This window comes from Burkholderia sp. AW33-5, assembly GCF_053427615.1.
In genome coordinates this window covers 1-113,723 of record NZ_JBSAXA010000009.1, presented here as the reverse complement: position 1 = coordinate 113,723, position 113,723 = coordinate 1, and the positions used below count along the sequence as shown (strand labels likewise).

Annotated in this window: 102 protein-coding genes and 2 pseudogenes (1 of these 104 running past the window's edge); 39 read left to right on the top strand and 65 right to left on the bottom strand. The window is 67.0% G+C overall.

The window, feature by feature from the left end:
* The 3 genes from ACV22V_RS16770 to ACV22V_RS16760 form a co-directional block, all read left to right on the top strand.
* Window positions 1-124 carry the end of an L-serine ammonia-lyase gene (locus ACV22V_RS16770; protein ID WP_059531123.1) on the top strand. It extends 1,265 nt beyond the left edge of the window, so 124 of the gene's 1,389 nt are visible here — the last part of the coding sequence; the start codon falls outside the window, past its left edge; its stop codon occupies window positions 122-124.
* A gap of 138 nt (window positions 125-262) precedes the next feature.
* Entirely contained in the window at window positions 263-1,966 is a 1,704-nt protein-coding gene (locus ACV22V_RS16765; RefSeq protein ID WP_448014732.1) for a thiamine pyrophosphate-binding protein, read from the top strand.
* Complete coding sequence (locus tag ACV22V_RS16760; RefSeq protein WP_448014731.1) at window positions 1,963-3,057, top strand: glycosyltransferase family 9 protein; 1,095 nt, start codon at window positions 1,963-1,965, stop codon at window positions 3,055-3,057. Before ACV22V_RS16765 ends, ACV22V_RS16760 begins: the two co-directional genes overlap by 4 nt.
* Window positions 3,058-3,117: 60 nt before the next feature.
* Here the strand turns inward: ACV22V_RS16760 and ACV22V_RS16755 are convergent, their stop codons facing one another.
* The 3 genes from ACV22V_RS16755 to exaC all read right to left on the bottom strand — a co-directional run bounded on the left by ACV22V_RS16755 (window position 3,118) and on the right by exaC (window position 6,658).
* Complete coding sequence (locus ACV22V_RS16755) at window positions 3,118-4,152, bottom strand: helix-turn-helix domain-containing protein (RefSeq protein ID WP_059531131.1); 1,035 nt, start codon at window positions 4,150-4,152, stop codon at window positions 3,118-3,120.
* Window positions 4,153-4,337: 185 nt separating this feature from the next.
* Window positions 4,338-4,880, bottom strand: a complete 543-nt coding sequence (locus tag ACV22V_RS16750) for a hypothetical protein (protein ID WP_448014730.1) — start codon at window positions 4,878-4,880, stop codon at window positions 4,338-4,340.
* A gap of 251 nt (window positions 4,881-5,131) precedes the next feature.
* On the bottom strand, window positions 5,132-6,658 hold the full coding sequence (gene exaC, locus ACV22V_RS16745; protein WP_059531136.1) for an acetaldehyde dehydrogenase ExaC: 1,527 nt from the start codon (window positions 6,656-6,658) through the stop codon (window positions 5,132-5,134).
* 317 nt (window positions 6,659-6,975) lie between these two features.
* Here exaC and ACV22V_RS16740 point away from each other — a divergent pair, with 317 nt between their 5' ends.
* Complete coding sequence (locus ACV22V_RS16740) at window positions 6,976-7,404, top strand: pyridoxamine 5'-phosphate oxidase family protein (protein ID WP_059691516.1); 429 nt, start codon at window positions 6,976-6,978, stop codon at window positions 7,402-7,404.
* Window positions 7,405-7,452: 48 nt separating this feature from the next.
* Here the strand turns inward: ACV22V_RS16740 and ACV22V_RS16735 are convergent, their stop codons facing one another.
* On the bottom strand, window positions 7,453-9,057 hold the full coding sequence (locus tag ACV22V_RS16735; protein WP_448014729.1) for an MFS transporter: 1,605 nt from the start codon (window positions 9,055-9,057) through the stop codon (window positions 7,453-7,455).
* Window positions 9,058-9,199: 142 nt separating this feature from the next.
* On the opposite strand from ACV22V_RS16735, the gene ACV22V_RS16730 reads away from it, so the two are divergent.
* Window positions 9,200-10,084: a LysR family transcriptional regulator gene (locus ACV22V_RS16730; RefSeq protein WP_059531146.1), complete on the top strand. Its 885-nt coding sequence runs from the start codon at window positions 9,200-9,202 to the stop codon at window positions 10,082-10,084.
* A gap of 13 nt (window positions 10,085-10,097) precedes the next feature.
* On the opposite strand, the gene eutC is transcribed toward ACV22V_RS16730, so the two are convergent.
* The 4 genes from eutC to ACV22V_RS16710 all read right to left on the bottom strand — a co-directional run bounded on the left by eutC (window position 10,098) and on the right by ACV22V_RS16710 (window position 15,468).
* Entirely contained in the window at window positions 10,098-10,889 is a 792-nt protein-coding gene (gene eutC, locus ACV22V_RS16725; RefSeq protein ID WP_059531149.1) for an ethanolamine ammonia-lyase subunit EutC, read from the bottom strand.
* Window positions 10,886-12,283, bottom strand: a complete 1,398-nt coding sequence (locus tag ACV22V_RS16720) for an ethanolamine ammonia-lyase subunit EutB (RefSeq protein WP_059816435.1) — start codon at window positions 12,281-12,283, stop codon at window positions 10,886-10,888. Before ACV22V_RS16720 ends, eutC begins: the two co-directional genes overlap by 4 nt.
* 106 nt (window positions 12,284-12,389) lie before the next feature.
* Window positions 12,390-13,802 carry an ethanolamine permease gene (gene eat / locus ACV22V_RS16715; protein WP_059531155.1) on the bottom strand — a complete coding sequence of 471 codons (1,413 nt, stop codon included), beginning with the start codon at window positions 13,800-13,802 and terminating at the stop codon, window positions 12,390-12,392.
* A gap of 193 nt (window positions 13,803-13,995) precedes the next feature.
* Window positions 13,996-15,468 (bottom strand): mechanosensitive ion channel, encoded by a 1,473-nt coding sequence (locus ACV22V_RS16710; RefSeq protein ID WP_059531158.1) that lies wholly within the window; start codon window positions 15,466-15,468, stop codon window positions 13,996-13,998.
* Window positions 15,469-15,742: 274 nt separating this feature from the next.
* Here ACV22V_RS16710 and ACV22V_RS16705 point away from each other — a divergent pair.
* Window positions 15,743-16,621: pseudogene (locus ACV22V_RS16705) on the top strand (AraC family transcriptional regulator).
* A 104-nt stretch (window positions 16,622-16,725) separates the two neighbouring features.
* Here ACV22V_RS16705 and ACV22V_RS16700 read toward each other — a convergent pair.
* A complete protein-coding gene (locus tag ACV22V_RS16700; RefSeq protein WP_448014728.1) occupies window positions 16,726-17,070 on the bottom strand; it encodes a zinc ribbon domain-containing protein in 345 nt (114 codons plus the stop codon).
* A 10-nt stretch (window positions 17,071-17,080) separates the two neighbouring features.
* A complete protein-coding gene (locus ACV22V_RS16695) occupies window positions 17,081-19,624 on the bottom strand; it encodes a heavy metal translocating P-type ATPase (protein ID WP_448014726.1) in 2,544 nt (847 codons plus the stop codon).
* 81 nt (window positions 19,625-19,705) lie between these two features.
* Here ACV22V_RS16695 and cadR point away from each other — a divergent pair, with 81 nt between their 5' ends.
* Together cadR and ACV22V_RS16685 are read left to right on the top strand one after the other, a co-directional pair.
* Complete coding sequence (cadR, locus tag ACV22V_RS16690) at window positions 19,706-20,137, top strand: Cd(II)/Pb(II)-responsive transcriptional regulator (protein ID WP_059531173.1); 432 nt, start codon at window positions 19,706-19,708, stop codon at window positions 20,135-20,137.
* A 68-nt stretch (window positions 20,138-20,205) separates the two neighbouring features.
* Complete coding sequence (locus ACV22V_RS16685) at window positions 20,206-20,778, top strand: PadR family transcriptional regulator (protein ID WP_448014724.1); 573 nt, start codon at window positions 20,206-20,208, stop codon at window positions 20,776-20,778.
* 28 nt (window positions 20,779-20,806) lie between these two features.
* Here ACV22V_RS16685 and ACV22V_RS16680 read toward each other — a convergent pair whose 3' ends face one another.
* From ACV22V_RS16680 to ACV22V_RS16665, 4 genes are all read right to left on the bottom strand, one after another.
* Window positions 20,807-22,237, bottom strand: coding sequence for an FAD-binding oxidoreductase (locus tag ACV22V_RS16680; RefSeq protein WP_448014723.1), 1,431 nt, complete (start codon window positions 22,235-22,237; stop codon window positions 20,807-20,809).
* 13 nt (window positions 22,238-22,250) lie between these two features.
* The gene (locus ACV22V_RS16675) at window positions 22,251-23,039 is read right to left on the bottom strand and encodes an ABC transporter substrate-binding protein (RefSeq protein WP_448014722.1); all 789 of its coding nucleotides are present in this window, start codon (window positions 23,037-23,039) and stop codon (window positions 22,251-22,253) included.
* A 114-nt stretch (window positions 23,040-23,153) separates the two neighbouring features.
* Entirely contained in the window at window positions 23,154-24,308 is a 1,155-nt protein-coding gene (locus ACV22V_RS16670; RefSeq protein ID WP_448014720.1) for a methionine aminotransferase, read from the bottom strand.
* A 268-nt stretch (window positions 24,309-24,576) separates the two neighbouring features.
* On the bottom strand, window positions 24,577-25,245 hold the full coding sequence (locus ACV22V_RS16665) for a TetR/AcrR family transcriptional regulator (RefSeq protein WP_448014719.1): 669 nt from the start codon (window positions 25,243-25,245) through the stop codon (window positions 24,577-24,579).
* A gap of 73 nt (window positions 25,246-25,318) precedes the next feature.
* On the opposite strand from ACV22V_RS16665, the gene ACV22V_RS16660 reads away from it, so the two are divergent.
* Complete coding sequence (locus ACV22V_RS16660) at window positions 25,319-26,971, top strand: acyl-CoA dehydrogenase family protein (protein ID WP_448014718.1); 1,653 nt, start codon at window positions 25,319-25,321, stop codon at window positions 26,969-26,971.
* A gap of 119 nt (window positions 26,972-27,090) precedes the next feature.
* Here ACV22V_RS16660 and ACV22V_RS16655 read toward each other — a convergent pair whose 3' ends face one another.
* The 4 genes from ACV22V_RS16655 to hemE form a co-directional block, all read right to left on the bottom strand.
* A complete protein-coding gene (locus tag ACV22V_RS16655; protein ID WP_059531190.1) occupies window positions 27,091-28,230 on the bottom strand; it encodes a branched-chain amino acid ABC transporter substrate-binding protein in 1,140 nt (379 codons plus the stop codon).
* An 84-nt stretch (window positions 28,231-28,314) separates the two neighbouring features.
* On the bottom strand, window positions 28,315-32,247 hold the full coding sequence (putA, locus tag ACV22V_RS16650; RefSeq protein WP_059699594.1) for a trifunctional transcriptional regulator/proline dehydrogenase/L-glutamate gamma-semialdehyde dehydrogenase: 3,933 nt from the start codon (window positions 32,245-32,247) through the stop codon (window positions 28,315-28,317).
* Window positions 32,248-32,616: 369 nt separating this feature from the next.
* Window positions 32,617-34,878: a primosomal protein N' gene (locus ACV22V_RS16645; RefSeq protein ID WP_059691504.1), complete on the bottom strand. Its 2,262-nt coding sequence runs from the start codon at window positions 34,876-34,878 to the stop codon at window positions 32,617-32,619.
* A 448-nt stretch (window positions 34,879-35,326) separates the two neighbouring features.
* Window positions 35,327-36,421, bottom strand: a complete 1,095-nt coding sequence (hemE, locus tag ACV22V_RS16640) for a uroporphyrinogen decarboxylase (protein ID WP_279610106.1) — start codon at window positions 36,419-36,421, stop codon at window positions 35,327-35,329.
* A 149-nt stretch (window positions 36,422-36,570) separates the two neighbouring features.
* On the opposite strand from hemE, the gene ACV22V_RS16635 reads away from it, so the two are divergent.
* Window positions 36,571-37,380, top strand: coding sequence for a transporter substrate-binding domain-containing protein (locus tag ACV22V_RS16635; RefSeq protein ID WP_448014715.1), 810 nt, complete (start codon window positions 36,571-36,573; stop codon window positions 37,378-37,380).
* Window positions 37,381-38,082: 702 nt separating this feature from the next.
* Here the strand turns inward: ACV22V_RS16635 and ACV22V_RS16630 are convergent.
* From ACV22V_RS16630 to ACV22V_RS16510, 25 genes are all read right to left on the bottom strand, one after another.
* Window positions 38,083-39,810, bottom strand: a complete 1,728-nt coding sequence (locus ACV22V_RS16630; protein WP_448014713.1) for an AMP-binding protein — start codon at window positions 39,808-39,810, stop codon at window positions 38,083-38,085.
* A 259-nt stretch (window positions 39,811-40,069) separates the two neighbouring features.
* On the bottom strand, window positions 40,070-40,495 hold the full coding sequence (locus ACV22V_RS16625; protein ID WP_006477288.1) for a F0F1 ATP synthase subunit epsilon: 426 nt from the start codon (window positions 40,493-40,495) through the stop codon (window positions 40,070-40,072).
* 104 nt (window positions 40,496-40,599) lie between these two features.
* Entirely contained in the window at window positions 40,600-41,994 is a 1,395-nt protein-coding gene (gene atpD, locus ACV22V_RS16620; RefSeq protein ID WP_059531206.1) for a F0F1 ATP synthase subunit beta, read from the bottom strand.
* A gap of 66 nt (window positions 41,995-42,060) precedes the next feature.
* Entirely contained in the window at window positions 42,061-42,936 is an 876-nt protein-coding gene (atpG, locus tag ACV22V_RS16615; RefSeq protein ID WP_034188170.1) for a F0F1 ATP synthase subunit gamma, read from the bottom strand.
* A 69-nt stretch (window positions 42,937-43,005) separates the two neighbouring features.
* Window positions 43,006-44,547 carry a F0F1 ATP synthase subunit alpha gene (gene atpA, locus ACV22V_RS16610; protein WP_014895499.1) on the bottom strand — a complete coding sequence of 514 codons (1,542 nt, stop codon included), beginning with the start codon at window positions 44,545-44,547 and terminating at the stop codon, window positions 43,006-43,008.
* Window positions 44,548-44,591: 44 nt separating this feature from the next.
* Window positions 44,592-45,131 (bottom strand): F0F1 ATP synthase subunit delta, encoded by a 540-nt coding sequence (locus tag ACV22V_RS16605; RefSeq protein ID WP_014895498.1) that lies wholly within the window; start codon window positions 45,129-45,131, stop codon window positions 44,592-44,594.
* 2 nt (window positions 45,132-45,133) lie between these two features.
* Entirely contained in the window at window positions 45,134-45,604 is a 471-nt protein-coding gene (locus tag ACV22V_RS16600; RefSeq protein ID WP_006477283.1) for a F0F1 ATP synthase subunit B, read from the bottom strand.
* 129 nt (window positions 45,605-45,733) lie between these two features.
* Window positions 45,734-46,003: a F0F1 ATP synthase subunit C gene (gene atpE / locus ACV22V_RS16595; protein ID WP_006482730.1), complete on the bottom strand. Its 270-nt coding sequence runs from the start codon at window positions 46,001-46,003 to the stop codon at window positions 45,734-45,736.
* Between the two features lie 75 nt (window positions 46,004-46,078).
* Window positions 46,079-46,930, bottom strand: coding sequence for a F0F1 ATP synthase subunit A (atpB, locus tag ACV22V_RS16590; RefSeq protein ID WP_059531209.1), 852 nt, complete (start codon window positions 46,928-46,930; stop codon window positions 46,079-46,081).
* 110 nt (window positions 46,931-47,040) lie between these two features.
* Window positions 47,041-47,568: an ATP synthase subunit I gene (locus ACV22V_RS16585; protein ID WP_059531211.1), complete on the bottom strand. Its 528-nt coding sequence runs from the start codon at window positions 47,566-47,568 to the stop codon at window positions 47,041-47,043.
* 573 nt (window positions 47,569-48,141) lie between these two features.
* Window positions 48,142-49,272, bottom strand: a complete 1,131-nt coding sequence (locus ACV22V_RS16580) for an SLC13 family permease (RefSeq protein ID WP_059531214.1) — start codon at window positions 49,270-49,272, stop codon at window positions 48,142-48,144.
* 13 nt (window positions 49,273-49,285) lie between these two features.
* A complete protein-coding gene (locus ACV22V_RS16575; protein WP_059531410.1) occupies window positions 49,286-50,179 on the bottom strand; it encodes a ParB/RepB/Spo0J family partition protein in 894 nt (297 codons plus the stop codon).
* A 31-nt stretch (window positions 50,180-50,210) separates the two neighbouring features.
* A complete protein-coding gene (locus ACV22V_RS16570; protein WP_448014709.1) occupies window positions 50,211-50,990 on the bottom strand; it encodes a ParA family protein in 780 nt (259 codons plus the stop codon).
* Window positions 50,991-51,041: 51 nt separating this feature from the next.
* The gene (rsmG, locus tag ACV22V_RS16565; RefSeq protein ID WP_448014707.1) at window positions 51,042-51,728 is read right to left on the bottom strand and encodes a 16S rRNA (guanine(527)-N(7))-methyltransferase RsmG; all 687 of its coding nucleotides are present in this window, start codon (window positions 51,726-51,728) and stop codon (window positions 51,042-51,044) included.
* Window positions 51,725-53,695 (bottom strand): tRNA uridine-5-carboxymethylaminomethyl(34) synthesis enzyme MnmG, encoded by a 1,971-nt coding sequence (mnmG, locus tag ACV22V_RS16560; protein WP_448014705.1) that lies wholly within the window; start codon window positions 53,693-53,695, stop codon window positions 51,725-51,727. Before mnmG ends, rsmG begins: the two co-directional genes overlap by 4 nt.
* A gap of 515 nt (window positions 53,696-54,210) precedes the next feature.
* On the bottom strand, window positions 54,211-54,966 hold the full coding sequence (locus tag ACV22V_RS16555) for an ABC transporter ATP-binding protein (RefSeq protein WP_448014703.1): 756 nt from the start codon (window positions 54,964-54,966) through the stop codon (window positions 54,211-54,213).
* Window positions 54,966-56,750: a branched-chain amino acid ABC transporter ATP-binding protein/permease gene (locus ACV22V_RS16550; RefSeq protein WP_059531223.1), complete on the bottom strand. Its 1,785-nt coding sequence runs from the start codon at window positions 56,748-56,750 to the stop codon at window positions 54,966-54,968. Before ACV22V_RS16550 ends, ACV22V_RS16555 begins: the two co-directional genes overlap by 1 nt.
* 4 nt (window positions 56,751-56,754) lie before the next feature.
* The gene (locus ACV22V_RS16545) at window positions 56,755-57,810 is read right to left on the bottom strand and encodes a branched-chain amino acid ABC transporter permease (RefSeq protein ID WP_059699580.1); all 1,056 of its coding nucleotides are present in this window, start codon (window positions 57,808-57,810) and stop codon (window positions 56,755-56,757) included.
* Window positions 57,811-58,011: 201 nt separating this feature from the next.
* Window positions 58,012-59,169, bottom strand: a complete 1,158-nt coding sequence (locus ACV22V_RS16540) for an ABC transporter substrate-binding protein (protein ID WP_059531229.1) — start codon at window positions 59,167-59,169, stop codon at window positions 58,012-58,014.
* Between the two features lie 1,097 nt (window positions 59,170-60,266).
* Window positions 60,267-61,241 (bottom strand): branched-chain amino acid ABC transporter permease, encoded by a 975-nt coding sequence (locus tag ACV22V_RS16535; RefSeq protein WP_448014700.1) that lies wholly within the window; start codon window positions 61,239-61,241, stop codon window positions 60,267-60,269.
* Window positions 61,241-62,125 carry a branched-chain amino acid ABC transporter permease gene (locus ACV22V_RS16530; protein ID WP_448014698.1) on the bottom strand — a complete coding sequence of 295 codons (885 nt, stop codon included), beginning with the start codon at window positions 62,123-62,125 and terminating at the stop codon, window positions 61,241-61,243. Before ACV22V_RS16530 ends, ACV22V_RS16535 begins: the two co-directional genes overlap by 1 nt.
* Before the next feature lie 114 nt (window positions 62,126-62,239).
* Window positions 62,240-63,439 (bottom strand): ABC transporter substrate-binding protein, encoded by a 1,200-nt coding sequence (locus ACV22V_RS16525; RefSeq protein ID WP_448014696.1) that lies wholly within the window; start codon window positions 63,437-63,439, stop codon window positions 62,240-62,242.
* A gap of 77 nt (window positions 63,440-63,516) precedes the next feature.
* Window positions 63,517-64,272, bottom strand: a complete 756-nt coding sequence (locus ACV22V_RS16520; RefSeq protein WP_059465973.1) for an ABC transporter ATP-binding protein — start codon at window positions 64,270-64,272, stop codon at window positions 63,517-63,519.
* Entirely contained in the window at window positions 64,269-65,048 is a 780-nt protein-coding gene (locus tag ACV22V_RS16515; protein ID WP_040142748.1) for an ABC transporter ATP-binding protein, read from the bottom strand. The genes ACV22V_RS16520 and ACV22V_RS16515 overlap by 4 nt, the downstream gene beginning before the upstream one ends.
* A gap of 471 nt (window positions 65,049-65,519) precedes the next feature.
* Window positions 65,520-67,205, bottom strand: a complete 1,686-nt coding sequence (locus ACV22V_RS16510; protein WP_448014694.1) for a GMC family oxidoreductase — start codon at window positions 67,203-67,205, stop codon at window positions 65,520-65,522.
* A gap of 163 nt (window positions 67,206-67,368) precedes the next feature.
* On the opposite strand from ACV22V_RS16510, the gene ACV22V_RS16505 reads away from it, so the two are divergent.
* Together ACV22V_RS16505 and ACV22V_RS16500 are read left to right on the top strand one after the other, a co-directional pair.
* The gene (locus ACV22V_RS16505) at window positions 67,369-68,268 is read left to right on the top strand and encodes a LysR family transcriptional regulator (RefSeq protein ID WP_448014692.1); all 900 of its coding nucleotides are present in this window, start codon (window positions 67,369-67,371) and stop codon (window positions 68,266-68,268) included.
* 220 nt (window positions 68,269-68,488) lie between these two features.
* The gene (locus ACV22V_RS16500) at window positions 68,489-69,022 is read left to right on the top strand and encodes a class IV adenylate cyclase (RefSeq protein ID WP_059531241.1); all 534 of its coding nucleotides are present in this window, start codon (window positions 68,489-68,491) and stop codon (window positions 69,020-69,022) included.
* A gap of 60 nt (window positions 69,023-69,082) precedes the next feature.
* Here the strand turns inward: ACV22V_RS16500 and ACV22V_RS16495 are convergent, their stop codons facing one another.
* Entirely contained in the window at window positions 69,083-69,568 is a 486-nt protein-coding gene (locus tag ACV22V_RS16495; RefSeq protein WP_006408082.1) for an Lrp/AsnC family transcriptional regulator, read from the bottom strand.
* 106 nt (window positions 69,569-69,674) lie between these two features.
* On the opposite strand from ACV22V_RS16495, the gene phhA reads away from it, so the two are divergent.
* Window positions 69,675-70,601, top strand: coding sequence for a phenylalanine 4-monooxygenase (gene phhA / locus ACV22V_RS16490; RefSeq protein WP_448014691.1), 927 nt, complete (start codon window positions 69,675-69,677; stop codon window positions 70,599-70,601).
* A gap of 161 nt (window positions 70,602-70,762) precedes the next feature.
* Window positions 70,763-71,071, top strand: coding sequence for a 4a-hydroxytetrahydrobiopterin dehydratase (locus tag ACV22V_RS16485; RefSeq protein WP_059531247.1), 309 nt, complete (start codon window positions 70,763-70,765; stop codon window positions 71,069-71,071).
* Between the two features lie 92 nt (window positions 71,072-71,163).
* Here the strand turns inward: ACV22V_RS16485 and ACV22V_RS16480 are convergent, their stop codons facing one another.
* A complete protein-coding gene (locus ACV22V_RS16480) occupies window positions 71,164-71,394 on the bottom strand; it encodes a DUF3717 domain-containing protein (RefSeq protein WP_006756491.1) in 231 nt (76 codons plus the stop codon).
* A 123-nt stretch (window positions 71,395-71,517) separates the two neighbouring features.
* Between ACV22V_RS16480 and ACV22V_RS16475 the strand changes: the two genes are divergently transcribed.
* Both ACV22V_RS16475 and ACV22V_RS16470 read left to right on the top strand, forming a co-directional pair.
* The gene (locus tag ACV22V_RS16475) at window positions 71,518-72,210 is read left to right on the top strand and encodes a response regulator (protein ID WP_006401494.1); all 693 of its coding nucleotides are present in this window, start codon (window positions 71,518-71,520) and stop codon (window positions 72,208-72,210) included.
* Between the two features lie 116 nt (window positions 72,211-72,326).
* Entirely contained in the window at window positions 72,327-73,811 is a 1,485-nt protein-coding gene (locus ACV22V_RS16470; RefSeq protein WP_448014689.1) for a sensor histidine kinase, read from the top strand.
* 91 nt (window positions 73,812-73,902) lie between these two features.
* On the opposite strand, the gene ACV22V_RS16465 is transcribed toward ACV22V_RS16470, so the two are convergent.
* From ACV22V_RS16465 to mnmC, 7 genes are all read right to left on the bottom strand, one after another.
* The gene (locus ACV22V_RS16465; RefSeq protein ID WP_059691492.1) at window positions 73,903-74,424 is read right to left on the bottom strand and encodes an SET domain-containing protein; all 522 of its coding nucleotides are present in this window, start codon (window positions 74,422-74,424) and stop codon (window positions 73,903-73,905) included.
* Between the two features lie 188 nt (window positions 74,425-74,612).
* Window positions 74,613-75,725 carry an NADH:flavin oxidoreductase/NADH oxidase gene (locus tag ACV22V_RS16460; RefSeq protein WP_448014688.1) on the bottom strand — a complete coding sequence of 371 codons (1,113 nt, stop codon included), beginning with the start codon at window positions 75,723-75,725 and terminating at the stop codon, window positions 74,613-74,615.
* Between the two features lie 202 nt (window positions 75,726-75,927).
* Window positions 75,928-76,638, bottom strand: a complete 711-nt coding sequence (locus ACV22V_RS16455; RefSeq protein WP_448014686.1) for a glutamine amidotransferase — start codon at window positions 76,636-76,638, stop codon at window positions 75,928-75,930.
* Between the two features lie 28 nt (window positions 76,639-76,666).
* Window positions 76,667-77,305 carry a MarR family winged helix-turn-helix transcriptional regulator gene (locus ACV22V_RS16450; RefSeq protein WP_059531266.1) on the bottom strand — a complete coding sequence of 213 codons (639 nt, stop codon included), beginning with the start codon at window positions 77,303-77,305 and terminating at the stop codon, window positions 76,667-76,669.
* A gap of 504 nt (window positions 77,306-77,809) precedes the next feature.
* Complete coding sequence (locus ACV22V_RS16445) at window positions 77,810-78,925, bottom strand: YbdK family carboxylate-amine ligase (protein WP_034183814.1); 1,116 nt, start codon at window positions 78,923-78,925, stop codon at window positions 77,810-77,812.
* 15 nt (window positions 78,926-78,940) lie between these two features.
* A complete protein-coding gene (locus ACV22V_RS16440; protein WP_059531269.1) occupies window positions 78,941-80,155 on the bottom strand; it encodes a cation:proton antiporter in 1,215 nt (404 codons plus the stop codon).
* Window positions 80,156-80,830: 675 nt separating this feature from the next.
* Complete coding sequence (gene mnmC / locus ACV22V_RS16435) at window positions 80,831-82,792, bottom strand: bifunctional tRNA (5-methylaminomethyl-2-thiouridine)(34)-methyltransferase MnmD/FAD-dependent 5-carboxymethylaminomethyl-2-thiouridine(34) oxidoreductase MnmC (RefSeq protein WP_448014684.1); 1,962 nt, start codon at window positions 82,790-82,792, stop codon at window positions 80,831-80,833.
* A 389-nt stretch (window positions 82,793-83,181) separates the two neighbouring features.
* On the opposite strand from mnmC, the gene ACV22V_RS16430 reads away from it, so the two are divergent.
* On the top strand, window positions 83,182-83,460 hold the full coding sequence (locus ACV22V_RS16430) for an HU family DNA-binding protein (protein ID WP_006401505.1): 279 nt from the start codon (window positions 83,182-83,184) through the stop codon (window positions 83,458-83,460).
* Between the two features lie 143 nt (window positions 83,461-83,603).
* Here the strand turns inward: ACV22V_RS16430 and ACV22V_RS16425 are convergent, their stop codons facing one another.
* Window positions 83,604-84,917: a GTP-binding protein gene (locus tag ACV22V_RS16425; protein ID WP_448014683.1), complete on the bottom strand. Its 1,314-nt coding sequence runs from the start codon at window positions 84,915-84,917 to the stop codon at window positions 83,604-83,606.
* 158 nt (window positions 84,918-85,075) lie between these two features.
* The gene (locus ACV22V_RS16420) at window positions 85,076-85,525 is read right to left on the bottom strand and encodes a lytic transglycosylase domain-containing protein (RefSeq protein WP_059691488.1); all 450 of its coding nucleotides are present in this window, start codon (window positions 85,523-85,525) and stop codon (window positions 85,076-85,078) included.
* Between the two features lie 367 nt (window positions 85,526-85,892).
* On the opposite strand from ACV22V_RS16420, the gene gspD reads away from it, so the two are divergent.
* The 3 genes from gspD to gspF are packed head-to-tail and all read left to right on the top strand — an operon-like array spanning window position 85,893 to window position 90,938.
* On the top strand, window positions 85,893-88,220 hold the full coding sequence (gene gspD, locus ACV22V_RS16415) for a type II secretion system secretin GspD (RefSeq protein ID WP_448014681.1): 2,328 nt from the start codon (window positions 85,893-85,895) through the stop codon (window positions 88,218-88,220).
* Window positions 88,217-89,716, top strand: a complete 1,500-nt coding sequence (gene gspE, locus ACV22V_RS16410; RefSeq protein WP_059531283.1) for a type II secretion system ATPase GspE — start codon at window positions 88,217-88,219, stop codon at window positions 89,714-89,716. Before gspD ends, gspE begins: the two co-directional genes overlap by 4 nt.
* Before the next feature lie 4 nt (window positions 89,717-89,720).
* A complete protein-coding gene (gene gspF / locus ACV22V_RS16405) occupies window positions 89,721-90,938 on the top strand; it encodes a type II secretion system inner membrane protein GspF (RefSeq protein WP_059531287.1) in 1,218 nt (405 codons plus the stop codon).
* 30 nt (window positions 90,939-90,968) lie between these two features.
* Here the strand turns inward: gspF and ACV22V_RS16400 are convergent, their stop codons facing one another.
* Window positions 90,969-91,379, bottom strand: a complete 411-nt coding sequence (locus ACV22V_RS16400; protein ID WP_059448336.1) for a type II secretion system protein N — start codon at window positions 91,377-91,379, stop codon at window positions 90,969-90,971.
* Between the two features lie 177 nt (window positions 91,380-91,556).
* Between ACV22V_RS16400 and gspG the strand changes: the two genes are divergently transcribed.
* Genes gspG through ACV22V_RS16360 form a run of 8 tightly spaced genes read left to right on the top strand, consistent with a single transcriptional unit; the run spans window position 91,557 to window position 97,529 of the window.
* Window positions 91,557-92,009 (top strand): type II secretion system major pseudopilin GspG, encoded by a 453-nt coding sequence (gene gspG, locus ACV22V_RS16395; protein ID WP_059531290.1) that lies wholly within the window; start codon window positions 91,557-91,559, stop codon window positions 92,007-92,009.
* Between the two features lie 43 nt (window positions 92,010-92,052).
* Window positions 92,053-92,595 carry a GspH/FimT family pseudopilin gene (locus tag ACV22V_RS16390; protein ID WP_059531294.1) on the top strand — a complete coding sequence of 181 codons (543 nt, stop codon included), beginning with the start codon at window positions 92,053-92,055 and terminating at the stop codon, window positions 92,593-92,595.
* Window positions 92,592-92,996: a type II secretion system minor pseudopilin GspI gene (gspI, locus tag ACV22V_RS16385; protein WP_448014678.1), complete on the top strand. Its 405-nt coding sequence runs from the start codon at window positions 92,592-92,594 to the stop codon at window positions 92,994-92,996. Before ACV22V_RS16390 ends, gspI begins: the two co-directional genes overlap by 4 nt.
* Window positions 92,974-93,678, top strand: coding sequence for a PulJ/GspJ family protein (locus tag ACV22V_RS16380; RefSeq protein ID WP_448014677.1), 705 nt, complete (start codon window positions 92,974-92,976; stop codon window positions 93,676-93,678). The genes gspI and ACV22V_RS16380 overlap by 23 nt, the downstream gene beginning before the upstream one ends.
* A gap of 2 nt (window positions 93,679-93,680) precedes the next feature.
* Entirely contained in the window at window positions 93,681-94,808 is a 1,128-nt protein-coding gene (gene gspK / locus ACV22V_RS16375) for a type II secretion system minor pseudopilin GspK (protein WP_448014675.1), read from the top strand.
* A gap of 24 nt (window positions 94,809-94,832) precedes the next feature.
* On the top strand, window positions 94,833-96,206 hold the full coding sequence (gspL, locus tag ACV22V_RS16370) for a type II secretion system protein GspL (protein ID WP_448014673.1): 1,374 nt from the start codon (window positions 94,833-94,835) through the stop codon (window positions 96,204-96,206).
* On the top strand, window positions 96,203-96,709 hold the full coding sequence (gene gspM, locus ACV22V_RS16365; protein WP_059531425.1) for a type II secretion system protein GspM: 507 nt from the start codon (window positions 96,203-96,205) through the stop codon (window positions 96,707-96,709). The genes gspL and gspM overlap by 4 nt, the downstream gene beginning before the upstream one ends.
* Window positions 96,710-96,740: 31 nt before the next feature.
* Window positions 96,741-97,529 carry a type II secretion system protein N gene (locus ACV22V_RS16360; RefSeq protein ID WP_448014672.1) on the top strand — a complete coding sequence of 263 codons (789 nt, stop codon included), beginning with the start codon at window positions 96,741-96,743 and terminating at the stop codon, window positions 97,527-97,529.
* 29 nt (window positions 97,530-97,558) lie between these two features.
* Here ACV22V_RS16360 and ACV22V_RS16355 read toward each other — a convergent pair whose 3' ends face one another.
* Complete coding sequence (locus tag ACV22V_RS16355) at window positions 97,559-99,085, bottom strand: efflux transporter outer membrane subunit (protein ID WP_448014670.1); 1,527 nt, start codon at window positions 99,083-99,085, stop codon at window positions 97,559-97,561.
* A gap of 275 nt (window positions 99,086-99,360) precedes the next feature.
* Window positions 99,361-99,645: a multidrug ABC transporter ATPase gene (locus tag ACV22V_RS16350; RefSeq protein WP_082721891.1), complete on the bottom strand. Its 285-nt coding sequence runs from the start codon at window positions 99,643-99,645 to the stop codon at window positions 99,361-99,363.
* A gap of 176 nt (window positions 99,646-99,821) precedes the next feature.
* Between ACV22V_RS16350 and ACV22V_RS16345 the strand changes: the two genes are divergently transcribed.
* Both ACV22V_RS16345 and ACV22V_RS16340 read left to right on the top strand, forming a co-directional pair.
* Window positions 99,822-100,310, top strand: a complete 489-nt coding sequence (locus ACV22V_RS16345) for a MarR family winged helix-turn-helix transcriptional regulator (RefSeq protein WP_448014668.1) — start codon at window positions 99,822-99,824, stop codon at window positions 100,308-100,310.
* A 174-nt stretch (window positions 100,311-100,484) separates the two neighbouring features.
* Window positions 100,485-102,047: a DHA2 family efflux MFS transporter permease subunit gene (locus ACV22V_RS16340; protein ID WP_448014666.1), complete on the top strand. Its 1,563-nt coding sequence runs from the start codon at window positions 100,485-100,487 to the stop codon at window positions 102,045-102,047.
* Between the two features lie 57 nt (window positions 102,048-102,104).
* On the opposite strand, the gene ACV22V_RS16335 is transcribed toward ACV22V_RS16340, so the two are convergent.
* Window positions 102,105-103,031, bottom strand: coding sequence for a LysR substrate-binding domain-containing protein (locus ACV22V_RS16335; protein ID WP_448014664.1), 927 nt, complete (start codon window positions 103,029-103,031; stop codon window positions 102,105-102,107).
* A 140-nt stretch (window positions 103,032-103,171) separates the two neighbouring features.
* Here ACV22V_RS16335 and ACV22V_RS16330 point away from each other — a divergent pair, with 140 nt between their 5' ends.
* The 9 genes from ACV22V_RS16330 (at window position 103,172) to fliR (ending at window position 109,051) form a co-directional block, all read left to right on the top strand.
* Entirely contained in the window at window positions 103,172-103,648 is a 477-nt protein-coding gene (locus ACV22V_RS16330) for a CidA/LrgA family protein (RefSeq protein ID WP_059531325.1), read from the top strand.
* 13 nt (window positions 103,649-103,661) lie between these two features.
* A complete protein-coding gene (locus ACV22V_RS16325) occupies window positions 103,662-104,384 on the top strand; it encodes an LrgB family protein (protein WP_059531328.1) in 723 nt (240 codons plus the stop codon).
* A gap of 179 nt (window positions 104,385-104,563) precedes the next feature.
* Window positions 104,564-105,100: a flagellar basal body-associated protein FliL gene (gene fliL, locus ACV22V_RS16320; protein WP_059531331.1), complete on the top strand. Its 537-nt coding sequence runs from the start codon at window positions 104,564-104,566 to the stop codon at window positions 105,098-105,100.
* 22 nt (window positions 105,101-105,122) lie between these two features.
* Window positions 105,123-106,121: a flagellar motor switch protein FliM gene (fliM, locus tag ACV22V_RS16315; protein WP_059531334.1), complete on the top strand. Its 999-nt coding sequence runs from the start codon at window positions 105,123-105,125 to the stop codon at window positions 106,119-106,121.
* Entirely contained in the window at window positions 106,114-106,587 is a 474-nt protein-coding gene (fliN, locus tag ACV22V_RS16310; protein WP_448014662.1) for a flagellar motor switch protein FliN, read from the top strand. Before fliM ends, fliN begins: the two co-directional genes overlap by 8 nt.
* Window positions 106,584-107,153 carry a flagellar biosynthetic protein FliO gene (gene fliO / locus ACV22V_RS16305; protein WP_448014660.1) on the top strand — a complete coding sequence of 190 codons (570 nt, stop codon included), beginning with the start codon at window positions 106,584-106,586 and terminating at the stop codon, window positions 107,151-107,153. The genes fliN and fliO overlap by 4 nt, the downstream gene beginning before the upstream one ends.
* A 36-nt stretch (window positions 107,154-107,189) precedes the next feature.
* Window positions 107,190-107,951 carry a flagellar type III secretion system pore protein FliP gene (gene fliP, locus ACV22V_RS16300; RefSeq protein ID WP_059465943.1) on the top strand — a complete coding sequence of 254 codons (762 nt, stop codon included), beginning with the start codon at window positions 107,190-107,192 and terminating at the stop codon, window positions 107,949-107,951.
* A gap of 16 nt (window positions 107,952-107,967) precedes the next feature.
* Entirely contained in the window at window positions 107,968-108,240 is a 273-nt protein-coding gene (fliQ, locus tag ACV22V_RS16295; RefSeq protein ID WP_006750427.1) for a flagellar biosynthesis protein FliQ, read from the top strand.
* Between the two features lie 28 nt (window positions 108,241-108,268).
* Window positions 108,269-109,051: a flagellar biosynthetic protein FliR gene (gene fliR, locus ACV22V_RS16290; protein ID WP_059691479.1), complete on the top strand. Its 783-nt coding sequence runs from the start codon at window positions 108,269-108,271 to the stop codon at window positions 109,049-109,051.
* Window positions 109,052-109,412: 361 nt separating this feature from the next.
* Here the strand turns inward: fliR and ACV22V_RS16285 are convergent, their stop codons facing one another.
* The 7 genes and pseudogenes from ACV22V_RS16285 to ACV22V_RS16255 form a co-directional block, all read right to left on the bottom strand.
* Window positions 109,413-109,673 carry an Imm32 family immunity protein gene (locus ACV22V_RS16285; protein ID WP_175916689.1) on the bottom strand — a complete coding sequence of 87 codons (261 nt, stop codon included), beginning with the start codon at window positions 109,671-109,673 and terminating at the stop codon, window positions 109,413-109,415.
* Between the two features lie 515 nt (window positions 109,674-110,188).
* Window positions 110,189-110,446, bottom strand: a complete 258-nt coding sequence (locus ACV22V_RS16280; protein ID WP_223961266.1) for a DUF7683 domain-containing protein — start codon at window positions 110,444-110,446, stop codon at window positions 110,189-110,191.
* Window positions 110,443-111,681 (bottom strand): RHS repeat-associated core domain-containing protein, encoded by a 1,239-nt coding sequence (locus ACV22V_RS16275; protein ID WP_448014657.1) that lies wholly within the window; start codon window positions 111,679-111,681, stop codon window positions 110,443-110,445. Before ACV22V_RS16275 ends, ACV22V_RS16280 begins: the two co-directional genes overlap by 4 nt.
* A gap of 117 nt (window positions 111,682-111,798) precedes the next feature.
* A complete protein-coding gene (locus ACV22V_RS16270) occupies window positions 111,799-112,212 on the bottom strand; it encodes a hypothetical protein (RefSeq protein WP_448014655.1) in 414 nt (137 codons plus the stop codon).
* A gap of 284 nt (window positions 112,213-112,496) precedes the next feature.
* Window positions 112,497-112,637: pseudogene (locus ACV22V_RS16265) on the bottom strand (RHS repeat-associated core domain-containing protein); the annotation flags it as partial.
* A gap of 18 nt (window positions 112,638-112,655) precedes the next feature.
* Window positions 112,656-113,114 carry a competence protein ComJ gene (gene comJ, locus ACV22V_RS16260; RefSeq protein WP_223961523.1) on the bottom strand — a complete coding sequence of 153 codons (459 nt, stop codon included), beginning with the start codon at window positions 113,112-113,114 and terminating at the stop codon, window positions 112,656-112,658.
* An 8-nt stretch (window positions 113,115-113,122) separates the two neighbouring features.
* A partial coding sequence (locus ACV22V_RS16255; RefSeq protein ID WP_448014653.1) for an RHS repeat-associated core domain-containing protein occupies window positions 113,123-113,723 on the bottom strand: 601 nt, incomplete at its 5' end.

The following is a 113,723-nucleotide window of genomic DNA, read 5'->3' as shown; positions in this document are numbered from 1 at the left end:
CGGTTCGCATTACGTGTCGCTCGACTCGGTGATCAAGACGATGCGCGAAACGGGCGCCGACATGAAGACGAAGTACAAGGAAACGTCGCGCGGCGGGCTGGCGGTGAATATCGTCGAATGCTGATGCGGTGACGGCGGGCGGGCGCACGCGCCGGGGCGCGCCACCGCCCCGCTCGTTCCGACACTTTTCGCCGGCCGGCGCACCGGCGCCCCGCCGACAGGCGTAAGCTGTAGCTCCCGCTACCCAGGGAGACGGCAGCCTATGTCGCATTCCAAGGATCTCGAGCCACGCGCCACCTCCGGCGCGCGACTGCTCGTCGATGCGTTGCTCGCCAATCACGTCGAACGCGTGTTCTGCGTGCCGGGCGAGAGCTTCCTCGCCGTACTCGATGCGCTGGCGGACGACACCGCGCGCATCCAGACGGTCGTCTGCCGCCACGAGGCGGCCGCTGCGAACATGGCGGAGGCGGTCGGCAAGCTGACCGGCCATCCCGGCATCGCGTTCGTCACGCGCGGGCCCGGCGCGACCCACGCGTCGATCGGCGTGCACACCGCGTTCCAGGACTCGACGCCGATGATCCTGTTCGTCGGCCAGTGCGCGCGCGAGCACCTCGACCGCGAAGCCTTCCAGGAAATCGACTACCGCCGGATGTTCGGCCAGATGGCGAAATGGGTCGCGCAGATCGACGACCCACGCCGCATTCCCGAATACCTGAGCCACGCCTTTCACGTCGCGACGTCCGGCCGGCCCGGTCCGGTCGTGCTCGCGCTGCCCGAGGACGTGCTGTCCGAAGCCTGCGCGCCGCAGCCCGTCGTGCCGGCCGCGAAGCGCGTCGCGGCATCGCCGTCGGCCGCGCAGGTCGACGAGCTGCGCGAACGGCTCGCGCGCGCCGAGCGGCCGTTCGCGATCGTCGGCGGCAGCGGCTGGACGCCCGACGCATGCGCGAACCTGCGCACCTTCGTCGAGCGCTGGCAACTGCCGGTCGCATGCGCGTTCCGCTTCCAGGACACCTTCGACAACGCGCACCCGAACTACGCGGGCGACGTCGGTCTCGGGATCAATCCCGCGCTCGGCAAGCGGATCCGCGACGCCGACCTGCTGCTGGTGCTCGGCCCGCGCCTGGGCGAAGCGACGACCGGCGGCTACACGCTGCTCGACATCCCGAAGACGCACCAGACGCTGATCCACGTGCATCAGGGCGCGGACGAGCTCGGCCGCGTGTATGCGGCCGATCTGCCGATCGTGTCGGGGATGCCGGAGATCGCGGCGCCGCTCGCCGCGCTCGAACCGTCGGCGCACCCCGCGTGGGCCGGCACGGCCGCCGACGCGCACCGTGCATACCGCGAATGGCATGCGCCGCTGCCGATGCCCGGCGACGTCCAGCTCGGCGACGTGATGGTGCAGCTGCGCGAGCGCCTGCCGCACGACGCGATCCTGACCAACGGCGCCGGCAACTACGCGATCTGGCTGCATCGCCACTTCGCGTACCGGCACTTCCGCTCGCAGCTCGCGCCGACCAGCGGCGCGATGGGCTACGGACTGCCCGCCGCGCTCGCCGCCAAGTCGCTGTATCCGTCACGCGCCGTCGTCGCGCTCGCCGGCGACGGCTGCTTCATGATGGCCGGCAACGAACTCGCGACCGCGATGCAGTACGGGCTGAACATCGTCGCAATCGTCGTCAACAACGGGCATTTCGGCACGATCCGCATGCATCAGGAGCGCAACTATCCTGGGCGCGTGCACGGCACCGGGCTCACGAATCCCGATTTCGCCGCGTATGCGCGCGCGTTCGGCGCGCATGGCGAGACGGTCGAGCGCACCGCCGACTTCGCGCCCGCGCTGGAGCGCGCACTGACCTGCGGGCTGCCGGCGCTGATCGAGATCCGCATCCCGCAGGACGCCAGCACGCCGGCCGCGACGCTCGAGCAGATCCGCGAACAGGGCCGCCGCGCGCGCGGCGCATGACCGTGGAACGGCGCACCGCCGCGGCCGGCCTCGCGCTGTCGCGCGACGACGCGCTCGCCCACCCCGGCACGCTGCTCGCGCCCGACGGCACGCTCGTCGCGCCGTACGACCTCGAGCACGGCGGCGGCCCCGCGGAGGATCACGTGCCGGCCGCGCCGGCGCTCGGCCTGCTGCACGCCGCGCGCCAGCCGTTCCGGCTCGACTACGACCGCATGACGGACGTGCACGTGATCAACGGAATGGGCGTCACGCTCGGCGACTCGGTGATCGGGCTGACCGCGCTCGCCGCGCTGCGCGCGATGTATCCCGGCCTGCGCTTCACGCTGTTCCGGCCGGCCCGCGCGCCGCGCTACGTCGACGCGCTGTATGCGCTCGCGGCCGACGTCGTCGCGCCGTCGCGTGCGCTGCCGTGCGCCGCCGATGCGCTGCCCGCGCACGCGCCGTGCGTCGATCTCGGCAACCACCTGTATTGGCCCGCGTTCGCGCGGCAGCCGATGATCGACTTCTTCCTGGACGCGCTCGGCGCCGATCCGGCCACGGTGCCGCCCGCCGCGAAGCGCAACCGCTGGCTCGCGCGGCTGCGGCTGCCCACGCTGCCGGCCGAATGGCGGCGGCCATACGTGCTGTTCTGCCCGACCGCGAGCACCGCGGTGCGCAGCGTGCCGCCGGCGCTGCACGCGACGTTCGTCGAGCGACTCGCGCAGCGTTACGGGCTGCCGGTGGTCGGCTTCGGCCCGGTCGCGCATCCCGCTTACGTCGACGTGAGCCGCGACGCGGCCGACACCGCGCGCTTCATTGCCTGGGTCAAGGGGGCGAGCGTGCTGTTCGCGCCCGATACGTCCGCGCTGCATCTCGCCGACGGCTTCGACGTGCCGACGCTCGGCTGTTTCACGACGATCGGGCCGGCGCTGCGCGTGCGCGACTATCCGCGCTGCGTGCCGGTCGCGCTCGACGTGCCGGCCGAATTGCACGGGCTGCATCGCAGCGAGCAACCGGACGATCTCGCGGCGGTCGAAGCCGCATACCGGGCGATCGACTGGGATGCCGTGCCGTGGCCTGCGCCGCGCGACGCGGCGGCTACGTCCGGATAGAAAAACGAAAATCGCCCGAAGGATCGGGCGTGCAGCGGCAGCCATGGGCCGCCGCCCAATTCATCCGGCCGCCACCGTCACCGCGCGCTCGCGCAGCGTCTCCGACGGCCGCTTGCCGAACAGCCGCCGATAGTCGGTCGCGAACTGGCTCAGGTGCCAGAAGCCCCACGCCTCCGCGACGTCCTGCACCGAGCCGGCCGCCCGCCCGCACAGGTCGCGCCGCGCGCCGTTCAGCCGCAGCGTGCGCAGGTAGGTCGCGGGCGCCATGCCGAGCACGTCCTGGAAGCAGTACTGCAGCGTGCGCCGGCTCACGTGCAGTTGCTCGCATAGCTCGGGCACGCCGACCGGGCGCGTGCGGTGCGCGAGCACGTACTCGCGCGCCTGCTCGACGATCCAGCGCCGTGTCGACGGCGCGCCGCCGACGCCGTCGTCCGCGGGTTGCGCGCACGCATCGAACAGCGCGGCCAGCACCTCGGCCTGCAGGTCGTCGCGCTGCGCGTCGGGCAGCGGCCCGCCCACGGCCGCCGCGCCGTCGAGCCGGCGGCCGAGCAGCGCGCACAGGCGCGCGAGCCGCGTATCGCCGACCTGGATCACGCGCTGCGTGAACAGCCGTTCGTCGAGCGCGCGGTGTTCGACTTCCTCCGCGTAGCGGCGCAGCACATCGCCGCGCACGACCACGCCGTAGATCGAGAACTGCGCGGGCGTCAGCAATTCGAATTCGACGTTGCCGGGCCGGAACGCGAGCGCACCGGGCCCGATGCGGCACGCATCGACGCGCGCGGTGCCGTCGCTGACCAGCGGGATGCCGAACCAGTACGCGTCGCCGCGCACCTCGCATGCCTGGCGCAGCAGGTGGCTGGTCGATTCGCGAAACAGCTTCATCGTGTCGAGCGGCAGCTCGGTCAGCGTGCCGACGAAACGGCCGGCCGCGAGCTGGTCGTAAGTCTGCCGCCAGCCGATCAGGTTGCGCGCCTGCTCGTCGGCGTCGTGCGCGACGCTGACCACGGCCTGGCCGGCGAGCGCGTCGTCGCCCTGCGCGCTGCACCGCGTGTCCTCGGCCGTCGGCTCGGCCATGCACTCCACTCGTTGACCCATCGTGTTCTCCTCACCCGCCCGGAACTGCGTCCAACACGCAAGTCCCGTGCCGAACCGCGCGGTCCGGCGACAAGCCCGTCATTGCACGCCGTGCGGCCGCCGCGCGCCATGAGGGCGCACCCGGAGGCGGCACGCCACGCACCGCGCGGGTGCGGCATGCGCGCAGCGCGCAGCCCGGCGACGCGCTACGCGCCCGGCCGCAACCGCACGACCCGCGTGCCGCAATTGCCGTACGCCTGCGCGACCGCCAGCTCGACGATCGGGCTGCCGGCCGGCCAGGGCGCGGCATCCGCCGCCGGCAGATCGGCGCGCAACGTCGCGCGGCCGTTGATCCGATAACGGATGCCGCGCACGAAATCGATGAACAACAGCCCGATGCCGCTGCCGTCGCACGCGCGCGGATCGATCCGGTCGCCGTCGCCGTGCGTCGGCAGCGCGAAGCGCAGCGTCTTCGTGTCGATCACGCGCACGACCGGCCACAGGTCGCCGTTCGCGTCGCGCATGCCCTGCACGATGTCGCAGGTCACGCGCGCCGGGCCGCCGCACGTCGTGCCGACGAACATGAACGGCTGCGATTCGACGAACTGGCGCACGCCGATGCTCAGCCGCGTCGTGACGACGTCGCTCATCCGCTCGGCTTCGTCGGCGACGCCGAACCGGTGCTGCGCGTCGAGCTCGCCCGCGTGGAACACCGGGTGACGCGGATAGGATCGGGGCGGTTCTGCCATGCTGGTTTCCGTCGGGGCCATCGATGGATGCGCGATGCGGGCGCGAACGCGCGACGGCCGGTGCCGCGCAGCCGACGCGCGTATCGAATGACGAAAGGCGAAAAACGGCGAAGTGCCGGACGATCGCCCGGACCGTCGAACGTTGCACGGCGATCCGGCGTCGGACGACACGCCGCCGTCCGGCACCGGCCACCGCACCGGGCAGCATTGCGCCGCCGCCCGGCCCGCACTTCGCCTCCCCGCGCCGGCGATCAGAAGAACCCGAGCGCCTCGGCCTGGTAGCTGACCAGCAGGCACTTCGTCTGCTGATAGTTCGACAGCGCCATCTTGTGCGTCTCGCGGCCGATACCCGACTGCTTGTAGCCGCCGAACGCCGCATGCGCGGGGTACAGGTGGTAGCAGTTGGTCCACACGCGGCCGGCCTCGATCTCGCGGCCCATCCGGTACGCGCGCGTGCCGTTGCGCGTCCACACTCCCGCGCCAAGCCCGTAGAACGTGTCGTTCGCGAGTTCGATCGCTTCCTGCTCGTCCTTGAACGTCATCACCGACGCGACCGGCCCGAAGATCTCTTCCTGGAACACGCGCATCTTGTTGTTGCCGAGCAGCATCGTCGGCTTCACGTAGTAGCCCGTGCCGAGGTCGGCGGCCGGTGCCGTGCGCTCGCCGCCCGTCAGGCATTGCGCGCCTTCGTCGCGGCCGATGTCGATGTACGACAGGATCTTGTCGAGCTGCTGCTGCGACGCCTGCGCGCCGATCATCGTCTGCAGGTCGAGCGGGTGGCCGGCCTTGATGCGCTCGACGCGCGCGACGGCCTTCTCGATGAAGCGTTCGTAGATCGATTCCTGGATCAGGATCCGCGACGGGCACGTGCACACCTCGCCCTGGTTCAGCGCGAACATCGCGAGCCCTTCGAGCGCCTTGTCGAGGAACGCGTCGTCCTGGTCGAGCACGTCGGCGAAGAAGATGTTCGGGCTCTTGCCGCCCAGTTCGACCGTCGACGGGATCAGGCTCTCGGCCGCGGTGCGCAGGATGTGCTTGCCGACCGGCGTCGAGCCGGTGAACGCGATCTTCGCGATGCGCTTGCTGGTCGCGAGCGCCTCGCCCGCTTCCTTGCCGAAGCCGTTGACGATGTTGATCGTGCCGGCCGGGAACAGGTCGCCGATCAGCTCCATCAGCACCAGCACCGACGCGGGCGTCTGCTCGGCCGGCTTCATCACGACGCAGCAGCCGGCCGCGAGCGCCGGCGCGAGCTTCCATGCGGCCATCAGCAGCGGGAAGTTCCACGGGATGATCTGGCCGACGACGCCGAGCGGCTCGTGGAAGTGATACGCGACGGTGTTGTCGTCGATCTCGGAAATGCCGCCTTCCTGCGCGCGGATGCAGCCCGCGAAATAGCGGAAGTGGTCGATCGCGAGCGGCAGGTCGGCCGCCATCGTCTCGCGCAGCGGCTTGCCGTTGTCGATCGTCTCGGCCACCGCGAGCAGCTTCAGGTTCTTTTCCATCCGGTCGGCGGCGGCGAGCAGCAGGTTCGCGCGCTCGGCGACCGACGTCTTGCCCCACTTGCGGCGCGCGGCGTGCGCGGCATCGAGCGCGACCTCGATGTCGTCGGCGCCGGAGCGCGGCACGCGGCAGAACGGCTTGCCGTTGATCGGCGACACGTTCTCGAAATACTCGCCCTTCACCGGCGCAACCCACTTGCCGCCGATGTAGTTGTCGTACTGCTGACGATACGGATATTCGACGTCGAGGCCCAGTTGTTTCAGGTCAAACGGGTTCATACATGTCTCCTGTTCATCGTGCTTGTGTGAATGCAGCGCCGGTTGGATCGCGCTGCACGGTTTACGCAACATGCGTGCCAAATCGGCCGAAAACGGAACAGGAGCGGTGCGTCCGGCCGCCCGCCGCGGGCGGTGCCGGCGCACGGATAACGAGTGTGCCGAATCTGAACACCGCGACGGCACAGGCGGCGCGGCGGGTGTTCTGATTTTCCACAGCGCGCCCGCGCGCGCGTCGCCGCGCGCCCCGCTCGCGGCGTGGCATGTCGCTTGCGTGCGGAACGCGGATCCGCACGCACCGGCCATGCGCCGACCAAACCATGAACGACCCGCGCCCCCTCGGCGACGATGCCGTCGCGTTCATCCACGAACAGGCTTTCCTGATCGTCGCGACCGCGAACGCGGCGGGCGACGGCGACTGCTCGTATCGCGGCCGGCAGCCGCGCGCGGACGGTTCGTTCGCCCCGCTCGTCGACCTGCCCGATCGCCGTACGCTCGTGCTGCCCGATTTCGCGGGCAACAACCTGTTCAACACGATCGGCAACCTGCTCGTGAATCCGGCGATCGCGCTGCTGTTCGTCGATTTCGTCCGGCAGACGACGTGGCTCGTGCAAGGGCGCGCGGCGATCGACGAAGATGCCGGCAGTCGCGCGCACCTGTGGCCCGATGCGCTGCGCTATGTGGTCGTCGAGGTGGAAAGCGCGCAGGCGCGGGCCGATGCGGGATTGCCGCCGCTCGTGCTGGCGTGAGGCGCGGCGCCATGTCGTCGTCGACCCGCGCGCCCGGCGACGCCCCGCTCACCGCCCGCTTGCCTCCGCGCAAGCCGATTCGATTCGGCCGCGCGCCGGCGCGTCGGAATGCGCATGTTCGCCGTCGTCGCCGCGCGCTTCGGTCACCCCGGGCCGTGCACCCAGAAACGCGAACACCACCACCGCACACAGCACCGTGACGACCGCGAGCCCGATCAGCAGCCGATCGAACGCGTGCGTATAGCTCGCGAGCAGCGCCGTACGCCCGACGCCCGGCAACACGGCCGCCGCGCCGGCGAGATCGCCGGTGGCGAGCCGCGCGGCCGCGCGCAACGCCGCGTCGGACGCGCCCGCCGCCTGCCGCAAATCGGCGTGCGCGAGCGTCGCCAGCACCGCGCCGGCGATCGCGAGCGCGATCCCCTCGCCCGCCACGCGCGTCGTGCTGAAAATTCCGGTCGCCATCCCCGCGCGCTCCTTCGGCACGACGCTGACCGACAGCCCGTCCATCAGCCCCCACGGCATGCCGGCCCCGACGCCGATCGCGAGCATCGGCGCGATCGCCGCCGGCCCCGCGCCGCCGCGCAGCGCGACGTCCAGCCATACGAGGCCCGCCGCCGCGAGCAGGAGCCCGAGCCCCGAGATCACGCCGGCCGACAGCCAGCGCGTGAGCGTCGCCGCGACGAGCGGCACGACCAGCATCGGCGCGGAGATCGCGAGCATCAGCCAGCCCGCGCCGATTTCGCTGAAGCCGTCGATGCCGATGAAGCGCAGCGGCAACACGACGAGCAGCACGATGTAGCAGCAGCAGGTCGACACCGGCAGCACCTGCACGCCGACGAAGCGCGGAATCCGGAACAGCGACAGGTCGAGCATCGGCCGCGCGACGCGCGTTTCGATCGCGACGAACGCGCACGCGCCCAGCGCCGCGGCCGCCAGCAGCGCGACGACGAGCGGATGCGTCCAGCCGCGCGCGGGCGCCTCGATCACGCCGAACGTGAACAGCGTGAGCGCGGCGGTGAACGCGGCCGTGCCGGGCCAGTCGAGCCCGGTCGCGTGCGGATCGCGCGACTCGTGCATGCGCGGCAGCCCGAACGCGAGCGACAACGCGCCTGCCGCCGCGCCCGTGACGAAGATCGCGCGCCAGCCGAAATGCGCGATCAGGCCGCCGGCGAGCACGGGCCCGAACGCGAGCCCGATCCCGAACGTCGTGCCGAGCAGGCTGAACGCGCGCGTGCGCGCCGCGCCGTCGAACTCCTGCGCGAGCGCGGCCGTGCCGCCCGCGAGCGCCGCGGCCGCCGCGAGCCCCTGCGCGGCGCGCAGCAGGTCGACGGCGAGCATCGACGGCGCGAACGCGAGCGCCACCGACATCAGCGTGAAGCCGCCGACGCCGATCGCGAACACGCGCTTGCGGCCGAACTGGTCGGCCAGCGCGCCCGCCGCCATCAGGAAACTGCCGAACGCGAGCATGAACGCGTTGGTGATCCAGTTCATCGCGACCGGGCCGCCGTGCAGGTCGCGGCCGATCGCGGGTGTCGCGACCGCGCCGCCCGAAAACGACAGCGGCAGCGCGACGGCCGCCATGCAGACGGCGGCCAGCACCCACGCGCGCCGGCGCGCCGACGTGGCTGTAGCGGCTGAAAACGGGTGATCCATCATCGCTCCTCGAAAAGCCGGCGCGGATGCGCCTCAAGCGCGATCAAGGATAATTTCGATTCAATCGTCGAAAAACAACGTGAAGCTCCGCATATAGCGGACTAAAATTCTTCAATTCACCGATTCGCGCCCGCCTACGTCGATGGAAAACCTGAACGGCATCGCCGCCTTCGTCCGCACCGCCGAAGCGCTCAGCTTCGTCGCGGCCGGCCGCGCGCTCGGCATCTCGGCCTCCGCGGTCGGCAAGACGATCGCGCGGCTCGAGCAGTCGCTCGGCGTGCGCCTGTTCAACCGCACGACGCGGCGCGTCACGCTGACCGACGAAGGGCGCCATTTCTACGAACGCTGCCAGCGGATCCTCGAGGATTTTCGTGATGCGGAGGCGACGGTGACGGCCTCCGCGCAGCGCCCGCGCGGCAAGCTGCGCGTGAGCCTGCCGGTGATCGGCTACCGGTTCCTGCTGCCGGTGCTGCCCGAATTCAGGCAGCGCTATCCGGACGTCGAGCTCGACCTGGATTTCAACGACCGGATGGTCGATGTCGTCGAAGGCGGCTTCGACGCGGTGATCCGCAGCGGCCCGCTGTCGGATTCGAGCCTGATGTCGCGGCGGCTCGGCCCGTTCGCGTTCGTGCTGTGCGCGACGCCCGCGTATCTCGCGCGGGCCGGCCTGCCGCGGGCGCCGCACGATCTCGAAACGCACGATTGCGTGCGCTACTGTTTCCCGACCACCGGCAAGCTGCAGGACTGGGCACTCTCCGCCGACGACGGCACGCCGCTGAAGCTGCGTACCGCGATGACCTGCAACAACATGGAAGCGCTGCGCGGCGCAGTGATGGCGGGGCTCGGCATCGGCTACATGCCCGACTTCCTCGCGCGCGACGCGCTGGACACGGGCGCGCTCGTCACCGTGCTCGACGACTACCGGATCGCGCCGGGGCAGTTCTCGATCGTGTGGCCGTCGAGCCGGCAGCTGTCGCCGAAGCTGCGCGTGTTCGTCGACTTCCTGTGCGAGCGGTTGTTCAAGTAGACGGGGCGCCCCGTCACACCGCGCCGATCCGCTCCGCTTCGGCCTGCGGCAACAACGCGTCGCTGTCGTCCTTCAGGCCGACGCCCGTCAGCTTGAGCCTGCGCGCATGCGTCATCAGGTAATGCAGCTTGTGCGCGGCGGCGGCATGCGGCAGCCCTTCGGGGCGTACGTTCGAGATGCAGTTGCGCAGCGCGTCGTGGCAGCCGACCTTCGGCGCCCAGGTCAGGTACACGCCGAGGCTGTCCGGCGAACTGAGCCCCGGCCGTTCGCCGATCAGCATCGCGACGACCTGCGCGCGCAGCAGCTCGCCGATCTCGTCGCCGAGCGCGACGCGCGCCTGCGTCGCGACCACCACCGGGCCGACCCGCCAGCCGTCCGCGTCGAGCCGCGGCCGCATCGCCTGCAGCAACGGCAGCGCCTGCTTCGCGGCCGCGAAGGCCGACAGCCCGTCGCCGACCACGAACACGACGTCCGGCGCATCGTCGAGCGCCGCGCCGTAGCCGGCCAGCAGCGCGCGGCCGTCGTCGGACAGCTTGCGGCCCAGATCGGGCCGGCGCAGGTAATGCTGGCGATCGGGCGCCGCGCTCTGCACGCCGAGCGTCGCGAAGCCGGCCGCGTCGATCTCGCGGCGCAGCGCGTCCGCGTCGAGCGGCTGGTGCACGGCGTCGCGCGCCTGCGCGTGCGACAGGTTGAACGCGAGCAGCGGCGCGGTCGGCAGGCTGCTGCCCGCGCGGCCGAGCGCGATCCGCGCGTTCGTGAACGACTTCAGCTGCGCCCACGGATTCTTTTCGACGGCGTCGCTCATGCCGAAATCCCCATCCAGTCGTTCGCGCCCGCGAGCAGCGGCACGCGCGCGTTCGCGGCGCGCAGCGCGCCGTGCGCGTCGGCGATCTCCATCGTCTCCAGCCATTCCTCGAACTCGGGCGCGCGGCGCAGGCCGAGCACCTCGCGCACGTAGAGCTGGTCGTGAAACGACGTGCTCTGGTAGTTCAGCATCACGTCGTCCGCGCCCGGAATCCCCATGATGAAGTTGATGCCGGCGGCGCCCAGCAGCGTCAGCAGCGTGTCCATGTCGTCCTGGTCGGCTTCCGCGTGATTCGTGTAGCAGATGTCGCAGCCCATCGGCACGCCGAGCAGCTTGCCGCAGAAGTGATCCTCGAGCCCCGCGCGAATGATCTGCTTGCCGTCGTACAGGTATTCCGGCCCGATGAAGCCGACCACCGTGTTCACGAGGAACGGATCGAACTTGCGCGCGACCGCATACGCGCGCACCTCGCAGGTCTGCTGGTCGACGCCGAAATGCGCGTTCGCCGACAGCGCGCTGCCCTGGCCCGTCTCGAAATACATCAGGTTGTTGCCGACGGTGCCGCGCCCGAGCGACAACGCGGCCTCGTGCGCCTCGCCGAGCAGCGCGAGCGAGATCCCGAAGCTCGCGTTCGCCTTCTCGGTGCCCGCGATCGACTGGAACACCAGGTCGACCGGCGCGCCCTTCTCGATCGCCGCGATCGTATTGGTCACGTGGGTGAGCACGCACGACTGCGTCGGCACGCCGTAGCGCTCGCGGAACCCGTCGATCATCGCGAGCAGCTTCACGATCGCCGCGAGGCTGTCGGTCGCCGGGTTGATGCCGATCATCGCGTCGCCGCAGCCGTACATCAGCCCGTCGAGCATCGACGCGGCGATGCCCTTCACGTCGTCCGTCGGATGGTTCGGCTGCAGCCGCACCGACATCCGGCCCGGCAGCCCGACCGTGTTGCGAAAGCGCGTGACGACGCGGCGCTTGCGCGCGGCCGCGATCAGGTCCTGGTTGCGCATCAGCTTCGACACGGCCGCGACCATCTCGGGCGTGAGGCCCGGCGCGATCCGTTCGAGCGCGGCGCCGTCGGCCGCGGGCGACAGCAGCCAGTTGCGGAAGTCGCCGACGGTGAGGTGCGAGATTTCCGCGAACGCGGCCGCGTCGTGATCGTCGAGGATCAGGCGCGTGACCTCGTCGTGTTCGTACGGAATCACCGCCTCGTTCAGGAACGCCTTCAGCGGCACGCCCGCGAGCGCGATCTTCGCGGCGACGCGCTCCTCCTCGCTCGCCGCCGCGACGCCGGCGAGCTGGTCGCCGGAGCGCAGCGGGCTCGCCTTCGCGAGCAGCGTCTTCAGGTCCGCGAAGCGGTACGTACGCGGGCCGATCGTCTCCGTGTAGGACATCGTTCGAATCTCCTTGCCAGTCCTTGCCTTGCGAAACGCCAACGGCGCGCCCGTTCGACGGGGCGCGCCGGATGCCGTCACCAGCGGCCGTTCGGGTTCGTCATCCTCATTCCTCCAGCAGCACGTCGGCCGGCGCGCTCGCGCGCTGCGAACGGGTCGCGAGGAAGTACGCGTAGCCGAGCGCGAGGAACGCGACGAACACCATCGCCACCAGCCCGTTGAAGTACACCATGGTCGCGAGGCAAATCAGGGCCGCAACGATCGCGAATGCCGGGAAGAACGGGTACAGCGGCGCGCGGAAGGGCCGCGCCATGTTCGGCTGCGAACGGCGCAGCTTGAACAGCGCCGCCATGCTTACGATATACATCACGATCGCGCCGAACACCGACATCGTCACGATGTTCGCGGTGAGCGTCTGGCCGCCGAACTGGATCAGCTCGTCGCTGTAGATCGCCGCGATGCCGACCACGCCGCCCGCGAGGATCGCGCGATGCGGGGTCTTGAAGCGCGGATGCACCTTGCCGAGCCATTCCGGCAGGTAGCCTTCGCGGGCCAGCGCGAAGATCTGGCGCGAATAGCCGAGAATGATCCCGTGGAACGACGCGACGAGCCCGAACAGCCCGAGCCACACGAGCATGTGCATCCAGCCGCTGTTCGCGCCGACGATGTACTTCATCGCCTGCGGCAGCGGGTCGTTGATGTTCGCGAGCTTGGTCCAGTCGCCCGCGCCGCCGGCGAACACCATCACGCCGATGGCCAGCGCGACGAGCGTCAGGATGCCGGCCACGTAGGCGATCGGGATCGAGCGCTTCGGGTTCTTCGCCTCCTCGGCGGCCATCGCGACGCCTTCGATCGCGAGGAAGAACCAGATCGCGAACGGGATCGCCGCGAACATGCCGTGGAATGCGCCGACGCTGAAATGATCGGCGCCCGACCAGCCGCCCTTCATGAAGTTGCTCCACGCGAAGCCCGGCGACACGACGCCCATGAACACCAGCAGCTCGAAGATCGCGAACAGCGTGACGACCAGCTCGAACGTCGCGGCGATCTGCACGCCCACGATGTTCAGCGCCATGAACACGAGATACGCGCCCATCGCCGCGTGTTTCGGTTCGAGCCCCGGAAACTGCACGTGCAGGTACGCGCCGATCGCGAGCGCGATCGCGGGGGGCGCGAACACGAATTCGACGAGCGTTGCCGCGCCGGCGAGATAGCCGCCCGCCGGGCCGAACGCGCGGCGCGCATACGCGAACGGGCCGCCCGCGTGCGGGATCGACGTCGTCAGTTCGGTGAAGCTGAAGATGAAGGTGGTGTACATCGCCGCGACGAACAGCGCGGTGACGACGAAACCCAGCGTGCCCGCACTCGCCCAGCCGTAGCTCCAGCCGAAGTATTCGCCTGAAATCACGAGGCCGACCGCGATGCCCCACAGTTGCCAGGTCCCGAGCGTCTGCTGCAGCGCGGGCTGGCCGGACGACTTGGCGCCGGCGACGGGCCGGCCATTCGACTCTGCTTTCATCGGATTCTCCTGAAAGGCGCCGGCCTGCCAGGCCCGCGCGACTGAGAATCGATGCTAGAGAGTCATTAAACGACGTGTTATCGAAATTCGGCAAAGATGACGGCTGACGTTTCGCTGACGGCAACGCCGGCCGCGCGTCGCGGTCGTCCCGCACGCGCCGTCCGGCCGCACGAGGCGGCCGGACGGCCGACGCTTACTGGCCCGACGGGCCGCCGCCGCGCTGGTTGAACCAGCGGTCGAGCAGCTTGCCGGCGGCTTCGCGGCCGCCGAGGCCGAACGACAGCGCGACCGCCACCGCGATCGCGCCGAGCACGAGGCCGAACGCGAGCTGCACGATCTCGTTGGCGATGCCCATCGCGCGCAGCCCCATCGCGAACACCAGGCCGAGGATCGCGAATTGCGCGATCCGCGCGAACAGCACGCTGTGCTCGCGGTCGGCCTGCTCGATCACGCGGCGCGCAAGGCCCGCGAGCCACACGCCGATCACGAGGATCACGCCGCCCATCAGCACGTGGCCGCCGAATTCGATGAACAGCGTGACGACGTCGCGCACCTGCGTGAAGCCGAGCCGGTTCGCGGCCTCGACCGACGCGAACAGCATCGCGAAGAACACGATCAGCCGCGCGACCAGCACCGACGGCTGCAGGATCCCCGAAAACACGCGCTCGACGCCGAGCACGGCCGGCAGCCCGTCGACGCCGGCGGCCTCCAGCAGCTTCTGCGCGAGCGACGCGACGAAGCGCGCGAAGTAGAACGTGACGAGCACGATCACGATCGCCGCGACGATGTCCGGCACCGCGCCGAGGAACTGGTTCAGCATGTTGGTGGCCGGGATCGAGATCGCGTCGATCTTCAGCGCGTCGAGGGCGGAGATCAGCGTCGGCACGAACACGAACACGTAGACGATGGTGCCGATCAGGCTCGACACGCGCACCGGCGTCGGGCTGTCGAGGCCTTGCGTGAGGCGATCGGCGCCGGCGGCGACGAGCAGGTTCGTCACGAGACCGCGCAGCACGCGCGCGACGATCCAGCCGACGAAGCCGATCACCGCGGCCGCGAACAGGTTCGGCACGATCGCGAGCAGCTTGTCGACCATCCCCTGCACCGGCGACAGCAGGCCGGACAGCGCGAACGACGCGAGAATCGCCGGCAGGAACATCAGGATCACGAGCCAGAACAGCACGTCGCCGAGATAGCCGCTCATCGGCTGCATGCCCGCGCTTTCGGACAGCTTGTCGTCGACCTTGCTCGCCTTCAGCGCGCGGTTCGCGAGGCTGCGCAGCAGCGATGCGATCAGCCACGCGATCAGCGTCAGCGCCGCGCCGCCGATCAGGTTCGGCAGGTAGTTGACGATGTGCGTGACGAGCAGCGAGAACGGATTGGAGACCGCGTAGAGGTTGAGCACGTTGAAGATGCCCACCGCGGTGACGAGCAGCACGAGCCAGAACAGCCCGCCGGCGATGATCCGCTCGACGCACGCGCCCTGGCCGGTGCTTTCGTTGATCCGCTGATCGACCTTCAGAGCGTTGAGCAGCCGGAGCGCGCCGGCCCGCACCGCCACGGCGATCAGCCAGCCGATCACCAGGATGCCGATCGCGCCGGCGATCTTGGGCAGGTATCCGCCTAGCGTGGTCTGCAGCGACGTGATGAAGCTGGAAGCATCCATTTCTTCTTCTCCCGAAAACGTGGCGTTGCGATTGAACATCGACGAACTACCTGCGTACTCCGAAAACCGTGCGTTGCCGTCCGAGCAACTTACCCGAGAAAAATGACGCGATCACCCGATTTCACCGTCTTTAACTTTAGACATAGATCGACGGGAACGAGACCCAATTTCGCCAAAATAAAAAGGGCCGGAATTGTTTGCCCTACGCATTTCCGCAAGATTTATCAATCGGCGGCGTGCTACCGTGACGTCGACTCTTGCCCGGGATGCACGCATGACCGTCGACACGAAAGCCGAAACGCCCGCCTGGACCCGCTATGCGGCACGCATCGCGCGCGTTCACGACTACATCCTCGCGCACCTCGACGACACGCTCGACCTGAACCGGCTCGCCGAAATCGCGTGCCTGTCGCCGTATCACTGGCAGCGCGTATATCGCGCGCTCTACGGCGAGTCGATCGTGCTGACGGTGCGGCGGATGCGGATCGTGCGCGCGTCCGAGGATCTCGTGTGCACGGCGCTGCCGCTCGACGCGATCGCGCGACGCGCCGGCTACGGCTCGACGCACGCGTTCGCCCGCGCATTTCGCGATGCTTACGGCGTGCCGCCCGCGCAGCACCGGCTCGCCGGGGTCCACCGGCCGATTTATCCGTTATAGCGAGGAGAGGAAGACATGTTCAAGCAGGAAGTCGAGATCCGGCGGCTGCCGGAACTGCGCGGTTATGCGGTGCCGCATACGGGCGCGTACCTGAAGGTCGGCGACGCGTTCGGGCAGATCGGCGCGTGGGCCGGGCGGCACGGGCTGATCGGCCCCGGCGCGCGGATGATCGGGATCTTCTACGACGATCCGGATACGACGCCCGAGGCGCAGTTGCGCGCGAAGGCGTGCTTCGTGCCGGCCGACGGCGCGCCCGACGTCGAGCCGACGCCGCCCGTGGAGCGCATCGCGGTTGCCGGCGGCGAGTACGCGGTGTTGCTGCACACGGGGCCGTATGCGGACCTGAAGACGGCCTACCAGTGGCTGTACGGCGACTGGCTGCGGCACTCGGGCCGTGAAGCCGCCGACGCGCCGCCGTTCGAGCTGTATCTGAATACGCCGATGGATGCGGCGCCGGCCGACCTGCGCACCGAGATTCATTTGCCGCTGCGTTGAGCGGTGTTGCGTGGCGCGGGGGTTCCGAGCCCGCACGCCGTGCCGTCTTGGGGATCGGCCGTCACGCCGGCAGCACGGCCGGCAGCACGGCCGGCGATCGCGCCTTACCCGGCCTGCGTCCCGCAGCCAGGGCAGAAGCGCGCGTCGGCGGCCAGTGCCGCGTGGCACCGGCTGCACGCCTTGCCGCGCTGCGATACGCCGCACTGCGCGCAGAATCGCGCATCCGCGGCGTTGATCGCGCCGCAGCCTGCGCACGCGAGCTGGCGCAGCGGCACGTTGCCGCCCGGGCCGCCCTGCGCGTCGGCCGACGGCTGCCAGCCCCATCCGTGCCGGTCGCGGCCGCGTGCATCGTGGCCGCCGTGACCGCCGCGTTGCTGCCCGCCGTGATGCCCGCCGCTGCCGTGGCCACCGCCACCGTGGCCGCCCAGGATCCGCTTCAGAAAGCTCATCGCCCGCTCCTCATCGCTTCGCAGTCGCGCCGTCGAACACACCCGTCTTCGACAGCAGCCGCAGCCCGTTGCCGACGACGATCAGGCTCGCGCCCGCATCGGCGAACACGGCCATCCACATCGTGCCGAGCCCCGCGACCGTGAGGCCGAGGAACACGATCTTCACGCCGAGCGCGAAGCCGATGTTCTGCACCAGCACGCGGTGCGTCGCGCGCGACAGCCGCACGAACGCGGGGATCTTGCGCAGGTCGTCGTCCATCAGCGCGACGTCGGCCGTCTCGATCGCCGTGTCGGTGCCCATCGCGCCCATCGCGAAGCCGATGTCGGCGCGCGCGAGCGCCGGTGCGTCGTTGATGCCGTCGCCGACCATCCCGACCGCGCCCGCACCGCCCGCCGACAGTTCCTCGACCGCCGCAAGCTTGTCCTCGGGCAACTGGTTGCCGCGCGCATCGTCGATGCCGGCCTGCCGCGCAATCGCCTGCGCGGTGTGCGGGTTGTCGCCGGTCAGCATCGCGGTGCGGATGCCGAGCGCGTGCAGGTCGGCGATCGCCGCGCGGCTGGTGTCCTTGATCGTGTCGGCCACCGCGAAGATGCCGAGCACGCGCGTGTCGTCGACCAGCATCACGACGCTCTTGCCCTGCCGCTCGAGCGCGTCGAGCTTCGCCTCCAGCGCCGGCGAGCAGCGTTCGAGCTCCTCGACGAGGCGGTGGTTGCCGAGCCAGTAGCGCGTGCCGTCGATCGTGCCGCGCACGCCGCGCCCGACGAGTGCTTCGAAGTCCTCTACATCGGCGAACGCTGCCGTCTGCGCGTCGCGGGCCGCGGCGGCGATCGCCTGCGACACGGGGTGATCGGAACGCGCCGCGAGGCTCGCGCCGAGGTGACGCACGCGCGCCGCGTCGACGTCCGTCGCATGCGGGTCGAAATCGGTCTGCACCGGCTTGCCGTGCGTGATCGTGCCGGTCTTGTCGAGCGCAAGCCATGCGAGCTTGCGGCCTTCTTCGAGATATACGCCGCCCTTCACGAGAATCCCGCGCCGTGCCGCGGCCGCGAGCCCCGACACGATCGTCACCGGCGTCGAGATCACCAGCGCGCAGGGGCACGCGATCACGAGCAGCACCAGCGCACGGTAGATCCAGTCGTGCCACGCGCCGCCCATGACGAGCGGCGGCGCCACCGCGACCAGCAGCGCGACCGCGAACACGATCGGCGTATAGACGCGCGCGAACTGGTCGACGAAGCGCTGCGTCGGCGCCTTCGCGCCCTGCGCTTCCTCGACCGCGTGGATGATCCGCGCGAGCGTCGAGTTGGCGGCCACCGCCGTCACGCGATAGTCGAACGAACCCGCTTCGTTGATCGTGCCCGCGTACACCGCGTCGCCGGACGTCTTGTCGACCGGCAGGCTCTCGCCGGTGATCGGCGCCTGGTTCACCGTCGAGCGGCCCGCGACCACTTCGCCGTCCAGCCCGATCCGCTCGCCCGGCTTCACGCGCACGATCGCGCCGAGCGCGACCTGCGCGGCCTCGATCGTGCGCCACGTGCCGTCGGCGTCCTGCACGGTCGCGGTGTCGGGCGCGAGCTGCATCAGGCCCTGGATCGCGTTGCGCGCGCGATCGAGCGACTTCGCCTCGATCAGCTCGGCGATCGTGAACAGCACCATCACCATCGCGGCTTCCGGCCACTGGCCGATCGCCATCGCGCCCGTCACCGCGATGCTCATCAGCGCGTTGATGTTCAGGTTGCCGTTGCGGATCGCGATCCAGCCTTTCTTGTAAGTGGTCAGCCCGCATGCGAGCACCGCCGCGAACGCCAGCACCGCCGACAGCCACACCGGCAGGCCGGCCCAGCTCACGGCCTCGGACGCGATCGCGGCGACGCCGGCCAGCGCGAGCGGCCACCACGGCTTCGCGGGCGGCGGCGCGACGGGTGCTGCCGGTGCGTCGGCCGACGCGGCTTCCGGCGTCATCCCGAGCGTGCGGATCGCGCTTTCGATCGCCGGCTGCGCACCGGGCACGTGTTCGACGGTCAGCATCCGCTGCATCAGGTTGAATTCGAGCGCCGAGACCTGCTGCATTCCGCCGAGCTTCTTGCGAATCAGCGTTTCCTCGGTCGGGCAGTCCATCTGCATGATCCGGAACGCGGAGCGGACGTGACCCGACGCGGTCGCCCGCGCGACCGGCAGCGGCGCGAGCGTCAGCGCGGCCGGCGCGCAGCAGGCGCCGGCCGCGTGGTCGTGGTCGTGGTCGTGGTCGTGGTCGTGGTCGTGGTCGTGGTCGTGGTCGTGGTCGTGGTCGTGGTCGTGGTCGTGACCGGCATGGTCATGCGCCGCGTGGGCGTGCGCCGTCCCGTGCGCGGATGCGTGATCGTGCTCATGATCGTGGCCGCATGCATGCGGCTGCGCGCGGTGCGCCGCCGCGTCGCCATGCGCGTGCTCGCCGGCCGCAGGCGCCGCGTCGGCAACGGTCGCCGCCTGCGTGTCGCGCGCGTCGGCGCAGCACGCATCGGCGCCGCCGGCATGGCGGTGTCGTGGGTCGGGGGTGCGCTGGGCGTCGGTCATGACAACCTCCTCTATGGCTTGACGGTGTAGAGTTAACACCCTGAAGCCACTACAAGGTCAACCCTGACAACGGAGAAAGCCATGAAGATCGGCGAACTGGCCAAGGCGGCCCGCTGCACGCCCGAAACGATCCGCTTCTACGAGAAGGAGGGGTTGATGCCGGACGCCGAGCGCACCGATTCGAACTACCGCAACTACACCGACGTGCACGTCGAGCGGCTGCGCTTCATCCGCAACTGCCGCGCGCTCGACATGGCGCACGACGAAATCCGCGCGCTGCTCCAGCTCACCGACACGCCGGCCGATCCGTGCGATTCGGTCAACGCGCTGCTCGACGAGCACATCGGCCACGTCGACGCGCGCCTCGCCGAACTGACGCATCTGCGCGATCAGCTCACCGAATTGCGCCGCCAGTGCGTCGGCGAACATTCGGTCGAGGACTGCGGCATCGTTCACGGTCTCACGACGATGGAAACCGTCGCGCCGGCCGCGAAGCGCTCACACCTCGGCTGAAACCCTTGTGGAATATGATAGTCTAGTTCACACTAGTTATATTCTCACTAGACATAGCCGAACTATTCATGGCAACAAGCCGCCCGTCTCCGCTCGCGCTCGCGGTTCTCGCGACGCTCACCGAAACGCCGATGCATCCATACGGAATGCTCCAGCAGTTGAAGGCGCGCGGCTATGACGAAGTCGTCAACGTGCGGCAGCGCACGAGCCTCTACCAGACGATCGACCGGCTGCTGCGCGACGGGCTGATCGCCGTGCACGACACCGAGCGCGACGGCGCGTTTCCCGAACGCACGCTGTACACGCTGACCGAAGCCGGGCATACGGCCGGGCAGGCGTGGCTGCATACGCTGCTCGCGGAGCCCGCGCGCGAGTTTCCGGCGTTCGGCGCCGGCCTCGCATTCCTGCCGCTGCTCGACGCCGACGATGCACGCCAGCAACTCGAGCGCCGCATCGCCGCGCTCGACACCGAACGCGAACGTCTCGAGTCGCTGCGCAACGCCGCGCAGAACGACCAGGTGCCGCGCCTGTTCCTGTTGCAGAACGAACATGCACTCGTGCTGCTCAACGCGGAGCTCGACTGGGCGCGCAGCGTCGTCGAACACCTGAAGATCGGCGCGCTGCGCTGGGTCGACGGCTGACGCGCCCGCCTCGGCTCGCGCCGATCGATTAAAGCACCTTGCCGGGATTGAGCACGCCGGCGGGATCGAGCGCGGCCTTCAGGCGCCGCATCAAGCCGATTTCCGCTTCGCTGCGCGTGTGCGCGAGATAGGCGCGCTTAAGCATGCCGATGCCGTGCTCCGCCGACACCGAGCCGCCCATGTCCCGAACGACCGCGTAGACACAGCGATCGATCGCCTCGGCGTCCGCGTCGCGCATGCCGGCGAGCGATACGCCGATATGCACGTTGCCGTCGCCGACGTGGCCGAAGAACAGGCACACGATGTCGGGCCACACCGCATGCAACGCCGCCTCGCAGCGCTCGGCGAACCGGCCGAGCTCGCCCGTCGGCAGGCTCACGTCGAAGTTCACCAGATGCGGCAGCGCATCGATCGCAAGGCCCTCGCGCAACGTCCACAGGTCGCGCGCCTGCCGCTCGGACGTCGCGAGCGCCGCATCGTCGACCAGCCCCGCCTCGATCGCATCCGCCAGGCCGGTTTCCAGCGCCTGGCGCGCATCGCCGCCCGGTGCGCTCGTCGCGCACTCGATCAGCACCGCGAAGCCGCCGTCGCCCGCGAACGGCGCGACGACGCCGGGCGTGTGGCCCGCGACGTAGTCGTAGAAGGCCGGCCACATCGCTTCGAAACTGACGATCTCGGGCAGTGCGCGCAGGCGGTTCCACAACCCGACGACGGCGTCGTAGCCATGCACGCGGCAGAGCGCGGTGGCCGGCGCGGCGAGCTTCGGATGCAGCCGCAGCACGGCGCGCGTAATGACGCCGAGCGTGCCTTCGCTGCCGATGAACAGCTGCTTCAGGTCGTAGCCGGCGTTGTTCTTCAGCATCCGGTTCATCGACGATACGACGGTGCCATCGGCGAGCACGGCCTCGAGCCCGAGCACCTGCTCGCGCATCATGCCGTAGCGGATCGCGCGCGTGCCGCCCGCGTTGGTCGCCAGCATGCCGCCGATCTGGCACGAACCGCGTGCGCCGAGATCGACGCCGAAGGTGAAGCCCGCCGCGTCCGCGGCCTCCTGCACCGTCTGCAACGGCGTCCCGGCGCGCACCGTCATCGTGCCCGCCGCCGCGTCGATTGCCTCGACGCCCGCGAAACGCTCCATCGACAGCACGATCTCGCCGCCCAGCGCGACCGCGCCGCGCGCGAGCCCGGTGAGGCCGCCCTGCGGCACGACCGGCTGCCCGAGCCGCGTGCACAGCGCGAGCGTGCGCGATACGTCGTCGACGCTGCGCGGCCGCACCAGCGCGCGCGGCCGCACACCGGCCGGCTCGTTGTACGCGGTGAAGTAGCGCGGATCGATCTCGGCCGCCCGCGTGACCAGCGTGTCGCCCAGTGCGGCGACGAGCGCCGCCTCGAGCGTGTCGTCCGCCGGCATCGCCGCACCGTCGCCGCCGGGCTCTCCGCCCGTGTCCAGGCTCTGCATCGTGCGCGTCCGCTTACTTGGTGGAGATGTCGATATCGCCGAAGTACTTCTGGCCGAGCGACTTCACCGTGCCGTCCGCCTTCAGCTTGTCGATCGCGGAATCGAGTTTCGCCTTCAGCGCGTCGTCGCCCTTGCGCAGGCCGAACGCGATCCCGCTGCCGAGAATCCGGTCGTCGCGCACCGGCTGGCCGACGAACGCGAAACCCTTGCCGTCCGGGCGCGACAGGAAGCCGCGCTGGCCGGCCGGCGCGAGCACCAGCGTTGCGTCGAGACGGCTCGCCACGAGGTCCGCATACACCTGGTTCTGATCCTGGTACGCGACGATCGACACGCCGGCCGGCTCCCAGTGCGCCTTCGCGTAGGTTTCCTGGATCGATGCCTGCAGCACGCCGACGCGCTTGCCCTTCAGCGATTCCGGCGTCGGCAGCAGGCCGCTGCCGGTGCGCGCGATCAATTGCGTCGGCACGCGGTAGATGATCGTCGTGAAGTCGATTGCCTGGCGCCGCTGTTCGGTCGCGTTCATCGCCGAGTTGATCGCGTCGAACTTGCGGCCCTTCAGCGCGGGAATCAACCCGTCGAACGACGTCTCGACCCACTTGCACGACAGCTTCGCGGTCTGGCAGACGGCGTTGCCGACGTCGATGTCGAAGCCCTGCAGATCGCCGTTCGGCGCCTTCGACTCGAACGGCGGGTATTGCGCCTCGAGGCCGAAACGCAGCGTCTGCCCGTCGGCGAGCGCCGCGCCGGAACCGAGCGCGCACGCGAGTGCGAACGCGAGCTTGAGGGTATTTGCATGCTTCATCGTGATCTCCTGGCTTGTCGGCCGGCGCCGTGCGGTCGCGCGTGCGCCGGTTCCGGCGGTGACTTTCCGTGCGACGTACACGTCGCCTGCTTGGGGTGCGGGCCGCGCCCGCGATTACAGCGAACGCAACCGCCGCGCGCCTTCGATCAGCGTCGCGTCGTCCTTCGAGAAACTGAGCCGGATCACGCCCGCGTCGGTGCCGTCGGTGTAGAACGCCGACAGCGGAATCGTCGCGACGCGCGCATCGCGGATCAGGCGCAACACGAAGTCGCTGTCGCGTTCGTCCGAGAAGTGCCGGAAGCGCGCGAGCATGAAGAACGAGCCTTCGCTCGGCAGCAGCTCGAAGCGCGAACCGGCCAGCTCGCGCGCGAGCAGGTCGCGCTTGGCCTGGTAAAACGCCGACAGGCCGAGATAGCTTTCCGGTCGCGCGAGGATTTCCGCGAACGCGACCTGCATCGGCGTATCGGCCGAGAACACCATGAACTGGTGCACCTTGCGGATCTCGTCCATCAGTTCGGCCGGCGCGACGCAATGGCCGACCCGCCAGCCCGTCACGTGGAACGTCTTGCCGAACGACGACACGATCACGCTGCGCTCGGCGAGCTCACGGTGACGCGCGACGCTCTGATGCTGCACGCCGTCGAACACCACGTGCTCGTAGACCTCGTCCGACAGGACCACGATGTCGGTATTGCGCGTGAGCTGCGCGAGCCGTTCGAGATCGTCGGCGGAGAACACCGTCGCGGTCGGGTTGTGCGGCGTGTTGACGATGATCATTCGCGTGCGCGGCGTGATCGCCGCGGCGACTTCGTCCCAGTTCACGCGGAAATGCTCGGGCGACAGCTTGATCGCGACCGGCGTCGCGCCCTGCAATCGCACGATCGGCGCATAGCTGTCGAACGACGGCTCGAAATAGATCACTTCGTCGCCCGGATGCACGAGCGCGCTGATCGCCGCGTAGAGCCCTTCGCTCGCGCTCGCGATCACCGTGATCTCGGTGCCCGGGTCGTAGCGCGTGCCGTACAGCGCCTCCGTCTTCTCCGCGAGGCGTTCGCGCAGCGACGCGACGCCGGCCATCGGCGCGTACTGGTTGTGGTCGTCGCGCATCGCGCGCGCGACGCCCTCGACGAGCGCCGGATCGGGCGCGAAATTCGGCGCGCCCTGCGACAGGTTCAGCGCATCGTGCTGCGCGGCGAGCTGGCCGATCACCGTGAAGATCGTCGTCCCGACGTCCGGCAGTTTCGAGCGGGGCGTGGTGGCGCTTCGCATGACTCCTCCTTCAGATGTCCTTCGGACCGGCCCGCGCGACGCGCGCGGCCCGGCTCATGACGCATGATTTAGCCCGAGCCAATAAGGGCGGACAATCGAAAGTTCGTCATGGCGGCCATGCATTTTTCTCATGATCGGCCATCCGCAACGCTCGATACCAAGGCCGTGTGTGGCCGGCAATGCATGCGCATCCGGCATTTCCCTTAGGCCCTGGTCACGCTCGCGGCGGGCTTGCGCCGGATGCCTCGACGCATGGCCGCGCCGCGCGTCACGCGCCCGCGGCCGCCAGATAGGCGGCCAGCACGGCCTGCAACTCGCCGCGCAACGCCGCGAAGTCGAGCGCCGGCCCGAGCGTGAGCAGCGCCTGCGACACGCCGCCGTAGCAGACGGCATGCGCCATCCGCGCGATCCCGTCGAGCCGCGCGGCCGGCGGCGGATCGCTGCACTGCGCAAGCGCGTCGTGCCACAGCGCGACATACGCGTCGTAATGGCGGCGGTATGCGGCGAGCGGCGACACCTGCCGCTCCAGCGCGAAGAACGCGCTCCACGACGCGGCGTCGGCGGCGATCGCATCGACCTGCAGGTCGACGAGCGCGGCCGCGAGCGCGGCGCGCGGCATGCCGCGCAGCCCGTGCGCCGCTTCGCGCAGCCGGTCGGCCAGCGCCAGCACGCGCCGGTGGATGCACAGTGCGGCGAGGCTCTGCTTGTCGCCGAAATATTCGTAGAAGGTGCCGACGCTCACGCCCGCGACGGCCGCGATTTCGCGAATCGTCGCCTTCGCGTAACCGCGCTCGAGCAAAAGCTGAACGAAGGCCTGCTGAAGCGCGTCGGACGTGGCCTGCGCGCGCGACTGGCGCGGCCGGCGACGCAACGCGGGCGCGGGTTGCGCCGCCTGCTGGCCGGGCGGCGCCGGAACCTGAACATGTCGCGGCGGCATATTTGCTACTCTGAAATTCAGCGGAAACGCGTTTGACCGGCAGACCGCGAAGCACGAGACCGGAGACAGCCCGATGACCGAATCGACCCATGCCGTCACGAACCAGTTCGACGAACTGGTCGACTATAACCTCTTCGCCACCGACGTCGCGCTGCGCGAGGCCATCGCCCGCGCGGGCGCCGGCTGGGCCGTGCCGCAGCTCGACGCGTACGGCGCGCGGCTCGGCAACGCCGACACCGCGCAGCTCGCCGACGAAGCGAACCGCCACACGCCGGAACTGAACGCGTTCGACCGCCGCGGCCGGCGCATCGACCGCGTCGACTTCCATCCGGCGTGGCACACGCTGCTCGGCATGTACCGCAACGAGGGCTTCGTGTCGCTCGCGTTCCGCGATACGCGCCCGGGCCGCTGGGCCGCGACCGCTGCCGGCTTCTACCTGCACGGCCAGATCGAGGCCGGCACGCTGTGCCCGGCGACGATGACGCAGGCCGCGATTCCGGTGCTGCAGAAGGAACCCGCGCTGTGGGACCTGCTGCGCGACAAGCTGTACAGCGACGACTACGATCCGCGCGACGTGCCGGTCGCCGACAAGCGCTCGATCTGGTTCGGCATGGGCATGACCGAGAAACAGGGCGGCTCCGACGTGCGCGCGAACACGACGCTGGCGAGCGCCGTCGGCGCGGGCGGGCGCGGCGGCGAATACCGGCTGCGCGGCCACAAGTGGTTTTTCTCCGCGCCGATGTGCGACGCGCACCTGGTCGTCGCACGCACCGAAGCCGGCAGCCCGTCGTGCTTCTACGTGCCGCGCTGGCGGCCCGATGGGACGAAGAACGCGGTCGAGATCCAGCGGCTGAAGAACAAGGTCGGCAACCGCAGCAACTCGAGCAGCGAGATCGAGTTGAACGACGCCTGGGGCATCATGCTCGGCGACGAAGGCCGCGGCATTCCGACCATCATCGAGATGGCCACGCACACGCGGCTGAACTGCGTGCTCGGCAGCGCGGCGATGCTGCGCCAGGGCGTCGTGCAGGCGATCGCGTACACGCGCCAGCGCCACGCGTTCGGCCGCGCGCTCGCCGAGCAGCCGCTGATGCGCACCGTGCTCGCCGATCTCGCGCTCGAAAGCGAAGCCGCACTCGCGCTCGCGATGCGTCTCGCCGATGCGTTCGAGCGCGACGACTCGCCGCGCGAACGCGCGTGGAAGCGGATCGTCACGCCCGCCGCGAAATTCTGGGTCTGCAAGCGCGCGGTCGAGCTGACCGGCGAGGTGATGGAAGTGTTCGGCGGCAACGGCTACGTCGACGACGGCCCGATCGCGCGGCTGTTCCGCGAAGCGCCGGTCAACTCGATCTGGGAAGGCTCCGGCAACGTGATGTGCCTGGACGTGCTGCGCGCGGTGTCGCGCGAGCCCGACGCGGCCGCGGCGCTCTTCGCCGAACTGACCGACCTCGGCGCGGGCGAGCCGCGCATCCGCGCGGCGCTCGATGCGCTGCGCGCGATGCTCGCGGCACCGGCCGATACGCTCGAGGCGTCGGCCCGCGTGTTCGCGCAGCGGCTCGCGCTCGTCGCGCAGGCCTGCCTGCTGCGGCGCGACGCGCCCGCGGCCGTCGCCGACGCGTTCATCGCGACGCGGCTTGCCGCGCCCGACTGGGGCCGCATCGCGGGCGGCTTCGATCCGCACGCGCTGGACGTCGCCGCGCTGCTGCAGCGCGCGTACCCGGCCTGACGGGCGCCGAGCCCACCGCCGACGCCAAAGAAAAAGCCACCGGACCCGACGGCCCGGTGGCTTCTTCGCATGATGCCCCGCGCGGCGCCCTTCGGCGCAGCCGGCGGCTCACGCCATGCTTACTTGCCGCCGATGCTCTTCAGCGGCTTCCACTCGCCCTTCTCGACCTTGTACATCGTGATGCCGCCGTTCTTCAGGTCGCCCTTCGCGTCGTACGCGACGTGCGACGACGTGACGCCGGCCATGTCGGTCTTCGCGAGCACCGGCAGGTACTTCGCCGGATCGGTCGAATCGGCCTTCTTCATCGCGTTGAGCATCGCCATCGCGCCGTCGTACGCGTACGGCGAGTACGTCTGCACGTCTTCGCCGAAGCGCTTCTTGTACTTGTCGGCGTAGGTCTTGCCGCCCGGCATTTCCTCGAGCGGCAGGCCTGCCAGCGATGCGATCGTGCCGTCGGCCGCGTTGCCCGCGATCTTCAGGAACGTCGGCGTCTTCACCATTTCGCCGCTCATCAGCGGTGCGGTGATGCCGAGCGTCTTCATCTGCTTGACCATCGGCGCTGCCTGCGAATCCGCGCCGCCGTAGTAGACGAGATCCGGCTTCGCCGCCTTCAGCTTGGTCAGGATCGCCTTGAAGTCGACGGCCTTGTCGTTCGTGAATTCGCGGTCGACGATCGTCGCGCCGCCGGCCTTCGCGGCCTTCTCGAACTGGTCGGCGAGACCCTGGCCGTAGGCCGTGCGGTCGTCGACGATCGCGATCTTCTTCATGCCGAGATCCTTCGCCGCGAAGGTGCCCGCCACCGAGCCCTGCTGCGTGTCGGACGTCATCATGCGGAAGGTCGTCTTGTAACCCTGCTGCGTGTATTCCGGCGCCGTCGCCATCGCGATTTCCGGAATGCCGGCGTTCGCGTAGATGCGCGAGGCCGGAATCGTCGTGCCCGAGTTGAAGTGGCCGAGCATGCCCTTGATGCCGTCGTCGACGAGCTTCTGCGCAACCGTCGTGCCGGTGCGCGGGTCAGCCTGGTCGTCCTGCGTCTCGAGCACGAACTTCACTGCCTTGCCGCCGATCTTCGGGTTCGTCGCGTTGAAGTCTTCCAGCGCGAGCGCGATCCCGTTCTGCATATCCTTGCCGTAGTGAGCCTGGGCGCCCGTCATCGGCCCTGCGTAACCGATCTTCACGTCGTCCGCATGGGCCGTCCCCGCAAGCGACATGACGGCGACGAACGTCGCGCCTGCCAGCTTTTTCATCGTGTGTTGCATAGCATCTCCTTGGTACCAGGGTAAATGGAGCGGCTTCGGGATCGCCTTGCCGCTTCCTTTGTTTGATCCGAACGGCAAGGATGGTCAGCCGATCGTCATCAAATTCGCATTGCCGCCCGCCGCGGCCGTGTTCACGCTCACCGAGCGCTCGGTCAGCAGGCGCTCGAGCGCGTAGTCTTCCGCGTCGCCGTTCTCGAACGCGCCCGCCGACACGCCCTGCACCGACACGATCGGGCCCGGCCGCTGCGCGACGTCCTTCACGAGCGTCTGCAGTTCGTCGCTGTCGCCTTCGAACAGCACCGCGTCGAACGGCGCGTCGGCCTGCTTGCGCACGGCCGCATGCGCCTTCAGCGCAGCCGGCAGCGCGGCGACCAGCGCCTCGCCCGCCGCGCCGACGAACAGCGCGCGGTTGCCCGTCGCCAGCACCGCCGCGAACTGCGCGCGCGCGCCGCCCGGCGTGGCCGCGACACACAGCACCGTGCCGCGCGGGCCGAGTGTATACGTGTTTCGCTCGCCCGTCGGCCCGGTCAGCACCGCGGTCGCACCGGCCGGCACCTGCGCCAGATAGCCGTCGCAACGTGCGGCCAGCGCCGGCTCGCGCTGCTCGATCAGCCAGTCGCGCAGCGCGGTGAGCGCCGCCGCCGGGTTGCTGCGCTGTTCGCCGTCAACCGCGCCGTCCGCGATCAGCGTCTGCGCGAGCGAACGCGGCAGGCCAGACGGACGCGTCGCGAGCAGGCGCTGCAGGTACAGCGCGCCGCCGGCCTTCGGACCCGTGCCCGACAGCCCTTCGCCGCCGAACGGCTGCACGCCGACCACCGCGCCGATCACGTTGCGGTTCACGTAGATGTTGCCGACGTGCGCGTTCGAGATCACGTGCGCGATGGTCTCGTCGATCCGCGTGTGGATGCCGAGCGTCAGGCCGTAACCCGTCGCGCGGATCTGCTCGAGCAGTTTGTCGAGCTGGCTGCGGCGATAGCGCACGACGTGCAGCACCGGGCCGAACACTTCACGCTTCAACTCGTCGATGCTGCCGATCTCGATCAGCGTCGGCGGCACGAACGTGCCGTGCGCGCAGGCTTCCGGCGACGGCAGCTGCGTGACCGCGTGGCCCTTCTCCTTCATCGCCGCGACGTGCGTGTCGATCGTCTGCTTCGCTTCGGCGTCGATCACCGGGCCGACGTCGGTCGACAGACGGTCCGGGTTGCCGAGCGCCAGCTCGTGCATCGCGCCCTTGAGCATCGTCAACGTGCGGTCCGCGACGTCGTCCTGCAGACACAGAACGCGCAGCGCCGAACACCGTTGACCGGCCGAGTCGAACGACGACTGCATCACATCGGCGACGACCTGCTCCGCGAGCGCCGACGAGTCGACGATCATCGCGTTCTGGCCGCCCGTTTCCGCGATCAGCGGAATCGGCTTGCCGTCCGGGTCGAGGCGCGCGGACAACGTCTTGTTGATCAGGCGCGCGACTTCGGTCGAGCCGGTGAACATCACCGCGCGCGTGCGCGGATCGGCGACCAGCGCCGCGCCGACGGTCTCGCCGGTGCCCGGCAGCAGCTGCACCGCGCCGGCCGGCACGCCGGCCTCGCGCAGCAGGCGCACGGCCTGGGCGGCGATCAGCGGCGTCTGTTCGGCCGGCTTCGCGAGCACCGTGTTGCCGGCCGCAAGCGCGGCGGCCACCTGGCCCATGAAGATCGCGAGCGGGAAGTTCCACGGGCTGATACAGACCACGGGGCCGAGCGGACGGTGCGTGTCGTTCGAGAATTCGTCGCGAATCTGCGCCGCGTAGTAGCGCAGGAAGTCGACGGCTTCGCGAATTTCGGCGATCGCGTTCGGCAGCGACTTGCCGGCTTCGCGCACGATCAGGCCCATCAGCGTGTGCATCTGCGCTTCGAGCAGGTCGGCCGCGCGCACCAGGCAGTCGGCGCGCGCATCGACGGGCGTCGCCTGCCAGATCGGCGCGGCCGCCACGGCATGCGCGAGCGCCGCGCTCACGTGTTCGGCCGTCGCTTCGCTGACGGTGCCGACCAGGTCGCGCTGATCGGCCGGGTTGCGCACGTCGCGCGCCGGGGCGTCGGCGAGCGCGTCGTCGGCGAGCATCGGCGCCGCGCGCCACGGATGGTGCGCGCTCGCGAGCAGCGCGGACGACAGCGACGCGAGACGATGTTCGTTCGACAGGTCGAGGCCCATCGAGTTGGGACGCTCGTCGCCGTACAGGTTGCGCGGCAGCGGGATCTTCGCGTGCGGCGCGCCGAGCGGCACGACCTTCGACGCCTCGTCGACCGGATCGGCGACCAGCTCCTTCACCGACACGGTTTTATCCGCGATGCGGTTCACGAACGACGTGTTCGCGCCGTTCTCCAGCAGGCGGCGCACGAGGTACGCGAGCAGCGTTTCATGCGTGCCGACCGGTGCGTACACGCGGCACGGACGGTTCAGCTTGTCGCGGCCCGTGACTTCCTCGTACAGCGGCTCGCCCATCCCGTGCAGGCACTGGAATTCGTACTGGCCGGGGTAATAGTTCTGGCCGGCCAGGTGATAGATCGCGGCCAGCGTGTACGCGTTGTGCGTCGCGAACTGCGGGTAGACGGCGTCGGGCGCCGCGAGCAGCTTCTTCGCGCACGCGAGGTACGACACGTCCGTATAGATCTTGCGCGTGTAGACCGGATAGCCTTCGAGGCCGTCGACCTGCGCACGCTTGATTTCGGTATCCCAGTACGCGCCCTTCACCAGACGGATCATCAGGCGGTGACGGCTGCGGCGCGCGAGGTCGATCAGGTAGTCGATCACGAACGGGCAACGCTTCTGATAACCCTGCACGACGAAGCCGATGCCGTTCCAGCCCGCGAGTTCCGGGTCGAAGCACAGCGCTTCCAGCAGGTCGAGCGACAGCTCGAGACGGTCGGCTTCTTCCGCGTCGATGTTCAGGCCGATGTCGTAGCGGCGCGCGAGCAATGCGAGCGCGCGCACGCGCGGCAGCAGCTCGCTCATCGTGCGGTCCTGCTGCGAGCGCGAGTAGCGCGCGTGCAGCGCCGACAGCTTGATCGAGATGCCCGGGCCTTCGTAGATGCCGCGGCCGCCGGCCGCCTTGCCGATCGCGTGGATCGCCTGCTCGTACGATGCGTAGTAGCGTTGCGCGTCCTCTTCGGTCGTCGCCGCTTCGCCGAGCATGTCGTACGAGTAGCGGAAGCCGCGCGCTTCGTACTTGCGGCTGTTCGCGAGCGCTTCGGAAATCGTCTCGCCGGTGACGAACTGCTCACCCATCAGGCGCATCGCCATGTCGACGCCCTTGCGGATCAGCGGCTCGCCGCCGCGGCCGATCAGGCGCGTGAGCGCCGACGACAGGCCCGCTTCGCTGTTGGTCGTGACGAGCTTGCCGGTGATCATCAGGCCCCAGGTCGCCGCGTTCACGAACAGCGACGGCGCGTGGCCGACGTGCGAGCGCCAGTCGCCCTTGCTGATCTTGTCGCGGATCAGCGCATCGCGGGTCGCGCGATCGGGAATGCGCAGCAGCGCTTCGGCCAGACACATCAGCGCGACGCCTTCCTGGCTCGACAGCGAGAACTCGTGGATCAGCCCCTCGACGCCGCCGCCCGAGCTCTTCTCGCGCAGCGCCTCGACGAGCTGCGTCGCGAGCGTCTGCACGTCGGCCTGCAGGTTCGCGGGCAGGCGCGCCTGGCCCAGCAGGAACGGCACGCATTCCGGCTCGGGGCGACGATACGCGGCCGTGATCGCCGCGCGCAGCACCGATTGCGGCTGCACGTTCTGGGCGAACTCGAGGAACGGATGCGGCGAGTTGTCGTCGTCGCCGTCCACCGCCTGGCCGTCGGCAAGCTCCGTCACGCCGCTGCTGCCCGACAGTTCGGGCGGCAGCTGGCCGTGCTCGATCCGCTCGAGATACGCGAAGATCGCCTGCTTGATCAGCCAGTGGGGAGTGCGCTCGAGACGCGCCGCCGCGTCTTTCAGGCGCGAGCGGAGAAGGTCGTCGACTTTGACGCCGAGAGTCGTGCTTGCCATGGTGGGTTCGTGCGCCGGTGCGAGCCCGGCAATGTGGTGTGAGAGGATGCGCGAAATCCTACGGCACGCAATAAAAAGGTGCAACCGAATTGATGGATTGGTTGCACCCACAAGTTATTCAATATAATCAGCCACTTATGAGGTTGCAACCTAGGGGTTGCCCGTGGTCGGCGGATCGGTGTTTTCCCTGATCGGGTCAAGTTGGCGCACGTGGGCAACCCGCGGCGTGCACCACCAAGGGGAAAAGCGGGTTGCACTGTGCGTGGCGGCGGGTAATGCAGGCGGGTGTGGGACGGGCCGGATCGCGCGGTTCGGTGGATCCGGCCGGCTCGGTATCGGCATGCGGCACGGCGGCCGCGCGCGCACCGCTCAGATATCGAGCGGATCGACCTCGACGCTCCACCGCAGCACGCCCTTCAGCGCGCGCAGTTCCGGCTGCCATGCGCGCAGCGCATGCTGCAGTGCCGCCCGCGACGCGCTTTCGAGCAGCAACTGCGCGCGATGGACGTTCGCGACCTTGACGATCGTCATCGGCACCGCGTCGTAGACGGTCACGCGATCGGCGCCCGGCAGCCCCGGCAACGCGGCCGCGGCCTGCAGCAGGAACGCGAGCGCCGCGTCGAGCGTGCGTCCTTCGGCGCGCAGCAGCGCCTGGTAGACGAACGGCGGCAGGTGCGCGTCGCGGCGCTCGCCGAGCGTCGAATTCGCGAAGCCGACGTAATCCTGCCGGCCGAGCGCGTGATACAGCGCGTGACGCGGATAGCGCGTCTGCACGAGCACCTCGCCGGGCAGTCCGGCGCGCCCCGCGCGGCCGCTCACCTGCATCAACTGCGCGAACAGCCGCTCGCTCGCGCGGAAGTCGTGCGAGAACAGCGCGGTGTCGGCATTGAGCACGCCAACCAGCGATACGCGCTGGAAGTCGTGCCCCTTCGCGATCATCTGCGTGCCGACCAGGATGTCGACTTCACCGGCGTGCACGTCCGAGAACAGCGCCTGCGCACTGCCCTTGCGTCGCGTGCTGTCCGCGTCGATCCGCAGTATCCGTGCGCCCGGCACGGCCTCGGCGAGCGCCTCCTCGATGCGCTGCGTGCCGCGCCCGAGCGGTGCGATATCGACGTTCCCGCATTCCGGGCACGACCGCGGAATGCGCGCTTCCCAGCCGCAGTGATGGCAGCGCAGTGCATGTTCGGGCTTGTGCAGCACGACGTAGGCGCTGCAGCGCGGGCAACCGGCGACCCAGCCGCATGCGTCGCACGCGAGCTGCGGCGCGTAACCGCGCCGGTTCAGGAACACGAGGCTCTGTTCGCCGCGCTCGAGCCGCGCCTTCAACGCCGCGACGAGCGGCCCCGACAGCCCGCCCATCGACGCGCGCCCGCGCCGCCGCTCCTCTTCGAGATCGATCAGCCGCACGGTCGGCAGCGTCGCGTCGGCCACCGCGCGGCGCGACAGCGTGAGCCGCGTATAGCGGCCCTGGTCGGCCTGCCACCAGCTCTCGAGCGACGGCGTCGCCGAACCGAGCACGACCGGAATGCCGAGATGCTTCGCGCGCCACACGGCAAGATCGCGCGCCGAATAGCGCAGCCCTTCCTGCTGCTTGTACGCGGGTTCGTGCTCCTCGTCGACGACGATCAGTGCGAGCGTCGGCAGCGACGCGAGCACCGCGAGCCGCGTGCCGAGCACGATTCGCGCGCGGCCCGTGTGCGCGGCGAGCCAGTTGCGCGCCCGCTCGCCCTCGGCGAGCCCGCTGTGCAGCGTGACGATCGCGTCGTCGGCGAGCGTGCCCGCGAAGCGTGCGCGAAACGCGGCCTCGAATTGCGGCGTCAGGTTGATTTCGGGCACAAGCACGAGCGCCTGCGCGTCGGGCCGCGCATCGAGCAGCGCGGCGAGCGCATGCAGATAGACCTCGGTCTTGCCGCTCCCGGTCACGCCATGCAGCAGGAACGGCGCGAAACCTTGCGCGGCGCGGATCGCGTCGAGCGCCTCCGCCTGCTGGTCGGTGAGCGCCGGCGGCACAGTTCGCCCACTGGTTGTCGACAGGTTATCCACAGCTTTGGGCACAGGCGCGTCGGCCCAGCCGATTTCCTCGACGGCGACCCAGCCGCGCGCCGCCCAGTCGTCGAGTGTGGCGGCTGCCTTCGGATGCAACGCACGCGCATCGGGCAACGTCATCGAATCGGTGTCGGCGAGCGCCTGCGCGAGCCGCCGCAGCGCGGCCCCGCGCGCCGGCAGTGCGTCGGGCAGCGCCGCGCGGCCGGCTTCGGTCAGCCGGTAGCGCACCTCGGGCGCCAGCAGCCGGCCCCAGCGCTCCGCGTCGCGCAGCGCCTGCGGCAACGCCGGCAGCGCAACTTCGCCGCGACCGCGCTGGTAGTAATCGGCCGCGAACGACACCAGCGCGAGCCAATCCGGCGCGAGCGGCGGCAGCTCGGTACAAATCGCATCGATCGCCCGCAACCGGGACGGTGGCACGTCGGTGTGAGTCGTCACTTCGCAGACGAGACCGACAACCTGCCGCTTGCCGAACGGCACCTGCACCAGAGTGCCGGGCTCGGGCGCCGGCTGGACGTCGCAGCGGTAGTCGAACAGGGTGGCGAGCGGATGGTCGAGGGCGACCCTGAGGTAAGTGCCGTCCATCACCGCGCTCCGGCGACAGCGCGAGGCGCACCGACGGCTTGCACCCGGGCCCGCGCCACGGTGGCGAACTTAAAGTAAAACTTCAGATTCGGCGCTAAGTTTTGGATTCGCATTAGGAATCGCCGTATACCCTGACCAGCCTGTGGATAACTTTGTTGAGAACTCGCCGTTCAACAGCCGCGAAGCGCGCGGGGCCGTGCTTTCCGCTGTTTTCGGCCGCCCTCGACCGCGCCCCGCGGAGCCTTATTCCATAAGGCTGCTATTCAAATTACGAAACCATAGCGAGACAATTCGACCGATACAGAGCTCTACCGCGCTGCAACGTGGAAAATGTGTATAAGTCAAGTCTTGACAAGCCTTGAATCGGCAACCGGTGCGGGGTTGCGCCCTGTTTAGCGCCGGCAGCGAAACGCCGTCACCCCGCAGTGCAGCATGACACCACTTGCGCTCAGCCCGCCGCTCCGCTACGGATCTTGCGGCTGTGGGTGTGCACTTCGTCGACGAGTTCGGCGACGTGGTCGGGCGACGTGAACTGCGAAATGCCGTGGCCGAGGTTGAATACGTGACCCGGATGATTGCCGTAGCTGTCGAGCACCGCGCGCGCCTGCTCGCGCACCACGGCCGGCGGCGCAAACAGGATCGTCGGGTCGAGGTTGCCCTGCAGCGCGACGCGCCCGGCGACGCGTTCGCGCGCGGCGCCGAGATTGACGGTCCAGTCGAGGCCGACCGCGTCGACGCCGGTCGCCGCGATTTCCTCGAGCCACAGCCCGCCGCCCTTCGTGAACGTGATCACCGGCACGCGCTCGCCGTCGTGCTCACGCTTCAGCTGCGCGACCACGCGACGGATGTAGTCCAGCGAGAAGCGCTGGTATGCGCCGTCCGCCAGCGCGCCGCCCCACGTATCGAAAATCATCACGGCCTGCGCGCCGGCTTCGATCTGCGCGTTCAGGTAAGCGGCCACGGCCTGCGCGTTCACGTCGAGGATCCGGTGCATCAGGTCGGGGCGCGAATACGCCATCGACTTCACGGTGCGGAAATCGTCCGACCCGCCGCCTTCGACCATGTAGCACGCGAGCGTCCACGGGCTGCCCGAGAAGCCGATCAGCGGCACGCGCTGGCGGCCCTGGCCGTCGGTCAGCGCGCGGCGGATCTCGCGCACGGCGCCCGTCACGTAGCCGAGCGTCTCCTCGATGTCCGGCACCGCGAGCTTCGCGACGTCGGCCTCGGTGCGCACCGGATGCGCGAACTTCGGCCCTTCGCCGACCTGGAAGTCGAGGCCGAGACCCATCGCGTCGGGGATCGTCAGGATGTCCGAGAACAGGATCGCGGCGTCGAGCGGGAAGCGCTCGAGCGGCTGCAGCGTCACTTCGGTCGCGTAGTCGGGATTCTTCGCGAGGCCGAGGAAGCTGCCGGCGCGCGCGCGCGTCGCGTTGTATTCGGGCAGATAGCGGCCGGCCTGACGCATCAGCCAGATCGGCGTGTAGTCGGTCGGCTCGCGCAGAAGCGCACGCAGGAAGGTGTCGTTGAGCAGGGTATGGGCCACGGTAGGAGCGACGATGCGAAGGCAAAGCGGCATTTTACCGGAGCGCGGCCGCACGGCCGCGTATGCCGATGCGATGGCGGCCATATGACGCGCGCGATGGCTCCGCTATGATCGGACGCTGATATCGAACCGAACGAAGGAGGAGACCGATGAAGACATTCGCCACGCTGGCCACGCTCACCGCTGCGATGCTTTGCTGCGCCGCCGCGCACGGGCAGGGTACGACCACGACGGCGGCCCCGGCCGCCGCAGCCGTCGGCTCGCGGCTCGACGACGTGGTCGCACGCGGCACGCTGCGCGTGTGCACGACGGGCGACTACAAGCCGTATTCGTACCACCGGACGGACGGCCGTTTCGAGGGCATCGACATCGACATGGCCGAGTCGCTCGCGAAATCGCTCGACGTGACGGCCGACTTCGTGAAGACGAGCTGGTCGAACCTCACCAACGACTTCGTCGCGAAGTGCGATATCGCGGTGGGCGGCGTGTCGACGACACTCGAGCGCCAGAAGCGCGTGTTCTTCACGCAGCCATACGTGGTCGACGGCAAGACGCCGATCGCGCGCTGCGCGGACGCCGACAAGTACCAGACCGTCGCGCAGATCGACCGGCCCGAGACCCGCGTGATCGTGAACCCGGGCGGCACCAACGAGCGCTTCGCGAAGCAGTTCTTCACGCATGCGAACCTGAGCGTCTATCCGGACAACGTGACGATCTTCAAGCAGATCCTCGCGGGCAAGGCGGACGTCATGGTGACGGATGCGTCCGAGACGCTGCTGCAGCAAAAGCTGAATCCGGGCCTGTGCTCCGTGCATCCGGACAAGCCGTTCCAGTTCGGCGAAAAGGCGTACATGGTGCCGCGCGGCGACGTCGTGTTCCAGCAGTACGTCGACCAGTGGCTGCACCTGGCGCTGTCGTCCGGCGAATACCAGGCGATCTCCGACAAGTGGCTGAAGTGAGCATGAGCGCTCGCGGAACAAGCGGCCGATAGCCGGCAGGGACGCCGTCATTGCCGCCGGCCGGGTGCACCGCCGTTACACTTCGGCGTGGCGCCCGGCCGGCGTGAAATCGCGAAAACCGGCCGAATGGCCGACTATCGTGTGCCCCAATCACGTTTCAAAATCTTTCCGACGAATGATTCGTCAGATGCGGTATCTGCCGCGCGATGCGCATTTCAGCGTGTAAATCGGCAATTCATCGACTTCGATACGCATGAAAAACGCATTACGCGCACCCGATGAAAACTCTGCGGAAAAGATGGGTAAATATGACCTTTTTCAGGACCCCGAAAACAGCAAAAAATCCCGGAAAGCCTTATCTGGCGGGCGTTACAACCTGAAACACTTTGTTACCGCGAGGGGTCATTAATTCGCCCACAATGGCCTCAACGGTTTCAACACGGATGCGGTCTCGTGTGCCAAGTGTGAGCGGACGCGAAGCGCTGCGAGCCAGTCGGTCACGTACCGAAGCCCTTCCGAGGGGCATCCCTGTTGGAGTCGTTTCCGGCCCCCGCCGGACTCGGTTTCATCTTTGGTCTCCTCGCGCTAACCCCGTAGCGTGTGGTTTTTAGCGGGCTAATAAGCCCGCTTTTTTTCGTCCATCGAAAACGCAACGGCCCGCAGGCCGTCGCGTTCGTCCCGCCGCCGGGCCGCTCGGTCGTTTCAAGCGGTCTTCTGCACGTCGAGCTTCAGTTCGTCGATCATCCGTTCGCGCATCACGAACTTCTGCACCTTGCCCGTCACCGTCATCGGCAGCTCGTCGACGAAGCGGATGTAGCGCGGAATCTTGTAGTGCGCGATCTGGCCGCTGCAGAACGCACGCACGTCGTCCTCGGTCATCTGCTCGTCCGCGCGCAGCACGATCCACGCGCACAGCTCCTCGCCGTATTTCGCGTCGGGCACGCCGAACACCTGCGCGCTCTGAATCTTCGGATGCCTGAACAGGAATTCCTCGATCTCGCGCGGATACACGTTCTCGCCGCCGCGAATCACCATGTCCTTCAGCCGGCCGACGATGTTGCAATAGCCGTCGGCGTCGAGCGTCGCGAGGTCGCCCGTATGCATCCAGCCGTCGACCAGCACCTCGCGTGTCTTCGCGTCGTCGTCCCAGTAGCCGAGCATCACCGAATAGCCCTTCGTGCACAGCTCGCCGGTCGCGCCGACCGGCACGATCTCGCCGTTCGGGTCGACGATCTTCACCTCCAGGTGCGGCTGGATGCGGCCGACCGTCGTCGTGCGCTTTTCGAGCGGGTCGTCTGTCGAGCTCTGGAACGACACGGGGCTCGTCTCCGTCATCCCGTACGCGATCGTGATTTCGGACAAATGCATCTGCGACACGACGCGCTTCATCGTCTCGATCGGGCACGGCGAGCCGGCCATGATCCCGGTGCGCAGCGTCGACAGGTCGAACTTCGCGAAGTCCGGATGATCGAGCTCCGCGATGAACATCGTCGGCACGCCGTGCAGCGCGGTGCAGCGCTCGTCGGCGACGGCCGCGAGCGTCGCGACCGGATCGAACGCCTCGCCGGGAAACACCATCGCCGCGCCCTTCGACACGCACGCGAGCACGGCCAGCACCATCCCGAAGCAGTGATACAGCGGCACCGGGATGCAGAGCGAATCCTGCTCGGTGAAGCGCATCGCCATCGCGATCGAGCGCGCGTTGTTGACGACGTTGCGGTGCGTGAGCGTCGCGCCCTTCGGGCTGCCGGTCGTGCCGCTGGTGAACTGGATGTTGATCGGATCGGTGGCCGCGAGCGTCGCGCCGATCGCGTCGAGCCGCGCGACATCGAGCGTGCCGCGGCCGCGCGCCATCACGTCCGCGAAGCGGAACATGCCGGCCGGCGCGGCCTCGCCCATCGACACGACCGTGCGCAGGCTCGGCACGCGCGCCGCATGCAGGTCGCCCGGCGTCGCGCCCGCGAGTTCCGGCGCGATGGTCTGCAGCATCTCGACGTACGCCGATGTCTTGAAGCGCTCGGCCGCGATCACGGCCTTGCAGCCGACCTTGTTCAGCGCGTATTCGAGTTCCGCGAGCCGGTAGGCCGGGTTGATGTTGACGAGGACCGCGCCGATGCGCGCGGTCGCGAACTGCGTGAGCAGCCATTCGCTGCGGTTCGGCGACCAGATGCCGACGCAATCGCCCTTCACGATCCCGAGCGCGGCGAGGCCCGCCGCGAGCACGTCGACCTCGTGCGCGAACGCGCGCCAGGTCCAGCGCACCTGCTGTTCGCGGAACACGACGGCCGGGCGATCGGGAAAGCGGCCCGCCGTGTCGAGCAGGAACCGGCTGATCGTCGCGTCGGATAGCGGCACGTCGGTCGCGCCGCGCACGTACGACAGTCCGTTTTCGGGCGCGATCAGCGCCCCCTTGCCAAGGTCTGCTGCCATCGATGTCTCCGTCCGTTTTTGTCTGATCGGCCCGGCGCGCGGCTGACGCGCACGCCTGCTCCACCGCGATCGCGGCGGACTGCCTCTGCCCGGATGATGCCGCGCTCTGCTGACGACACTCTGACATCAAATCGCGGCGGGCGGATGAAATAGCACGACCGGACGATACGATCCGGTCCGCAAAAAAACAGACGAAAACGACGGACGAAAAAAAAGCAGCCCGAGGGCTGCTTTCTTTCGCGGGATACGCGCGCGCGGCTCAGTGCCGGCTGCGAATCTTCGCCAGACGCTGGATCGCTTCGAGCTGCGCCATCGCGGTCGCGAGCTCGGATTGCGCCTTTGCGAGGTCGAGGTCCGACTTCGCGTTCTGCAGCGTTTCCTCGGCACGCTTGCGCGCTTCCTCGGCTTTCGCCGCGTCGAGGTCCTTGCCGCGGATCGCGGTATCGGCGAGCACCGTCACGGCGCCCGGCTGCACTTCGAGAATGCCGCCTGCGACGAACACGAATTCGTCGTTGCCGCCCTCGACTTCGATGCGCACCGCACCCGGACGAATCCGCGTGATCAGCGGCGTGTGACCCGGCAGAATACCCAGCTCACCCGTTTCGCCCGGCAGCGCGACGAATTTCGCCTCGCCCGAGAAGATCTGCTCTTCCGCGCTGACGACGTCTACTTTGATGGTTGCCATATCGACTCCTGGTTGAGCGTATTACGTGGGCGCCCGTCCGTGAAAAGATGCCATCGAGACATCTTTCACGAACGCACGGGCGCCCGCTGCGTTACACCCGACCTTTACTGGATCTTCTTGGCCTTTTCGAAGGCTTCGTCGATCGTGCCGACCATGTAGAACGCCTGTTCCGGCAGGTGGTCGCACTCGCCGTCGACGATCATCTTGAAGCCACGGATCGTTTCCTTCAGCGGCACGTACTTGCCCGGCGAGCCCGTGAACACTTCAGCGACGTGGAACGGCTGCGACAGGAAACGCTGGATCTTACGAGCGCGCGCGACCGACAGCTTGTCTTCCGGCGACAGTTCGTCCATGCCCAGAATCGCGATGATGTCGCGCAGTTCCTTGTAGCGCTGCAGCGTCTGCTGAACGCGACGGGTGATCGAGTAGTGCTCTTCACCGATCACGTTCGGGTCGATCTGGCGCGACGTCGAGTCGAGCGGGTCGACCGCCGGGTAGATACCCAGCGAAGCGATGTCACGCGACAGAACGACGGTTGCGTCCAGGTGGCCGAAGGTGGTTGCCGGCGACGGGTCGGTCAAGTCGTCCGCAGGGACGTACACGGCCTGAACCGACGTAATCGAGCCCTTCTTGGTCGACGTGATGCGTTCCTGCAGCTTGCCCATTTCTTCAGCCAGCGTCGGCTGATAGCCCACTGCCGACGGCATACGGCCGAGCAGTGCCGACACTTCGGTACCGGCCAGCGTGAAACGGTAGATGTTGTCGACGAAGAACAGCACGTCGAGGCCTTCGTCACGGAAGTGCTCGGCCATCGTCAGGCCGGTCAGCGCGACGCGCAGACGGTTGCCCGGCGGCTCGTTCATCTGGCCGTACACCAGCGCGACCTTGTCGAGAACGTTCGAGTCCTTCATTTCGTGGTAGAAGTCGTTCCCTTCACGGGTACGCTCGCCCACGCCCGCGAACACGGAGTAACCGCCGTGTTCCTTCGCGATGTTGTTGATGAGCTCCATCATGTTGACGGTCTTGCCCACGCCAGCACCGCCGAACAGGCCAACCTTGCCGCCCTTCGCGAACGGGCAGATCAGGTCGATGACCTTGATACCCGTTTCGAGCAGTTCGGTCGACGGCGACAGTTCGTCGAACGCCGGAGCCTTCTGGTGGATCGAACGCGTGTGTTCGCTTTCGATCGGGCCGGCTTCGTCGATCGGACGGCCGAGCACGTCCATGATACGACCGAGGGTCGGCTTGCCAACCGGCACCGAAATCGGCTTGCTCGTGTTCTTCACGGTCAGGCCGCGGCGCAGGCCGTCGGATGCACCCAGACAAATGGTACGGACCACGCCGTCGCCCAGCTGCTGCTGGACTTCGAGCGTCAGTTCCGAGCCATCGAGAATGAGCGCGTCGTAGATCTTCGGCATGCTGTCGCGCGGGAATTCCACGTCGATAACGGCGCCGATGCACTGTACGATCTTGCCTTCTACCAAAGCAGCAGTACTCATCGCTTTTCCTTTAAATACCTGATTCTTTACTCGCGCAAAGGCGCAGTTGTCGTCCCGGGCGCGCGCTTAAACAGCGGCTGCGCCGCCGACGATCTCCGACAGTTCTTTCGTAATCGCGGCCTGGCGGCTCTTGTTGTACACGAGCTGCAGTTCGCTGATCACCGTCTTCGCGTTGTCGGACGCGGCCTTCATCGCGACCATCCGCGCCGATTGCTCGGACGCCATGTTCTCCGCGACGGCCTGGTACACCAGCGCCTCGACGTAACGCACGAGCAGTTCGTCGACGACTGCCTGCGCGTCCGGCTCGTAGATGTAGTCCCACGACGTGGCCGGCGTACCGTCATCGGCTTCGAAGTGTTCCGACGACAGCGGCAGCAGCTGCTCGATCACGGCTTCCTGCTTCATCGTGTTGACGAAGCGCGTGTAAGCGATATAAACCGCCGACAGCTTGCCTTCCGAGTACAGATCGAGCTGCGTCTTCACGGCGCCGATCAGCTTGTCCAGATGCGGGGTGTCACCGAGGTGCACGACCTGCGACATCACCTTCGCGCCGAAGCGGTTCAGGAACCCGAGGCCCTTGCCGCCGATCGCGGTGGCTTCGACCTTCTGGCCCTTCTCTTCCAGCTCCTTGAACTTCTGCACCGTCGCACGCAGCACGTTGGTGTTCAGACCGCCGCAAAGACCCTTGTCCGTCGTGACGAGGATGATGCCGGCCGTCTTCGCGCCGTCGTTTGCCACCATGAACGGGTGGCGGTACTCCGGGTTCGCGCGGCTCATGTGCGCGGCGATGGCACGGACCTTGTCTGCATACGGACGAGCGGCGCGCATGCGTTCCTGCGCGCGACGCATCTTCGATGCGGCCACCATCTCCATCGCCTTCGTGATCTTGCGCGTGTTCTGCACGCTCTTGATCTTGCCGCGAATTTCCTTCATTCCAGCCATAGCTTGCTCCTTGACCGAAGCGGCGCGGGCGCATCAGCACCCGCGCGGCCTCAGTGTGTCACTCGCGGATCAATAGGCACCGGACTTCTTGAAGGATTCGATCGCCGAGCGCAGTGCGCCTTCGTCGTCCTTCGAGAGATCCTTGGTGTCTTCGATGCGCTTGATGAGGTCAGCGTGGCTGGTCTTCAGGTTGTCGCGCAGGCCCTTCTCGAACGACAGCACTTGCTTGACGTCGAGATCGTCGAGGTAGCCGTTGTTCGCGGCGTACAGCGACACGGCCAGTTCCCACACCTGCAGCGGCTGGTACTGCGGCTGCTTCAGCAGTTCCGTCACGCGGCGGCCGCGCTCGAGCTGCTTGCGGGTCGCTTCGTCGAGGTCCGATGCGAACTGCGCGAATGCGGCCAGTTCACGGTACTGCGCGAGGTCGGTACGGATACCGCCCGACAGCTTCTTCACGACCTTCGTCTGAGCAGCGCCACCGACTCGCGACACCGACACGCCGGCGTTGATTGCCGGGCGGATGCCTGCGTTGAACAGGTCGGTTTCCAGGAAGATCTGGCCGTCGGTAATCGAGATCACGTTCGTCGGAACGAACGCGGTCACGTCGCCAGCCTGCGTTTCGATGACCGGCAGTGCCGTCAGCGAGCCGCTCTTGCCCTTCACTTCGCCGTTCGTGAACTTCTCGACGTACTCTTCCGACACGCGAGCAGCACGCTCGAGCAGACGCGAGTGCAGATAGAACACGTCACCCGGATATGCTTCACGGCCCGGCGGGCGGCGCAGCAGCAGCGAGATCTGACGGTATGCCCATGCTTGCTTGGTCAAGTCGTCATAGATGATCAGCGCGTCCTGGCCGCGATCGCGGAAGTATTCGCCCATCGTGCAGCCGGCGTACGGTGCGAGGTACTGCATCGCCGCCGAATCCGAAGCCGAAGCGGCGACGACGATCGTGTATTCCATCGCGCCCGTTTCTTCGAGCTTGCGAACCACGTTCATGATCGACGAGGCCTTCTGGCCGATCGCGACGTAGATACAGATCAGGTCCTTGCCCTTCTGGTTGATGATCGCGTCGAGCGCCACCGCGGTCTTGCCGCACTGACGGTCGCCGATGATCAGCTCACGCTGGCCACGGCCGATCGGCACCATCGCGTCGATCGACTTGATGCCCGTCTGCACCGGCTGCGACACCGACTTACGCCAGATCACGCCCGGGGCGATCTTTTCGATCGCGTCGGTCAGCTTCGCGTTGACCGGGCCCTTGCCGTCGATCGGGTTGCCGAGCGCGTCGACCACGCGGCCGACGAGTTCCGGACCGACCGGGACTTCCAGAATGCGGCCCGTCGTCTTGACGATGTCGCCTTCCGAGATGTGTTCGTATTCGCCGAGAATCACCGCGCCGACCGAGTCGCGCTCGAGGTTCAGCGCGAGGCCGAACGTGTTGCCCGGAAACTCGAGCATTTCGCCCTGCATCACGTCCGACAGGCCGTGGATGCGCACGATACCGTCGGTCACGGAGATCACGGTGCCCTGGTTGCGAACGTCTGCGCTCGCTTCAAGGCCCTGGATCCGGCTCTTGATCAGCTCGCTGATCTCAGAGGGATTGAGTTGCATTATTCGCTCCTGATAGTCAATTCTGTTGCGTGCCGGCGTGGCGCTCAGGCGGTCAAGGCAGCCTGCATCGATGCGAGGCGCGCGCGAACCGAGGTGTCGAGCACTTCGTCGCCGACCGTCACGCGCACGCCGCCGATCAGCGACGAATCGACTTCGACCGTCGGCTTCAGCTTGCGCTTGAACTTGCGTTCGAGGCCAGAGACGAGGCTTTCGAGATCCGCGCCGTTCAGCGGGAACGCGCTCACGATCTCGGCGTCGGCTGCACCTTCGCGTTCGTTCTTGAGCGCCTCGAACTGCTCGGCGATTTCCGGCAGCAGCGCGATGCGATGATTGTCGACCAGCATCTGCACGAAGTTCTTCGCTTCGGCGCCAGCCGCGACCGGCGACTTCACCGCAGCAAGCAGCAGCTCGGCCACTTGCGTGCGCGTCACCTTCGGGCTCGACGCGACCGACAGCACTTCCGGCAGACGCGCAACCTGGGCCAGCTCTTGCACGAGCGTGGACCAGGCGGCGATGTCACCTCCCTCGGCCACGCGGAACAGCGCTTCTGCGTAAGGGCGGGCGATGGTTGCAAGTTCGGCCATGATCAGAGCTCGGCTTTCAGTTGATTCAGCAGTTGGGCGTGGGCCGTTTGATCGACTTCGCGCTTCAGGATCTGCTCGGCGCCCTTCACGGCCAGCGCGGCGACTTCGCCACGCAGCGCTTCGCGCGCCTTCACGATTTGCTGTTCTGCTTCCGCTTTCGCCTGGGCGACGATGCGGGCGGCTTCAGCCTGGGCGTTGGCCTTGATTTCCTCGGCGACCGCCTGGGCACGCTTTTCAGCGTCGGCGATGCGCTGCTGGCCGTCGTTGCGGGCCTGCGCGAGTTCCTGGTCCACGCGCTTGTGCGCTGCGTCGAGTTCCGCCTTGCCCTTCTCCGCGGCGGCGAGGCCGTCGGCGATCTTCTTCGAACGTTCGTCGAGGGCGTTGATCAACGGCGGCCACACGAACTTCATCGTGAACCACGCGAGGACCAGGAACACGACCATTTGCGCAAACAGAGTTGCGTTGAGATTCACGGTGTTTCCTTATCTGCTATTCCGGAAAAATGAAACGGTAAGGCGCTCATCGAGTTGCATTCGATCAGCGCCCCAAGTCTCCGTTCCGCCCTGCGCCGGCTTACGCCGGGCGCATATTTCCGAGGAACCTTAGCCTGCGAGCTTCGACAGGAGCGGGTTCGCGAACGCGAACAGCATTGCGACACCAACGCCGATCAGGAATGCAGCGTCGATCAGGCCGGCCAGCAGGAACATCTTCGTTTGCAGCGGGTTGATGAGTTCCGGCTGACGTGCGCAGGCTTCGATGTACTTGCCACCCATCAGCGCGATACCGATACAGGCGCCGATTGCACCCAGGCCGATGATGATGCCGATACCGATGGCGGTCAGACCCTGGATGTTGGCGATGTAAGCTTGCATGATCACTCCTTTGTGAAAAGACTTGGAACTGAGATTTAAAAAACTAAAACGGAAACTCTTTTTTGCACGCCGCGCTTAGTGCTTGTCGTGCGCCTGGCCGAGATACACCAGCGTCAGCATCATGAAAATGAATGCCTGCAACAGAACAATCAGGATGTGGAAGATTGCCCAGACGCTACCCGCGATCACGTGACCAATGAAGCCGAGGAACGTTGCGTCGCCACCGAAGCTCCACATGCTGCCGAGCAGGGCGATCAACAGGAACAACAGCTCACCCGCGTACATGTTGCCGAACAGCCGCATGCCGAGGGAAACGGTCTTTGCGAGATATTCGACGATGTTCAGCGCGAGGTTCGGGATCCACAGCAGCGGGTGGGCGCCGAACGGGGCCGACAGCAGCTCATGCACAAAGCCGCCCGCGCCCTTGATCTTGATGCTGTAGTAGATCATCAGGACGAACACGCCGAGCGCGATGCCGAGCGTGCCGTTCAGGTCGGCCGTCGGGACGATGCGATGGTGGGAAATCACGTCCGACAGACCGAGCAGGCCGATGACGCGGCCCGGCAGGTCGACGGGGAGGAAGTCGAGGGAGTTCATCAGCGCGACCCACACGAACACCGTGAGGGCGAGCGGAGCGATGAAGGTGCGGTTGCCGTGGACGATGGCCTTCGATTGATCCTCGACCATTTCGACGAGCATCTCGATCGCACACTGGAAGCGGCCCGGCACGCCCGAGGTCGCCTTGCGGGCGGCCAGACGCAGCAGGACGATCGTCACGATGCCGCACACGATCGACCAAAACAGCGTGTCGAGGTTCCAGACGTGGATGTCGAAAATCGACGTCTGATGCGAGGTGGAGAAATTCTGCAAGTGGTGCGCAATGTACTCGGACGGATCCGGACCGCGCGTGCCTTCGCTAGCTGCCATATCGTTAATGCCACCCAAATTGTCGAAAATCGTTTTGCCCCGTTCCGCAATACGCTATTGCGGGAACGGGCCGGTGCGGTTCGTTGTCGAAACCGCACGCTGCTTGTTGCTTACCGCCAGGCCAGCGCGATCCAGTACGTCTTCAGCACGACGAGGTAGGTGACGAGGAGCGCCGGCCAGTGCACGCCGGCATAGCCGTACGCCACTGCGGCGAACATCCCGATCGTCACGCCGAGCTTCAGGGCTTCGCCCATCACCCAGCTCATCACGGTGGCCGAACCACCTGCCTTCAGTCGTGCCACGAACAACGCGCTTGGCACCCAGCCGATCGCCCCGCCCAGAAACGCGGATTGCGCAGCGGCGCCCGGCGACTTTGAAAACAGCCACCACGCCAGCGTTGCAACCAGGGACAAGACCACCTGCGCGATCACCACCTTGTAGGGGGTCACGCGCGACGGCTTGCTCACGTTCGGACCGAACAGCCTCTCGGCTTCCGTCCGCGTGAGCGGAACGATGTTGTTATCTTGCAGCTCGGCATCCCAGTCGTCGTCATCGGACTCGCGCCGCTCGCCGGCCGCTGAAGCGGTGCGTTGCGCTCGGTGATCATCGTGCCTGTCGTTCGGCGCCTGACCCGCCATCGCAATCTTCCGCAAAATCCTTGAACCCGGCCCCAAGCTTTCCGAAAGCTTTCAGGGGTGCCTAGCTAACAAATCCGGGCGATTGTAAGCGATAGTTGCAGGTGATTCAAGGCTTTAGACGCGACAAAAACCAGCGTAAAACGACGCCTCATCATGTGAAAAACGCGCGCATCGATGACGTACGATGACAGTTGTAAGGTCGGTTTTTCGCACCGGCATTTCTCGCCCAAAAAAATGCGGACGCAACGAAGTGACGTGACGGCGACGTGCGGTGCGGACGCCGCCGGCGCGGGCGATCGCAGCAGGAATTCTGCTGTGACGCGAACACGGGAAACGATCCAACGCAGCGATGGGCAATAGAGGAACCACTGGGGCCACCGCGTCCGAGCGCGATGCGCGAAATGCGCTCGAACCGAGCGCGGCGGTGCCCGCAATCAGTTGTTGCGCCACCACAGTCGAACGACTGTGGTGGCGCAACACTTATCAACAGGCCCGGCCTCGCAACGACAAGGAACGCAGTGCGCCCTCCCCGCCAGGCTTGCGGCATGCGCGCGCCGCACTAGTCCGCATTGCTCAGCCGTGAACGAGCAACCACGCACCCAGCGCCGCGCTCGCGAGCGCGAACGGAATCGACACGAGGTGAAACGGCAGCCACATGCGCGGCTCCTTCGCGAGACGCACCGCGATCAGGTTCGCGAGCGAACCGATCGCGAAACCGAAGCCGCCGACCGATACGCCGAACGCGAGCGCCCGCCAGTCGCGCGTGAATTCCGACAGCAGGATCGCCGCCGGCACGTTGCTGATTCCCTGTGACACCACCGCGCCCGCCGCGAACACGCGTAGCGGCGAATCGAGATGGGTTCGCGCGATCGCATCGTGGACGACCGGCAGCGCGGCCGCGCTGCGCAGCACAACGAACATCAGCACGAAGATCAGCAGCAACAGCCAGTCGATCTTCAGGACTGCGTCACGTCTCGCCACCAGCAGCGCGATCACGACGCCGATCAGGCCCGGCACGGGATTGTGCGCATCGGCGAGCAGCACGAACGCACCGAACAGCACCGCCGCAAGCAACGCATGCATGCGCTGCACGGGAACGGCCTGGACGTCTCCCGACAGGTCGAGCGGCTTCGCGCGAAACGCGCACGCCGTCAACACGAGCAGCAGCGCCATCAACGCCAGCGCGAGCGGCCCGAGCGTGACGACGAAGCGGCCGAACGACACGCCGCTCAATTGCCACAGGAAAAGGTTCTGGGGATTGCCGAGCGGGGTCGCGACGGACCCCGCGTTGACGGCCAGCGCGACCACGATCACGAGCCGCCGGAACGGCAGCGGCGTCAACGTGCGCAGCGATACCATCAGCGGCACGACGACGAACAACGCGACATCGTTGGTGAGCCACATCGCGAGCGCCGCCGCGAACACGACGAGCAGCATCGCGAGCCCGCGCTCGGAATGCACGTGATGCACGATGCGATGCGCGAGCCACATCAGGCACCCGGACAGCTCGAGCGCCTTGGTCAGCATCAGCAGACCCGCGAGCGTCGCGACGGTCTGCCAGTCGACGAGACCGACCAGTGCGCCAACTGGTTGCGGACGCAACCACTGCAGCACAATCAGCGCAAGCGCCAGCACCGTCAGTACGGGTTCCTGCAAAAGCCAGCCAAGCCACCGGCGCGGCGCCGGCGCGCCCGTGTTTTCCATCGATCGTGCCTCGTTATTCTTCGGTCGCGACGTTGCCGCGCAGACGCGCAAGAATGCCCTCGAGCGCGTCGAGGTTGCCGAAGTCGATCATCACCTGCCCTCGCCCGCGGCGGCCGAGCTTGATCTTCACCGTCGACGCGAGCAGGTCGGACAACTCCTCCTCGAGACGACGCGTGTCGCGGCCGCCATCGTCCTTCGCGCGCGCCTTCACCGCCGGCGCTTCCTTCGTCGTATGCGCGACCAGCTTCTCGGTCTCGCGCACCGACATGCGCTTGTTGACCACCTGGTGCGCGAGCGTGATCTGCGTGGCGGCATCGACTGCGAGCAGCGCACGCGCGTGGCCCATGTCGAGGTCGCCGGCCAGCAACATCGTCTGCACCGGCGCCGCGAGGTTCAGCAGGCGCAGCAGGTTCGATACCGCGCTGCGCGAGCGGCCAACCGATTCGGCCGCCTGTTCGTGCGTGAAACCGAACTCATCGAGCAGGCGCTGGATACCGTGCGCCTCTTCCAGCGGATTCAGATCCTCGCGCTGGATGTTCTCGATCAGTGCCATCGCGGCGGCAGCCTGATCGGACACGTCCTTCACGAGCACCGGCACTTCGTCGAGGCCGGCCAGGCGTGCCGCGCGGAAACGCCGCTCGCCCGCGATGATTTCGTATTTGTCAGACGAAATAGGTCGTACCAGGATCGGCTGCATCACGCCTTGCGCGCGAATGCTGGCCGCCAGCTCCTGCAGGCTGCCTTCGTCCATCCGCGTCCGCGGCTGGTACTTGCCGGCCTGCAGCTTGCCGAGCGCGAGCGTGTTCGGCGCCCCTTCGATCTTCACCGCTTCGGTGATGTCCGCACTGCCGCCGAGCAGCGCTTCGAGGCCACGTCCCAAGCCCTTCTTCTTTGGTACCGCGTTCATGTCTTTCTTCCTCGCTTCGCTCATGTCCGGATCACGACACCTCGAACGCGCGCACGCGATCGATCATCTCGGCACCAAACTGGAGATACGCCTGCGCACCGCGCGAGTTACGGTCGAATACGACGCCCGGCAACCCGTAACTCGGCGCTTCCGCCAAGCGCACGTTGCGCGGAATCACCGCGTCGAACACCTTGTCGCCGAAGTGCGCTTTCAGTTGATCGGAAACTTGTTGCTGCAGCGTGATACGCGGATCGAACATCACGCGCAGCAAGCCGATGATCTTCAGGTCGCGGTTCATGTTCGCGTGAACCTGCTTGATCGTATTGACGAGATCCGACAGCCCCTCCAGCGCGAAGTATTCGCACTGCATCGGGATCACGACGCCATGCGCCGCGCACAGTCCGTTCAGCGTCAGCAGCGACAGCGTCGGCGGGCAATCGATCAACACGAAGTCGTAGTCGTCGGCCACGTGTTCGAGCGCGGCCTTCAACCGTCGCTCGCGGTTATCGATGCTGATCAGCTCGATCTCCGCACCGGACAGTTCACGGTTGGCCGGCAGCACGTCGTACGTGACACCTTCCGGACGCACGCGCGCGTCCGTCACCGAGACGTCGTCGACCAGCACTTCGTACACGGTCGACTCGCAGGCGGCCTTGTCGATCCCGCTGCCCATCGTCGCGTTGCCCTGCGGGTCGAGATCGATCAGCAGGACTCGTTGCTCCTGCGCTGCAAGGCTTGCGGCGAGATTGACCGATGTCGTCGTCTTGCCGACGCCCCCCTTCTGGTTCGCAACGCAGAAGATCTTTGCCATCGTTGGTGTGTTCCCTTTACCTTCAAACAAACGGCGCGCTACCGCGCACCTTCAATTCGCCTCGTCGACGGTGACCTCGATCAGATGCCGTTCGGCATCGAGCATCGGTACCGCCAGCCGCATCGTCTGCTTTACGTGACTGCCTTCCGGCAGCCGTGCAATTTCGTCGTCCGGATGGACACCCTTCATTGCCCAGATCGATCCGCCGGGCGCGACGAGATGTCGAGCAAGTTTAACGAAGTCGGATAGATCCGCGAAAGCGCGGGATACGATCATGTCGAATTTTTCCGGAACTTCGACACCCGGCTGCAGCGATTCGACACGCCCGGTGACGACAGACAGGTTCGCGAGCTTCAGCTCGGCGCGCATCTGCGTCTGGAATGCAGACTTCTTCTGCACGATATCGTTCAGCGTGACCTGCCAGTCCGGCTGGACGATCGCCAGCACGATACCGGGCAATCCGCCGCCCGAACCCACGTCGAGCATGCGCGCCGATGCACGGGCGCGCAGATGCGGAACGATGGAGAGCGAATCGAGAATGTGCTGGATCAGCATCTGCTTCGGGTCGCGAATCGCGGTCAGGTTGTAGACCGCGTTCCACTTGCCGAGCAGCGCGACATAGTCGAGCAGCTGGTTGCGTTGTGCATCCGTCAACATGATGTCGAGCGCGGCCGTGCCGTCGACGAGCATCTGTTCAAGTACGTCCCGATTAACCGCCGGCGCGCGACGCGCCGTCATTGTTGCGTCGGGACGGTGCCGTCCCCCTGTTCCGTCACTTCCGCGGCGGCGCCGTTACGACGGCCGAGGCCGCGGCGCTTCAGGTGCACCATCAGCAGCGAAATCGCAGCCGGCGTGACGCCCGAAATCCGCGATGCCTGGCCGATCGTTTCCGGGCGGAACTCGTTCAGCTTCTGGCTCACTTCGAACGACAGGCCGCGCACCTCGCGGTAGTCGATACCGTCCGGCAGGCGTGTGTTCTCGTTCGCATCGTTGCGCTCGATCTCGCTGGCCTGCCGCTCGATATAGCCCTGATATTTGATGCCAATCTCGACCTGTTCCTTGATCTGCTCGAGCAGCACCGGATCGTCGGCCAACGGCTCTGCAGGCGCACATTCACCGCCCTTCAGTCCGCACACACCGTCGTAGCTGATACCGGGGCGGCGCAGCAGTTCGGCGAGGCTGTACTCGTGATCGATCGCCTTGCCGAGCAACGCAGTCGCCTCTTCAGGCGGCAGCGTCTTCGGCGTGACCCACGTCGACTTCAGTCGTTCGGTTTCACGTGAAACAGCGTCGCGCTTCCGACTGAACGCATCCCAGCGCACGTCGTCGACGAGGCCCAGCTCGCGGCCAATCTCGGTCAGGCGCATGTCCGCATTGTCTTCACGCAGGCTCAGACGGTATTCGGCACGACTCGTGAACATCCGGTACGGCTCGGCCACGCCACGCGTGACGAGATCGTCGACCAGGACGCCAAGATAGGCCTGATCGCGACGCGGGCACCATGCGTCCTTCTCCTGCACGTAGCGGCCTGCATTCAGGCCGGCCAGCAGCCCTTGTGCGGCCGCTTCTTCGTAGCCGGTCGTGCCGTTGATCTGGCCCGCAAAAAACAGCCCGTTGATCGCTTTCGTCTCGAGCGACGCCTTCAGCGCGCGCGGGTCGAAGTAATCGTATTCGATCGCGTAGCCGGGGCGCAGGATGTGCGCGTTCTCGAGGCCGCGCATCGAGTGCACGAGATCGAGCTGCACGTCGAACGGCAGGCTCGTCGAAATCCCGTTCGGATAGAACTCGTTGGTCGTCAGCCCTTCCGGCTCAAGGAAGATCTGGTGCGATTCCTTCGATTCGAACCGGTGAATCTTGTCCTCGATCGACGGGCAGTAACGCGGGCCGACACCTTCGATCACGCCTGTATACATAGGCGAACGGTCGAGGCCGCCGCGAATGATGTCGTGGGTGCGCTCGTTCGTGTGCGTCACCCAGCACGGCAGCTGCTGCGGATGCTGCTCCGCACGGCCCAGAAACGAAAATACGGGGATCGGATCGAGGTCCCCCGGCTGCTCGTCCAGCTTCGAAAAGTCGATCGAGCGGCCATCGATACGCGGCGGCGTACCGGTCTTCAGGCGGCCCTGCGGCAGCTTCAGCTCCTTCAGGCGAGCCGACAGCGACACGGCCGCCGGATCGCCCGCGCGACCGCCCGTATAGTTGTTCAGGCCGACGTGAATCTTGCCGTCGAGGAACGTACCGGCCGTCAGCACGACCGCACGTGCGCGAAAGCGGATGCCGATCTGCGTGACGGCGCCGACCACGCGGTCGCCTTCGACCATCAGGTCGTCGACAGCCTGCTGGAACAGCCACAGGTTCGGCTGGTTCTCGAGCCGATGGCGGATTGCAGCCTTGTACAGGATGCGGTCAGCCTGCGCACGCGTCGCGCGCACGGCCGGGCCCTTCGACGAATTGAGGATCCGGAACTGAATACCGCTCTCGTCCGTCGCGGCGGCCATCGCGCCGCCGAGCGCATCGACTTCCTTGACCAGATGGCCCTTGCCAATGCCGCCGATCGACGGATTGCAGCTCATCTGGCCGAGCGTTTCGATGTTATGGGTCAGCAGCAGCGTCTTCGCACCCATACGGGCCGATGCCAACGCGGCTTCCGTGCCGGCGTGCCCGCCACCGACGACGATGACGTCAAATTCTGTGGGAAAAAGCATGGTGGATTCCGTGCGCAGAACTGCGCACGAACCTATCTGAGAAATGTATGGGGCGAATTATAGCGGGTTCGCTTTTCACCCGAAGACCGTCCGAATGGTAGGGCCGGTTCATTTGGTCGTTTTTTTCGCCTGATCATACAAACTGTGCCGTGCGGCCTGCTTCGGCCGGCGCTGCCGCAGCCTCAGCGCACATCGTCAGGCTGTGCAAAATCGCACACCCGGCGGTTGTTTGCGAAACCCGCAGTCGCTGCGCCATCACAGCATTTCGGATCGACCTTCCTGCGCTTATCCCCTGTGCCGTTTGGCCCATGTCGATAGAACACCGTCGCGCGTACCGCGCTTACTACCCTGTGCAACCCGACGTGATGGGGTCCCACTCTTCACAGGGCTTCCGCTTGTTGCTCCGGCACTTATCCCCACGCCCGTTTCACCGACGCACCGCCCTCTTCCAGAAAACAAAAGCGGCGTGTTTCACGTGAAACACGCCGCCCGTTTCCCGCCGACCGCCCCACCGATCAAGCCGTTTTTTTCACCAACCCCAGGTATGTTTCGATCACGCGCGGATTTTGTGCCAGCTCGGCCGCCGGCCCTTCCAACGCAAACTCCCCCGTCTCCAGTACATATCCATAGTCCGAGATCTGCAGCGCGGCCCGGGCATTCTGCTCGATCAGCAGCGTCGCGACGCCTGTGCCGCGTAACGCGCTGATGATATGAAAAATCTCCTTCACGATCAGCGGCGCCAAGCCGAGGCTCGGCTCGTCAAGCATCAGCAAGTCGGGCTTGCCCATCAGCGCGCGGCCCACCGCGAGCATCTGCCGCTCACCACCCGACAGCGTGCCGGCTGCCTGCTTGCGCCGCTCCTTGAGCCGCGGAAACAGCGCAAACACATGATCGAGCTGGTCGAGGAAGTTCGACTCGCCTGCGAGCTTGCGGCGATACGCGCCCAGCACAAGGTTATCCTCGACCGTCATCGTGCTGAACAGCTCGCGCTTTTCCGGCACCAGGCACATTCCCTGCGCGACACGCTGTTCGACCGGCAGTGCGCCCACGTCCTTGCCGCGGTACACCACTGCCCCTGACGCATGCCCGGTCACCGGCAACGCGCCCATGATTGCGTTCAGCAGCGTTGACTTGCCGGCCCCGTTGGGGCCGATCACGCTGACGATCTGCCCGGCGCCGACCTTGATCGCCGCGCCGTGCAGCGCCTCTACCTTCCCGTAACGCACCGCCAGGCCGCGCACGTCGAGAATCGGCATCGTCGTATCCGTCATCACTCCACCCCGCCCAGATATGCTTCGAGCACCGCCGGATCCTGCTGCACGTCCTGCGGCAGCCCTTCGGCGATCCGCGTGCCGAATTCCATCACCACCAGCCGGTCGGTGAGGTTCATCACGAAATCCATGTCATGTTCCACGAGCAACACGCTCATCCCTTCCGCCTTCAGGCGCCGCAGCAAGTGGGCGAGTTGCTGCTTCTCCTGGTAGCGCAGCCCGGCGGCCGGCTCGTCGAGCAGCAGCAGCGTCGGATCGCAGCACAGCGCACGCGCGATTTCGAGAATCCGCTGCTGACCGAGCGCGAGGCTGCCCGCTTCGTCGTACATGTGCCGCTCCAGCCCGACGCGGCGGATCTGGCGTGCCGCCTCGGCCAGCAGCTGCGCTTCCTCGTGCGCATTGAGCCGCGCGATGCTGCGCCACACGCCCGTATGGCCGCGCAGGTGCGCGCCGATCGCGACGTTCTCGAGCACCGTCATCGTCGGCAGCAGCTTCACGTGCTGGAACGTACGACCGATCCCCCGCCGGACGATCTGGCGCGACGTGAGCCCGTCGATCCGCTCGCCGCGGAACGTGATCGTGCCGGCGGTCGGCTGCAGCACGCCGGTCACGAGGTTGAACGTGGTCGACTTGCCGGCGCCATTCGGGCCGATCAGGCCGATGATCTGCCCCGCTTTCACGTCGAAGCTGACGTCGTTGACGGCCACCAGGCCGCCGAACTGCTTGCGCGCGTTATCGACGACGAGCAGCGGTTCGCCCGCCACCGGCTTCGCGCGCTGCGGCAACGGATCGGCATGGTCGGGCACATGTGCGCGCGGCCCGCGCGGAAACAGCTTCGCGACGAACGGCCACACGCCCTGGCGCGCGTACTGCAGCAGCAGCACCATCAGCACGCCGAACACGATGATCTCGAAGTTGCCTTCCGAGCCGAGCAGCTTCGGCAACAGCGTCTGCAGATAGTCCTGCAGCACCGTGAGGATCGCCGCCCCGAGCACCGCGCCCCACACGTGCGACACGCCGCCGACCACGGCCATGAACAGGAATTCGATCCCGTGGTTCAGGCCGAACGGGGTCGGGTTCACCGCGCGCTGCAGGTGCGCATACAGGAAGCCCGATACCGCCGCGAGCACGGCCGCGTAGACGAAGATCACGACGCGCATCCACGCGGTGTTCACGCCCATCGCCTCGGCCATCACGCCGCCGCCGCGCAACGCGCGGATGGCACGGCCCGGCCGGCTGTTGAGCAGGTTCTGCACCGACACGATCGCGGCCAGCACGACGGCCCAGATCAGGAAGTACAGGCTTCGGCCGCTTCCCAGCTCGATGCCGAACAGGTTCAGTGCCGGAATCCCGTTGATCCCGTCGTACTTGCCGAGCAGTTCGAGGTTGCCGAACAGGTAGAACAGCGCGAGGCCCCACGCGATCGTGCCGAGCGGCAGGAAGTGCCCGGACAGGCGCATCGTGACCGCACCGAGCACGAGCGCGACGAGCGCCGTCAGCACGACGCCGACGATCAGCGCGAGCCACGGCGACACGCCGTAGCGCGTCGTCAGGAATGCGGTCGCATACGCGCCGATGCCGACGAATGCGGCCTGCCCGAAGCTCGTCATCCCGCCGACGCCCGTCAGCAGCACGAGTCCGATCGCGACGATCGCGTAGAGGCCGATGTAGTTCAGCAGCGTGATCCAGTATTCGGGCACCTGCAGCGCGCCGGGCAGCACCGGCAGCGCGAACAGCGCCACGAGGAACACCCAGAAGGTCTTGTTGCGTACCATCGTCTTCATCGCGTCACTCCTCTTCCTCTTCCGTGTGCGGCGTCGCGAAACTCCGCCACAGCAGCACCGGGATGATCAGCGTGAACACGATCACTTCCTTGTACGCGCTCGCCCAGAACGACGAATACGATTCGAGCACGCCGACCAGCAGCGAGCCGGCGGCCGCGAGCGGATAGCTGACCAGCCCGCCGATGATCGCGCCGACGAAACCCTTCAGGCCGATCAGGAAGCCGGAGTCGTAATAGATCGTCGTCAGCGGACCGACGAGGATGCCGGACAGCACACCGAGCCCGGCCGCCAGCGTGAACGCGAGTCGCCCTGCTTCGGTCGTGCCGATGCCGACGAGCCGCGCGCCGAGCCGGTTCACCGACGTCGCACGCAGCGCCTTGCCGGCGATCGTGCGGCCGAAGTACACGTAGAGCGCACCGATCAGCACCAGCGCGGTCACGACCACGAGGATGCTCTGCACCGACACCGTCATGCTGCCGACCGACAGCGACGCATCCGCGAAGCCGTTGGTGCGCGAACCTTCCGCCCCGAACATCACGAGCCCGAGGCCGACCATCGCGAAATGGACGGCGACGGACACGATCAGCAGCAGCAGCGTCGTGCCTTCGGCGATCGGCTGATAAACGAGCCGGTAGACGAACGGCCCCATCGGCACGACGATCGCGAGCGTCAGCGCGATCTGCGCAAGCATCGGCATCGGCTGCGCGGCAAAGCTGCGCGTGATCGCGAACACCGCGAGCGGCAGCAGCACGTAGCGGCTAGCGAGCGTCGCGAGCGTGCGGCCGAGCTGATGGCGGCGTTCGCGATGGCGGATCAGGCCGCCGACTTCCAGCAGGAAGCACGCGATGCCCATCACGAACAGCAACCAGCAGGTGGCGGGAAATTTCTGCGCCTGCAACGCTGCAAGCGTGAGCGCACCGTAGGCGACGAATTCGCCCTGGGGAATGAAGATCACCCGCGTGACGGAAAACACCAGCACGAGCGCCAGCGACAGCAATGCATAAATGGCGCCGGTCGTGATGCCGTCTTGCGCGAGGATCGCCGCAATCGAGAGATCCATACGTTTCGTGTATCGAGAATGCTGCGGAGAAACGAAAGACGGGAATGGCCGCGGCGCACGAACGGCAAGATCGGCGTGTCGGGCGCCACGCGGCGGGCCCCGGTGATTCCATGCGGCACGGGAGCGGCCCGACAGGCCCGCTCCGCTGCCGACGGCGCGCACGGCGCCGTTCGCGCCGCGCCCGCCGGTTTCACGTGGTGCTTATTCGGCCTGCAGCTTCCACTTGCCGTCGACGATCTGCACCATCACGCGCGCACGCGTGTCGAAGCCGTTGTGATCGGTCGGCGTCGTGTTGATCACGCCGTGCGACACGGGCAAATCCTTCACGCTCTCGAGCGACGCGCGCAGCGCCTCGCGGAACGCCTCGGTGCCCGGCTGGCCCTTCTTCAGCGCGTCGGGAATCGCACGCTGCAGCAACAGCCCCGCATCCCATGCGTGGCCGCCGAAGGTCGACAGCGAACCCGCGCCGTACGCCTTCTCGTACGCGGCCTTGTAGCCGAGCGCCGGCTTCTTCACCGGGTTCGAATCGGGGAGCTGGTCGGTCACGAGCACCGGGCCGGCCGGCAGGATCTCGCCTTCGCAATCCTTGCCGCACACGCGCAGGAAGTCGTTGTTCGCGACGCCATGCGTCTGATACACCTTGCCCTTGTAGCCACGCTCCTTCAGCGTCTTAGCGGGCAGCGCGGCCGGCGTGCCGGACCCGGCGATCAGCATCGCGTCGGGATTCGAGCCCATCAGCTTCAGCACCTGCCCCATCACCGACGCGTCGGTGCGGTTGTAACGCTCGTTCGACACGAGCTTCAGCCCGTTCTTCTCGGCCGCCGCGCTGAACGTCTTGTACCAGCTGTCGCCGTACGCATCGGCGAAGCCGATGAAGCCGACCGTCTTCACGCCGTGCTTCGCCATGTAGCCGGCGATCGCATCGGCCATCAGCTGGTCGTTCTGCGGCACCTTGAACATCCATGCGCGCTTCGCGTCCATCGGCGAGATGATCTGCGCGCTCGCCGCGAGCGAGATCGTCGGCGTCTTGCCCTGCGATACCGGATCGAGCATCGCGAGCGAGTTCGGCGTGACGGACGAACCGATGATCGCGTCGACGTGATCCTCGTCGATCAGCTTGCGCACGTTCTGCACCGCGCGGCTCGTGTCGGACGCATCGTCGAGCACGATGTACTGGACGCTCTTGCCCGCGATTTCCTTCGGCAGCAGCGCGATCGTGTTCTTTTCCGGAATCCCGAGCGATGCGGCCGGCCCGGTGGCCGACAGCGTCACACCGATCTTCACCTGCGCCGACGCCGTGGCCGCCGCGCACACGAGGCCCGCGGCAAGCAGAACCTCCATCCATCGATTCATCTTCATTTACGTTGTCTCCAAACGCTGCTCGAAAAATCCGCGGGTCGCTCGGGCGGCTCCCGGTCCTCAAACAAGTTAATAATTTAACTATCTCGCCGTACCGCGCCTACGCTCGTTTTCCCGTGACACGCCGGCACCGCCATCAAGCCCCGGCGAGACCGCGCGCGCACGCGCCGCGGCGTGCGCCGACACGGTCGTGCGACCGCCACGATGCGCGGCGGCAATGTCGTCAGGATGAACAAAACGGAGAAATGCGACGTTGCGCGAGACGCGATCGATGCGGACGCAACGATCGTCGGAAGGTCGGCCGGCCGGGCCGGGTTCGGCTCCACGAGCGGGCGGCGCAGAATCGAAAAATCGGCCGTTCATGCGGATGCGAACGCAACGACCGCGGAGACCGTCGTTCCGGCAAATCGCACCGGAACGCGCATGCCGGCCGCAGGACGGCTCGTGAACGCCGGGGCATACCCGTGCACCGCCGACCCCGAACGAGCGGCGCCAGCCGCCCCTCGCACCCCGATCCATCGTCCCGCGCTTCTCATCCAACCGCACTCCCTCTTCTGCATTTTGCTTGTAGGAGAACTGCCGACCGTTTTCCCGACCGCTCGGTCGGCGAAAGCTGAGTGTAACGGACGCTTTTTGCGCACGCCAACCGGGTAAGCCCGGACGGCGATGCACGCGGCTGCGCGCCGGCGGCGATCGACCGGCAGGAATGGATGAAAATGGGGAGACGGGATGAGGCGAGCGAGGTGGTGCAGAATGCGGCGCCACTGCCCTGCACCAGCATTGGAAATCCGCGCACCAAATGAAAAAGCGCTGTTGGATTCCGTCCAACAGCGCTTTGGGGTCCGGGCACTTTGTGCCTCGATTGTCTCCTCGTTCTCCACCTGCAAATTCGTTTCGCGGTGCATCAGAACTGAAACGAAGATTAAAGGACCTTTCACCCTGCGACAACTTAGCATTTACCCCTATGGTGCATCGCCGCACGAAAATGGGGCACCAGTCTCGCCGCGCGGCACCGGCACGAGGCCGCCGAAACGCCCTTCCCGGCCGGCCCGGATGGTGCTTCGCATCAACGCGCCGCGCCGGCCGCCGCGCTGCAATCAGGACGGCCTGAGCGTCTTGACCCGCGCGACCATCTCGCCGACGATCCCGCGCCTGAACGCAAGCACGCATGCGATGAAGATCAGCCCCGTGACGATCGTCGTCGATTCGCCGAGCGAGTGGAACCAGCCGATGCCGGTCGCCGACGCGAGCCACTCGCCGATGTCGCCGAGCCGGTCCTCCAGCGCGACGATCAGCGCCGCGCCGAGCAGCGGCCCGAACAGCGTGCCCATCCCGCCGACGAGCGTCATCAGCACGACGAGGCCCGACATCGTCCAGTACGCGTCGGACAGCGTCTCGAAACCGAGCACCAGCACCTTCAGCGAACCGGCCAGCCCCGCGAGCCCGGCCGACAGGATGAACGCGAGCAGCTTGAAGCGGTCGGTGTCGTAGCCGAGCGAGATCGCTCGCGCCTCGTTCTCCTTGATCGCGACGAGCACCTGGCCGAACGGCGAGTGCACGATCCGCACGATGAACGCGCACGCCGCGACGATCACCGCGAGCACGACGTAGTAGAGCGCGACGTCGTTCGACAGGTCGACGAGCCCGAACAGGTGCCCGCGCGGCACGCCCTGCAGGCCGTCCTCGCCGTGCGTGAACGGCGCCTGCAGGAAGATGAAGTAGACCATCTGCGCGAACGCGAGCGTGATCATCGCGAAGTAGATGCCCTGCCGGCGGATCGCGAACAGGCCGACCACGAGCCCCAGCAGCGTCGCGGCGAACGTGCCCACGAGCACGCCGAGCTCGGGCGTGAAGCCGAGCGTCTGGATCGCATAACCGGTCGCATAGCCGGCGGTCGCGAGGAACATCGCGTGGCCGAACGACAGCAGCCCCGTATAGCCGATCAGCAGATTGAACGCGGCCGCGAACAACGCGAACGTGAGCACCTTCATCACGAACACCGGATACGCACCGATGAACGGCGCGGCGAGCAGTGCCGCGAGCAGCACGCCGTAGAGCACTTTTCTCTGCATCATTTTTCCTTGCCGAACAGGCCCGCCGGGCGAATCAGCAGCACGATCGCCATGATCACGAACACGACCGTGGCCGATGCTTCCGGATAGAACACGCGCGTGAAGCCCTCGATCACGCCGAGCAGCAGCCCCGTGATGATCGAGCCGAGGATCGAGCCCATCCCACCGATCACGACCACCGCGAACACGGTGATGATCATCGGCTGGCCCATCAGCGGCGACACCTGGATCACCGGCGCCGCGAGCACGCCCGCGAACGCCGCGAGCGCGACGCCGAAGCCGTAGGTGAGCGTGATCATCATCGGCACGTTCACGCCGAACGCCTCGACGAGCTTCGGGTTCTCGGTGCCGGCGCGCAGATAGGCGCCCAGGCGCGTCTTCTCGATCACGAACCAGGTCGCGAGACACACCGCGAGCGACGCGAGGACCACCCACGCGCGGTAGTTCGGCAGGAACATGAAGCCGAGATTGGTCGCGCCGGACAGCTGCGCCGGCACGTCGTACGGCTGGCCGGACGCCCCGTAGATCGAGCGGAACACGCCTTCGACGACGAGCGTGAGGCCGAACGTGAGCAGCAGCCCGTACAGGTGATCGAGCTTGTACAGCCAGCGCAGCATCGAACGCTCGATCAGGATCCCGAACGCACCGACGATCAGCGGCGCGAGCACGAGCATCGCCCAGTACGGCAACGCGAAGTACGACAGCCCCATCCACGCGAGCATCGCGCCCAGCATGAACAGCGCGCCGTGCGCGAAGTTGATCACGTTGAGCAGCCCGAAGATCACCGCGAGGCCGAGGCTCAGGATCGCGTAGAACGAGCCGTTGACGAGCCCGAGCAGCAACTGGCTCAGCATCGCCGGCAACGGAATGCCAAAGATTTCCATCGACTTAGCCGTCAGAATGAGTTTCGTTGCGTGCGCAACGTTCAAGCCGTCGCGCGCACGGGCGGCGCAGCGGGCACATCGCTGCGCCCGCCGCCGCGCGGCGCTACGTCGCGCTTACTTCCACATCGCGCAGCGCGATTCCTGCTTGGTGCCGAATGCCTGATCGCCCGGAATCGTCGCGAGCACCTTGTAGTAGTCCCACGGCTCCTTCGATTCGGACGGCTTCTTCACTTCCATCAGGTACATGTCGTGAATCATGCTGCCGTCCTGGCGAATGAAGCCCTTCGCGTAGAAGTCGTTGATCTTCATCTTCTTCAGCTCGGCCATCACCTTGTCGGAGTCGGTCGTGCCGGCCGCCTGCACGGCCTTCAGGTAGGTCGTCACCGACGAATAGTCGGCCGCCTGCAGGCTCGACGGCATCTTCTTCATCTTGCCGAAGTAGCGCTGCGCCCACTGGCGCGACGCCGCGTCGCGGTTCCAGTACCAGCTGTCGGTCAGCACGAGGCCCTGCGTCGTCTCGAGGCCGAGGCTGTGCACGTCGTTGATGAACATCAGCAGCCCGGCGAGCTTCATCGTCTTCGTGATGCCGAATTCCTTCGCGGCCTTGATCGCGTTGATCGTGTCGCCGCCCGCGTTCGCGAGGCCGAGGATCTGCGCCTTCGACGACTGCGCCTGCAGCAGGAACGACGAGAAATCCGACGCGGACAGCGGATGCCGCACCGCGCCGAGCACCTGGCCGCCGTTCGCCTTCACGACGTCCGACGTGTTCTTCTCGAGCGCCTTGCCGAACGCGTAGTCGGCGGTCAGGAAGAACCAGCTCTTGCCGCCCTGCTTCACCACCGCCGAGCCGGTGCCCTTCGCGAGCGCCATCGTGTCGTACGCATAGTGCACCGTGTACGGCGTGCATTCCTCGTTCGTCAGCGTGTCCGCGCCCGCACCGATGTTGATGTAGACCTTCTTCTTCTCCGCGGCGAGCTTGGCCATCGCCAGCGCCGTCCCCGAATTCGTGCCGCCGACGAGCAGGTCGAGCCCGCCGCGGTCCATCCACTCGCGCGCCTTCGACGCGGCGATGTCCGCCTTGTTCTGGTGATCGGCATAGACGACCTCGATCGGCTTGCCGAGCACCTTGCCGCCGAAATCGGCGACGGCCATGCGGATCGCCTCGAGGCCGCCCTGCCCGTCGATGTCCGCGTAAAGCCCCGACATGTCGGTGACGAAACCGATCTTCACGCTATCCGCGGCGTGTGCGGCGCCGGCGGTGAACGCTGCGGTCGCGACCGCGAGACACGCGTGTGCGAGGGTCTTCCTTTTCATTGACGTCTCCTGTTCTTCTGATGCGTTGTGGTTGTTCGAAGGCCGCCACGGCTAGCGGCAAGGGAAACGGGGCGGCGTCACACCCCGAGCAGGTCGTGAAGGATCGGCATCTTGCCTTCCAGTTCGGATGAGCGGAAATGCTCGACGATGCGGCCATGTTCCATCACGTAGAAGCGGTCGGCGAGCGGCGCGGCGAAGCGGAAATTCTGTTCGACCATCACGACCGTATAGCCGCGCGCCTTCAGCGCGACGATCATTCGCGCGAGCGCCTGCACGATCACCGGCGCGAGGCCTTCGGAAATCTCGTCGAGCAGCAGCAGGTTCGCGCCGGTGCGCAGGATCCGCGCCACCGCGAGCATCTGCTGCTCGCCGCCGGAAAGCCGCGTGCCCTGGCTCTGCCGGCGCGACGCGAGGTTCGGGAACATCGCGTAGATCTCGTCGAGCGACATCGCGTGCTCGCGCGGCCCGATCGGCGGCGGCAGCATCAGGTTCTCCTCGCACGACAGGCTCGAGAAGATCCCGCGCTCCTCCGGGCAATAGCCGACGCCGAAATGCGCGATGCGATGCGTCGCGAGGCCGATCGTCTCGTTGCCCGCGACCTTGATCGAGCCGCTGCGCCGGCCGGTGAGGCCCATGATCGCGCGCAGCGTCGTGGTGCGGCCCGCGCCGTTGCGGCCGAGCAGCGTGACGACCTCGCCGCGATGAACGCTCAGGTCGACACCATGCAATATGTGGGATTCCCCGTACCAGGCCTCGAGGCCCGTGATCTCCAGCGCGGGCGTGCCGCTTTCGACGCCGCTCAATTCGCGTTCCTCCCGTTCGCTGTGCTTCATGCGTGCGCCCCCGCGAGCGCCGCGTCGGCGCTGCCCATGTAGGCCTCGATCACCAGCGGATTCTTCGACACTTCCGCATACGACCCTTCGGCCAACACCTCGCCGCGCTGCAGGACGGTGATCGTGTCGGAGATGCCCGCGATCACGTTCATGTTGTGCTCGACCATCAGGATCGTGCGGCCGCTCGCGACCTTCTTGATCAGCGCGGTCACGCGGTCGACGTCCTCGTGGCCCATCCCTTGCGTGGGCTCGTCGAGCAGCATCAGTTCGGGTTCCATCGCGAGCGTCGTCGCGATCTCGAGCGCGCGCTTGCGGCCGTACGCGAGCTCGACCGTCGGCACGTGCGCGAAATCGGTGAGGCCGACCTGCGTGAGCAGGTCCATCGCGCGATCGTCGAGGCGCCGCAACGTGCGCTCGCTGCGCCAGAAGTGGAATTCGGTGCCGAGCGCGCGCTGCAGGCCGATGCGCACGTTCTGCAATGCGGTCAGGTGCGGGAATACCGCCGAGATCTGGAAGGAACGGATGATGCCGCGACGTGCGACCTGGGCGGGCCGCTCGTCGGTGATGTCGATCCCGTTGAAGACGATCTGGCCGGCCGTCGGTGTCAGGAATTTGGTGAGCAGGTTGAAGCAGGTGGTCTTGCCCGCGCCGTTCGGTCCGATCAACGCATGGATCGCACCGCGGCGCACACGCAGGTTGACGCCGTTCACGGCGGTGAAGCCCCTGAATTCCTTCGTCAGTCCGCGTGTTTCGAGAATCGTGTCGCCGAGAATCATGTTCCCTTCCGTACGAAGTCAGGCGAAGCACCGGGAAGATTCGCGCAAGCGACCGCGAACAGAACCGCGGATCAGCGGGCTGCCCCCGGGGCGCCGTATTACGCCTCGAGGGTGGTCTCCCGCGCCGACGCGTATGCACACTGCGCAACATTGTCGCGCCGTTGGTGCAGTGCAATCATCGGGATTTGCACTTATAGGGCTGGCCGCCATACAGGACGCGGCTGAGCGCGGATTTCGACGCGTTTTTTTTGACACGCGCATCATCGACGGTCGCGCGCTCGCACGACGCGTGCCTGCAAGAGCGCGGGCACGTTACGCTGCGCGTCATCTCGTCGCGCAACAGGAAGACTGCGAACAATGCGCGGCGTGCGCGTCGTCGATCGGTTGCGATCGGCACGCGCCAGCTTGTTTCGCATAGCGAATCAGCGGGCACCCGGATGACGGCCCGCTGTCGCGCGCGTCAGCGTGGCGTCATGCTGCCGTCACGGCCGCTTCCGTTCGCACCTGTGTCGCGTCGTGCGCAGCACGTCGGTCGGCGCGGATCATGTCGCTCGCGCGCTCGGCGATCATCAGCGTCGGCGAATTCGTGTTGCCCGACGTGATGAACGGCATCACCGATGCATCGACGATCCGCAGCCCCGCGATGCCGCGCACGCGCAGCCGGCTGTCGACGACGGCGCGCGCGTCGTCCGCACGCCCCATCCGGCACGTACCGACCGGATGGAAGATCGTCGTGCCGACCGCACCCGCCGCTTCGATCAGCTCGGCTTCGGTCTGGTACCGCGTGCCCGGCAGGATCTCCTCGGGGCGGTAGCGCGCGAGCGCCGGCGCGGACGCGATTCGGCGCGTGAGGCGCAGCGCATTCGCCGCGACATGACGATCGTGGTCGGTCGACAGATAGTTCGGCGCGATCGACGGCGCCGCGCCCGCATCGGGGCTCGCGATATGCACGCTGCCGCGCGAACTCGGCCGCAGATGGCAGACGGACGCCGTGAAGGCGTTGAAGCCGTGCAGCGGCTCGCCGAAACGCTCCAGCGACAGCGGTTGCACGTGGTATTCGAGATCGGGGCGCGTGAGCGCGGGATCGTCCGGATCGGACTTCGCGAACGCGCCGAGCTGCGACGGCGCCATCGACATCGGCCCGCGCTGCAGCAGCGCATATTCGGCGCCGATCATCAGCTTGCCCCACCAGTGCGCGGACAGCGTGTTCAGCGTGCGTACGCCTTCGACGCGAAATGCCATCCGCAACTGCAGGTGATCCTGCAGGTTCTCGCCGACACCCGGCAGATCCTGCACGACGTCGATGCCGAGCGCCTGCAGCCGCGCGCCCGCACCGATGCCCGACAGTTCGAGCAGCTGCGGCGAATTCACCGCGCCGGCGGTGAGCAGCACTTCGGCGCGCGCGCGCGCGACGTAGTCGGTGCCGCCGCCGCGATACTCGACGCCGACCGCGCGCCGCCCCTCGAAGATCACGCGCTGCGCCTGCGCGCCGGTGATCACGGTGAGGTTCGGGCGGGTCATCGCGGGCCGCAGGAACGCCTTCGACGTATTCCAGCGCACGCCGCGCTTCTGGTTCACTTCGAAATAGCCGACCCCGGTGTTGTCGCCGCGGTTGAAATCGTCGGTCGCCGGGATGCCCGTCTGCTGCGCGGCCTGCGCGAACGATTCGAGGATCTCCCAGCGCAGCCGCTGCTTCTCGACGCGCCAGTAGCCGCCCGCGCCGTGCGCCTCGCTCGCGCCCGCGTGGTGGTCCTCGCTGCGCTTGAAGATGGGCAGCACGCTGTCCCACGACCAGCCGGCGTCGCCGGTTTCCTGTGCCCAGCCGTCGTAATCCTCGCGCTGGCCGCGCATGTAGATCATCCCGTTGATCGACGAGCAGCCGCCGAGCACGCGGCCGCGCGGATACGACAGCGCGCGGCCGTTGAGCGCCGCCTCGGGCTGCGTCTTGTACAGCCAGTCGGTGCGCGGATTACCGATGCAATACAAATAGCCGACCGGGATGTGGATCCAGTGGTAGTCGTCCTTGCCGCCGGCTTCGAGCAGCAGCACGCGGATTTCGGGATCCTCGGTCAGGCGGTTCGCGAGCACGCAGCCTGCGGTGCCCGCGCCGACGATCACGTAATCGAATTCGCCCTCGAGCGTGCGTTGAGTACTCACGAGTGTCTCCATGGATTGTTGTGTATCGCGCATGCGATTCCGCGCGTCGTTTTCAGCATAGTGCGTCGCGGGCGATGCGGTCGATGAAGCGTACTCCGCCCGCCCGCCGCCGATCCAATGAGTTATGCTGAACCGCGTTATAAGCTGCGCTCATATCACGACGATGGATCTCACCCTGCTCCGTGCGTTCGCGACGGTCGCCCGCGAAGGCAACCTGACGCGCGCCGCCGTGCAGTTGCACCTGACGCAGCCGGCCGTCAGCCTGCAGATCAAGCATCTGCAGGTAACGCTCGGCGTCACGCTGTTCACGCGCACGTCGCGCGGGCTTGCGCTCACGCGCGACGGCCAGACGCTGCTGCCGCATGCGGAGCGCGCGCTGGCCGCGGCCGCGGACGTGCAGCGCGCCGCTGCTGCGCTGCGCCACGAGGTGCGCGGCCGGCTGCGGATCGGCACCATCCTCGATCCCGGCTTCCTGCGGCTCGGCGGCTTCCTGCGCGCGCTGGTCGAAACCCATCCGCAGATAGAAACCGCGTTGCGGCACGGGATGTCCGGCTGGGTGCTCGAACAGGTGCGCGCGCAGGCGCTCGACGTCGGCTATTACATCGGCCGGCCCGGCGAGGACGATCCGCGCGACGACGCGCTGTTCCACACGGTCACGCTCACGCACTTCCAGTACCGCGTGCTCGCGCCGGCCGGCTGGAAGGAGCGCGTGCAGCGCGCGCACGACTGGCGCGCGCTCGCCACGCTGCCGTGGATCTGGACGCCGCCGGCGTCCGCTCATCACCGGCTGCTGTCGCGGCTGTTCGCGGCGGCCGGCGCGCAGCCGGTGAAGGTCGCCGAGGTCGACCAGGAGCAATCGATGCTCGATCTCGTGAAATCGGGGATCGGGTTGACGCTCGCGCGCGACTCGACCGCGCTGGCCGAAGCGCACGCGCATGCGCTGACGATCGTCGAACGCGTGACGGTGCCGACCGAACTGACTTTCGTGACGCTCGCCGAGCGGCGCGCCGAACCGGCGATCGCGGCCGCGCTGCGGCTGATCGAGACCCAATGGGCGATATGAGCGCCGCTGATGCCGGTGCGGCCGATCGCGCACCGGGCGTCGGACGCGCATCAGGTGCCCGATCGATGCCCGCAAGTGACGGGTGTTATCGCGAACGTGCGCGAATCGCCGCCCCCGCGGCGCGTCGCCGCGTCCCGCCTTCCCGTCACGCCACCATCGCAGGCTTTTTGCTAGATTGTGCCTTCGCACACCGCGAGACCCCTGATCGAAGGAGACCCGCATGGCCCGCAACATCGAGATCAAAGCCCGCGCCCGTGAATTCGACCGGCTGCGCGAACAGGCGGCCAAGCTCGCCGCCGAAGCACCGCTCTTCTACCGCCAGCAGGATTTCTTCTACGACGTGCCGCGCGGCCGGCTGAAGCTGCGCCGCTTCGAGGACGGCACGCCGGCCGAACTGATCTTCTACCAGCGCGACGACCGTGACGGCCCGAAGGCGTCGTACTACACGCGCAGCCCGGTGACGAACCCGGACGCGATGCACTCGCTGCTCGCGACCGCGCTCACCACGCGCGGAATCGTGACGAAGGAACGGCACGTCTACCTCGTCGGCCGCACGCGGATCCACCTCGACCGCGTCGACGGCCTCGGCGACTTCATCGAACTGGAAGTGGTGCTCGGCCCGGACGACGACGAAGCCGGCGGCGAAGCCGAGGCCCATGACGTGTTCGCGAAGCTCGGCGTGGCGCAGGAGGATCTCGTCGCGGTCGCGTACGTCGACCTGCTGAACGCCGACGCACGATCCGAAGCGGCCTGATCCGGTCTGTCCGCGGCGTCAGGCGGCGCCTCGCGCCCAGCCGCCGGCCCGGCCACCGCGTCAGGCGGCGCCGGGCGCCAGGTGCGCGAGCGGCAGCGCGCCGTTGCGCTTGAAGGTCGTCAGCACGATGTTCGAGCGCACGCTGTCGACGCCCGGCACACGCATCAGCTTCTTCATCACGAACTGCGACAGCGCATTGAGATCCGGCGCGACGATCCGCAGCAGATAGTCGGCGTCGCCGACCACCGCATGACATTCGAGCACTTCGGGCAGCACGTCGATCTGTTGCTGGAACTGCTCGATGATCGAATCGCCGTGGTGCTTGAGCTTCAGGCTCGTGAACGCCGTGACGCCGAGCCCGAGCTTCTCGGGGCGCAGCATCACGCGGTAGCCTTCGATCACGCCGGCCGCCTCCAGCCGCTGCAGCCGCCGGCCGATCTGCGACGGCGACAGCGGCACCTCCTCGCCGAGCTGCTGGTGCGTCGCGCGGCCGAAGCGCTGCAGCACGTCCAGAAGCGCGAGATCGAAGTGATCGAGTTCCAGCATGAGCATGCTCCGCATTGATTCCGATTTTGATGCGCGATTATCGCATCAATAAGCAAATCCACGCCATCTTTGCGCCCATTCCGCATGTCACCCGCTCTACACTTGCATGGTTCCCAACCAAAGCGTGCAGAGCCTCACCATGTCCACCGTCGTCACCGCGAAACTGCAGGAGCAGTTCGACGCGGGCCTCGAAACCCGCGCCGATTTCACCATCGACCAGCCGCTCGAACGCTACGGCCAGGTCGACCACGCGGTGTGGCGGCAGCTCTATGCGCGCCAGTCGGCGCTGCTGCGCGGACGCGCATGCGACGCGTTCGTCGCGGGGCTCGGGAAGATCGAGCTGCCGGCCGATCGCGTGCCGTCGTTCGCCGACGTGAATCGCCAGCTGAAACCGGCCACCGGCTGGGAGATCGTCGCCGTGCCGGGCCTCGTGCCCGATCGCGTGTTCTTCGAGCACCTCGCGAACCGGCGGTTTCCGGTCACCTGGTGGATGCGGCGCCCCGATCAGCTCGATTACCTGCAGGAACCCGACTGCTTCCACGACCTGTTCGGCCACGTGCCGCTCCTGATCGAGCCGGTGTTCGCCGACTACATGCAGGCATACGGCCGCACCGCCCTCGCGGTGGCGGACGACGAAGCGGCGCTCGCGCGGCTGGCGCGTCTCTATTGGTATACGGTGGAGTTCGGGCTGATCCGCGACCCGAACGGCACGAACGGGCTGTCGATTTACGGCGCCGGGATCGTGTCGAGCAAGGGCGAGAGCCTGTACAGCCTTGAAAGCGCGGCGCCGAACCGGCTCGGTTTCGACCTCGAGCGCGTGATGCGCACGCGCTACCGGATCGATACGTTCCAGAAGACCTACTTCGTGATCGACGATTTCGCGCAATTGTTCGCGCTGGCCGACGTCGACGGCCGTGCGCTGGCCGACCGGCTGGCCGCGCTGCCCGAATTCCCGGCCGGCGCGGTGGTCGACGGCGATCTCGTGCTGCAACGCGGCACGGGCGAAGGCTGGCCGGACGACGCCGACGCGTAAGTCCGCGGGCCATGCCGGCGTGATCCGCGCGCCGGCGCGCGCCCCCCCTCCCGATGTCCGTCTCCGGATGGCCGTCCCGCAACTATGAAACAATGACCGGTACCGGCTTTGCCGCGTGGCCCTTGCCCGCGTGCGGGCGCCGTTACCGAACGAGGTGCAACATGATCCACAAGCTCACATCAGAAGAACGCAAGACCCGGCTCGAAGGCCTGCCGCACTGGACGGCCGTGCCGGGCCGCGACGCGATCCAGCGCAGCCTGCGCTTCGCCGATTTCAACGAGGCCTTCGGCTTCATGACGCGTGTCGCGATCAAGGCGCAGGAAATGAACCACCATCCGGAATGGTTCAACGTGTACAACCGCGTCGACGTGACGCTATCGACCCACGACGCGGACGGCCTGACCGAACGCGACATCGCGCTCGCTACATTCATCGACCAGGTGTGCGCCCACACGGAACCGGCCGCCTGAGACGTTCCTCTACCGCCGCGCGTCTTTCGACGCGCGGCGCGTCAACTTTTCATTTCGATGAACGTTTTCTAGGATGTACTCAGCGAAAGCCTTCAGCTTTCCAAGCCATCCTTAAGGCGCACGTAAGTCTCGTACGCTTTCCGCGCCTTGGGGTCCAAACCTTCCAGTTGCAGCGCGCCTTCGCGCTGTACAATCAGCAGCGCATACGGCTTGGAGAGCGCGCTGGCCTCTTCGCAGAGTTTGAGTTCGTCGCCGCTCGACGGCGAGCGGGCGCGCCAGAAATTGATCGCGGCTTCGAGGTCGTGAATCGAAATATCGGACATGATTGGATTTAATCGTTCGCTGGCCGCCATGCTTGATTGTCAGGCGATGCGGCGCCCCTGTGGAAACGGCGTCGTGCTGTCCGCGTGCCTGAACCGCCAACCCATTGTACTTGAGCGAACTTCATGCGACTCCTTCTGATCGAAGACGACCGCCCCATCGCACGCGGTATCCAGAGCAGCCTCGAGCAGGCTGGCTTCACCGTCGACATGGTGCATGACGGCATCTTTGCCGAACAGGCGCTGGCACAAAACCGCCACGAACTCGTGATCCTCGACCTCGGCCTGCCGGGCATCGACGGAATGACGCTACTCACACGCTTCCGCCAGACCAATCGCCACACGCCGGTCATCGTGCTAACCGCGCGCGACGAATTGAACGACCGGATTCAGGGCCTGAACTCCGGCGCCGACGATTACATGCTCAAGCCGTTCGAGCCGGCCGAGCTCGAAGCGCGCATCCGCGCGGTGATGCGCCGCAGCGGCCCGCACAGCGACATGCCGCGTCCGGAAGTGTCGCTCGGCGGTGTCCGCCTGTCGGGCGTCGATCGCCGCATCTTCAACGACGACAAGCCGCTGGAACTGTCGCCGCGCGAATTCGCGGTGCTCGAAATGCTGCTGCTGCGTCACGGCCGCGTGGTCAGCAAGGCCCAGCTGCAGGATCACCTCACGCATTTCGGCGGCGACCTCGGCGACACCGCGATCGAAGTCTACGTGCACCGGGTGCGCAAGAAACTCGAGCAGTGCCGTGTCGAAATCGTCACGGTGCGCGGCTTCGGCTACCTGCTGCAGGAAATCCGCCAGACCGCGAGCGTCTGAGCGGCGCCGCACGCCGGCCGGCCGCGTGCCGCCGGCAAGCCGCCCTGCCCGCGTCGCCGTCCGACGCACGTCCGCGCCGCTCCCCGTGAGCGGCGCTTATCCATTTGCCCGTCGAAATGTCTTCTGATCCGGCTGTCACCACCAGCCTGCGCCGCTCGCTGCTTCGACGCCTCGCCGCGCCGCTGTCGATGCTCGCGCTGATGAGCGGCCTGATTGCCTACTGGCTCGCGTGGCAATACACGCAACACGTGATCGACCGCTCGCTCGCCGATCTTGCCACCGCCATCTCCAAACAGATCCAGATCGCCGGGCCGGACGCGCCGTTCACGGTGCCGCCGCTCGCGCAGGCGATGTTCTCCGATCCGGCGGAGGCGCTGATCTACCGGATCAGCGACGGCGAACAGGAACTCGCCGGCGACCCGAAGCTGCCGCTGCGCGGCATCAACGTGCGCCGCATGCATCACGCGTACGTGTTCGAGGCCGAGTACGACAATCGCGCGGTACGCGTCGCGCAGGTGCGCGTCGACGATGTCGAAGGCGGCAAGCCGATGGTGGTCGAGGTCGCGCAGCCGGTGCGGCACCGCTACCGGATCGCGGCCGAATTCCTCGTCGCGATCATGATGCCGCTGCTGCTGTTGCTGCTCGCGGGCTGGGGCATCGTGTGGCGGGTCGTGAACCAGCAGCTCGGCCCGCTCACGCATCTCGCCGATTCACTGAACCGGCAGACCCATACGTCGCTGGAGCCGGTCGACGAGACCGACGTGCCGCTCGAGATCCGGCCGCTGACGAGCGCGATGAACGCGCTGCTCGGCCGCCTGAAGACCGCGCTCGACGCGCAGCGCAAGTTCATCGCCGATGCCGCGCACCAGTTGCGCACGCCGCTCACGGCCGTGAAGCTGCATGCCGAGCAGGCCGCCGTCGCGCGCGACCCGCAGCAGACCTACACCGCGGTGCGCGAACTGCGCGCGGCCGCCGACCGCGCGGTGCGGTTGTCGAACCAGCTGTTGTCGCTCGCGCGTGCGGAGCCGGGCGAACAGGCCGCGCGCTTCGTCGACGTCGATCTGGCCGCGATGGCGTTCGAGACGGGCGCCGAGTGGGTGCCGCGCGCGCTCGCATCGCATGTCGACCTCGGCTTCCAGCGCAGCGACGATCCCGGCGAAGACGAGACGCTGAACGTGCGCGGCAACCCCGTGCTGCTGCGCGAAGTGATCGCGAACCTGCTCGACAATGCGCTGAAATACGTGCCGCTCGCGCGGCCGGCCGGCGCGCGGATCACGGTGAACGTCGCGCGCGGCGCGCTCGAGGACGGCCAGCCGGCCGCCGAGATCGTCGTCGAGGACAACGGCCCGGGCGTGCCGGCCGGCCAGCAGGCCGATCTGTTCAAGCGCTTCTTCCGCGGCGATGCGCAGAGCGGCAACGGCGTCGAGACGGGTGCCGGGCTCGGGCTCGCGATCGTGCACGACATCATCGCGATGCACGGCGGCACGGTGTCGTACGAGGATGCAGCGGAAGGCGGTTCGCGTTTCGTGGTGCGGGTGCCGCTCGCCAAGCGCACCGCGAAGCCGGCAAGCGAGACGCCGGCCGCCGCACCGACGCACTGAGGCGCGCTGGCCGTATCGGGCTGGACGGACGGCCGTGCGGCGGCCATCCGGTGAAGGTGAAGCAGCCGCGCACGATGCGCGGCCGCGCCGGTCACTTCTTCTTTTTCTTGTCCTTCGCGCCGGACTCCGACTTCCGATCCTTCTTCTTTTTCTTCTTGCCGTCGTCGTCGGGCGTGGCGAGCAGCGTGCCGCGACACGCGACCGCGCCGCAATGGCACGCGTATTCGCGCTTGAGCTTCTTCGTCAGCTTCTCGTCGATCACGAGGCCATAGTCGTAGAACAGCTCTTCTTCCGGCCCGATATCGCGCAGCGCGTGGATGAACACGCGGCCCTTGATCTCCTCGGCCTCGCAGTTCGGTGCGCACGAATGGTTGATCCAGCGCGCGCTGTTGCCGTCGATCTTGCCGTCGATCACCCCGCCCTCTTCCAGTGCGAAGTAGAACGTATGATTCGGCTCGTTCGGGTCGTGCGGATGGCGGCGCAGCGCTTCCTTCCACGAAATTCGCTCGCCCTTGTATTCCACTACGCGTTCGCCGGCCTTGATCGGCTCCACCGCGAACACGCCCTTGCCGTGTACTCCCGAGCGGCGCACCGCGATCCTGCGTGAACTCATCGAACGAATCCTTTGAAGACGACTTGAATGGAAGACGGCCGCGTTTGCGTCCTGCGCGGCCCTGCGTCGCGCGAAACGAAAACGCGGCACCGGTCGGTGCCGCGTCGGGGCATGCGGCGAATCACCCGCATCCTACACGTTCACGATTGCTTCGTTCAACATCGCGCGCAATATCGCGCGCATGACGCTCAGCGCTGACCGAATGCGATGTCGCCGAACAACGTCTTGTGCTCGCGCGGCTGCGAGCGCCAGTACTGCGGCGGCGCCGAAACCTGCGCGCCGAGCTCGGCGGCCGCATGCCACGGCCAGCGCGGGTCGTACAGCATCGCGCGCGCCATCGCGACGAAATCGGCGTCGCCGGACTCGATCAGCCGGTTCGCATGCGCGGGCTCGTTGATGAGGCCGACCGCGATCGTCGGCATCCCGACCGCGCGCTTCACCGCCTGCGCGAACGGCACCTGGTAACCGGGCGACAGCGGAATCTTCTGCAGCGGCGACACGCCGCCGGACGACACGTCGATCCAGTCGCAGCCGCGTTGCTTCAGTTCGTGCGCGAACGCGATCGTATCCTCGAGTTCCCAGCCGCCCTCGACCCAGTCGGTCGCCGACACGCGCACGCCGACCGGCCGGTCCGCCGGGAACGCCGCGCGCACGATCTCGAAGATCTCGAGCGGAAAGCGCATCCGGTTGTCTCGCGAGCCGCCGTATTCGTCGGTGCGCTGGTTCGAAAGCGGCGACAGGAACTGATGCAGCAGATAGCCGTGCGCCGCGTGCACCTCGATCGCATCGATGCCGAGGCGCGCCGCACGCTTCGCGGCCGCGGCGAACGCTTCGCGGATCCGGTTCAGGCCGGCCGCGTCGAGCGCGAGCGGCGACGTCTCGCCGTCCTTGTGCGGTAACGCCGACGGCGCATGCGGCAGCCAGCCGCCATCGGCGACGGACACGAGCTGGCCGCCCTTCCACGGCACCTCGCTCGACGCCTTGCGCCCCGCATGCGAGAGCTGCATCGCGACACGGACCGGCGAATGCTTGCGGATCGCCGCCAGCACGGGCTCGAGCGCCGCTTCGGTCACGTCGTCCCACAGGCCGAGGTCGCCGGCCGTGATGCGCCCGTCGGGTTCGACAGCGGTCGCTTCGATGCAGAGCAAGCCCGCGCCGGACAGCGCGAGATGGCCGAGGTGAATCATGTGCCAGTCGGTCGCCTCGCCGCGCTCGGCCGAGTACTGGCACATCGGGGAGATCACGATCCGGTTCGGAAGGGTCACGCCGCGCAGCGTGAACGGAGAAAACAGCGCAGTCATGGATGCCGCTCGCCAGGAAAGGGAAAGAGCGGATCAGCGTAGCATGCGGGCTCGAAGCCTGCTGGCAGCCGGTTCGGCAGTAAGCGGATGGTCAGGCAGGGCCGGCGTGCAGCCGGCAGCGAGGCAGCGCGCACGCGGCGTGCGGCGGTGCACCGGCCGCAATGCCCGCGGGCCGGTCACGCGCGATGCCGCTCGCCCGGGATCAAAGCCCGACGCTGTCGAGCCACTCGCCGAACATGCGTCGCGCGGCCGTCTCCAGCACAGGACCGTGCTGAACGGTGTCGGCGCGCAACTGGCGCGCGTCGATGCCGGGCGTCGACGAGATTTCGCCGGCGTTGCCGATCAGCCAGGGTTCGAAACGGTCGGCGCGGATTTCAGGATGACATTGCAGCGCCAGCACGTGCTGCCCCCACGCGAACGCCTGGTGGCGGCACGCCGGGGTCGAGGCGAGATGGATCGCGCCGCCCGGCAGGTCGAACGTATCGCCATGCCAGTGCAGCATCGAGGTCGCCGCGCCGTCGAGATGGCGCAGCGGCGACGCGCGGCCCGCGTCGGTGAGCGTCAGCGGCGCCCAGCCGAGTTCCTTCTGCGCAGCCGGATAGACGTGCGCACCGAGCGCGCGGGCGATGAACTGCGCGCCGAGGCAGATGCCGAGGATCGGCAGTCCGGCGTCGATGCGCTGGCGCACGAGTGCCGCGAGCGGCGCGATCGACGGATACTGCGCGTCCTCGTACACGCTGAGTGGCCCGCCGAGCATCACGAGCAACGCCGGCTTGAGCGCGTCGAGCGCCTCGACGCGCGACGATCCGACGTCGACGTAGCGCACCCGCCGCCCGCGCTCTCCGAGCACCTGCTCGAAGCTGCCGAGGTCCTCGAAATGCACGTGGCGGATCGCGACCACTTCAGCGTTCATCATCGGCCTCCCGGTCGATCGACGGACGTCAGCCGGCGAATACCTTCCAGGTCTTCTTTTGCGTCGCCGCGTCGGCTTCTTCGTGCACCGAACAGTCGAGACGCAGATCGCTGTCGGCCATCGACAGATCGAGCGCCGCGCAGTGATGCACGGTCTTCTTCGACTGCTTGCCCGGCTGGAAATGCGCGCACGTCAGGCACATGCGCTGCGGCGGCGTCGCACCGGCCACCTGCAGTTCGCGCAGCGTCTTCAGCAGCGCACGGTACAGCGTGCCCTGCTCGTCCGCGCCGAGCTTGCCGACCGCTTTCGTCAGGAATTCAGGCCATTGCAACGCCTTCTTCGCCGCGGTACGGCCGCGGGCCGACAGGCGCACGGCGAGCGCACGGCCGTCGTCCAGTGCGCGACGCTTCTCGACGAGACCCTTCGTCTCGAGCGTGCTGACCGCATCGCTGGTGGTCGCAGCCGTGAGCTGCGTCTCGCGTGCGATCTCGCCGAGCCGCATCGGGCCCTTGCGTTGCAGCAGCAGCACGAGGATCTCGCCCTGCGTCGGCGTGAGGCCTGCGCCTTCCGCCCAATCCCATGCCTGGCTTCGCATGGCCGTACTCAACCGCAGCAAGCTGTGGGTCACACGTCCCGAAGCCTGATTCCCGTAAACGCCTTCGCTCATAGTCTTTTCGCTTTGCCGCCGCCCGGATCGCCGAGCAGCCGTAGTGTGGAGATCGAATGTCATCTCAAAACAGACGCTCGTTGAAGAGCGTCGACACGGCCGTCGCGAGGCACACGCGGCGGTCGCGTTCGCGGCGACCGGTGAGACACGGGTCGTTCCGGTGTCCGCAAAGCCGACATTCTAAGCGAGAGCGGAAAATCGCACAGCTAAGTTATCCCCTGCATTCTGTGGAAAATCGCTGGATAACCGGATTTTTTCGTTGTGCCGGCAATCTCTGCCGACCCCACAACCGAACGCGCAAACATTTTCCTGTTCGAATCGGCCATCGTGCCGACGGCATCGGTCCACCGGGTTATCCATCTCGCAGAGCGTTGACTTTGAAGCGGAATATCGGGTTATCCACAGATTTTCAGGACGACTGGCGACGCGCTGCGCACGAATCGGCGCCGAACGGCGTTCAGCGAATCGCCGCGCGGTCGAGCCTGTAATCTGCAAAACATTTTTTCATTCACGCCAGCGCAGGCACTGCTGACGAACCGTCTCGTTCAGCGATTTTTCCTGTTTGAAAACGGTTCTCAACCACGACGCGTCATTCACGCGCGCCTTCGCGAGCGCGCCGATCTCGTCGAGCGCCGCGCGCGAGCCGAGCGCGGCCGCATGCGGCGCGATCCGGTCGAGCGTGTCGAGGATGTCTTCCGCGATCGTGCGGCGCTCACCTGTCTGAGGATTGACGCAGGTGCCCTCGAGCCCGAAGCGGCACGCCTCGAAACGGTTGAATGTGTAGACGAGATAGTCGTCCTCCGACAGCTTCAGCGGCCGGTCGGTCAGCAGGTAGCGCGCGAGCGTCTGGATGTAGCAAGCAATCGCGGCCGCGCGATCGACCGACAGCGGCGTGTCCATCACGCGCACCTCGATCGTCCCGTAACCGGGCTTCGGCCGGATGTCCCAGTAAAAGTCCTTCATCGAGTTGACGACGCCCGTGTTGACCATCTTCATGAAGTACTCCTCGAAGCTGTCCCAGGTCAGCACGAACGGCGCGCGGCCCGACAGCGGGAACGCGAACACCGAATTCAGGCGCGCCGAATGGAAGCCGGTGTCGACGTTCTGCACGAACGGCGACGACGCGGACAGCGCGATGAAGTGCGGAATGAAGCGCGACATCGAGTGCAGCAGGAACAGCGCGCTGTCCGGATCGGGACAGCCGATGTGCACGTGCTGGCCGAACACGGTGAACTGCTTCGCGAGATAGCCGTACAGCTCGGAGATGTACTGGAAGCGCGGCGCGTCGTAGATCTGCCGGTCGCTCCACTGCTGGAACGCGTGCGTGCCGCCGCCGGCGAGCCCGACGTTGAGCTGGTCGGCCGCCTTCACGAGCACGTCGCGGATCGCGTGCAGCTCGCTGACCGCCTGCTCGTGCGAATGGCAGATGCCGGTCGACAGCTCGATCATGCTCTCGGTGATTTCGGGCGTGATGTTGCCGGGGAAGGTCTCGCCCTGGATCAGGCGCATCAGGTCGGATGCCGCCTTGGTCAGGTCGTAGTTGTGCGTGTTGACGACCTGGATCTCCAGTTCGACGCCGAACGTGAACGGTTCGGAATTGACGAAAGTTTCGAGTGCCATGGCAGGTTCCGGAAATCAGTTGCCGTCGCTGCGTTCGCTGACCGCCGACAGGCAGCGGTAGACGACGAACGGGCTGACGAGCTGCAGGATCACGATCGTGCACATCACGATCGCGCGCAGGTGCGGGTCGAAATTCGGATAGAGCTGGTAGGTGTCGTCGACGAGCAGGTACGACAGCGCGGACATCGGCGTGAGCGCGATACCGAGCGCGATGCCCTGCTTCATCCCTATGCCGCTCGGCTTCGCGAACGCGACGACGCCGGCCAGCTTCGCCACGAGCCGCGTGACGATCAGCGCGATCGCGAGCAGCCCGCCGAGTGCGATGTCGCCCCACGTGAACGACGTGAGCGTCAGCACGAACAGCACCACCGTCAGCAGCCAGCCGGCCGTGCCGAAATGCTCGGGCCACAGCTGCGGCCGCGCTTCGAGGTTCTTCACGATGATGCCGGCGAGCAGCAGCGTGAGCAGCGTCGACAGCTTCAGCGCCTGCGCCACTGCGATCGCGAGCATCACGAGGCCGAACAGCGCGACGAACGAATGCTCGTCGCGCATCGTCGAGGTCATGTGGCGGAACAGGTAATTGCATGCGCGCGCGACCAGGTACGCGACGATGAACGAACCGGCGATCAGGTAGACGGGCTGCAGGATCGTCGCGAAAACGTTCCCGTACGCCTCCTGGTGGAGCCAGCTCGTGACGAGCTTGGTCAGCACGATCGCGTACACGCTGTTCAGCGCGGTCAGCGTGATGAGGCGCTGCGACACCTGCCCTTCCGCGCGCAGTTCGGTCTTGAGCTGGATCACCATCGACGGCGACGTCGCGATCGCGATCGCCGACAGCACGAGCGCGACCATGCCCGACACGCCGAGCGCGAGCATCACGAACAGCACGAGCACGAACGTCAGCGTCGCCTCGGCAAGGCTCGACGCAATGAGCCACGGATTGCGGCGAATCCATTTCAGGTCGAGACGGCTGCCGAGCTCGAACAGCAGCAGGCCGAGCGCGACGTCGATCAGCAGCCGCGAGGTTTCGTCGGTGCTCGCGTCGATCACGCCGAATCCGAACGAACCGGCGACGAGACCGATCACCGCATAGCCGGTGATGCGCGGCAACCGCCATGCGCGGTAGCACAGCTCGCCGCACAGACCGGCCGCGAACAACGCGAGCCCGGCCCAGAACACGGCATCCGGCGCGAGCGGCCAGTTGGGCAGGAATGAGAACGCCGACTTCATCGTGGTGACTTCTCCTTTGGAAGCAATCGCCAGCGGCGCGGGGTCAAGCGTCAGAAATGAGATGCGCGCCGGCTGGGTATCGCCCCGAATGTGATTGTTGTGGTCGACGACGGCGGGACATGGGATCCGCCTTTTTCCGCCGTCCGGCGGAACTGTCGTTCAGGCTGCCGATCTGGATTGTCGGCCTGGTGTGTGAACGGACTGCGCAGTCTCGAAGATTCAGATTCGAAATCGTGCCGACCGTTCCATTGAAGCATGTCCGGCGCCTGGCCGAACGAACGCGAAGGAAACCGATTGTGCCACAGCTTTTTCGCTCCGGAACCGATCGAATCGACTCGCGGCCCTGTGAGGCACCACAGGTCTTTGGTTTCAATGGTTTACTTGTATATATACGTAGTAGAAGTTAACAAGACGCGCACAGTTCTGTGGATAACTTCGGTTTACGCAACAAGATCAAGGTGTTGGCACAGCGATAACCCGTTGCACAGGCTGTTTGCTCACAGCGGTTTGAGTTGAGCAACTTTCGGGCCGTTCGACGACTGTGCCGAGTTGCCCAGTTTACGTCCACTGTGATTGCACACGAACCGCGCGTGGATTCCGCGCGGTTATCCACAGCGTCGAGTGGATAACCTTGCGCGAAAAAATCGAAGGACTGTGAGATTTCGGCTGACGAGATCAGCCGATCTGGCGGCCGCGCAGCGCACGGATCAGGAAACGGGCCGGGTCGACGGCATCGACGAGTTCGCGCTCGAGCGGCAGCGGCTCGCCTTCGAGTTGCGACGCGATCAGCTCGGCGCCGAGCGCCGCCCACACCAAACCGCGGGAGCCGTAGCCGAATGCGCCGTAGAGCCCAGCGGTGCGCGGCAGGTCGCGCGCCTTCGCACCGCTCAGCGCGCGTGCGTTCGCGACGGTCTGCGCTTCCTCGGCAAGCGGGCCGATCACCGGCACGCGGTCGGCGACGACCCAGCGAAACGCGACGCGCCCGCGCAGCGTCCCGACGTCCGGCAGATCGCCGATCAGGCCGGGCAGCAGATGCCGCACGCGTTCGATATTTTCGATATGTCCGGCGGGGCGCATCGCAGGATCGAGGTCGTCCGGTTCGAACGTTGCGCCGATCAGCAGCGTGCCGTCGTCGAGCGGCACCGCATAGCCGTCGCCGATCGCCGGGCATGGCAGCGGCGCCGTGCTGCCGGGCGGCAGCAGCGTCAACTGGCCGCGCACCGGCTGCAGCGCGACGTGCCGCAGGCCGGCGAGACGCACGGCATCGCCCGCGTTCGCGAGCACGACGACCGGCGCTTCGGCGAGTGTCGCGCCCGCCGCATCGACGGCGCGCCACGTGTCGCCGTCACGCTCGAGTCGAGCAACCTCGGTGCCGGCCAGCAGTTTCACGCGCTCACTGGCCGCCGCGACTTGCGCGGCGCAGAGCGCTGCCGGCCATACGGCGCCGCCGTGCGGAAACAGCAGGCCGCCATGTGCGACGGGCAGGTTCAGATGCGCGCGTGCGGCGTCCGTGTCGAGCAGCGACACGTAGTCGGACGGTGCGCCGAGCGCGTCGAACGCCTCGCGCATCCGCACGAAATCGTCGGCCGATTCCGCGAGATGAATCATTCCGCGCGTGCTGCGCGCGAACGCATGGCCGGCCTGCTCGAGCGCGCGCCAGCGTGCGAGCGCATGCAGGAAACCGCTGCGCGTGAGGCGGCTCGCGACGTTGTCGTCGCGCGTCATCAGTGGATGAAATACACCGGCCGGATTGCCCGATGCATCGCTCGCGATCCGCGCGTGCCGCTCGATCTGCGTGACGTTCCAGCCGCGTGCCGCAAGCCGTTCGACGACCGCGCAGCCGGCCAGGCCCGCGCCGATCACGATCGCATCGCGCGCGGCAACCGGCAATGCGCGCGGCGGTTCGTGCCGGCGCATCCGCCAGCGCGGTGCATATTCGCCCGCGAGCATTGCGAACTTGCCGGCCAACCCGGCGATCTTGCGATACGTGAAACCCGCGTCGAGGAGCGCCTGTTTCACCACGCCCGCGCTCGAATACGTCGCAAAGGTCGCATTGTCGGCGGCGACGCGTGCGAGTGCGCGAAACACATCGGCCGACCAGAGCTCCGGGTTTTTCGCGGGCGCGAATCCGTCAAGATAGAACGCGTCGGCGCGTGCGACCAGTTTTGGCAGCATCTCGCGCGCATCGCCCAGCGCGAGCGTGAGTACGACGCGGCCGGCGTCGAATTCGAGGCGATGAAAACCTGGAACGAGCATCGGCCACGCATCGGCGAGCATCCCCGCTTCTGCCGACATGGTTGTGTTCGCAACTATCTTTGACAGTGCCCTACGCAGATCCTCGCGCGAAAACGGATGTTTCTCGAACGACACGAAATGCAGCCGCTCGCAGCGCGCGGGATCGTCGCGCCAGGCGGCCCAGGTCGCGAGGAAGTTGGCGCCCACGCCGAACCCGGTCTCGACGATGGTGAACGTGCGGCGGCCTTGCCAGCGCGCGGGCAGCGCGTTACCCGCGATGAACACGTGGCTCGCCTGCGCGAGCGCGCCCGCGACGTTGTGATAGATGTCGCCGTACGCGGGCGAGACGAGGGTGCCGTCGTCGCGAAACGCGAGCGTGGCGGGAACGAGTCGGTCGGGCATGCGAAACAAAAAACGTGGCAGCCAAGCCTGGCAAGGGATTGCGCGGAGGCGTCCGGCGGGCCGTTGGCAAAAACCAACGGCGTTGCGCGACGGCGGACCCGGCTGCGTATCCTGTCCGGTTGGCGCAGGTCAAAAAACAGGCAATCGACGATTCATTCGGCGAAATACCGATGAAAATCTTTGAAACCCTTGTCGTTATTGGGTTTGCGCTGCGCTATCATAGCAACGCCGTACCGCGGGGTGGCCGCCGGCAAGCCGGACGGCACGTCGCGCGGGCCAGGATTCGGCGCTGTGTCGTCGGAGTCTGACTCTCGACGGCACGGTTCGCGCACGTATAATCGGCGCGTTCGCGCTGTTCGTGTCAAACCTAACCTGAAAAAGGAACCTTAATGAACAAACAGGAACTGATCGACGCCGTCGCCGCCCAAACGGGCGCCAGCAAGGCTCAAACCGGCGAAACGCTGGACACGCTGCTCGAAGTCATCAAGAAGGCCGTGTCGAAGGGTGATGCGGTTCAGCTGATCGGCTTCGGCAGCTTCGGTTCGGGCAAGCGCGCAGCACGTACGGGCCGCAACCCGAAGACGGGCGAAACCATCAAGATCCCGGCAGCCAAGACGGTCAAGTTCACGGCTGGCAAGGCGTTCAAGGACGCCGTCAACAAGCGTTAATTCAGCGCCTGTTCCAGGAAAAAAACCCGCCTTCCGGCGGGTTTTTTGTTGGGCGCGCGCGGCATTTTCGCCACAGTTCGCGTCACTCTTGCAAGATTTAACGGTTACTGTTCGCGGCCGTTTTCCCCGAGTTTTACCGTGTATTACGCGTGCACGATCTGCGTGTCGCCCGGGTCTTCGTCGTCGTGCGAATCGACATCCCACACCGGAAACGGATCGTCGAACGCGGCCCATTGCGGCGCGCCGAGCGCGAATTCCGCATCGGTGAGCAGGCATGTGTCGAGTTTCGCGCGCCATGCGTCGGCATCGAGCCCGATGCCGATCAGCACGAGTTCCTGACGGCGATCGCCGACCGAGCGGTCGTCGAGGTCGCCCTGCCACTCCGTGCGAATTTCGGCGAGCAACTCGTCGTCGTCCGGCCATTCCGCGCGATCCTGCGCGGCCCACCAGAGACCTGCCGGGCCATGCCGGCACACTCCGCCCGCCTGCGACAGCGAACCCGCGATGTCGTTGCGCGTCGCGAGCCAGAAGAAGCCTTTGCTGCGCAGCACGCCCGACCACTCCTGATGCAGCAGCGCCCAGAGTCGTGCCGGATGAAACGGCCGGCGCGCGCGGTAAACAAAATTGCCGATGCCGAATTCGTCGGCCTCGCCATGCACGTGCGCGTGATGCGGATCGTGGCACTCGGGATCGTCGCAATGCGTGTGATCGCGATCGAGCGACGCGAGCCAGCCCGGCGCGTTCGCGGCTTCGTCGAAATCGAAGCGGCCGGTGTTCAGCACTTCGCCGAGCGGCACGTTGCCGAACGTCGACACGACCTGGTGCGCGCGCGGGTTGAGCCGCGCAAGGATGTGCTGCAGGCGCGCGAGTTCGTCCGCGCCGACGAGGTCGGCCTTGTTGATCACCAGCACGTCGCAGAATTCGATCTGCTCGATCAGCAGCTCGACGAGCGTGCGATCGTCTTCGTCCGATGCGGCGATGCCGCGCGTCGCGAGCGCGTCGTCGGAACCGTAGTCGCGCAGGAAATTGTAGGCGTCGACCACGGTGACGAGCGTGTCGAGGCGTGCGACGCTCGACAGCGACGCGCCGTCGTCGTCGACGAACGTGAAGGTTTCGGCGATCGGCATCGGCTCCGCGATGCCGGTCGATTCGATCACGATCGCATCGAAGCGGCCGTCCGCCGCGAGATTGCGGATCTCGACGAGCAGGTCGTCGCGCAGCGTGCAGCAGATGCAGCCGTTCGACATCTCGACGAGACGTTCCTCGACGTGCGACAGCGCCTGCGCATCGCGCACGAGCGACGCGTCGATGTTGACCGCCGCGAGATCGTTGACGATCACGGCGACTTTCAGGCCCGCGCGGTTCGCGAGGATGTGATTGAGCAGCGTGGTCTTGCCGGCGCCGAGGAAACCGGACAGCACGGTGACGGGCAACGGCTGGTTCATTGCCGGATTCATAACGATTTGCACCAACGGAAAAGAGGGAAAAGCGGCCGCGGCGCCCTGGCGGGGCGCGATCGGCCCGGGCCGGTCGAAATCGCGGCGTGAGATGCGCATTGTGCATCAAACGCGCGCCGGCCGAGCGGCACGGCGTCAGCCGGCGCTGCGGCGCGGCGTCACTGCTCGGGTGGCAGCAGCTTCCACTGCGCCAGGATTCCGGCGATCTGCCGCGCGTACTTGTCGCGCAGCGACGGCGTTTCGGAATGATAGGCGCCGACGGCCTGCCATGTGTTGCCGTAGCGATTCATCTTCTGGCGCAGGTGCCACGCGGCGATGTAGACGCTCTTGCACGGCTGCATCAGCGTGTCGCGGCCGATGCCGTAGCGCGACAGCGTCGGCAGGTGGATCGAATTGATCTGCATCAGGCCGTAGTCGACCGAGCCGTTCGTGTTCTTGTTCAGCGCGTCGGGCCGGTTGCGCGATTCCTGCCACGCGATCGCGCGCAGGATCAGCGGATTGACCTTCTGGTAGCGGGCGGCTTCGTCGAAACAATCCGCGCGAGCGTTTCCGCAGGCGAACCACGCGCCGGCGGCGATCAACGCGATCGAAGCGAACCGTCTGTTCATGTTGCGGAAACGAAAAGGAAATGACGCAAGGATCGGGAAAACCCGTGTCTGTTATTCGTACGACTGGAAATGCGCTGCCCGTATCATACAGACAGTCCGTCACGTGACGACAAGCGAAATGCGGCAGCCCGTTTATACCGCATTTTGGTGTCGATTCATCGAAAAACGACGGCGATGGCCTGAATGCCGGGGCATTGCCGAAATCTTACATATTGCATACGGTGTGCCAGATGCATGTCGTCTGTGAGACAGTCTTCGGATCAATGTGATATTTCGGACATGAAAAACTGCTAATGTCGCGCCTTTAGGACCTGGATCCCAGCACTACCGCCGGAAGTGGCCTGAGCCGGCATCGACCCAATCATCCATGACAAGAAATCGCTTCGTTATGCGGCGCATCGCCACGACCTTGATGGTCGCCGGCATCATCGTCTCGCAGGCCGCCTACGCTCAGGTCACGCTCAATTTCGTGAATGCGGATATCGACCAGGTCGCCAAGGCGATCGGCGCCGCAACCGGCAAGACCATCATCGTCGACCCCCGCGTGAAGGGGCAGCTCAATCTCGTGGCCGAACGGCCGGTACCGGAAGACCAGGCGCTGAAGACGCTGCAGTCGGCGCTGCGCATGCAGGGCTTCGCGCTGGTGCAGGATCACGGCGTGCTGAAGGTCGTGCCGGAGGCCGACGCGAAGCTGCAGGGCGTGCCGACCTATGTCGGCAATGCGCCGCAGGCGCGCGGCGACCAGGTCATCACACAGGTGTTCGAGCTGCGCAACGAATCGGCGAACAACCTGCTGCCGGTGCTGCGGCCGCTGATCTCGCCGAACAACACGGTCACCGCCTACCCGGCGAACAACACGATCGTCGTCACCGACTACGCGGACAACGTGCGCCGCATCGCGCAGATCATCTCGGGTGTCGACAGCGCCGCGGGCGCGCAGGTTCAGGTCGTGCCGCTGCGCAACGCGAACGCGATCGACCTGGCCGCGCAGCTGCAAAAGATGCTCGACCCCGGCGCGATCGGCAACAGCGACGCGACGCTGAAGGTGTCGGTCACGGCCGACCCGCGCACCAACTCGCTGATGCTGCGCGCGTCCAGCGCGTCGCGCCTCGCGGCCGCGAAGCGCCTCGTGCAGCAGCTCGACGCGCCGAGCGCGGTGCCCGGCAACATGCACGTCGTGCCGCTGCGCAACGCCGACGCGGTGAAGCTCGCGAAGACGCTGCGCGGCATGCTCGGCAAGGGAAGCGGCAGCGACAGCGGTTCGTCGGCGTCGTCCAACGATGCGAACAGCTTCAACCAGGGCGGCGGCTCGTCGTCGAGCGGCAACTTCTCGACCGGTACGTCGGGCACCCCGCCGCTGCCGTCGGGCGGCCTGGGCGGCTCGTCGTCCTCGTCGTACGGCAGCGGCGCGACGGGCAGCGGCGGCCTCGGTACCGGCGGCCTGCTCGGCGGCGACAAGGACAAGGGCGACGACAACCAGCCGGGCGGGATGATCCAGGCTGACTCGGCGACCAACTCGCTGATCATCACCGCGTCCGATCCGGTCTACCGGAACCTGCGCTCGGTGATCGACCAGCTCGACGCACGGCGCGCGCAGGTCTATATCGAAGCGCTGATCGTCGAGCTGAACTCGACGACGCAGGGCAACCTCGGCATCCAATGGCAGGTCGCGAGCGGCCAGTTTCTCGGCGGCACGAACCTGAGCCCGCAGCTGGGCATGGGTAACAGCATCGTCAACCTGACCACGGGCTCGGCGGGCAGCACCGGGGCCGGCCTCGCGGCCAACCTCGCTTCGCTGACCCCGGGCCTCAACATCGGCTGGCTGCACAACATGTTCGGCGTGCAGGGCCTCGGCGCGCTGCTGCAGTATTTCGCGGGCGTGAGCGACGCGAACGTGCTGTCGACGCCGAACCTGATCACGCTCGACAACGAGGAAGCGAAGATCGTCGTCGGCCAGAACGTACCGATCGCGACCGGCTCGTATTCGAACCTGACGAGCGGCACGACGAGCAATGCGTTCAACACGTACGATCGTCGCGACGTCGGCCTGACGCTGCACGTGAAGCCGCAGATCACCGACGGCGGGATTCTGAAGCTGCAGCTCTACACGGAGGATTCGGCGGTCGTCAGCGGGACCACCAACGCGCAGACCGGCCCGACCTTCACGAAGCGCTCGATCCAGTCGACGATCCTGGCCGACAACGGCGAGATCATCGTGCTCGGCGGCCTGATGCAGGACAACTACCAGGTATCGAACAGCAAGGTCCCGCTGCTCGGCGACATTCCGTGGATCGGCCAGCTGTTCCGTTCGGAATCGAAGGTGCGCGCGAAAACCAACCTGATGGTGTTCCTGCGCCCGGTGATCATCAACGATCGCAATGTCGCGCAGCAAGTCACGGCTAACCGCTACGACTACATTCAGGGCGTGACGGGCGCGTACAAGTCGGACAACAACGTGATGCGCGACAAGGACGATCCGGTCGTCCCGCCGATGCCGCTCGGCCCGAGCCAGGGCGGCACGCCCGCCGGGAACCTGTTCGATCTCGACAAGATGCGTCGCCAGCAACTGCAGCGCCAGGTGGCGCCGGTGCCGGCCCAGCCGTTGCCGGAAGCGACGCCCGCCCAGCCGCAGAGCGTGCCGCAGCAGGCCGTGCCGCAACAGCCGCTGACCGCCACGCCGGGAGCCTCGCAGTGACCGACGTGCTCGCGTCCTCCGCCCACGACGGCGCGCCGGGCGAACGGCAGCCGCCGTCGCCGCTCGCCGCGCGCCTGTTGCCGTACGGCTTCGCGAAGAGCGGCCAGGTGCTGATCGCGCACCAGCTCGACGACACGCTCGAGGTGTGGATCAGCGAACGCACGAACGACGCGGCGCTCGCGGAAATCGCGCGCAACTTCGGCTCGATCTCCGTGCATCGCGTGCCGGCCGACGAGCTCGCGCAGGCGATCAACCAGGCCTATGCGCGCCAGGACGGCAGCGCGGCGCAGATCGTCGGCGAGGTCGAAGGCGAAGTCGACCTGTCGCGGCTGATGCAGGACATTCCCGAAGTCGAGGATCTGCTCGAATCGGAAGACGACGCGCCGATCATCCGGATGATCAACGCGCTGCTCACGCAAGCGGCGCGCGAACAGGCATCGGACATTCACATCGAGCCGTTCGAGAACGCATCGGTCGTGCGGTTTCGCGTCGACGGCACGCTGCGCGACGTCGTGCGCCCGAAGAAGGCGCTGCACGGCGCGCTGATCTCGCGGATCAAGATCATGGCGCAGCTCGACATCGCCGAGAAGCGCCTGCCGCAGGACGGCCGCATCACGCTGCGCGTCGGCGGCCGGCCGGTCGACGTGCGCGTGTCGACGCTGCCGACCGGGCACGGCGAGCGCGCGGTGCTGCGTCTGCTGGAAAAGGATGCCCAGCGCCTGAACCTCGAGGCGCTCGGGATGGGCCGCGACACGCTCGTCCAGTTCGACAAGCTGATCGGCCGCCCGCACGGGATCGTGCTGGTGACGGGCCCGACCGGTTCGGGCAAGACGACGACGCTGTATGCGTCGATGTCGCGGCTCGAAACGGCGACGACCAACATCATGACCGTCGAGGATCCGATCGAATACGACCTGTCCGGCATCGGCCAGACGCAGGTGAACGAGCGGATCGGGATGACCTTTGCCCGCGCGCTGCGCTCGATCCTGCGCCAGGACCCGGACGTGATCATGATCGGCGAAATCCGCGATCTGGAAACCGCGCAGATCGCGGTGCAGGCATCGCTGACGGGCCACCTCGTGCTCGCGACGCTGCACACGAACGATGCCGCATCGGCCGTCACGCGCCTGACCGACATGGGCGTCGAGCCGTACCTGCTCGCGTCGTCGCTGCTCGGCGTGCTCGCGCAGCGCCTGGTGCGCCAGCTCTGCCCGGTCTGCAAGGAAGAGCGGCACGAGGAAGGCCGCACCGTGTGGCATCCGGTCGGCTGCGACAAGTGCGGGCATTCGGGCTACACCGGCCGGCGCGGCGTGTACGAACTGCTGGTCGTCGACGATTCGATCCGCACGCTGATCCACCGCAACGCGGCTGATGCGGAGATTCTCGCCGCGGGCCGCGCCGAAGGGATGCGCACGCTGCGCGACGACGCCGAGCGCTGGCTCGCGGCCGGCGCGACGTCGCTCGAGGAAGTGCTGCGCGTGACGGGAGGCGCATAGCGCGATGCCGGCATTCCGTTTCGAAGCAATCGATTCGGCGGGGCGCGCGCAGAAAGGCGTGATCGACGCCGACAGCGCGCGCGCCGCGCGCGGCCAGCTGCGCACGCAGGGGCTCACGCCGCTCGTCGTCGAGCCGGCCGCCAGCGCGACCCGCGGCGCGCGCTCGCAGCGCCTCGCGTTCGGCCGCAAGCTGTCGCAGCGCGAGCAGGCGATCCTCACGCGCCAGCTCGCGAGCCTGCTGATCGCGGGGCTGCCGCTCGACGAGGCGCTCGGCGTGCTCACCGAGCAGGCCGAGCGCGACTACATCCGCGAATTGATGGCTGCGATCCGCGCGGAAGTGCTCGGCGGCCATTCGCTCGCGAACGCGCTGGGCCAGCATCCGCGCGATTTTCCGGAAATCTACCGCGCGCTCGTCGCGGCGGGCGAGCACACCGGCAAGCTCGGCATCGTGCTGTCGCGCCTCGCCGACTACATCGAACAGAGCAATGCGCTGAAGCAGAAGATCCTGCTGGCGTTCACGTATCCGGGCATCGTCACGCTGATCGCATTCGGCATCGTCACGTTCCTGCTGAGCTATGTCGTGCCGCAGGTCGTCAACGTGTTCGCGAGCACGAAGCAGCAACTGCCGCTGCTGACGATCGTGATGATGGCGCTGTCGGATTTCGTCCGGCACTGGTGGTGGGCGATCCTGATCGCGGTCGCGCTCGTCGTGTGGTTCGTGAAGGCGACGCTGTCGCGCGACGGGCCCAGGCTCGCGTTCGACCGCTGGGTGCTGACGGCGCCGCTCGCGGGCAAGCTCGTGCGCGGCTACAACACGGTGCGCTTCGCGAGCACGCTCGGCATCCTGACCGCGGCCGGCGTGCCGATCCTGCGCGCGTTGCAGGCGGCCGGCGAGACGCTGTCGAACCGCGCGATGCGCGCGAACATCGACGATGCGATCGTGCGCGTGCGCGAAGGCTCCGCGCTGTCGCGCGCGCTGAACAACGTGAAGACGTTTCCGCCGGTGCTCGTGCACCTGATCCGGTCCGGCGAGGCGACGGGCGACGTGACGACGATGCTCGATCGCGCGGCGGAAGGCGAGGCGCGCGAACTCGAGCGGCGCACGATGTTCCTGACGAGCCTGCTCGAGCCGCTCTTGATCCTCGCGATGGGCGGCATCGTGCTCGTGATCGTGCTGGCCGTGATGCTGCCGATCATCGAGCTGAACAACATGGTGCAGTGACGGCCCGGGCGCCGGTCGGGCCGCCGCCGTTCAACGCATGTAGATCGCGGGGGACGGCGTGTTCGCGGGGAGCTGGATTTCGGCGCGGGCGCCGTTGCGGTCGACGATGATCGAGCGGCTGCGGACTTCGGCGAGCTTCGCGCCGGGCGTGACTTCCGCGCCGAGCGACACGGCACGCGGCGGTTCGCCGCCGACGCCGACGATCGCGGCGCCGCCATGATCGAGCGCGAGAATGCCGAACAGGTGGATGTCCTGCACGGGATTCTTGTCGAGCTGTCCGCCGAAGAGCGCGGCGGCGTCCTCGGTGCGGATCGGCAACCGCGCGGCGGCGGCGGGCAGCGGTGCTTCGCGGGCCGACAGCGTGACGACCCAGTAGGTGGCCGTCGCGCACAAACCCGCGAAGAGGGCTAGGGAGAGGATCCGGATCGAGAGCGCGTTCATGCGCGCTATTGTACGGATGTATATGAAATTTGCGTTGGGTGAAAGCCCTCGGCAATGCGCGCCTTACAATGCGTGCTCCGCGCCCGGGGAAACGGAAGCCGGCCGTCAGGCAAGCGTCCGGAATACGCCGGGTGCGTCACTCAATCGACGATATTTTTTGGAAAGAGGTAGTCAGTCATGCAAACGTGGATCACTCGCCGTAATGCGGCCGTGCGCCGTCAGCGCGGTTTCACGCTGATCGAGATCATGGTGGTGGTCGCGATCCTCGGGATCCTGGCGGCACTGATCGTGCCGAAGATCATGAGCCGTCCCGACGAGGCACGCCGTATCGCCGCGAAGCAGGACATCGGCACGATCATGCAGGCGCTCAAGCTGTATCGTCTCGACAACGGCCGCTATCCGACCCAGGAACAGGGCCTGAACGCGCTGACCCAGAAGCCGACCACCGATCCGATCCCGAACAACTGGAAGGACGGCGGCTATCTCGAGCGCCTGCCGAACGATCCGTGGGGCAACGGGTACAAGTACCTGAACCCGGGCGTGCACGGCGAGATCGACGTGTTCAGCTACGGCGCCGACGGCAAGGAAGGCGGCGAGAGCAACGATTCCGACATCGGTTCGTGGCAGTAAGCGCGCGCTGACCGGACCGACGTTCTTCCCGTTTCTTCACTTCATGCCCGCCCTTCGCACGCCCTTGCGCTCCGCTCGCGCTCGCCGCGATGCCCGCGACGGCCGCGTGCGTCGCGGCGCGGCCGTGACCGCGGCGCGCGCGCGCGGCTTCACGTTGCTCGAGATGCTGGTCGTGCTCGTGATCGCGGGCCTGCTGGTGTCGCTCGCGTCGCTGTCGCTCACGCGCAATCCGCGCACCGACCTGCGCGAGGAAGCGCAGCGCATCGCGCTGCTGTTCGAGACGGCCGGCGACGAAGCGCAGGTGCGCGCGCGCCCGATCGCGTGGCAGCCGACCGCGCACGGCTTCCGTTTCGACGTGAGCTCGCCCGACGGCTGGCGCACGCTGCGCGACGACGTGCTGCGCCCACGCGACTGGGACGGCGGCGTCACCGGCGCCGACATCGACTATCCGGGATCCGACACGCGTGCGAGCCGCGTCGTGTTCGGCATCGAAAGCGTCGACACGCCGGTGCGCGTGACGCTGCATTCGGCGGTCGGCAGCGCGACGATCGTCGGCACCGGCAACGGCCGCTACGAGGTGCAATGACGATGCGTCGTCGCCTGCCCTTCCCGGCTCCTTGCCGCGGCTTCACGATGATCGAGGTGCTGGTCGCGCTCGCGATCATCGCGGTCGCGCTAGCCGCGTCGATCCGCGCGGTCGGCACGATGGCGACCAATGCATCCGATCTCCATCGCCGGCTGCTCGCCGGCTGGAGCGCCGACAACGCACTCGCGCAGCTGCGGCTCACGCATGCGTGGCCGGAGGTCGGCGAGCAGAGTTTCGACTGTTCGCAAGGCAACGTGCAGCTGGTCTGCACGCAGCGCGTGAGCACGACGCCGAACCCGGTGTTCCGGCGCGTGCAGATGTCGGTGAGCATGCCGGGGCACGCCGGCGTGCTCGCGCAAATGGTGACGGTGGTCGCGAATGAAACCAGCCGTCCGCTCTGACGCGCCGATGCGGCGCCGGCCCGTGCGTTCCGTCGGCCCGCGCCGCGTGCGCGGCTTCACGCTGATCGAACTGATGATCGCGATCGCGATCCTCGCGGTGGTCGCGATCCTCTCGTGGCGCGGCCTCGACCAGATCATGCGCGGCCGCGACAAGGTCGCGTCCGCGATGGAGGACGAGCGCGTCTTCGCGCAGATGTTCGACCAGATGCGCATCGACGCGCGGCTCGCCGCCACCGACGACGAAGCCGGCCAGCCGGCGATCGGCGTCGCCGGCAACACGCTGCAGATCGTCCGCGAACTCGACGTGCCGGGCGCCGCGCCTCGGTTGCAGGTGGTCCGCTACCGGATCGCCGGCGGGCGCGTCGTGCGCTATGCGTCGCCGCCGCTCGACGACGCGAACCGCCTGCGCGACGTGCTGAAGGACAGCAGCGTCGACGGCTGGAGCTGGGTCGCGCTGATGGGCGGCGTCGGTGCGATCGACGCGAAGCTGTACGTGCCGCGCGTCGGCTGGACCACCAACCTGCAGGCGGCCAGCGACGCGCTGTCGCAGAACAACGATGCGCTGAAGGTGCCGCAGATCGGCAACGCGCCGCCGACGCGCGCGGTGACGGGGCTGCAGGTCAGCATCGGCGCGACGTCGCTGCGCGTGCCCGTCACGCGCATTTTCCTCGTCGGGGAATGACGATGCGCGCGTGCCCTCACCGTTCCCCGTTCGCCGCGCGTGGCGGCGCACGCGCGCATGCACGCACCCGCCGCGAGCGCGGTGCGGCGATCATCACCGCGCTGCTCGTCGTCGCGCTGTCGGCGATCCTCGTGTCGGGGATGCTGTGGCGTCAGCAGGTGCAGATTCGCCGCATCGAGAACCAGCGCGTGATCGCGCAGGCGCAGTGGGTCGCGCGCGGCGCGCTCGACTGGACGCGCATGATCCTGCGCTCCGAAGGCGACACGGCGCCCGGCATCACCTATCTCGGCGGAATCTGGGCCGTGCCGATCGCGAAGACCAAGCTGTCCGACTTCCTCGGCCGGATCGGCGCGCCGAACGACAACGGCGGCGAAGACACCTACATCTCCGGATCGATCGAGGACGCGCAGGCGAAGTACAACCTGCGCAACCTCGTGTCGTCGCCGGCGCCCGGCGTGCTGCAGCTCAACGTGATGCAGCTGCAGGCGTTCCAGCGGCTGTTGACGACGCTCGGCTACGACGGCGCGTTCGCGAAGCGGATCGCGCTGCAGATGCGCGCGGGCCTGATGCATTCGGCGACGCGCTTCCAGACGCCGACGCTGCCCGGCGCCGGTACGGCCGCGACCGCGCCGGTGCCCGGCGGCGACATGACCGGCAACATCACCGACGAACCGGGGATGTCCGACGGCGATCGCGGGCCCGCGCCGCTCCAGATGACCGGCGTCGACAGCCTGCTCGACGTCGACGGCGTGACGCCCGAGATGGTCGCGCGGCTGCGCCCGTTCGTCACCGTGCTGCCGACCACCACGCCGGTGAACATGAACACCGCGCCGGCCGAGGTGATCGCGGCGCTGGTGCCGGGGATGAGCGTGTCGTCCGCGCAGGCGCTCGTGGCGCGGCGCGAGACCGTATTTTTCCGCAACGTCGGCGACGTGCAGCTCGCGCTGCGCGGCGCCGGCGCGCCGCCGAACGCGACGATCGACTCGAGCCTCGTCGACGTCAATTCGAACTATTTCATCGTGCATGGCCGGATTCAGCACGATCGCGCGGAGGTCGATCGCACCTCGCTCGTGTATCGTGATTCGACCACGCACTCGACGCGGGTCGTGCGCATCCGCGACCAGCTATAACGACGCCATTCGGGAGAGGAGCTCTTGAGCACGCTGATTGTTTCTTTGCCGCCGCGCGAGCCGGCCGTGCCGCTGCAGGAGTGGCAGTGGCCCGAGCTGCCGTTCACGCTCGTGGACAAGGCCGGCCAGGTGCAGCGCGCGGGCCGCGCCGCGCTCGCGCTGCTGCCGCGCGCGAACGCGACGGTGCTGATCGTCGCCGCGCGCGACGTGCTGCTGCTGGCCGCGACCGTGCCGCCGCTCAAGGGGCCGAAGCTGCGCCAGGCGCTGCCCAACATCGTCGAGGACCAGCTGATCCAGGATCCGCTCGGCTGCCATATCGCGCTCGATCCGGTCGCGTTGCCGGACGGCCGCCGCGTGCTGGCCGTCGTCGATCGCGCGTGGTTCCGCGCGATCTGCGACGCGTTCACCGCGGCCGGCCACCGGCACCTGAGCGCCGTGCCCGCGACGCGCTGCCTGCCCGCGCCACGGGCGCCGGCGGCGGACGCGGCGCCCGATGCGCCTGCCGACGGTGAGGCCACGCCGGCCGCCGCAATCACGGCGGCGGACGAGCCGCCCATTCGCCCGACGGCGGTGGCCGCGGTGCTCGGCCTCGCGACGACGGTCGAACCCGTGCTCGTGGAAGCCGGCGCGCAGCCGGCCGCGGCCGGTGCGCCGCGTCTCGAGCTCGCGGTCGCGCGCGGCGCGCTCGGCGAAGGTTTCGCGGCGCCGGCATCGCGCGCGGGCGGCACGCTGGCCGCGCTCGCCGGTGGCGGCGACGTCGAGCTGTACGAACTCGGCGAACCGGGCGCGGAGCCGCGCCTCGCGTCGGTCGGGCGTGCCGACGGCCCGCTGCTGCCGGGCGCGCAACCGCTGTCGTTCGACGCATTCGCGCGGCGTGCGCGGACCGAGCGCTTCGATCTGTGCCAGTTCGAATTCGAATCCCAGCCGTGGCGCTTCGACCGCGCGACGGTGAAGCGCCTGCGCGTGCCGATCGCCCTCGCCGCGGCCACGCTCGGCGTCGCGGTGATCGGGATGAACCTGCACTGGTGGAAGCTGTCGCGCGAGCGCGACGCGCTGTCCGCGCAGATCACCGAGACGCTGCTGTCGGCCTTCCCGAAGACGACGACGGTGCTCGATCCGCCCGCGCAGATGCAGCGTCAGCTCGACCAGCTGCGCCTTGCGGCGGGCGAGCTGTCGCCGAACGATTTCCTCGCGCTGTCGAGCGGGTTGTCGCGTTCGATGGGCGCGCTGCCGCTGAACGGAATCGCGTCGCTCGATTATCACGACCGGCGGCTCGACGTCGGCTTCAAGCCGGAGGTCAAGGTCGACCCCGATTTCCCGCAGCGTCTCGCGCGCAACGGGCTGTCCGGCGAAGTCGACAGCAGCACCGGCAAATGGACGATCCGGAGCCGCTCATGAAGACCGAACAACTGAACCAGACGCTGGCCCAGTTCTGGGGCGAACGCACGCCGCGCGAGCGGACGCTGCTCGGCTGGGGCGGCGCCGTGCTGGCGGTCGCGATCGCGTATTCGGTGCTGTGGTCGCCCGCGCAGGAAGGCCGCGCGCGGATCCGCCACGAACTGCCGACGATGCGCCGCGAGCTTGCGCAGATGACCGCGCAGGCCACTGAGGCGAAGTCACTGACGGCCGCCGCGCAAGGCGTCGCGCCGACCGGCCTCGCGCTGAAGGATGCGCTCACCGCGTCGCTGTCCGATCACGGGCTGCAGGGCGCGCAGGTGCAGGTCGTCGGTAACGGCGTGCAGGTCCAGATGAAGAACGTGCCGTTCCCGGTGTGGACGCAGTGGCTCGACGACGCGCGCCGGCAGTTCAAGGTGCAGGTCGGCGAAGCGCACGTGACCGCGCTGAAGGAAGACGGCCAGGTCGACCTGACGGCCGTGATGCAACCCTCGACGCAGAAATGACGCAGTGGATGAAACAAGCGACGGTCGGCCGATGAGGCCAGGGATCCGGCGGCTCGTCGCCGCATTGCCGTGGGTGGTGGCGGGCGGGCTCGCGACGGCGCTGACGCTCGTCGCGCTCGCGCCGGCCGCCTGGATCGCCCCGCAGTTCGCGCGCGCGACCGGCGGGCACGTCAACCTCGTCGATCCGGACGGATCGCTGTGGCACGGCTCGGGCACATTGATGCTCGCGCCGGGCGCCGACCAGAGCGCGGCGACGCTGCTGCCGGGCCGGGTCGAATGGACCACGGGCTTCTGGCCGTTCCTGACCGGGCGCGTGCGGATGCGCATGCGGCAGACCGAGGCGATGCCCGACGCCGTCACGCTCGACGCGACGTGGCGTGGCGCGGTGCTGTCGGCGGGCTCGATGGCCGTGCCCGCGTCGCTGCTCGCCGGGCTCGGCACGCCGTTCAACACGCTCGATCTGCAGGGTGACGTGCGGCTCGGCTGGACCGACTGGCGGATGATCGGCAACAACGCGTTCGGCCAGTTGACGGTGACGATCGATTCGATGAGTTCGCGCGTGTCGCGCGTGAAGCCGCTCGGGTCGTACCGGGCGGTGCTGCAGGCGAAGGGGGCGGACGCCGATCTCGACCTGTCGACGACGCAGGGCCCGCTGTTCCTCGACGGGCACGGCAGCTTCGGCCCCGGTCAGGGTTCGTTTCGCGGCACCGCGCACGCGGCGCCCGAGCAGCAGGCGAATCTCGCCGGACTGCTGAACCTGCTCGGCCATCCGATCGGCAACAACCAGGTGTCGCTGATCTTCGGCGACGCGACGCGCTGACGCGCGCGGCGCGCTCGCCTTTTCCCGTCTTACTTCTGCGCGAGCGGTGCGGCAGCCGACGGTGCGGTCGCGGCCGGCGCCGCCACATCGCCCGTCTCGCGCGCCATGTCCGATACGTCCCAGCCGCCGCCGAGCGCCTTCACGAGCCCGACCGACGACACCATCCGCTGCCCGCCGATCGTCGCGAGCTTCTGCTGCGCGGTGAACGCGGTGGTCTGCGCGGTCAGCACGTTCAGGTAGGCAACCGTGCCGGCCTTGTACTGGTTCGTGACGATCGCGAGCGCGTGCTCGGCGCTGTCGACGGCCTGCCGCTGCACGTCGACTTCCTGCGCGAGGATGCGCTGCGACGCGAGGTTGTCCTCGACGTCCTGGAACGCGGTGAGCACCGCGAGGCGGTACGCGGCGACATCCTGGTCGTAGGTCGCGCGCGCGGCATCGGTCTGCGCGGCGCGCAGGCCGGCGTCGAACAACGTCGCCGCGAGCTGCGGGCCGACCGTCCAGAACCGCGCGGGCAGCGTGAACAGTTGCGACCACACCGAGCTCTGGAAACCGCCGGTGGCCGACAGCGTGAGCGTCGGGAAGAACGCGGCAATCGCGACGCCGATCTGCTCGTTCGCGGCCGCCGCGCGGCGCTCGGCCGCCGCGATGTCGGGCCGGCGCTCAAGTAGCGCGGACGGCACGTCGACCGGCGTGATCGGCGGTTCCGCCGCGAGCGGATTCGGCGGCAGCGAGAACGTCGAGGCCGGTTCGCCGATCAGCGTCGCGATCGCGTGCTCGTACTGCGCGCGCGCGACGCCGTTGTCGATCGCCGCGGCCTGCGCGCTCTGCAGCTGCGTCTGCGCCTGGATCACGTCCGCGCGCGCGGCGACGCCCTGCGCGTACTGGTTCTGCGTGAGCTTCAGCGATTCGCCGTACGACTTCACGGTGTCGTCGAGCAGCTTCTGCAGCGCATCGGACGTGCGCAGCTGGAAGTAGGTCTGCGCGAGCAGCGCCTGCTGCGACAGCCGCGCGTTCGCGAGATCGGCCGCGGCGGCCGCCTCGCCGGCGCGCTGCGCGCTGACGCTGCGGCTCACCTTGCCCCACAGGTCGGGCTCCCAGCTCGCATCGAGACCGACGCTGTAGCTGTTGCCGATCGACGAGCTGCTGCCGAAACCCGACGTGCTCGACGTCGACGCGCGCCCCGTGCGGGAGCGCGAGCCCGACGCGGTCAGCCCGACGGTCGGGAAGTACGCGGCACGCGCTTCGGCGACGAGCGCGCGGGCTTGCCGGTACGCGGCGGCCGATTGCGCGATGGTCTGGTTCGATGCGTTGAGCTTGCCGATCAGCGCGTCGAGCTGCGGATCGTTGTAGACGGTCCACCACGGGCCGCGGTCGGCCCGGTCGGCGGGCTGTGCGACCTTCCAGCCGGCCGGCGCTTCCTTGAAGGCGGCGGGGATCGACGTGTCGGGCCGGTGATAGTCGGGCCCGACGGCGCAGCCGGCGAGCAGCACGGCCGTCGCAACGGCGACGGCGGCGCTCAGCGGGCGAAGGGCGCGCGGGAGGGGGGCGTACGGCATCGTGGTATTCCTGTCTGGGCGCGATGGCCGGCGAGCGGCGTCGCGCGATGCGGTCGTTGTGCCGCTGGCGGACAAATGGTAACTGACGGCGGGAAAGCTGCGCAGCCCTAAGGGTACGGTGCGCGGCGGCACGAATGTGTTACCGGCGCGGACGGCCGGTTTACCGGTCATTACGGATCGCTTGCGCGCGGAGCGGGCAACGAATGCGGCGCGGACGGCGCCGGGCCGCGGGGATGCGGCCGGCGTTCAGTCCGGATGGCGGGGGTGGTGCGGTGTCAGTGGCAGTGCACGGGCACCGGGACGGGATCGGCGGCGGACCGCCATGTCGACGGCTCCGTTGCCGCCGGCTGGCTCGTGCGGCGGGCGGTGTGCTTCGCGTTGCGCTGCCGGCGGTGATCGAACCATGCGAACCCGAGCGCCGCGAGCGATCCGCCCGGTACCACCAGCATCGTCACGTACAGCGCGATCTTCCAGCCGCGGTGCGGCCCGGAGAACACATGATGAGCGGTATCGGTCAGGTTGCGGCGCAGCGCGCCGGCGGCATTTTTCAGGAACAGCATCGCGAACATCCTCGGGGTGCCCGGCAGCGCGGGCGAAGCGGTCAGAACATCGTCTCCGGCAGTGCAACATGCACGTCGTAACTGGTTGCCTGAAATAATATTGACTAAGCAATTAATTTTCAAGATACTGGGCGCGTTTTGACCTGAAACGCACTATTGCTGCGCGCGCAATTCGCATGAACGGCGGCCTCTACGATCCCGACACCATCGCACTGGAAACGAGCCTCGGTTACTACCTGACCAAGGCCCGGCAGGCGCTCGTCGAGCGAATGGACCGCGCGCTCGAGCCGTACGACCTCACCGCGCAGCAGATCGGCGTGATCCTGCTGTTGTCGCGCGGCTATGCGCGCACGCCGTTCGAGCTGTCGCGCAAGATGTCGTACGACAGCGGCTCGATGACCCGGATGCTCGACCGTCTCGAGCGCAAGGGCCTGATCGCACGCTCGCGCAGCGAACAGGACCGCCGGGTGATCGAGCTGACGCTGACCGAACGCGGCGCCGAAGCGGCCCGCGCGCTGCCGTCGCTGATCGCGACCGCGCTGAACGCGCAGCTGGCCGGCTTCTCGGCCGACGAGCTCGTGCTGCTCACCGGCCTGCTGCAGCGGTTCATCGCCAACGGGCCCGGCGACACCGGCTGCCCGAAGCCCGACGAACCGGATTGTTGAGCTCGGAGGCCCGATGTCTAGGTTAAGCAGTCGCTTATTTCTCTGTCTGGGCAGAAGATGACAAGGCACGTGCTCCGCCTCTCCCCTCACCCGTTCCAACCAGCCGGGCCGCGCGATATCGTGCGCCCGTGCGCTGTGCCGGCGCGTCGCGCGCGCCGCGTCTAGGAGATTCCGATGTCCGCCACCACGGCATCCGCCGCGCCCCGTCCCGCCGAACCCGCGCCGCTGACCGGCGGCGCGCTCGCGCTCCTCACCGTCGGGCTCGCGCTCGGCACCTTCATGGAAGTGCTCGACACGTCGATCGCGAACGTCGCGGTGCCGACCATCTCGGGCAGCCTCGGCGTCGCGACGAGCGAAGGCACGTGGGTGATCTCGTCGTATTCGGTCGCGTCCGCGATCGCGGTGCCGCTGACCGGCTGGCTCGCGCGGCGGGTCGGCGAAGTGCGCCTGTTCACGCTGTCGGTGCTCGCGTTCACGATCGCGTCGGCGCTGTGCGGCCTCGCGGAGAACTTCGAGACGCTGATCGCGTTCCGGCTGCTGCAGGGCCTCGTGTCGGGGCCGATGGTGCCGCTGTCGCAGACGATCCTGATGCGCAGCTATCCGCCCGCGAAGCGCGGGCTCGCGCTCGGGCTATGGGCGATGACGGTGATCGTCGCGCCGATCTTCGGCCCGTTGCTGGGCGGCTGGATCAGCGACAACTACACGTGGCCGTGGATCTTCTACATCAACCTGCCGATCGGGATCTTTTCGGCGGCCTGCGCGTACTTCCTGCTGCGCGGCCGCGAGACGAAGACGACCAGGCAGCGGATCGACGCGGTCGGCCTCGCGCTGCTCGTGATCGGCGTATCGTGCCTGCAGATGATGCTCGACCTCGGCAAGGACCGCGACTGGTTCAACTCGACCTTCATCGTCGCGCTCGCGCTGATCGCGGTCGTGTCGCTGGCGTTCATGCTCGTGTGGGAGGCGACCGAGAAGGAACCGGTGGTCGATCTGTCGCTGTTCAAGGACCGCAACTTCGCGCTCGGCGCAATGATCATCTCGTTCGGCTTCATGGCGTTCTTCGGCTCGGTCGTGATCTTCCCGTTGTGGCTGCAGACGGTGATGGGCTACACGGCCGGCAAGGCCGGCCTCGCGACCGCGCCGGTCGGGCTGCTCGCGCTCGTGTTGTCGCCGCTGATCGGCCGCAACATGCACCTGCTCGACCTGCGGATGGTCGCGAGCCTCGCGTTCATCGTGTTCGCCGGCGTGTCGATCTGGAACTCGACGTTCACGCTCGACGTGCCGTTCAACCACGTGATCCTGCCGCGGCTCGTGCAGGGGATTGGCGTCGCGTGCTTCTTCGTGCCGATGACGACGATCACGCTGTCGAGCATCTCCGACGAGCGGCTCGCGAGCGCGTCGGGGCTGTCGAACTTCCTGCGCACGCTGTCCGGCGCGATCGGCACCGCGGCCAGCTCGACGTTCTGGGAGAACGACGCGATCTACCACCACGCGCGGCTGTCGGAATCGGTGAGCGTCTACGCGCAGAGCACGACCGACTACCAGGGCGCGCTCGCGCAGCTCGGCATCGTCGGCCAGACGGCCAACGCGCAGCTCAACCAGCTCGTCACGCAGCAAGGCTTCATGATGGCGACCAACGACTTCTTCCACCTGTCGGCGGGCGTGTTCATCGCGCTCGCGGCGCTCGTATGGATCACGAAGCCGAAGAAGGGCGCGGGGCCGGCGATGGGGCACTGAACGCGCGGCGGGCCGCGCCGGCGCCGGCCCGCTCCTCTTCCATCCCGGCGGTGGGTCTCACTCCCGCGCCAGCAATCCGCCGAACGCCAGATCGTCGCCCGACGCGATCGGCAGCGTCGCCCGCGCGACCTCGAGCCATGCACGCGCCGCGTGCGACAGGTAACCCTTCTTCAGCCAGCCAAGCGCGATCGCCCACGTGATTTCCGGCTCGATGATCGGCCGGCATGTGAACTGCCGCGCGTCGAGCCGCCGGCAGTACGGCTCCGGCAACAGCGCGATGCCGACGCCAGCGTGCACGAGGGCCGCCATGAAATCCCAGTGTCCGCTACGGCTCACGATCGACGGCGTGAAGCCGGCCTGCCGGCACGCGTCGAGCACCGCATCGTGCAGCGCGAGGCTCTCCGCGTAGAACACGAACGACTCGCGCGCGAGATCGGCGAGCGGCACGGCCTTGTGGTCCTCCCAGCGCGACTCGCGCGGCGCGACGAGCCACAGCGGCGCACGCACCATCGGCAACCGCTCGAACGTGGCGGGATCGACCGGCTCCAGCAGCCCGCCGAGCTCGAGCTCGCCCGCCATCAGCGCGGCCTCGATCATCCGCGCGCCCTGCTCGAACAGCTTCAGCTCGATGTTCGGATAGCGCTGCTTGTACGCGGCGATGATCGGCGTGAACAGCGACCCGCCGAGCGGCGGAATGCCGATCGTCAGCTCGCCGCGCCCGAGCGTGCCGAGATCCTTCAGCTCCGACTGCAGCTGCGCCTGCGCGGCGAGCACGTCCTGGCCGCGCTGGAACACGATCCGCCCCGCATCGGTCAGCACCATCTGCCGGCCGTCGCGCAGCAGCAGCGGCGAGCCGATCTCGTCCTCGAGCGCCTTCACCATCTTGCTGATGGTCGGCTGCGTGACGAACAGCCGGTCGGCGGCCGCCGTGAAACTCTGCTGACGGACCACCTCGACGAAGTACCGCAGCGCGCGCAATTCCATCGATCACTCCCCAGGTTGGTGCAGCGAACACAAACTGAATTCCGAATTGGAATGATAAGGATAGAGACAAGTCATTTTATTTATGGTTAGGGGAAACCCTATACTCACACCATCGACGAAACATCTGTATGGAGCCCGCCATGACCCAGCCGACCGCCACTGCCGCCGCCCGCCCCGCCGCTTCGGGCAACGTTGCGCGTACGGGCCGGATCGTGCTTCAGGCCACCGCGCTCGGCGTGCTGTGGATGGCCGTCGACTGGACGGTACGCGCGGTCGGGCTGCCTGTGCCGTCCGGCGTGATCGGCCTCGCGGTGCTGCTCGCGCTGCTGTTTTCGGGCCGCGTCGCGCCCGCGTGGGTCAAGGACGGCGCGAACTGGCTGCTGTCCGACATGCTGCTGTTCTTCGTGCCGGCTGCCGTCGCGGCCGTCCAGTATGGCGGGCTGTTCCGCGAGGACGGCTGGCGTATCGCGCTGGTCATGCTCGCCGGCACCGCCTTCGTGATGGTCGCGGTGGCGGTGGCGGTCGACCTCGCCGCGAAGCTCGAACGCCGGCTTGCCGCGCAGCGCGTGTTCGCCGAGCGCCGCCGCGCGCGCCTCGCCACCGTGTCCGCCCACTGAGCCGGAGCCTGGAATGCCTGCGCTGCTGTCGAACCTGTCCGCCGACCAGGTGAATACCGCGATCTCCGTCGGCTGCTTCGTGCTGACGGTCGTCCTGTATTTTGTGTCGAAGCGGCTTTACGCGTACAGGAAGACGCTGCTGTTCTCGCCGCTCGTGTTCGTGCCCGGCGTGCTGGTGCTGCTGGTCCTGCTGACCGGCATCCCGTATTCGGTCTATTTCCGCGACACGCGCTGGCTGATGTGGCTGCTCGGCCCGGCGACGATCGCGTTCGCGGTGCCGATCTACGAGTACCGCGACCTGATCCGCCGCCACTGGCTGTCGCTGTCGGTCGGCGTCGCGGTCGGGATCGGCGCGGGCGTGTGCGGGTCGCTGTTGCTCGCGAAGCTGCTGCACCTGTCGCCCGAGCTGCAGCGCTCGCTGATGACGCGCTCGGTCTCGACCCCGTTCGCGCTGGCCGTATCCGACAAGATCCATGCCCCGAAGGACCTCACCGCCCTCTTCGTGATCGCGACCGGCATCTGCGGGATGCTGCTCGGCGAAATCGTGCTGGCGCTGGTGCCGATGCGCACGCGGCTCGCGCGCGGCGCGCTGTTCGGCGCCGCCGCCCACGGCGTGGGCACCGCGAAGGCGCGCGAGATCGGCAGCGAGGAAGGCGTCGTGTCGAGCCTCACGATGATGATCGCCGGCGTCGCGATGGTGCTGATCGCGCCGCTCTTGTCGCTGTTGCCGATCTGACACTGCGCGGGCGGGCGCCGCCGCCAGCCCGCTCCGCCTCGCTGCCCCGGCGCCCGCCGGCCGCGCCTCGCCCCGCTGTTCCCGCCCTGCATCGAGCCGACACCCGCCCGACAATCGGCTGAGATAGCCGCAATTCCCCCCTCTTTTCCGCCCATCGGGCTCGGCCCGGATGCCGAACAATGCATGCTACGAGACATCACGCACGCATTCACATGGCCTCCACGACTGCAAACCCGACCGCCGACAAGCCGGCTTCGTCCGGCAAGTTCAAGCGCATCGCGCTCATCGCCGTCATCGCGCTGGGCGCGGCCGCCGCCGCCGCGGGCGGCATGTACGTGTTCCTGAGCAAGGCAGGCGTCGGCCATGCGAGCGCGCCCGCCGAACCCGCGCCGCTTGCCGCGCCGGTGTTCTTCCCGCTCGACCCGTTGACCGTCAACCTGCAGTCGGACGACGGCGTGCAGCACTACCTGCGCGTCGGCCTGTCGCTGAAGCTCACCGACCCGAAGGCGCAGGAGCAGCTGACCGCGCGCATGCCGGAGATCCGCAGCCGGATCCTGCTCGCGCTGTCGAACAAGCATCCCGAGGATCTCGCGACGCCTGACGGCAAGCGTTCGCTCGCGACGGAACTGCGGGAGCTGATCGAACAGCCGACGCAGCCGGGCAACCAGCGCGCGAAGGTCGACGACGTGCTGTTCACCGAATTCGTCGTCCAATAACGCGGCCGGACAAGGAGCGCGCATGGGCCACCAGGAGTTCATGTCCCAGGAGGAGGTCGACGCCCTCCTCAAGGGCGTCACGGGCGAAACCGATTCAGTCGACGAGCAGCGCGACACGTCGGGCGTCCGCCCCTACAACATCGCGACGCAGGAGCGGATCGTCCGCGGCCGGATGCCCGGCCTCGAGATCATCAACGACCGCTTCGCGCGCCTCTTGCGGATCGGCATCTTCAACTTCATGCGGCGCACGGCGGAAATCTCCGTGAGCCAGGTGAAGGTGCAGAAGTACAGCGAGTTCACCCGCAACCTGCCGATCCCGACGAACCTGAACCTGGTGCACGTGAAGCCGCTGCGCGGCACGTCGCTGTTCGTGTTCGACCCGAACCTCGTGTTCTTCGTCGTCGACAACCTGTTCGGCGGCGACGGGCGCTTTCACACGCGCGTCGAGGGCCGCGACTTCACGGCCACCGAGCAGCGGATCATCGGCAAGCTGCTGAACCTGGTGTTCGAGCACTACACGACCGCGTGGAAGAGCGTGCGGCCGCTGCAGTTCGAATTCGTGCGCTCGGAGATGCATACGCAGTTCGCGAACGTCGCGACGCCGAACGAGATCGTGATCGTCACGCAGTTCTCGATCGAGTTCGGGCCGACGGGCGGCACGCTGCACATCTGCATGCCGTACTCGATGGTCGAGCCGATCCGCGACGTGCTCGCGTCGCCGATCCAGGGCGAGGCGCTCGAGGTCGACCGCCGCTGGGTGCGCGTGCTGTCGCAGCAAGTGCAGTCGGCCGAGGTCGAGCTGAGCGCGAATCTCGCCGAGATCCCGTCGACCTTCGAGAAGATCCTGAACCTGCGTGCGGGCGACGTGCTGCCGCTGGAGATCGAGGACACGATCACCGCGAAGGTCGACGGCGTGCCGGTGATGGAATGCGGCTACGGCATTTTCAATGGTCAATATGCGTTGCGCGTGCAGAAGATGATCAGCGCGGGCGACACGATGAAGGAAGGTGGATATGAGTGAGCTGAACCCGACGCCCGAACTCGACCCGCAGGCGCTCGCCGACGCGGCGCTCGCGGAATCGGCCCCCGCCGCGGCGGAGGAAGAGTCGAGCCTCGATGACTGGGCCGCCGCGCTGGCCGAGCAGAACCAGCAGCCGGTGCAGGCGGGCGCGACCGGCGCCGGCGTGTTCCAGCCGCTGTCGAAGGCCGCCGCCAGCTCGACGCACAACGACATCGAGATGATTCTCGACATCCCGGTCAAGATGACCGTGGAACTCGGCCGCACGAAGATCGCGATCCGCAACCTGCTGCAGCTCGCGCAGGGTTCGGTCGTCGAACTCGACGGCCTCGCCGGCGAGCCGATGGACGTGCTCGTGAACGGCTGCCTGATCGCGCAGGGCGAGGTCGTGGTCGTCAACGACAAGTTCGGCATCCGGCTGACCGACATCATCACGCCGGCCGAACGCATCCGGAAGCTGAATCGGTGAACGTCGTGACGTCCGGCCGCGGCGCGCGCCTTTTGCCGAGCGTGGCGACGCTGGCCATCGCCGCGTCGTTCGTCTGCGCGCCGGCCGGCGCCGCCGACATGAACGCGGTGAACAACGCCGGCGCCATCGCGTCGAGCGTGACGGTCGGCTCGGCCGTGCCGTCGCTCGGCGTCGGCGCGGTGCTGCAGACGCTCGTCGGGCTCGCGGTCGTGATCGGCCTCGTGTTCGGCTGCGCGTGGCTCGCGCGCCGCTTCGGGTTCCAGCCCGCGCGGCGCGGCGGCCCGCTGAAGGTCGTGTCGAGCGTCGGGCTCGGCGCGAAGGAAAGCGCAACGATCGTCGAGATCGGCGATACCTGGCTCGTGCTCGGCGTCGCGCCGGGCAACGTGCGGCTGCTGCATACGCTGCCGGCCGGCTCGGCGGCGGTCACGACAGCGCCGGCTTCGGCCGACGCCCCCGCCGGCATTGCATCGGACGAACGCGGCCAGCCCGGCACGTTCGGCGCGCGGTTTCGCGATGCGCTCGCGGGCGAAGCCGCGAAGCGCTTCGGGCGCGGCAAGGACCGCTGACATGGCGTCGCGCCCTCTCTCCGTATTCGCATCTCAATGAAACACGAATTCCTGCGTCACGCGGCGCGCTTCGCGCCCGTGCTGATCCTCGGCCTCGCCCCCGCGCTCGCGTGCGCGCAAGCGGCCGGCCTGCCCGCGTTCAACACGAGCCCGGGCCCGAACGGCGGCACCACCTATTCGCTGAGCGTGCAGACGATGCTGCTGCTCACGATGCTGTCGTTTCTGCCGGCGATGCTGCTGATGATGACGAGCTTCACGCGCATCATCATCGTGCTGTCGTTGCTGCGCCAGGCGCTCGGCACCGCGACGACGCCGCCGAACCAGGTGCTGGTCGGCCTTGCGATGTTCCTCACCTTCTTCGTGATGTCGCCGGTGCTCGACCGCGCGTACGCCGACGGCTACAAGCCGTTCTCCGACGGCGCGATGCCGATGGAGCAGGCCGTGCAGCGCGGCGTCGCGCCGTTCAAGAGCTTCATGCTGAAGCAGACTCGCGAGACCGATCTCGCGCTGTTCGCGAAGATTTCGAAAGCCGCGCCGATGCAGGGCCCGGAAGACGTGCCGCTGTCGCTGCTGGTGCCGGCGTTCGTCACGAGCGAGCTGAAGACCGGTTTCCAGATCGGCTTCACGATCTTCATCCCGTTCCTGATCATCGACATGGTCGTCGCGAGCGTGCTGATGTCGATGGGGATGATGATGGTGTCGCCGTCCACCGTGTCGCTGCCGTTCAAGCTGATGCTGTTCGTGCTCGTCGACGGCTGGCAGCTGCTGATCGGCTCGCTCGCGCAGAGCTTCACGTAAGCGGAGGAAGCGCGCGATGACGCCCGAACAAGTGATGACGCTGGCGCACCAGGCGATGATGGTCGGCTTGCTGCTGGCCGCCCCGCTGCTGCTGGTCGCGCTCGCGGTCGGCCTCGTCGTGAGCCTGTTCCAGGCCGCGACGCAGATCAACGAATCGACGCTGTCGTTCATCCCGAAGCTGCTCGCGGTGGCCGCGACGCTCGTGATCGCCGGCCCGTGGATGCTGACGACGATGCTCGACTACCTGCGGCAGACGCTGCTGCACGTCGCGACGCTCGGCGCCGGCTGAGCGGCACGCCAGGCTCCGTACCGCCGCGATGTTCTCGGTCACCTACGCGCAGCTCAACGGCTGGCTGACGGCTTTCCTGTGGCCGTTCGTGCGGATGCTCGCGCTCGTCGCGACGGCGCCCGTGATCGGCCACGCGGCCGTGCCCGTGCGCGTGAAGATCGGCATCGCCGCGTTCATGGCGCTGGTCGTCGCGCCGACGCTCGGCGCGATGCCGGGCGTCACCGTGTTCTCGGCGCAGGGCATCTGGATCGTCGTCACGCAGTTTCTGATCGGCGCGGCGATGGGCTTCACGATGCAGATCGTGTTCGCGGCCGTCGAGGCGGCCGGCGACTTCATCGGCCTGTCGATGGGGCTCGGTTTCGCGACCTTCTTCGACCCGCATTCGAACGGCGCGACGCCGGCGATGGGCCGTTTCCTGAACGCGATCGCGATGCTCGCGTTCCTTGCCGTGGACGGCCACCTGCAGGTATTCGCGGCGCTGGCCGCGTCGTTCCAGTCGCTGCCGGTGTCGGCCGACCTGCTGCACGCGCCCGGCTGGCGCACGCTCGCCGCGTTCGGCGCGACCGTGTTCGAGATGGGGCTGCTGCTCGCGCTGCCGGTGGTCGCGGCGCTGCTGATCGCGAACCTCGCGCTCGGGATCCTGAACCGCGCGGCGCCGCAGATCGGCATCTTCCAGATCGGCTTTCCGGTGACGATGCTGGTCGGGCTGTTGCTCGTGCAACTGATGATCCCGAACCTCGTGCCGTTCGTGGCGCATCTGTTCGACATGGGGCTGGATGCGATGGGGCGGGTGCTGGTGGGGTGGCGGTAAGTGGGGAGCGTGGCTGTTCCACCCGAACGTCGTGCGCTCGCCGTTACGCTTGCGCGCCGTCAGGTTCCCTTGCTTGTCGTACGTGTAGTGCGTGCCGGCATATTCCTTCAGCAGGTTGTCCAGCAGCGGCGCGGCCGGCTTCCCGCCGAGCGCGCCAATCCCGTGCGCGTCTCGCTCCGTCGCGTCCACGATATTGCTCGCCGGATCGAACGCAAACGTCTCCACGCCCAGCGACGACTGCGCGCGCGTGAGCCGGCCAATCGGGTCGTACGCATACTGGCTGCCGGTTTCCACGCAGGACAAACTCGCTCCGTCGGATTAGGGGCGTATTGATCGCTTGTTAGTCCGATGAAGTCCTGCTCTAACCGTCAAGCGACTTCACTTTGTCTTGGTTGATGGCGATTACATCAACGTGACTCTCGTACGAAAAGTTCGATATCGCATCTTGCAGATGCACATGTTCCACATCGTTGGAATCCATCTCGTAGGCAGCGTTAATCAGGAAGACGCCCAGAGCACGTATAACTTCCGCATTGGCAAGTACAGATATTTCATCCAATGTTAGAGACTTGTCGCTACCTGCAACTGTTCCAAAAATCTTCAACTCACCAAGATCTCTCATAGCTCGAAACCCTCACTCCGCAAATATTCTTTCTCTGTTCGTGTCAACAGTTAGCGCCATTATCTCCATTCGACAACGTCGATCAGGGCACTGCCATTCATCTCAAAATAATCCAAGCTTATCGCTTTTCCATGCCGCAGGAAATGAATACCAGATCATTGACGATTTCCCTACCGAATCTAAATGTTCGATTGATGATGTGTGGCTCAGCAATCCGTAATGCACCGCAATACATCCAGTCCTCGTCGATCAAGACGTAGGCGCCATCCCTGTATGTTTTGCTTATGTTCGACAGAACCAGCCCTATCCCAGACGGGGAAAGGCATATTGACATCACACAACGGTTGGTCCGAACAGTTCGGGTAGCACGTCGTACACACATCGAACTCTCCGGCTTCAAACCCGGTGACCGCATCGACCTCTCATTCAGTCACACCTCTCGACAGATCACCATCTGCCCGGATTGCCGACAACCTCGCTAACACCAAGGGCCGCTCACGCGGGCCTTGGTTCATTTAGTCGGTCGCATCCACACAAGATAGGTAGTAGACGTAGCGGTCCACATCAAAATCAGAAGCAACGAACTTGCGCAACTCCTTCAGTTTCTCGTCATCTAGCTCGATCTCTTCGTACATAAGATCATCCCTTTCAAACCCACAGATATCTTGCAGCTCATCCAAGGATGGATTAATTTCGAATGGAATCTCAAAGAACGAGAACTCGTTGCCTTTCTCAAATCGAGAGATGAAACGCTGAACGGGGTGCAGACTCATGGCTCAACCTTCCGTGTTCGTACTGGCCCTTTTCCTGGAATTGGTTCGCCCGAATTTGGGTCGAATGCTCCCATATGATTACCACGCTTATCGTAACGTTCTACTTCCCCATGTTGATAGTCCCATTCACAAATGCACCCCTTGGGTTCTTTCCAGCGAGCGCGCTTTTTCCCCGGAATTCCCGGAATCGGTGTTTTCGGCGGAACCCGTACAACCTCTGGGAACCCCGGCAAATTCTTCGACGCCGGGATGTACTTGCTCAGACCAAGCGGGTCTATCCATTCCACCGGGTTCGACGCGTATTGGTATGCGTTCAGGCCACCCGCGAGCCCAATCGGGTCCTTGCTAACGAACCGCCCACTACCCGGATCGTAGTACCGATGCCGGTTGTAATGCAGCCCCGTCTCACGATCAAAGTACTGCCCCGCAAACCGCAGCGGATTCGCGATGCCAGCCTTGCGCGCCGCCTCGCTGATCACCTCCCGCGCTTCACCCCACGCCTGATAGCGTGCCGACCACGCCAGTTCACCCGCCTCGTCCGTCAACTCCTGCGGCGTGCCGATCTGATCACAATGGTAGTACGCCAGCGACGTGAGATCCGGCGCTTCGTTCTCCCCATCCCCCAGCACCGCCGGCCCCGTCACGCGCAACAGCGGCGTGAAGCTTCCCGGCTCATACACATAGTGCGTCGTCTCGCGCTTGTCCCACGACGTCTCATACGCCAGCGTATCGCCGTCCCAACCGTACAACGTCAGCCCATAGCCGTGCTCCTGCTTCAGCCGACGCCGCTCCGCATCCCGCCAGCCGCTGCCCGCGTTCATCAGATGCGGCACTTGCGGCTCCGTCAGCTTCGCGATGCGCCGACCCAGCGCGTCGTACACATACCGCGCCTCCATGTGCCGGTTTTCCGCCGTCACCAGCCGGCCCAGGCTGCTCCACCCGAACGTCGTACGCTCGCCGTTGCGCTTGCGCGCCGTCAGGTTCCCTTGCTTGTCGTACGTGTAGTGCGTGCCGGCATATTCCTTCAGCAGGTTGTCCAGCAGCGGCGCGGCCGGCTTCCCGCCGAGCGCGCCAATCCCGTGCGCATCCCGCTCCGTCGCGTCCACGATATTGCTCGCCGGATCGAACGCAAACGTCTCCACGCCCAGCGACGACCGCGCGCGCGTGAGCCGGCCAATCGGATCGTGCGCATACTGGCTGCCGGTTTCCTCGCCGGCAAGAAGCTCCGCGTTCACGTTGAACTTGGCAAGTTCACCATCACTGTTGCTGAACGCCGAGATTCAACTCAGCACCCAGACGACAAGGGCAGCCCACGTGACCCGTCGGTCATTTCTCTTGCCACCTTTTAACGTCTATCCGTGAACTATCTCGAAACATTTCCCCACGTCGACACGCCTTGCAAGTAATTCTCCAATTTGACCGACTTTCAGAAAATTGCCCTCCTCTATGTCCACCAAATCGCCCGAGTTATTTTCAATATAGCCAGTCAAGCACGCTACTACGCTTTTGTTTTTCAACCTTTCACTCAAAAAACCAATCAATTGCCGCCTAGCACCCTCTCCCTCTTTTCTGAATATATCATTTGCAGCCTGCCGACTCCAATCCGTTACAAGCGCGCCCGTCATTTTCTTGCCCTTATAGCATATATCCACCCACCCCCCAAAAATCTCCGGAGGAATAGAAAATTTCCCGACAAGTGAAAAGTCATTGTAATAATTCGAGGTTGAATTATTTTTTTCGAAATAAATCAAAAAATAAGACATCATGCTCCCTATTTTTTAGGGTAGAAAATATGTGCATCCCCAGCCCCCCCCTTCGTGATTATTTGGATGAACGTTCGACAATCTGCCCTCCGTACTACCTGTAACTCTGTCAGGATGGGCGTCATGCTTCATCAATTTTCCACATGCACACCGCTTACCCAAGCTTATAGCATCACTACGATTGTCAGCATGGACGCACCACCTCTCTGCACGCGAGAAATCGCTTGCTTATCGGTGATATCTCTCCTTAATTCGACTCGCTGAGCAGTTCGCGTCGCGACCCGGTAGCCCATTAAACCAAGTGGATCGATCCAGCTACTCGGATTCGGCGCGTATTGGAAGACATTGATACCGCCTTCCAGTCCGATCGGGTCCTTCGACACGAAACGCCCCGACATCGGATCGAAATACCGATGCCGGTTGTAGTAGGCCGGAATCGCACCCCATCACGCAGCAGGGGTTGCACTCATCAGCAAAGCATCGCGCTTAGTAATCTCCGAATCAGCCCTGATGATCTGCGGTTGTGGGTTTGGGTCCGCAACAAAACTAATTCGGCACCAAGGTCTTTTATCCTTGCTTCCTAGTTCGAAGGTCAGCCGATAGATGCCGGCATCGATTTCGATTTCACGTTCGTCTCCAATGCTGCCAACAACTACGGAACCGTGTGCGGGGACCGTAAAGGGGACCGCAATGACCCTAAACGCAGCGGGATCGGGTTCAACAGTGTTTGTGGCCTCGATAACGACTGCCGTCTCAGTGTTTTCCACCATCCCGAACGAAACGCTCCCCGGGCGCCAAGCGAAGCCTTGACGGACATGCTCATCTGTCCAGTCATTAAATGGCTCATCTAACGCACCATCGAATACACACATTTGGTTGTAGGACACCAAGATCGTCTCGGTCATCTTCGCTCCTATTCCTTGACGTTGATTTTTACACGAGTTCCCGGCGCCAGCTTCCTACACTTATTGCCAAGAAATGCACCCGCACCACGATTATCCGATGGATCGATGGCCCGAACGCTTGCGCCTGCACCGCCCTCCTTAAAGGATGCCGGCGGGTACTCATCCAAGTCCTGCCCCGGCACCTTCGGAATTCCAGACAGAGATTGTTGCCTTCGCCCGGTTGCGTTAGCTGGGTCCCAAGTTAGCACGCTCGGATGCCCTTGCGCCTGTGCATCGAGGATATGTTGACCCGCTTGCGGATAGCGCGCGAGCGGAAAATCAATCTCGCAATCGCATTTGCAGGTCAGTCCAAGTGGATCGGTCCACCGCACCGGATTGGGCGCGTATTGATAGACATTAATCCCACCCGCCAGCCCAATTGGGTCCTTGCTAACGAACCGCCCACTGCCCGGATCGTAGTACCGATGCCGGTTGTAATGCAGCCCCGTCTCACGATCGAAGTACTGCCCCGCAAACCGCAGCGGATTCGCGATCCCGGCCTTGCGCGCCGCCTCGCTGATCACCTCCTGCGCTTCACCCCACGCCTGATAGCGTGCCGACCACGCCAGC

Bases quoted from the DNA above. Each gene is read 5' to 3' on its own strand.
- ACV22V_RS16765 (WP_448014732.1), top strand. From the start codon at position 263: ATGTCGCATTCCAAGGATCTCGAGCCACGCGCCACCTCCGGCGCGCGA.
- ACV22V_RS16760 (WP_448014731.1), top strand. From the start codon at position 1,963: ATGACCGTGGAACGGCGCACCGCCGCGGCCGGCCTCGCGCTGTCGCGC.
- ACV22V_RS16755 (WP_059531131.1), bottom strand. From the start codon at position 4,152: ATGGGTCAACGAGTGGAGTGCATGGCCGAGCCGACGGCCGAGGACACG.
- ACV22V_RS16750 (WP_448014730.1), bottom strand. From the start codon at position 4,880: ATGGCAGAACCGCCCCGATCCTATCCGCGTCACCCGGTGTTCCACGCG.
- exaC (WP_059531136.1), bottom strand. From the start codon at position 6,658: ATGAACCCGTTTGACCTGAAACAACTGGGCCTCGACGTCGAATATCCG.
- ACV22V_RS16740 (WP_059691516.1), top strand. From the start codon at position 6,976: ATGAACGACCCGCGCCCCCTCGGCGACGATGCCGTCGCGTTCATCCAC.
- ACV22V_RS16735 (WP_448014729.1), bottom strand. From the start codon at position 9,057: ATGGATCACCCGTTTTCAGCCGCTACAGCCACGTCGGCGCGCCGGCGC.
- ACV22V_RS16730 (WP_059531146.1), top strand. From the start codon at position 9,200: ATGGAAAACCTGAACGGCATCGCCGCCTTCGTCCGCACCGCCGAAGCG.
- eutC (WP_059531149.1), bottom strand. From the start codon at position 10,889: ATGAGCGACGCCGTCGAAAAGAATCCGTGGGCGCAGCTGAAGTCGTTC.
- ACV22V_RS16720 (WP_059816435.1), bottom strand. From the start codon at position 12,283: ATGTCCTACACGGAGACGATCGGCCCGCGTACGTACCGCTTCGCGGAC.
- eat (WP_059531155.1), bottom strand. From the start codon at position 13,802: ATGAAAGCAGAGTCGAATGGCCGGCCCGTCGCCGGCGCCAAGTCGTCC.
- ACV22V_RS16710 (WP_059531158.1), bottom strand. From the start codon at position 15,468: ATGGATGCTTCCAGCTTCATCACGTCGCTGCAGACCACGCTAGGCGGA.
- ACV22V_RS16700 (WP_448014728.1), bottom strand. From the start codon at position 17,070: ATGAGCTTTCTGAAGCGGATCCTGGGCGGCCACGGTGGCGGTGGCCAC.
- ACV22V_RS16695 (WP_448014726.1), bottom strand. From the start codon at position 19,624: ATGACCGACGCCCAGCGCACCCCCGACCCACGACACCGCCATGCCGGC.
- cadR (WP_059531173.1), top strand. From the start codon at position 19,706: ATGAAGATCGGCGAACTGGCCAAGGCGGCCCGCTGCACGCCCGAAACG.
- ACV22V_RS16685 (WP_448014724.1), top strand. From the start codon at position 20,206: ATGGCAACAAGCCGCCCGTCTCCGCTCGCGCTCGCGGTTCTCGCGACG.
- ACV22V_RS16680 (WP_448014723.1), bottom strand. From the start codon at position 22,237: ATGCAGAGCCTGGACACGGGCGGAGAGCCCGGCGGCGACGGTGCGGCG.
- ACV22V_RS16675 (WP_448014722.1), bottom strand. From the start codon at position 23,039: ATGAAGCATGCAAATACCCTCAAGCTCGCGTTCGCACTCGCGTGCGCG.
- ACV22V_RS16670 (WP_448014720.1), bottom strand. From the start codon at position 24,308: ATGCGAAGCGCCACCACGCCCCGCTCGAAACTGCCGGACGTCGGGACG.
- ACV22V_RS16665 (WP_448014719.1), bottom strand. From the start codon at position 25,245: ATGCCGCCGCGACATGTTCAGGTTCCGGCGCCGCCCGGCCAGCAGGCG.
- ACV22V_RS16660 (WP_448014718.1), top strand. From the start codon at position 25,319: ATGACCGAATCGACCCATGCCGTCACGAACCAGTTCGACGAACTGGTC.
- ACV22V_RS16655 (WP_059531190.1), bottom strand. From the start codon at position 28,230: ATGCAACACACGATGAAAAAGCTGGCAGGCGCGACGTTCGTCGCCGTC.
- putA (WP_059699594.1), bottom strand. From the start codon at position 32,247: ATGGCAAGCACGACTCTCGGCGTCAAAGTCGACGACCTTCTCCGCTCG.
- ACV22V_RS16645 (WP_059691504.1), bottom strand. From the start codon at position 34,878: ATGGACGGCACTTACCTCAGGGTCGCCCTCGACCATCCGCTCGCCACC.
- ACV22V_RS16635 (WP_448014715.1), top strand. From the start codon at position 36,571: ATGAAGACATTCGCCACGCTGGCCACGCTCACCGCTGCGATGCTTTGC.
- ACV22V_RS16630 (WP_448014713.1), bottom strand. From the start codon at position 39,810: ATGGCAGCAGACCTTGGCAAGGGGGCGCTGATCGCGCCCGAAAACGGA.
- ACV22V_RS16625 (WP_006477288.1), bottom strand. From the start codon at position 40,495: ATGGCAACCATCAAAGTAGACGTCGTCAGCGCGGAAGAGCAGATCTTC.
- atpD (WP_059531206.1), bottom strand. From the start codon at position 41,994: ATGAGTACTGCTGCTTTGGTAGAAGGCAAGATCGTACAGTGCATCGGC.
- atpG (WP_034188170.1), bottom strand. From the start codon at position 42,936: ATGGCTGGAATGAAGGAAATTCGCGGCAAGATCAAGAGCGTGCAGAAC.
- atpA (WP_014895499.1), bottom strand. From the start codon at position 44,547: ATGCAACTCAATCCCTCTGAGATCAGCGAGCTGATCAAGAGCCGGATC.
- ACV22V_RS16605 (WP_014895498.1), bottom strand. From the start codon at position 45,131: ATGGCCGAACTTGCAACCATCGCCCGCCCTTACGCAGAAGCGCTGTTC.
- atpE (WP_006482730.1), bottom strand. From the start codon at position 46,003: ATGCAAGCTTACATCGCCAACATCCAGGGTCTGACCGCCATCGGTATC.
- atpB (WP_059531209.1), bottom strand. From the start codon at position 46,930: ATGGCAGCTAGCGAAGGCACGCGCGGTCCGGATCCGTCCGAGTACATT.
- ACV22V_RS16585 (WP_059531211.1), bottom strand. From the start codon at position 47,568: ATGGCGGGTCAGGCGCCGAACGACAGGCACGATGATCACCGAGCGCAA.
- ACV22V_RS16580 (WP_059531214.1), bottom strand. From the start codon at position 49,272: ATGGAAAACACGGGCGCGCCGGCGCCGCGCCGGTGGCTTGGCTGGCTT.
- ACV22V_RS16575 (WP_059531410.1), bottom strand. From the start codon at position 50,179: ATGAACGCGGTACCAAAGAAGAAGGGCTTGGGACGTGGCCTCGAAGCG.
- ACV22V_RS16570 (WP_448014709.1), bottom strand. From the start codon at position 50,990: ATGGCAAAGATCTTCTGCGTTGCGAACCAGAAGGGGGGCGTCGGCAAG.
- rsmG (WP_448014707.1), bottom strand. From the start codon at position 51,728: ATGACGGCGCGTCGCGCGCCGGCGGTTAATCGGGACGTACTTGAACAG.
- mnmG (WP_448014705.1), bottom strand. From the start codon at position 53,695: ATGCTTTTTCCCACAGAATTTGACGTCATCGTCGTCGGTGGCGGGCAC.
- ACV22V_RS16555 (WP_448014703.1), bottom strand. From the start codon at position 54,966: ATGACGGATACGACGATGCCGATTCTCGACGTGCGCGGCCTGGCGGTG.
- ACV22V_RS16550 (WP_059531223.1), bottom strand. From the start codon at position 56,750: ATGAAGACGATGGTACGCAACAAGACCTTCTGGGTGTTCCTCGTGGCG.
- ACV22V_RS16545 (WP_059699580.1), bottom strand. From the start codon at position 57,810: ATGGATCTCTCGATTGCGGCGATCCTCGCGCAAGACGGCATCACGACC.
- ACV22V_RS16540 (WP_059531229.1), bottom strand. From the start codon at position 59,169: ATGAAGATGAATCGATGGATGGAGGTTCTGCTTGCCGCGGGCCTCGTG.
- ACV22V_RS16535 (WP_448014700.1), bottom strand. From the start codon at position 61,241: ATGCAGAGAAAAGTGCTCTACGGCGTGCTGCTCGCGGCACTGCTCGCC.
- ACV22V_RS16530 (WP_448014698.1), bottom strand. From the start codon at position 62,125: ATGGAAATCTTTGGCATTCCGTTGCCGGCGATGCTGAGCCAGTTGCTG.
- ACV22V_RS16525 (WP_448014696.1), bottom strand. From the start codon at position 63,439: ATGAAAAGGAAGACCCTCGCACACGCGTGTCTCGCGGTCGCGACCGCA.
- ACV22V_RS16520 (WP_059465973.1), bottom strand. From the start codon at position 64,272: ATGAAGCACAGCGAACGGGAGGAACGCGAATTGAGCGGCGTCGAAAGC.
- ACV22V_RS16515 (WP_040142748.1), bottom strand. From the start codon at position 65,048: ATGATTCTCGGCGACACGATTCTCGAAACACGCGGACTGACGAAGGAA.
- ACV22V_RS16505 (WP_448014692.1), top strand. From the start codon at position 67,369: ATGGATCTCACCCTGCTCCGTGCGTTCGCGACGGTCGCCCGCGAAGGC.
- ACV22V_RS16500 (WP_059531241.1), top strand. From the start codon at position 68,489: ATGGCCCGCAACATCGAGATCAAAGCCCGCGCCCGTGAATTCGACCGG.
- ACV22V_RS16495 (WP_006408082.1), bottom strand. From the start codon at position 69,568: ATGCTGGAACTCGATCACTTCGATCTCGCGCTTCTGGACGTGCTGCAG.
- phhA (WP_448014691.1), top strand. From the start codon at position 69,675: ATGGTTCCCAACCAAAGCGTGCAGAGCCTCACCATGTCCACCGTCGTC.
- ACV22V_RS16485 (WP_059531247.1), top strand. From the start codon at position 70,763: ATGATCCACAAGCTCACATCAGAAGAACGCAAGACCCGGCTCGAAGGC.
- ACV22V_RS16480 (WP_006756491.1), bottom strand. From the start codon at position 71,394: ATGTCCGATATTTCGATTCACGACCTCGAAGCCGCGATCAATTTCTGG.
- ACV22V_RS16475 (WP_006401494.1), top strand. From the start codon at position 71,518: ATGCGACTCCTTCTGATCGAAGACGACCGCCCCATCGCACGCGGTATC.
- ACV22V_RS16470 (WP_448014689.1), top strand. From the start codon at position 72,327: ATGTCTTCTGATCCGGCTGTCACCACCAGCCTGCGCCGCTCGCTGCTT.
- ACV22V_RS16465 (WP_059691492.1), bottom strand. From the start codon at position 74,424: ATGAGTTCACGCAGGATCGCGGTGCGCCGCTCGGGAGTACACGGCAAG.
- ACV22V_RS16460 (WP_448014688.1), bottom strand. From the start codon at position 75,725: ATGACTGCGCTGTTTTCTCCGTTCACGCTGCGCGGCGTGACCCTTCCG.
- ACV22V_RS16455 (WP_448014686.1), bottom strand. From the start codon at position 76,638: ATGAACGCTGAAGTGGTCGCGATCCGCCACGTGCATTTCGAGGACCTC.
- ACV22V_RS16450 (WP_059531266.1), bottom strand. From the start codon at position 77,305: ATGAGCGAAGGCGTTTACGGGAATCAGGCTTCGGGACGTGTGACCCAC.
- ACV22V_RS16445 (WP_034183814.1), bottom strand. From the start codon at position 78,925: ATGGCACTCGAAACTTTCGTCAATTCCGAACCGTTCACGTTCGGCGTC.
- ACV22V_RS16440 (WP_059531269.1), bottom strand. From the start codon at position 80,155: ATGAAGTCGGCGTTCTCATTCCTGCCCAACTGGCCGCTCGCGCCGGAT.
- mnmC (WP_448014684.1), bottom strand. From the start codon at position 82,792: ATGCCCGACCGACTCGTTCCCGCCACGCTCGCGTTTCGCGACGACGGC.
- ACV22V_RS16430 (WP_006401505.1), top strand. From the start codon at position 83,182: ATGAACAAACAGGAACTGATCGACGCCGTCGCCGCCCAAACGGGCGCC.
- ACV22V_RS16425 (WP_448014683.1), bottom strand. From the start codon at position 84,917: ATGAATCCGGCAATGAACCAGCCGTTGCCCGTCACCGTGCTGTCCGGT.
- ACV22V_RS16420 (WP_059691488.1), bottom strand. From the start codon at position 85,525: ATGAACAGACGGTTCGCTTCGATCGCGTTGATCGCCGCCGGCGCGTGG.
- gspD (WP_448014681.1), top strand. From the start codon at position 85,893: ATGACAAGAAATCGCTTCGTTATGCGGCGCATCGCCACGACCTTGATG.
- gspF (WP_059531287.1), top strand. From the start codon at position 89,721: ATGCCGGCATTCCGTTTCGAAGCAATCGATTCGGCGGGGCGCGCGCAG.
- ACV22V_RS16400 (WP_059448336.1), bottom strand. From the start codon at position 91,379: ATGAACGCGCTCTCGATCCGGATCCTCTCCCTAGCCCTCTTCGCGGGT.
- gspG (WP_059531290.1), top strand. From the start codon at position 91,557: ATGCAAACGTGGATCACTCGCCGTAATGCGGCCGTGCGCCGTCAGCGC.
- ACV22V_RS16390 (WP_059531294.1), top strand. From the start codon at position 92,053: ATGCCCGCCCTTCGCACGCCCTTGCGCTCCGCTCGCGCTCGCCGCGAT.
- gspI (WP_448014678.1), top strand. From the start codon at position 92,592: ATGACGATGCGTCGTCGCCTGCCCTTCCCGGCTCCTTGCCGCGGCTTC.
- ACV22V_RS16380 (WP_448014677.1), top strand. From the start codon at position 92,974: ATGAAACCAGCCGTCCGCTCTGACGCGCCGATGCGGCGCCGGCCCGTG.
- gspK (WP_448014675.1), top strand. From the start codon at position 93,681: ATGCGCGCGTGCCCTCACCGTTCCCCGTTCGCCGCGCGTGGCGGCGCA.
- gspM (WP_059531425.1), top strand. From the start codon at position 96,203: ATGAAGACCGAACAACTGAACCAGACGCTGGCCCAGTTCTGGGGCGAA.
- ACV22V_RS16360 (WP_448014672.1), top strand. From the start codon at position 96,741: ATGAGGCCAGGGATCCGGCGGCTCGTCGCCGCATTGCCGTGGGTGGTG.
- ACV22V_RS16355 (WP_448014670.1), bottom strand. From the start codon at position 99,085: ATGCCGTACGCCCCCCTCCCGCGCGCCCTTCGCCCGCTGAGCGCCGCC.
- ACV22V_RS16350 (WP_082721891.1), bottom strand. From the start codon at position 99,645: ATGCTGTTCCTGAAAAATGCCGCCGGCGCGCTGCGCCGCAACCTGACC.
- ACV22V_RS16345 (WP_448014668.1), top strand. From the start codon at position 99,822: ATGAACGGCGGCCTCTACGATCCCGACACCATCGCACTGGAAACGAGC.
- ACV22V_RS16340 (WP_448014666.1), top strand. From the start codon at position 100,485: ATGTCCGCCACCACGGCATCCGCCGCGCCCCGTCCCGCCGAACCCGCG.
- ACV22V_RS16335 (WP_448014664.1), bottom strand. From the start codon at position 103,031: ATGGAATTGCGCGCGCTGCGGTACTTCGTCGAGGTGGTCCGTCAGCAG.
- ACV22V_RS16330 (WP_059531325.1), top strand. From the start codon at position 103,172: ATGACCCAGCCGACCGCCACTGCCGCCGCCCGCCCCGCCGCTTCGGGC.
- ACV22V_RS16325 (WP_059531328.1), top strand. From the start codon at position 103,662: ATGCCTGCGCTGCTGTCGAACCTGTCCGCCGACCAGGTGAATACCGCG.
- fliL (WP_059531331.1), top strand. From the start codon at position 104,564: ATGCATGCTACGAGACATCACGCACGCATTCACATGGCCTCCACGACT.
- fliM (WP_059531334.1), top strand. From the start codon at position 105,123: ATGGGCCACCAGGAGTTCATGTCCCAGGAGGAGGTCGACGCCCTCCTC.
- fliN (WP_448014662.1), top strand. From the start codon at position 106,114: ATGAGTGAGCTGAACCCGACGCCCGAACTCGACCCGCAGGCGCTCGCC.
- fliP (WP_059465943.1), top strand. From the start codon at position 107,190: ATGAAACACGAATTCCTGCGTCACGCGGCGCGCTTCGCGCCCGTGCTG.
- fliQ (WP_006750427.1), top strand. From the start codon at position 107,968: ATGACGCCCGAACAAGTGATGACGCTGGCGCACCAGGCGATGATGGTC.
- fliR (WP_059691479.1), top strand. From the start codon at position 108,269: ATGTTCTCGGTCACCTACGCGCAGCTCAACGGCTGGCTGACGGCTTTC.
- ACV22V_RS16285 (WP_175916689.1), bottom strand. From the start codon at position 109,673: ATGAGAGATCTTGGTGAGTTGAAGATTTTTGGAACAGTTGCAGGTAGC.
- ACV22V_RS16280 (WP_223961266.1), bottom strand. From the start codon at position 110,446: ATGAGTCTGCACCCCGTTCAGCGTTTCATCTCTCGATTTGAGAAAGGC.
- ACV22V_RS16270 (WP_448014655.1), bottom strand. From the start codon at position 112,212: ATGATGTCTTATTTTTTGATTTATTTCGAAAAAAATAATTCAACCTCG.
- comJ (WP_223961523.1), bottom strand. From the start codon at position 113,114: ATGACCGAGACGATCTTGGTGTCCTACAACCAAATGTGTGTATTCGAT.